The 115,343-nt window shown below is 32.9% G+C and carries 105 protein-coding genes and 2 pseudogenes (2 of these 107 cut by a window edge); 61 read left to right on the forward strand and 46 right to left on the reverse strand.

Annotation, left to right across the window (positions count from 1 at the left end; all coding sequences use genetic code 11):
* Positions 1 to 692: the 3' portion of an iron-sulfur cluster repair di-iron protein gene (gene ric / locus HYN56_RS13180; RefSeq protein ID WP_109192603.1), read on the forward strand. 40 nt of this gene lie to the left of the window's left edge; only the last 692 of its 732 coding nucleotides appear in the window; the start codon falls outside the window, past its left edge; it ends in the stop codon at positions 690 to 692.
* Between the two features lie 267 nt (positions 693 to 959).
* Positions 960 to 2,183, forward strand: a complete 1,224-nt coding sequence (locus HYN56_RS13185; protein ID WP_240622555.1) for a cbb3-type cytochrome c oxidase subunit I — start codon at positions 960 to 962, stop codon at positions 2,181 to 2,183.
* A gap of 378 nt (positions 2,184 to 2,561) precedes the next feature.
* On the opposite strand, the gene HYN56_RS13190 is transcribed toward HYN56_RS13185, so the two are convergent.
* The 3 genes from HYN56_RS13190 to nirK are packed head-to-tail and all read right to left on the reverse strand — an operon-like array spanning position 2,562 to position 5,362.
* Positions 2,562 to 3,164: an SCO family protein gene (locus HYN56_RS13190; protein ID WP_109192605.1), complete on the reverse strand. Its 603-nt coding sequence runs from the start codon at positions 3,162 to 3,164 to the stop codon at positions 2,562 to 2,564.
* Positions 3,165 to 3,180: 16 nt separating this feature from the next.
* Positions 3,181 to 3,957 (reverse strand): formylglycine-generating enzyme family protein, encoded by a 777-nt coding sequence (locus HYN56_RS13195; RefSeq protein WP_109192606.1) that lies wholly within the window; start codon positions 3,955 to 3,957, stop codon positions 3,181 to 3,183.
* Between the two features lie 16 nt (positions 3,958 to 3,973).
* Entirely contained in the window at positions 3,974 to 5,362 is a 1,389-nt protein-coding gene (gene nirK / locus HYN56_RS13200; protein ID WP_240622701.1) for a copper-containing nitrite reductase, read from the reverse strand.
* Positions 5,363 to 5,666: 304 nt separating this feature from the next.
* Between nirK and HYN56_RS13205 the strand changes: the two genes are divergently transcribed.
* Together HYN56_RS13205 and HYN56_RS13210 are read left to right on the forward strand one after the other, a co-directional pair.
* Positions 5,667 to 6,926, forward strand: a complete 1,260-nt coding sequence (locus HYN56_RS13205) for an aminotransferase class I/II-fold pyridoxal phosphate-dependent enzyme (protein ID WP_109192608.1) — start codon at positions 5,667 to 5,669, stop codon at positions 6,924 to 6,926.
* 123 nt (positions 6,927 to 7,049) lie between these two features.
* Positions 7,050 to 7,535: a hypothetical protein gene (locus HYN56_RS13210; protein ID WP_109194794.1), complete on the forward strand. Its 486-nt coding sequence runs from the start codon at positions 7,050 to 7,052 to the stop codon at positions 7,533 to 7,535.
* 123 nt (positions 7,536 to 7,658) lie between these two features.
* On the opposite strand, the gene HYN56_RS13215 is transcribed toward HYN56_RS13210, so the two are convergent.
* Together HYN56_RS13215 and HYN56_RS13220 are read right to left on the reverse strand one after the other, a co-directional pair.
* On the reverse strand, positions 7,659 to 8,777 hold the full coding sequence (locus HYN56_RS13215) for a GTP cyclohydrolase (RefSeq protein WP_109192609.1): 1,119 nt from the start codon (positions 8,775 to 8,777) through the stop codon (positions 7,659 to 7,661).
* A 46-nt stretch (positions 8,778 to 8,823) separates the two neighbouring features.
* Positions 8,824 to 9,792, reverse strand: coding sequence for a transporter (locus HYN56_RS13220; RefSeq protein ID WP_109192610.1), 969 nt, complete (start codon positions 9,790 to 9,792; stop codon positions 8,824 to 8,826).
* Between the two features lie 122 nt (positions 9,793 to 9,914).
* Between HYN56_RS13220 and HYN56_RS13225 the strand changes: the two genes are divergently transcribed.
* The 8 genes from HYN56_RS13225 to HYN56_RS13255 all read left to right on the forward strand — a co-directional run bounded on the left by HYN56_RS13225 (position 9,915) and on the right by HYN56_RS13255 (position 18,452).
* Entirely contained in the window at positions 9,915 to 10,211 is a 297-nt protein-coding gene (locus tag HYN56_RS13225) for a DUF4834 family protein (protein WP_091491339.1), read from the forward strand.
* A gap of 49 nt (positions 10,212 to 10,260) precedes the next feature.
* Positions 10,261 to 12,684, forward strand: coding sequence for a YfhO family protein (locus HYN56_RS13230; RefSeq protein ID WP_109192611.1), 2,424 nt, complete (start codon positions 10,261 to 10,263; stop codon positions 12,682 to 12,684).
* A gap of 47 nt (positions 12,685 to 12,731) precedes the next feature.
* Positions 12,732 to 12,890, forward strand: a complete 159-nt coding sequence (locus HYN56_RS25060; protein ID WP_167398310.1) for a hypothetical protein — start codon at positions 12,732 to 12,734, stop codon at positions 12,888 to 12,890.
* 4 nt (positions 12,891 to 12,894) lie between these two features.
* The gene (locus tag HYN56_RS13235) at positions 12,895 to 13,356 is read left to right on the forward strand and encodes a nucleotidyltransferase (RefSeq protein WP_109192612.1); all 462 of its coding nucleotides are present in this window, start codon (positions 12,895 to 12,897) and stop codon (positions 13,354 to 13,356) included.
* 23 nt (positions 13,357 to 13,379) lie between these two features.
* Positions 13,380 to 14,666 (forward strand): glycosyltransferase family 4 protein, encoded by a 1,287-nt coding sequence (locus HYN56_RS13240; RefSeq protein ID WP_109192613.1) that lies wholly within the window; start codon positions 13,380 to 13,382, stop codon positions 14,664 to 14,666.
* A 39-nt stretch (positions 14,667 to 14,705) separates the two neighbouring features.
* Positions 14,706 to 16,175, forward strand: coding sequence for an oligosaccharide flippase family protein (locus HYN56_RS13245; protein WP_109192614.1), 1,470 nt, complete (start codon positions 14,706 to 14,708; stop codon positions 16,173 to 16,175).
* Between the two features lie 95 nt (positions 16,176 to 16,270).
* Positions 16,271 to 17,923, forward strand: a complete 1,653-nt coding sequence (locus tag HYN56_RS13250) for a mechanosensitive ion channel family protein (protein ID WP_109192615.1) — start codon at positions 16,271 to 16,273, stop codon at positions 17,921 to 17,923.
* A 229-nt stretch (positions 17,924 to 18,152) separates the two neighbouring features.
* Positions 18,153 to 18,452: a hypothetical protein gene (locus HYN56_RS13255; RefSeq protein ID WP_167365388.1), complete on the forward strand. Its 300-nt coding sequence runs from the start codon at positions 18,153 to 18,155 to the stop codon at positions 18,450 to 18,452.
* Between the two features lie 86 nt (positions 18,453 to 18,538).
* Here HYN56_RS13255 and uvrA read toward each other — a convergent pair whose 3' ends face one another.
* Positions 18,539 to 21,334 (reverse strand): excinuclease ABC subunit UvrA, encoded by a 2,796-nt coding sequence (gene uvrA, locus HYN56_RS13260; protein ID WP_109192616.1) that lies wholly within the window; start codon positions 21,332 to 21,334, stop codon positions 18,539 to 18,541.
* A gap of 530 nt (positions 21,335 to 21,864) precedes the next feature.
* On the opposite strand from uvrA, the gene HYN56_RS13265 reads away from it, so the two are divergent.
* From HYN56_RS13265 to HYN56_RS13270, 3 genes are all read left to right on the forward strand, one after another.
* Positions 21,865 to 22,449, forward strand: a complete 585-nt coding sequence (locus HYN56_RS13265; protein WP_109192617.1) for an RNA polymerase sigma factor — start codon at positions 21,865 to 21,867, stop codon at positions 22,447 to 22,449.
* 49 nt (positions 22,450 to 22,498) lie between these two features.
* Positions 22,499 to 22,642, forward strand: coding sequence for a hypothetical protein (locus HYN56_RS25065; RefSeq protein WP_167365387.1), 144 nt, complete (start codon positions 22,499 to 22,501; stop codon positions 22,640 to 22,642).
* A gap of 595 nt (positions 22,643 to 23,237) precedes the next feature.
* Positions 23,238 to 24,302, forward strand: a complete 1,065-nt coding sequence (locus tag HYN56_RS13270; RefSeq protein ID WP_109192618.1) for a tetratricopeptide repeat protein — start codon at positions 23,238 to 23,240, stop codon at positions 24,300 to 24,302.
* 57 nt (positions 24,303 to 24,359) lie between these two features.
* On the opposite strand, the gene HYN56_RS13275 is transcribed toward HYN56_RS13270, so the two are convergent.
* Positions 24,360 to 25,019, reverse strand: a complete 660-nt coding sequence (locus tag HYN56_RS13275) for an endonuclease III domain-containing protein (protein WP_109192619.1) — start codon at positions 25,017 to 25,019, stop codon at positions 24,360 to 24,362.
* A 322-nt stretch (positions 25,020 to 25,341) separates the two neighbouring features.
* On the opposite strand from HYN56_RS13275, the gene bcp reads away from it, so the two are divergent.
* Positions 25,342 to 25,794, forward strand: coding sequence for a thioredoxin-dependent thiol peroxidase (gene bcp, locus HYN56_RS13280; protein ID WP_109192620.1), 453 nt, complete (start codon positions 25,342 to 25,344; stop codon positions 25,792 to 25,794).
* Positions 25,795 to 26,049: 255 nt separating this feature from the next.
* Here the strand turns inward: bcp and HYN56_RS13285 are convergent, their stop codons facing one another.
* Positions 26,050 to 27,510 (reverse strand): TonB-dependent receptor, encoded by a 1,461-nt coding sequence (locus HYN56_RS13285; RefSeq protein WP_109192621.1) that lies wholly within the window; start codon positions 27,508 to 27,510, stop codon positions 26,050 to 26,052.
* An 89-nt stretch (positions 27,511 to 27,599) separates the two neighbouring features.
* Between HYN56_RS13285 and HYN56_RS13290 the strand changes: the two genes are divergently transcribed.
* The 3 genes from HYN56_RS13290 to HYN56_RS13300 are packed head-to-tail and all read left to right on the forward strand — an operon-like array spanning position 27,600 to position 29,361.
* Entirely contained in the window at positions 27,600 to 28,364 is a 765-nt protein-coding gene (locus HYN56_RS13290; protein WP_109192622.1) for an MBL fold metallo-hydrolase, read from the forward strand.
* 12 nt (positions 28,365 to 28,376) lie between these two features.
* On the forward strand, positions 28,377 to 28,880 hold the full coding sequence (locus tag HYN56_RS13295) for a hypothetical protein (RefSeq protein WP_109192623.1): 504 nt from the start codon (positions 28,377 to 28,379) through the stop codon (positions 28,878 to 28,880).
* A gap of 46 nt (positions 28,881 to 28,926) precedes the next feature.
* Positions 28,927 to 29,361, forward strand: coding sequence for a hypothetical protein (locus tag HYN56_RS13300; RefSeq protein ID WP_240622556.1), 435 nt, complete (start codon positions 28,927 to 28,929; stop codon positions 29,359 to 29,361).
* A gap of 95 nt (positions 29,362 to 29,456) precedes the next feature.
* On the opposite strand, the gene HYN56_RS13305 is transcribed toward HYN56_RS13300, so the two are convergent.
* From HYN56_RS13305 to HYN56_RS13330, 6 genes are all read right to left on the reverse strand, one after another.
* Entirely contained in the window at positions 29,457 to 29,759 is a 303-nt protein-coding gene (locus tag HYN56_RS13305) for a helix-turn-helix domain-containing protein (RefSeq protein WP_109192624.1), read from the reverse strand.
* Between the two features lie 10 nt (positions 29,760 to 29,769).
* Positions 29,770 to 30,138, reverse strand: coding sequence for a type II toxin-antitoxin system RelE/ParE family toxin (locus HYN56_RS13310; RefSeq protein WP_394336244.1), 369 nt, complete (start codon positions 30,136 to 30,138; stop codon positions 29,770 to 29,772).
* 133 nt (positions 30,139 to 30,271) lie between these two features.
* Entirely contained in the window at positions 30,272 to 30,916 is a 645-nt protein-coding gene (locus tag HYN56_RS13315; protein ID WP_109192626.1) for an alpha/beta hydrolase, read from the reverse strand.
* Positions 30,917 to 31,043: 127 nt separating this feature from the next.
* Positions 31,044 to 31,370, reverse strand: a complete 327-nt coding sequence (locus HYN56_RS13320) for a hypothetical protein (protein ID WP_109194796.1) — start codon at positions 31,368 to 31,370, stop codon at positions 31,044 to 31,046.
* Between the two features lie 4 nt (positions 31,371 to 31,374).
* Positions 31,375 to 32,625 carry a dihydroorotase gene (locus tag HYN56_RS13325; protein ID WP_109192627.1) on the reverse strand — a complete coding sequence of 417 codons (1,251 nt, stop codon included), beginning with the start codon at positions 32,623 to 32,625 and terminating at the stop codon, positions 31,375 to 31,377.
* A gap of 146 nt (positions 32,626 to 32,771) precedes the next feature.
* Positions 32,772 to 34,700 (reverse strand): vWA domain-containing protein, encoded by a 1,929-nt coding sequence (locus HYN56_RS13330; protein ID WP_109192628.1) that lies wholly within the window; start codon positions 34,698 to 34,700, stop codon positions 32,772 to 32,774.
* Positions 34,701 to 35,067: 367 nt separating this feature from the next.
* On the opposite strand from HYN56_RS13330, the gene HYN56_RS13335 reads away from it, so the two are divergent.
* The gene (locus HYN56_RS13335) at positions 35,068 to 36,180 is read left to right on the forward strand and encodes a lactonase family protein (protein ID WP_109194797.1); all 1,113 of its coding nucleotides are present in this window, start codon (positions 35,068 to 35,070) and stop codon (positions 36,178 to 36,180) included.
* Positions 36,181 to 36,323: 143 nt separating this feature from the next.
* Here HYN56_RS13335 and HYN56_RS13340 read toward each other — a convergent pair whose 3' ends face one another.
* On the reverse strand, positions 36,324 to 37,673 hold the full coding sequence (locus HYN56_RS13340) for a DEAD/DEAH box helicase (RefSeq protein WP_109192629.1): 1,350 nt from the start codon (positions 37,671 to 37,673) through the stop codon (positions 36,324 to 36,326).
* Positions 37,674 to 37,886: 213 nt separating this feature from the next.
* On the opposite strand from HYN56_RS13340, the gene HYN56_RS13345 reads away from it, so the two are divergent.
* Positions 37,887 to 38,507, forward strand: a complete 621-nt coding sequence (locus tag HYN56_RS13345; protein WP_109192630.1) for a hypothetical protein — start codon at positions 37,887 to 37,889, stop codon at positions 38,505 to 38,507.
* 16 nt (positions 38,508 to 38,523) lie between these two features.
* Here HYN56_RS13345 and HYN56_RS13350 read toward each other — a convergent pair whose 3' ends face one another.
* The 4 genes and pseudogenes from HYN56_RS13350 to HYN56_RS25280 all read right to left on the reverse strand — a co-directional run.
* Entirely contained in the window at positions 38,524 to 39,288 is a 765-nt protein-coding gene (locus HYN56_RS13350) for a TIGR02757 family protein (RefSeq protein ID WP_109192631.1), read from the reverse strand.
* Positions 39,281 to 40,978 (reverse strand): LIC_10190 family membrane protein, encoded by a 1,698-nt coding sequence (locus HYN56_RS13355; RefSeq protein ID WP_109192632.1) that lies wholly within the window; start codon positions 40,976 to 40,978, stop codon positions 39,281 to 39,283. The genes HYN56_RS13350 and HYN56_RS13355 overlap by 8 nt, the downstream gene beginning before the upstream one ends.
* Position 40,979: 1 nt before the next feature.
* Positions 40,980 to 41,426: pseudogene (locus HYN56_RS25275) on the reverse strand (ABC transporter ATP-binding protein); the annotation flags it as partial.
* A 219-nt stretch (positions 41,427 to 41,645) separates the two neighbouring features.
* A pseudogene (locus tag HYN56_RS25280) lies at positions 41,646 to 41,858 on the reverse strand (ATP-binding cassette domain-containing protein); the annotation flags it as partial.
* Between the two features lie 419 nt (positions 41,859 to 42,277).
* On the opposite strand from HYN56_RS25280, the gene HYN56_RS13365 reads away from it, so the two are divergent.
* On the forward strand, positions 42,278 to 42,562 hold the full coding sequence (locus HYN56_RS13365; RefSeq protein WP_109192634.1) for a hypothetical protein: 285 nt from the start codon (positions 42,278 to 42,280) through the stop codon (positions 42,560 to 42,562).
* 46 nt (positions 42,563 to 42,608) lie between these two features.
* On the opposite strand, the gene HYN56_RS13370 is transcribed toward HYN56_RS13365, so the two are convergent.
* The 7 genes from HYN56_RS13370 to HYN56_RS13400 form a co-directional block, all read right to left on the reverse strand.
* Entirely contained in the window at positions 42,609 to 45,356 is a 2,748-nt protein-coding gene (locus HYN56_RS13370) for a T9SS type A sorting domain-containing protein (protein WP_109194798.1), read from the reverse strand.
* A gap of 403 nt (positions 45,357 to 45,759) precedes the next feature.
* Positions 45,760 to 46,065 carry a DUF6787 family protein gene (locus HYN56_RS13375; protein WP_109192635.1) on the reverse strand — a complete coding sequence of 102 codons (306 nt, stop codon included), beginning with the start codon at positions 46,063 to 46,065 and terminating at the stop codon, positions 45,760 to 45,762.
* A gap of 31 nt (positions 46,066 to 46,096) precedes the next feature.
* Positions 46,097 to 46,531 carry a DUF6146 family protein gene (locus HYN56_RS13380; protein WP_109192636.1) on the reverse strand — a complete coding sequence of 145 codons (435 nt, stop codon included), beginning with the start codon at positions 46,529 to 46,531 and terminating at the stop codon, positions 46,097 to 46,099.
* Positions 46,532 to 46,850: 319 nt separating this feature from the next.
* Positions 46,851 to 47,414 (reverse strand): DUF937 domain-containing protein, encoded by a 564-nt coding sequence (locus tag HYN56_RS13385; RefSeq protein ID WP_109192637.1) that lies wholly within the window; start codon positions 47,412 to 47,414, stop codon positions 46,851 to 46,853.
* Between the two features lie 102 nt (positions 47,415 to 47,516).
* On the reverse strand, positions 47,517 to 48,467 hold the full coding sequence (locus HYN56_RS13390) for a D-2-hydroxyacid dehydrogenase (RefSeq protein WP_091491293.1): 951 nt from the start codon (positions 48,465 to 48,467) through the stop codon (positions 47,517 to 47,519).
* Positions 48,468 to 48,563: 96 nt separating this feature from the next.
* On the reverse strand, positions 48,564 to 49,634 hold the full coding sequence (serC, locus tag HYN56_RS13395; protein WP_109192638.1) for a 3-phosphoserine/phosphohydroxythreonine transaminase: 1,071 nt from the start codon (positions 49,632 to 49,634) through the stop codon (positions 48,564 to 48,566).
* Between the two features lie 93 nt (positions 49,635 to 49,727).
* On the reverse strand, positions 49,728 to 50,801 hold the full coding sequence (locus HYN56_RS13400) for an acyl-CoA reductase (RefSeq protein ID WP_109192639.1): 1,074 nt from the start codon (positions 50,799 to 50,801) through the stop codon (positions 49,728 to 49,730).
* Between the two features lie 149 nt (positions 50,802 to 50,950).
* On the opposite strand from HYN56_RS13400, the gene HYN56_RS13405 reads away from it, so the two are divergent.
* Positions 50,951 to 51,301 carry a 4Fe-4S dicluster domain-containing protein gene (locus tag HYN56_RS13405; protein WP_109192640.1) on the forward strand — a complete coding sequence of 117 codons (351 nt, stop codon included), beginning with the start codon at positions 50,951 to 50,953 and terminating at the stop codon, positions 51,299 to 51,301.
* Positions 51,302 to 51,469: 168 nt separating this feature from the next.
* Entirely contained in the window at positions 51,470 to 52,627 is a 1,158-nt protein-coding gene (locus tag HYN56_RS13410) for a carboxypeptidase-like regulatory domain-containing protein (protein ID WP_167398311.1), read from the forward strand.
* An 89-nt stretch (positions 52,628 to 52,716) separates the two neighbouring features.
* Here HYN56_RS13410 and HYN56_RS13415 read toward each other — a convergent pair whose 3' ends face one another.
* Positions 52,717 to 55,452 carry a TonB-dependent receptor gene (locus HYN56_RS13415; RefSeq protein ID WP_109194799.1) on the reverse strand — a complete coding sequence of 912 codons (2,736 nt, stop codon included), beginning with the start codon at positions 55,450 to 55,452 and terminating at the stop codon, positions 52,717 to 52,719.
* A 294-nt stretch (positions 55,453 to 55,746) separates the two neighbouring features.
* On the opposite strand from HYN56_RS13415, the gene ychF reads away from it, so the two are divergent.
* The 10 genes from ychF to HYN56_RS13465 all read left to right on the forward strand — a co-directional run bounded on the left by ychF (position 55,747) and on the right by HYN56_RS13465 (position 68,330).
* Positions 55,747 to 56,841 carry a redox-regulated ATPase YchF gene (ychF, locus tag HYN56_RS13420; protein ID WP_109194800.1) on the forward strand — a complete coding sequence of 365 codons (1,095 nt, stop codon included), beginning with the start codon at positions 55,747 to 55,749 and terminating at the stop codon, positions 56,839 to 56,841.
* A gap of 331 nt (positions 56,842 to 57,172) precedes the next feature.
* Positions 57,173 to 57,850, forward strand: a complete 678-nt coding sequence (locus HYN56_RS13425) for a TIGR02117 family protein (RefSeq protein ID WP_109192642.1) — start codon at positions 57,173 to 57,175, stop codon at positions 57,848 to 57,850.
* A 140-nt stretch (positions 57,851 to 57,990) separates the two neighbouring features.
* Positions 57,991 to 58,905, forward strand: coding sequence for a YihY/virulence factor BrkB family protein (locus HYN56_RS13430; RefSeq protein WP_109192643.1), 915 nt, complete (start codon positions 57,991 to 57,993; stop codon positions 58,903 to 58,905).
* 193 nt (positions 58,906 to 59,098) lie between these two features.
* Entirely contained in the window at positions 59,099 to 59,623 is a 525-nt protein-coding gene (locus HYN56_RS13435; protein ID WP_109192644.1) for an NADPH-dependent FMN reductase, read from the forward strand.
* On the forward strand, positions 59,624 to 60,604 hold the full coding sequence (locus HYN56_RS13440; protein ID WP_109192645.1) for a transglutaminase domain-containing protein: 981 nt from the start codon (positions 59,624 to 59,626) through the stop codon (positions 60,602 to 60,604).
* Positions 60,605 to 60,677: 73 nt separating this feature from the next.
* The gene (gene pncB, locus HYN56_RS13445) at positions 60,678 to 61,853 is read left to right on the forward strand and encodes a nicotinate phosphoribosyltransferase (RefSeq protein WP_109192646.1); all 1,176 of its coding nucleotides are present in this window, start codon (positions 60,678 to 60,680) and stop codon (positions 61,851 to 61,853) included.
* A 162-nt stretch (positions 61,854 to 62,015) separates the two neighbouring features.
* Positions 62,016 to 63,884 carry a DNA topoisomerase IV subunit B gene (locus tag HYN56_RS13450; RefSeq protein WP_109192647.1) on the forward strand — a complete coding sequence of 623 codons (1,869 nt, stop codon included), beginning with the start codon at positions 62,016 to 62,018 and terminating at the stop codon, positions 63,882 to 63,884.
* Positions 63,885 to 63,902: 18 nt separating this feature from the next.
* Entirely contained in the window at positions 63,903 to 65,012 is a 1,110-nt protein-coding gene (locus HYN56_RS13455; protein ID WP_109192648.1) for a PDDEXK nuclease domain-containing protein, read from the forward strand.
* Positions 65,013 to 65,015: 3 nt separating this feature from the next.
* The gene (locus HYN56_RS13460; protein WP_109192649.1) at positions 65,016 to 65,579 is read left to right on the forward strand and encodes a hypothetical protein; all 564 of its coding nucleotides are present in this window, start codon (positions 65,016 to 65,018) and stop codon (positions 65,577 to 65,579) included.
* Between the two features lie 36 nt (positions 65,580 to 65,615).
* Positions 65,616 to 68,330 carry a DNA gyrase/topoisomerase IV subunit A gene (locus HYN56_RS13465; RefSeq protein ID WP_109192650.1) on the forward strand — a complete coding sequence of 905 codons (2,715 nt, stop codon included), beginning with the start codon at positions 65,616 to 65,618 and terminating at the stop codon, positions 68,328 to 68,330.
* A gap of 174 nt (positions 68,331 to 68,504) precedes the next feature.
* On the opposite strand, the gene HYN56_RS13470 is transcribed toward HYN56_RS13465, so the two are convergent.
* Together HYN56_RS13470 and HYN56_RS13475 are read right to left on the reverse strand one after the other, a co-directional pair.
* On the reverse strand, positions 68,505 to 70,943 hold the full coding sequence (locus HYN56_RS13470) for an AAA family ATPase (protein WP_109192651.1): 2,439 nt from the start codon (positions 70,941 to 70,943) through the stop codon (positions 68,505 to 68,507).
* A gap of 5 nt (positions 70,944 to 70,948) precedes the next feature.
* Positions 70,949 to 72,001, reverse strand: a complete 1,053-nt coding sequence (locus tag HYN56_RS13475) for a PKD domain-containing protein (RefSeq protein WP_109192652.1) — start codon at positions 71,999 to 72,001, stop codon at positions 70,949 to 70,951.
* 215 nt (positions 72,002 to 72,216) lie between these two features.
* Between HYN56_RS13475 and HYN56_RS13480 the strand changes: the two genes are divergently transcribed.
* The 21 genes from HYN56_RS13480 to HYN56_RS13580 all read left to right on the forward strand — a co-directional run bounded on the left by HYN56_RS13480 (position 72,217) and on the right by HYN56_RS13580 (position 93,878).
* Positions 72,217 to 72,855, forward strand: coding sequence for a C40 family peptidase (locus tag HYN56_RS13480; protein WP_109192653.1), 639 nt, complete (start codon positions 72,217 to 72,219; stop codon positions 72,853 to 72,855).
* Complete coding sequence (locus HYN56_RS13485) at positions 72,833 to 73,783, forward strand: type VI secretion system baseplate subunit TssG (RefSeq protein WP_109192654.1); 951 nt, start codon at positions 72,833 to 72,835, stop codon at positions 73,781 to 73,783. The genes HYN56_RS13480 and HYN56_RS13485 overlap by 23 nt, the downstream gene beginning before the upstream one ends.
* A gap of 1 nt (position 73,784) precedes the next feature.
* Positions 73,785 to 74,783 carry a TssN family type VI secretion system protein gene (locus HYN56_RS13490; protein ID WP_109192655.1) on the forward strand — a complete coding sequence of 333 codons (999 nt, stop codon included), beginning with the start codon at positions 73,785 to 73,787 and terminating at the stop codon, positions 74,781 to 74,783.
* 4 nt (positions 74,784 to 74,787) lie between these two features.
* The gene (locus tag HYN56_RS13495) at positions 74,788 to 75,852 is read left to right on the forward strand and encodes a LysM peptidoglycan-binding domain-containing protein (protein WP_109192656.1); all 1,065 of its coding nucleotides are present in this window, start codon (positions 74,788 to 74,790) and stop codon (positions 75,850 to 75,852) included.
* Between the two features lie 16 nt (positions 75,853 to 75,868).
* Positions 75,869 to 76,354: a PAAR-like protein gene (locus HYN56_RS13500; RefSeq protein WP_109192657.1), complete on the forward strand. Its 486-nt coding sequence runs from the start codon at positions 75,869 to 75,871 to the stop codon at positions 76,352 to 76,354.
* A gap of 13 nt (positions 76,355 to 76,367) precedes the next feature.
* Positions 76,368 to 78,671, forward strand: coding sequence for a hypothetical protein (locus HYN56_RS13505; protein ID WP_109192658.1), 2,304 nt, complete (start codon positions 76,368 to 76,370; stop codon positions 78,669 to 78,671).
* A gap of 11 nt (positions 78,672 to 78,682) precedes the next feature.
* Positions 78,683 to 79,891: a hypothetical protein gene (locus HYN56_RS13510; protein ID WP_109192659.1), complete on the forward strand. Its 1,209-nt coding sequence runs from the start codon at positions 78,683 to 78,685 to the stop codon at positions 79,889 to 79,891.
* 305 nt (positions 79,892 to 80,196) lie between these two features.
* The gene (locus HYN56_RS13515) at positions 80,197 to 81,366 is read left to right on the forward strand and encodes a hypothetical protein (RefSeq protein ID WP_109192660.1); all 1,170 of its coding nucleotides are present in this window, start codon (positions 80,197 to 80,199) and stop codon (positions 81,364 to 81,366) included.
* Between the two features lie 20 nt (positions 81,367 to 81,386).
* Positions 81,387 to 81,899, forward strand: a complete 513-nt coding sequence (gene tssO, locus HYN56_RS13520; RefSeq protein WP_109192661.1) for a type VI secretion system TssO — start codon at positions 81,387 to 81,389, stop codon at positions 81,897 to 81,899.
* A gap of 40 nt (positions 81,900 to 81,939) precedes the next feature.
* Positions 81,940 to 82,389, forward strand: a complete 450-nt coding sequence (locus tag HYN56_RS13525; protein ID WP_109192662.1) for a hypothetical protein — start codon at positions 81,940 to 81,942, stop codon at positions 82,387 to 82,389.
* A gap of 17 nt (positions 82,390 to 82,406) precedes the next feature.
* The gene (locus HYN56_RS13530; protein ID WP_109192663.1) at positions 82,407 to 83,774 is read left to right on the forward strand and encodes a DUF5458 family protein; all 1,368 of its coding nucleotides are present in this window, start codon (positions 82,407 to 82,409) and stop codon (positions 83,772 to 83,774) included.
* Positions 83,775 to 83,869: 95 nt separating this feature from the next.
* Positions 83,870 to 84,394, forward strand: coding sequence for a hypothetical protein (locus HYN56_RS13535; protein ID WP_109192664.1), 525 nt, complete (start codon positions 83,870 to 83,872; stop codon positions 84,392 to 84,394).
* Positions 84,395 to 84,544: 150 nt separating this feature from the next.
* The gene (locus tag HYN56_RS13540) at positions 84,545 to 85,258 is read left to right on the forward strand and encodes a hypothetical protein (RefSeq protein ID WP_109192665.1); all 714 of its coding nucleotides are present in this window, start codon (positions 84,545 to 84,547) and stop codon (positions 85,256 to 85,258) included.
* An 11-nt stretch (positions 85,259 to 85,269) separates the two neighbouring features.
* Positions 85,270 to 85,701, forward strand: a complete 432-nt coding sequence (locus HYN56_RS13545) for a GPW/gp25 family protein (RefSeq protein ID WP_109192666.1) — start codon at positions 85,270 to 85,272, stop codon at positions 85,699 to 85,701.
* 103 nt (positions 85,702 to 85,804) lie between these two features.
* The gene (tssD, locus tag HYN56_RS13550; protein WP_109192667.1) at positions 85,805 to 86,191 is read left to right on the forward strand and encodes a type VI secretion system tube protein TssD; all 387 of its coding nucleotides are present in this window, start codon (positions 85,805 to 85,807) and stop codon (positions 86,189 to 86,191) included.
* A gap of 115 nt (positions 86,192 to 86,306) precedes the next feature.
* Complete coding sequence (gene tssD / locus HYN56_RS13555) at positions 86,307 to 86,702, forward strand: type VI secretion system tube protein TssD (RefSeq protein ID WP_109192668.1); 396 nt, start codon at positions 86,307 to 86,309, stop codon at positions 86,700 to 86,702.
* 19 nt (positions 86,703 to 86,721) lie between these two features.
* Positions 86,722 to 88,533: a type VI secretion system Vgr family protein gene (locus tag HYN56_RS13560; protein ID WP_109192669.1), complete on the forward strand. Its 1,812-nt coding sequence runs from the start codon at positions 86,722 to 86,724 to the stop codon at positions 88,531 to 88,533.
* Positions 88,534 to 88,535: 2 nt separating this feature from the next.
* Positions 88,536 to 90,188: a phospholipase effector Tle1 domain-containing protein gene (locus HYN56_RS13565; RefSeq protein WP_109192670.1), complete on the forward strand. Its 1,653-nt coding sequence runs from the start codon at positions 88,536 to 88,538 to the stop codon at positions 90,186 to 90,188.
* A 64-nt stretch (positions 90,189 to 90,252) separates the two neighbouring features.
* Positions 90,253 to 91,272: a DUF2931 family protein gene (locus HYN56_RS13570; protein WP_167398312.1), complete on the forward strand. Its 1,020-nt coding sequence runs from the start codon at positions 90,253 to 90,255 to the stop codon at positions 91,270 to 91,272.
* A 431-nt stretch (positions 91,273 to 91,703) separates the two neighbouring features.
* Positions 91,704 to 92,042, forward strand: a complete 339-nt coding sequence (locus HYN56_RS13575) for a peptidase associated/transthyretin-like domain-containing protein (protein WP_109192672.1) — start codon at positions 91,704 to 91,706, stop codon at positions 92,040 to 92,042.
* A gap of 3 nt (positions 92,043 to 92,045) precedes the next feature.
* A complete protein-coding gene (locus HYN56_RS13580) occupies positions 92,046 to 93,878 on the forward strand; it encodes a type VI secretion system baseplate subunit TssF (RefSeq protein ID WP_109192673.1) in 1,833 nt (610 codons plus the stop codon).
* 64 nt (positions 93,879 to 93,942) lie between these two features.
* Here HYN56_RS13580 and HYN56_RS13585 read toward each other — a convergent pair whose 3' ends face one another.
* The 8 genes from HYN56_RS13585 to HYN56_RS13620 form a co-directional block, all read right to left on the reverse strand.
* Complete coding sequence (locus HYN56_RS13585) at positions 93,943 to 95,727, reverse strand: cytochrome-c peroxidase (RefSeq protein WP_109192674.1); 1,785 nt, start codon at positions 95,725 to 95,727, stop codon at positions 93,943 to 93,945.
* Between the two features lie 67 nt (positions 95,728 to 95,794).
* Entirely contained in the window at positions 95,795 to 97,273 is a 1,479-nt protein-coding gene (locus HYN56_RS13590) for a PhoX family protein (RefSeq protein WP_109192675.1), read from the reverse strand.
* Between the two features lie 156 nt (positions 97,274 to 97,429).
* On the reverse strand, positions 97,430 to 98,065 hold the full coding sequence (locus HYN56_RS13595) for a 3'-5' exonuclease (RefSeq protein WP_109192676.1): 636 nt from the start codon (positions 98,063 to 98,065) through the stop codon (positions 97,430 to 97,432).
* A 2-nt stretch (positions 98,066 to 98,067) separates the two neighbouring features.
* Positions 98,068 to 99,987, reverse strand: coding sequence for a DUF294 nucleotidyltransferase-like domain-containing protein (locus HYN56_RS13600; protein WP_109192677.1), 1,920 nt, complete (start codon positions 99,985 to 99,987; stop codon positions 98,068 to 98,070).
* 228 nt (positions 99,988 to 100,215) lie between these two features.
* Entirely contained in the window at positions 100,216 to 100,587 is a 372-nt protein-coding gene (locus tag HYN56_RS13605; RefSeq protein ID WP_109192678.1) for a DNA topoisomerase IV, read from the reverse strand.
* A gap of 136 nt (positions 100,588 to 100,723) precedes the next feature.
* The gene (locus HYN56_RS13610; RefSeq protein ID WP_109192679.1) at positions 100,724 to 101,188 is read right to left on the reverse strand and encodes a hypothetical protein; all 465 of its coding nucleotides are present in this window, start codon (positions 101,186 to 101,188) and stop codon (positions 100,724 to 100,726) included.
* Positions 101,189 to 101,201: 13 nt separating this feature from the next.
* The gene (locus tag HYN56_RS13615) at positions 101,202 to 101,777 is read right to left on the reverse strand and encodes a DUF1572 family protein (protein ID WP_109192680.1); all 576 of its coding nucleotides are present in this window, start codon (positions 101,775 to 101,777) and stop codon (positions 101,202 to 101,204) included.
* A 17-nt stretch (positions 101,778 to 101,794) separates the two neighbouring features.
* A complete protein-coding gene (locus HYN56_RS13620) occupies positions 101,795 to 102,139 on the reverse strand; it encodes a winged helix-turn-helix transcriptional regulator (protein WP_109192681.1) in 345 nt (114 codons plus the stop codon).
* 130 nt (positions 102,140 to 102,269) lie between these two features.
* Here HYN56_RS13620 and HYN56_RS13625 point away from each other — a divergent pair, with 130 nt between their 5' ends.
* Complete coding sequence (locus tag HYN56_RS13625; protein WP_109192682.1) at positions 102,270 to 103,073, forward strand: DNA alkylation repair protein; 804 nt, start codon at positions 102,270 to 102,272, stop codon at positions 103,071 to 103,073.
* A gap of 106 nt (positions 103,074 to 103,179) precedes the next feature.
* Here the strand turns inward: HYN56_RS13625 and HYN56_RS13630 are convergent, their stop codons facing one another.
* The 4 genes from HYN56_RS13630 to murQ form a co-directional block, all read right to left on the reverse strand.
* Positions 103,180 to 103,752, reverse strand: a complete 573-nt coding sequence (locus HYN56_RS13630; RefSeq protein WP_109192683.1) for a pentapeptide repeat-containing protein — start codon at positions 103,750 to 103,752, stop codon at positions 103,180 to 103,182.
* A gap of 3 nt (positions 103,753 to 103,755) precedes the next feature.
* The gene (locus tag HYN56_RS13635) at positions 103,756 to 103,983 is read right to left on the reverse strand and encodes a hypothetical protein (RefSeq protein WP_146194593.1); all 228 of its coding nucleotides are present in this window, start codon (positions 103,981 to 103,983) and stop codon (positions 103,756 to 103,758) included.
* A gap of 19 nt (positions 103,984 to 104,002) precedes the next feature.
* The gene (locus tag HYN56_RS13640; RefSeq protein WP_109192685.1) at positions 104,003 to 104,224 is read right to left on the reverse strand and encodes a DUF6095 family protein; all 222 of its coding nucleotides are present in this window, start codon (positions 104,222 to 104,224) and stop codon (positions 104,003 to 104,005) included.
* Between the two features lie 171 nt (positions 104,225 to 104,395).
* Entirely contained in the window at positions 104,396 to 105,208 is an 813-nt protein-coding gene (gene murQ / locus HYN56_RS13645; RefSeq protein ID WP_109192686.1) for an N-acetylmuramic acid 6-phosphate etherase, read from the reverse strand.
* 169 nt (positions 105,209 to 105,377) lie between these two features.
* Here murQ and HYN56_RS13650 point away from each other — a divergent pair, with 169 nt between their 5' ends.
* Both HYN56_RS13650 and HYN56_RS13655 read left to right on the forward strand, forming a co-directional pair.
* Positions 105,378 to 106,514: a helix-turn-helix domain-containing protein gene (locus tag HYN56_RS13650; protein WP_109192687.1), complete on the forward strand. Its 1,137-nt coding sequence runs from the start codon at positions 105,378 to 105,380 to the stop codon at positions 106,512 to 106,514.
* Positions 106,515 to 106,669: 155 nt separating this feature from the next.
* Positions 106,670 to 109,054, forward strand: coding sequence for a TonB-dependent receptor domain-containing protein (locus HYN56_RS13655; protein ID WP_109192688.1), 2,385 nt, complete (start codon positions 106,670 to 106,672; stop codon positions 109,052 to 109,054).
* A 190-nt stretch (positions 109,055 to 109,244) separates the two neighbouring features.
* On the opposite strand, the gene HYN56_RS13660 is transcribed toward HYN56_RS13655, so the two are convergent.
* Both HYN56_RS13660 and HYN56_RS13665 read right to left on the reverse strand, forming a co-directional pair.
* The gene (locus HYN56_RS13660; RefSeq protein WP_109192689.1) at positions 109,245 to 109,913 is read right to left on the reverse strand and encodes a ZIP family metal transporter; all 669 of its coding nucleotides are present in this window, start codon (positions 109,911 to 109,913) and stop codon (positions 109,245 to 109,247) included.
* 71 nt (positions 109,914 to 109,984) lie between these two features.
* Positions 109,985 to 110,749 (reverse strand): class I SAM-dependent methyltransferase, encoded by a 765-nt coding sequence (locus HYN56_RS13665; protein ID WP_109192690.1) that lies wholly within the window; start codon positions 110,747 to 110,749, stop codon positions 109,985 to 109,987.
* A gap of 148 nt (positions 110,750 to 110,897) precedes the next feature.
* On the opposite strand from HYN56_RS13665, the gene HYN56_RS13670 reads away from it, so the two are divergent.
* From HYN56_RS13670 to HYN56_RS13680, 3 genes are all read left to right on the forward strand, one after another.
* Complete coding sequence (locus HYN56_RS13670) at positions 110,898 to 112,061, forward strand: THUMP domain-containing class I SAM-dependent RNA methyltransferase (protein WP_109192691.1); 1,164 nt, start codon at positions 110,898 to 110,900, stop codon at positions 112,059 to 112,061.
* 204 nt (positions 112,062 to 112,265) lie between these two features.
* A complete protein-coding gene (locus tag HYN56_RS13675; RefSeq protein ID WP_091491243.1) occupies positions 112,266 to 112,502 on the forward strand; it encodes a hypothetical protein in 237 nt (78 codons plus the stop codon).
* A gap of 19 nt (positions 112,503 to 112,521) precedes the next feature.
* Positions 112,522 to 113,214, forward strand: a complete 693-nt coding sequence (locus HYN56_RS13680; protein WP_109192692.1) for an aspartate/glutamate racemase family protein — start codon at positions 112,522 to 112,524, stop codon at positions 113,212 to 113,214.
* 169 nt (positions 113,215 to 113,383) lie between these two features.
* On the opposite strand, the gene HYN56_RS13685 is transcribed toward HYN56_RS13680, so the two are convergent.
* The 3 genes in view from HYN56_RS13685 to rlmD are tightly spaced (at most 7 nt apart) and all read right to left on the reverse strand, a layout consistent with a single transcriptional unit that may run on beyond the window.
* Positions 113,384 to 114,172, reverse strand: coding sequence for a DUF6048 family protein (locus HYN56_RS13685; RefSeq protein WP_109192693.1), 789 nt, complete (start codon positions 114,170 to 114,172; stop codon positions 113,384 to 113,386).
* Complete coding sequence (locus tag HYN56_RS13690) at positions 114,144 to 114,668, reverse strand: DUF6452 family protein (RefSeq protein ID WP_109192694.1); 525 nt, start codon at positions 114,666 to 114,668, stop codon at positions 114,144 to 114,146. Before HYN56_RS13690 ends, HYN56_RS13685 begins: the two co-directional genes overlap by 29 nt.
* A gap of 7 nt (positions 114,669 to 114,675) precedes the next feature.
* On the reverse strand, positions 114,676 to 115,343 hold the end of the coding sequence (rlmD, locus tag HYN56_RS13695; RefSeq protein WP_109192695.1) for a 23S rRNA (uracil(1939)-C(5))-methyltransferase RlmD. 745 nt of this gene lie beyond the right edge of the window; 668 of the gene's 1,413 nt are visible here — the last part of the coding sequence; the start codon falls outside the window, past its right edge; it ends in the stop codon at positions 114,676 to 114,678.

Here is a 115,343-nt window from a genome sequence, read left to right on the forward strand (position 1 = left end):
CTGAGGATTTTAGAACTGCTGCCGTTTTCTCCAAATACAGAATAGATTTTTGTTGTAAAGGAAACCGAACTGTAACAGAAGTCTGTGAAAAACAAAATATCGATGCCGATACTTTATTGGAGAATGTTCTGCAAATTACACAATCAGAAAACAACGGAAGCATCGATTTTAATTCCTGGCCTTTAGATTTACTGGCAGATTATATTGAGAAAACGCATCATCGTTATGTAGAAGAAAAAACGAATGTTTTATTGCCGTTTTTAGATAAATTGTGCAAAGTTCATGGAGCCAATCATCCTGAATTATTCAAGATTAATGAATTATTTATTGGCTGTGCGGGTGAATTGTCACAGCACATGAAAAAAGAAGAATTGATATTGTTTCCTTTTGTAAAAAGAATGATAAAAACGAAAGAATCAGACGGGATTTTACACCAGCCTTCTTTCGGAACCGTTTCAAATCCGATTGCGATGATGATGCACGAACACGATAATGAAGGCGAACGTTTTAGAGCAATTGCCGAATTGACCAATAATTACACGCCACCAGCAGACGCTTGTACGACTTACAGAGTGACTTTTGCGATGTTGAAAGAGTTTGAGGCAGATTTACACAAACACATTCATTTGGAAAATAACATCTTATTTCCAAAAGCAGTCGTTTTAGAAAAAGACTTTGTTGAAGCAGAATAAAGGTTAATTTTATTAATTCGAAAAGCACCGATAGCCTATCTGATAAATGATAATTATCGGTGTTTTTTATTTCAAGAAATGTTATTTTTTAACGAATTGAGTTTTACTAAAAAAAACACATAGAAATATAGATTTTAACAAACTTAAAAGACGATTTTAGAAAATCTAGATTTTTACACATAGCTATGTGTATTCATGCAAGTGAAACGCCTTTTAAATGCTTGCAAAATCTATGTCCCTATGTGTTTAAATAAAATTTATTCATTTATGAATTCTCAAAAAACCTGGATACTCTGCTGTTTTTTTAATTTTCTGATTGCGTGCGTTTTCGGATTATTAATGCGGTTTATATATTTGTTTCCATTAGATTTTTTAAACTATAGTTTTTTGCTTCATGCGCATTCTCATGTTGCTATGTTAGGCTGGGTTTATATGATTGTTTATGTTTTGGTCGTTCATTTTTTTATTCCGAAAGAAAAAAGACAGAAACCGATTTACAATCGTTTATTCTGGCTGACAGAATTTTCAGTTATAGGAATGATGATTGCTTTTCCAATTCAGGGATATGCTTTGTTTTCGATCATATTTTCAACGATACATATTTTGCTGAGTTATGTTTTTTGCCGTTTGGTTTGGAAAGATTGTTCTAAAGATAAATCTCCATCGAAAAGACTTTTATTGGTTTCCATTTTATTTATGATTTTATCGACATGTAGTGTCTGGTGTCTTGGTCCGGCCGTAAGTATGTTAGGAAAACAAAGTACTTTTTATCAGATTGCGATTCAGTTTTTCCTTCATTTTCAATTTAATGGCTGGTTTGTATTGGCGATTTTAGCTTTATTTTTAAAACAATTTCAAAATAAAATCGATGAAGTGAAATTTAAGAAGTTTTATTTGCTAATAATTATTTCTACATTATTAACGGTTACTTTCCCAATACGGTGGTTTGTCGAAAATAATGTTTTGAATTATATCAATGGTTTAGGAGTTTTGATTCAATTAGTAGCTTTTCTCTATTTTTATAAAATGCTAAAACCTCAAATTAGTCATTTTAAAAGTAATTTAGATAAAACCACAAAAATGGTTTATAGTCTGGCATTGTGCTCTTTGATTTTGAAAATCGGAATTCAATTGCTTACTATTTTTCCAAATTTGGCCGAGGTTTCACATCAAATTAGAAACTTTGTAATTGGTTTTATTCATTTAACCACTTTAGGAATCATAACGGGGTTTTTGTTTGGAATTTTACTGCAAAATAAAATACTTTCTGTTAATTCTTCAATATTAAAAATAGGAGTGAAGTGCTTTATTTTTGGATATATTTTTACAGAGATTTTATTGTTTTTGCAAGGTTGGTTTTTGTTTTTTGAAGAAGGAACAATCCCTGGATATTTTCAAAGTATTTTGATATTGAGTATTCTTTTGGTTTTGGGATTGGTTTTAATGATGGTATCTGTAATAAATTTTCGTTCCAATAATTCCCGTAAATAAATTCCCGAGGAACGATATATTTATAGAATATTATTAATTAAGTAAAAATGAAAAATTTCATTTAGAAGTTTTTCCTGCAAGGTTTCAAAAACCTTACAGGTATCTGGATATGTAAAAATAAATACCTATGAGGTTTTTGAAACCTTGCAGGAATTAAAACTGTTTAGAAATTATCAATTCAATCATTGAGTAAGTATATAAATAAAAAACAAGAGCTGATTTTTTCCAAAATCAAACTCTTGTTTCTTACTAATTAACCTATTTAATTTACTTTCTTTTAAAATACATAGAGAGCTATGAGTTAAAATCTAGATTTTTTTAAATTATCTGTGTAGTTTTTCTGAAATCTATGTTTCTATGTGTTTTAAAATAAATCCGCTAAATTTTCCCTGCTTCCTGATTTATTACTTCGATAGTTTTTTCATTATTTACACCCAAACCTTCCTGCTGAAAAATCAATTCTCCTTCGGGATTAAACACACTGATAATATTCGAATGCGAAAAATCAATAGGAGATATTTTTTTATAATTAACAGCCAAAACTGCTGCAAACTCACGTGTGTTTTCTTCTGTTGAACGAAGGAAAATCCACGGAGCCTGATTCATTTGATTTTCAATCGCAAAAGATTTTAATCTTTCAGGCGTATCTGTTTTTGGGTCTATACTTACCAGGATTAATTTTACATTTTGTTTGTACTTTTTATTCAATTTGGATTCAATGTCACGCATATCGGCAACTAATCTTGGACATGCAGCTTTACAGCTTGTGTAAATCATTACCATTACGAGAACATTTCCTCTGAGTGATTTTAACTCAATATTATTTCCATCTTGAGTTGTCCATTTTGAAGGCAGATTGTAAATAGATAAATCACTGATTTCTTTTGTTGTTTCTGCTTTGTTTTCTGCTTTTATGTCGGCCTTTTTACAACTGTAAAAAGATAAGGCAAGAGCAAGAAATACAATTGTTATTTTTTTCATTTCAAACTAATTTAAATTAGATTTTTGGTTTTGTTGTGCTTGCGCATCTAAAGCCAAGATTTCTTGTAGAATATTGTGCTTTCAAACTTCCTCTGAAGGCGTATCGCATAAAAGCGGCATAATCCATTAAATCGGATGCATTAACTGAGGCGCCTCCACAGAAAAGGTTTTTATCGCTGCTTTTATCTTTTCTGGATTCGCCAGATAAAAAAATACTGTTGAAATCAGATGTCCATTCCCAGACTAAACCGTGCATATCATAAACGCCCCAATAATTCTTGAATGTTTTACCAATTTCATTTTCGTAAGTTCTCGATTTCTCGTACCAGGATAAAATATATTCGTTGAATTCTTTTTTGGTTCGGGCATCTATTTTTTTGGTGTCGGCCATTGCTACATATTCCCATTCGTCCATTGTGGCTAATCGTTTGCCTTCACATTCACAGTATTTTTTAGCAGCAAACCAAGAAACACTTGTAACTGGCGAATTTGGTTTTGCGTTTCCAAAATCAAAATCGTTTATCCAATAAGAGAGATAACTTTTGTCAGCAAAAATTCCTTTTATTTTTGATTTTCGATAGGAAGGATTTTTTTTGACAAACTCTAAAAACTGACTGTTAGTTACAGGATAAACATCTATATAAAATGACTTCACAACTACAGGATTTTTGGAAACAGCTCCATAAAGAGGGACAAAAGATCCCTCTTTAATGAAAGCCATTCCTTTTTCCTGCGCTTTCATGACACTAAACACAGAGAAAAAGAGAGTTAGTATGAAAATGTATTTTTTCATGCTGTTTGTTTGCTGTTTATCTTAATGCTTTTACCATTTCTGGTGTAACTTCTGTTTTATTATTTCCCCAGCTGTTATAAATGTAGGTCAGTACATTTGCGATTTCATCATCAGATAAATTCTGGGAAGGCATAACGTTGTTGTATTTTTTGCCATTAACGGTTACTTCTCCGGTTAAACCATGCAGAATTGTTTTAATAGCACGTTTAGAATCGGCATTTAGATAATCTGATTTTGCCAAAGGAGGAAAAGTACTCGGAATTCCTTGCCCTTCAGATTGATGACAGGCGAAACAAGTAGTTCCAAAAATTTCTTTACCAATATTAATTTTCTCGGTAACTGTTCGTTTTGGAATTGTAGTTTTTGCAGTTGGTCCACCGGGCATTTTCTGAATCGTTCCGCCTTCAGGCAGATAAATACCTTCCTGAATGGTTCCGGAATAAATGTTTTTGTTCTCTTTTCCTTCTACTTTCAACATTCCCAATGCCCCTTTATTAAATGCTCTGAAAATAGAATGATCTACCAAAATAAAAGTTCCGGGAGTTTCTACTTTAAAATCGACAATTGCAGCACCGCCGGCAGGAATAAGAGTCGTTTGTACATTTTTGTTAACCATGCTTCCGCCTTCAACGTGTACATTGTCAAATATTTCACCAATTACATGGAAAGAAGAAACTAAATTTGGACCGCCGTTTCCAACAAATAAACGAACCGTTTCACCAACTTTTGCAGTTAATTCATTTCCGTTTGTTAACGAACCTACTTTTCCGTTAAATACAACATAATCAGGTGTTTCTTTTACTGCTTTGTTCATGTCAAACGGCTGAAGACCTTTGGCTCCATATTCACCCTGAGTGTAAAAATCGCCCTGCATTACATAGTATTCTTTATCGACAGTAGGAAGTCCGCCTTCTGGTTCAACCAAAATCAAGCCGTACATACCATTTGCAATGTGCATCCCAACAGGAGCTGTAGCGCAGTGATATACATACAATCCGGGATTGATTACTTTAAAGCTAAAAACTTTTTCATGTCCCGGCGCTACGAGAGAAGAAGTCGCTCCACCACCTGGACCAGTTACAGCATGTAAATCGATGTTGTGAGGCAGTTTATTGTCAGGATGGTTTTTTAAGTGAAATTCAACTTCGTCGCCAACACGCGTTCTGATAAAACTTCCGGGAACAGAACCTCCAAATGTCCAATATGTATATTTTACACCATCGGTCATAGTGCCTTCCTGTTCCTTGATTTCCATGTTTAATTTCAATTTCATGGCGGTTCTGTTTCCAACTGGTTTTGGAACATGAGGAGGCGATGTAAGCTCAGCTTCCATTTCGCCTTCAGTCATAATATCGGCGTAATTATGTGCTTCCTCTTTTTTGCAGCTTCCTAATAAAAGAAGCATAAAAAACGAACAAAATAGTATGCTCATTTTGATTAAAAATTTAGTATTTCTTTTCATATTATCTGGGTTTTGTTTTCGTTTTAAATACTAGTCAAAAATAAAAGACAATTTTATCTTTTATTATGATAAAAATCATGTTTACAGATAATTTTAGCGCTTTTTCAGGGAATTATTTAAAGGGTAAATCTTGTTAAAAAAAACGTATTGATATTTTTTTAATAAAAATAAATGACACTCTGAATTTTAGAATAATAATGATTATTTTTGCTCGCTGATTAAGTTAAAAAAATTACTACACTATATTATGGTAAAAGATTTATTCGAAAGAATTCAGGACAATAAAGGACCTTTAGGAAAATGGGCTTCTCAGGCAGAAGGTTATTATGTTTTCCCAAAGTTAGAAGGAGAGTTGGGTCCAAGAATGCAATTTCACGGAAAAAATATTTTAAACTGGAGTTTAAATGATTATTTAGGTTTAGCAAATCATCCTGAAGTTCGTCAGGCAGATACAGATGCGGCAATTCAGTTTGGTGCAGCTTATCCAATGGGAGCTCGTATGATGTCTGGACACACTACGTATCACGAACAATTAGAAAATGAATTGGCTGAGTTCGTAATGAAAGAATCTGCTTATTTATTGAATTTTGGTTACCAGGGAATGGTGTCTATCATTGATGCTTTGGTTACTAAAAATGATATTATTGTTTATGATGTTGATTCACATGCCTGTATCATTGATGGTGTTCGTTTGCACATGGGTAAACGTTTCACATACAAACACAATGATTTGGAAAGTATGGAGAAAAACTTGCAGCGTGCTACTAAAATGGCTGAAGAAACCGGAGGAGGAATTTTATTCATCACTGAAGGGGTTTTCGGAATGCGTGGTCAGCAAGGAAAATTAAAAGAAATTGTTGCTTTAAAACAAAAATACAATTTCAGATTATTAGTTGATGATGCACACGGTTTTGGAACACTTGGTAAAACAGGAGCCGGAGCAGGTGAGGAGCAGGGAGTTCAGGATCAAATTGATGTTTACTTTTCTACTTTTGCAAAATCTATGGCTAATATTGGTGCTTTCGTAGCAGCTAATAAAACAGTTATTGATTACTTAAAATACAATTTACGTTCTCAAATGTTTGCAAAAGCATTACCAATGATTCAGACAATCGGTTCATTGAAACGTTTAGAATTATTGCGTCAGTCTTCTGCAATTAAAGATAAACTTTGGGAAAATGTAAATGCATTACAAAGCGGTCTTAAAGAAAAAGGATTCAATATTGGAGATACTAATACTTGTATTACACCGGTTTACCTGGAAGGAAGTATTCCTGAAGCTATGGTAATGGTAAACGATTTAAGAGAAAACTATGGTATTTTCCTTTCTATTGTTGTATATCCTGTTATTCCAAAAGGAATTATTTTATTACGAATGATTCCAACAGCTTCTCATACATTATCAGATATCGAAGAGACATTAACAGCTTTTGAAGCAATTCGTGAGAAATTAACAAACGGAACTTACAAAGAAATTGCAGAACGTACAACAGTAGACGTTTCGTAATTATTTTTAGAATAAATTTTCCCACATGGGAATTATGTAAAAAATCCATTCTATCTAAGAATGGATTTTTTTTTATTTGAGGTAATTTTATTTCATAATCAACAAAATAAAAAAAAGACAAGTATGAAAAAAGTTATCACTATAACGACCCTGATTTTAATAGTTCTTTCTTCCTGTAAAAAAGAAACTACTACAACAGAGCCGGTACAAATTACTCCAAGCCCGCCAAAAGAAGCCGAAATTGTAGAACCTGCCGGAGATCAATGTTATGCCTGGAGATCGAACGGAAGTGTAATAGAAATGAGTTTTAATGTAAACTCCCATCAGGAAGTAAACGGAAAATTAAGCTATAATATAGTAGGAAAAGATAAAAATGAAGGAAGCTTAATTGGAAACATGAAAGGAGATACTTTAATTGCCGATTATACGTTTATGTCTGAAGGAGTTTCTTCTATTAGAGAAGTAGCTTTTCTGCAAAAAGACGGTGCTTTTATTGAAGGATATGGTGATGTCGTGGAAGCAAACGGGAAATTCTCCTTTAAAGATAAAAGCAAATTAAAATTTGATGCAAAAAATACTTTATCAAAAGTAGATTGCAAAGTGGAATAAAAAATAAATGAAAGTGACTATGAAGTTAAAAACCATTCGTTTGGGGGCGAATGGTTTTTTTATTTTTATAATTGTAAGAAGCTACTGAACACTAAAGAAATACTGTTCACAGAACATTAAAAATTAAAGATTCTTCAAATAAGTTTTTCTCTGACAATGAATAATTGGGTCAAAGTTTTTCCAAAGTAAATGAATCGCGTTGTTCTCTAATAGCTCCGGTGTTCTAATGCAGTTTTGAATTCCTTTTTCAGAAAACGTTTTATAATATTCATCAAAAATAATTGCTGTAACCCCTTTGTTTTGATATTCGGGATGAACTCCGATGAGGTAAAAAACAACGTCTTTACTGTGTTTTCTGGCTTTCAATAATTGTAAAAAGCCAAACGGAAATAATTTTCCTTTTATTTTTTGTAAAGCTTCTGTGAAACTGGGCATTACAATGCTGAAAGCAACTAATTTATCATCCTTATCTACGATAAATTTGATGTATTCAGGGTTAATAAAGCTAATGTACTTCTTTTTAAAATATTCTTTCTGAACATCCGAAATAGCGACAAACGAAGCCAGGTTTGCGTACGTTTCATTAAATAAATCAAACATTTTGTCTACATGAGGCATAATATCTTTTGTTTTAGTAAAAGTAAGAGCCTTAAGTTCATAACGTTTCTTTATTAAAATTGTCGCTTTTTGGAAAAACTCAGGTTTTACATTCGAAAATGGAAATATACTTTCGATATATTGTTTTTCTACCTGAAATCCTAACTGTTCTAAATGTGTTACATAATAAGGATGATTGTACCAGGTAATCATGGTTCCAACCTGATCGTAACCTTCTGTTAAAAGACCCACTTTATCCAGATTAGAGAATCCCATTGGACCTTCGGCGTGTTCTAAATTATGTTTTCTTCCTAATTCATACACTTTTTCTAATAGAGCTTTGGTAACTTCAATATCATCAATTACATCAAACCATCCAAAACGGACTTTTCTCTTATGCTGATTGTTAACTTCAGACCAGTTGATAATTGCAGTAATACGTCCAACAATTTTATTGTCTTTGTATGCCAGATAAAAGTATGCTTCAGCATTGTCAAAAGCAGGATTTTTTGTTTTGTCAAAAGATTCCAATTCATCTGAAATGATTGGCGGTACCCAATACGGATTGTCCTTATATACAGAGAAAGGGAATTTAATGTATTCGGTTAATTCTTTTTTGCTTTTGGCTTCTTTAATTGTAATCATTAATGTGATATTGATGTCCCTTTTAGGAGGGTTTGTTTATTAAATTTTATTCATATTTGGCTTTTCGCCTTCTTTCTTTTTCTTGGTAATCAACACTTTTTTCGTTGTCAGGGTTCTTTTTAGCTCTGGCATCGTTTTTAGCTTCTATTACTTTTTCTTTATACCATCCGTCGTAACGCCATGATATTCCAACTCCTCCATACAAAACAGAAGGTGTGTTTTTAAAGTTAGTACTTATAGAAGCATCAACCTGCATATTTGAGGACAGAAGAAAAGCTGCGCCTCCGCGAATAATCGAATCGCTGTAGAAGTCGCTTTTATAGCCTTGATTTTCAACAAAACCGGACCATTTATCATTAAATCCGTGCGTCAAAGTTAATACATATCCGTAACTTGGGTAATCTGTACCGATATAATCGGCAATAATATTAGTAACAAAAACCCAAGATCCTCCACCTAAGATGTTTTGAGTAATCAGGGAAACTTTAGGAGAAATAGCACCATCCGGAGAAAAATAATAGGGATTATTGGCTCCGACAAAATTAGCTCCTGCAAAAACAGAAACCGCCGGAATCAATTCGCGCCACTGGAAATTACGATTGGCTTTGTAGCTGTAAATATTAACCTCTCTTTTATAATTTTTATAAGGATCATAAATTAGATATTTTGCTCCTAAAACAGTTTGCTTAAAGTTGTTTTTCTTATAACTGGTATAAGGAGTGTCGTAATTTGCCATTTGATATTGTACATCAAATATAAATTCTAATTGTTCTAAAAAAGCACCGTAACGAAGTGTAAAGTCGGTACCTAAGCCGCTGGCATCGTAATCTAATAAATCGTGTTTTTCTTTAATGCCGTAAAAGCCAAGTTCACCTTGAATTACAGATTTTCCAACGCTGTAAGCTGACATGGTTTCGCCTGGGCGATTAGAATTAATGACATCAGTATATTGCGCAAAAAACAGTTGTGGAATAAAAAAAAGTACCGGGGCGAGTAAGTTTTTAATTTTAAACATATAATTTTTTTTGGGTTAAAATATAATAACGCATATCAAATGTACATATTTTATTATTTATTTAAGATTCATATTTTATTTTTAAACAATGGATTTATTAATTTTGAAAAAAAATTATAGTTATGCAAGAAGCATCATTTTCAGGTTTAAGATTTATTATTGGGATTATTGCCTTTTATTATATTTTTAAATTTTTGGCTAGAATCTTTTTGCCGGTATTGGTAAAAAAAGCTGTTGAAAACGCGAGCGAAAATTTTCAGAGACAACAACAATATAATCAGCAATATAATCAAAGTAACTCCTGGCAAAATACAAGCAGAAATAATAATGATGAAATAATCATTAATACTGCCAATGCTAAACACCCGCGCGAAACCAAAAAAGTGGGAGAGTATGTGGATTACGAAGAAATAGATTAGATTTGTGTCCTGAAAAATTAGGATTCATTTTAACCCAAACCACCCAAAATTGAAAATAGTAAATAAGTTCTATCCGCACGCCCTTGTTATATTGGGCTTTATTCTTGTTTCATTAATTTATTTTTATCCAGTTCTACAGGGAAAACAAATTTTCCAGTCAGATATTGCTCAATATACCGGAATGGCAAAAGAGCAAAATGACTTTAGAGCAATGGAAAATGCAGAACCATATTGGACAAATTCTGCTTTTGGTGGTATGCCGACTTATCAGCTTGGTGCAAATTATCCATACGATTTTGTTGGTAAAATAGATGATGTACTGCGTTTTCTGCCTCGTCCTGCAGATTACTTATTTTTATATTTTCTTGGTTTTTATGGTCTGTTACTGGTTTTAAAGACAGATCCGTTAAAGGCTTTTATTGGCGCCATTGCATTTGGTTTTTCAACTTATATGATCATTATTTTAGGAGTTGGTCATAATGCCAAAGCGCATGCCATTGCCTATATGCCATTGGTAATTGCCGGATTTATACTGGTTTTTCAGAAAAAATATATTTGGGGAGGTCTGCTCACCATGTTTGCCGTGGCGTTAGAGGTTAATGCCAATCACTTCCAAATGACCTATTATTTATTGATTTTCTTATTGATACTTTCAGGTTATTACGCTTTTGAATTTATTAAAAATAAAGAATATAAGCCTCTTTTGGTTTCTATTGGAACTCTTGCGGTTGCCGGAATTTTTGCGATTGGGGCAAATGCAGGAAATTTATTGGCTACAAGTGAGTATGCAAAATATAGTATCAGAGATAAAAGCGAATTAACTTTTAACCCTGACGGATCTAAGAATGAAACCACTGCCTCTATGACAACCGACTATATTACCGAATATAGTTATGGTATTGCAGAAAGTCTCAATCTTATAGCTCCAAGAATTTTTGGAGGTTCAAGCCACGAAAATGTGGGAACGGATAGCCGTATGTATGAATTCATGCTGGAAAAAGGAGTTCCGGAAAGTCAGGCGAAAGATTTTGTATCCGGAATGCCAACTTACTGGGGAGATCAGCCAATTGTTTCTGCGCCGGCTTATATTGGTGCAGTAGTCTTCTTTTTGGCAGTTTTAGCTTTGTTTATTGACGAAAGAAAAATCAAATATGTATTCTTAACGGGAGCACTTTTTACACTGGTACTTTCGTGGGGTAAAAACTTCTCATTATTGACCAACTTTTTCATAGAGTATGTGCCAATGTATGATAAGTTTAGAGCTGTTTCTTCTATTCAGGTGATTTTAGAATTGTGCTTTCCGGTTTTAGCTGTTATGGGATTACAATCCTTTTTTAAAGCTAAGGATGAACCAAAATTACAACAGAAAGCATTAGTTCAAACAGGAGTTTTTGGTTTAGGGATTCTTGTCATTTTATTAATAGCTAAAGGCTTTTTTCATTTTACAGGAACAAGCGACCAGTATTTTTTACAAAGCTACGGCCCAGATTTCGTCGATGCTTTGAAAGAAGACAGAATGACAATGTACTATGCTGATTTATTAAGATCAGGATTTTTAATCGTAGTAACTTTTGCCATTCTTTGGATGTTCGTTAAAAATAAACTTTCACAAACTACAACATTAATTATTGTTGGGATTGTAATGATTTTTGATTTGTTTTTTGTGGACAAGAAATATGTTTCGGCAAAAGATTTTGTTAGCCCGGTTCAGATTGCAGCTCCTTTTCAGGAAACACCAGCTGATTCTCAGATATTAAAAGATACTTCTGTTTATCGTGTTTTTGATCTTCAGGGACAATTGCAGGGAAGATCTTCTTATTTCCATAAAACAATTGGAGGTTACAGTGCTGTAAGACCAAGAAGAATGCAGCAATTATATGATTATCAAATTGCTAAAAACAATTTTGAAGTGCTTAATATGTTAAATGTTAAGTATGTGATTCAGACAGATAGTACAGGAGCTCCTATGCCAATTGTTAATCCGGATGCAAACGGAAATGCATGGTTTGTAAGTTCAGTAAAACTGGTAAACAAACCGGATGATGTAATGAAAGCGTTAAATACTTTAGATACAAAAAAAGTAGCTGTCTTTAATGTTCATGAACATGAAGCTAAATTCCCGAACGCTCGTTTAAAGAAACCTTGGGATGCATCAGGAACAATTAAAGTGGTAGAGTATAAGCCTAATTACATTAAATACAAATCGGATAATGAAAAAGACGGTTTAGCTGTTTTTTCTGAAATGTACTATAAAAATGGCTGGAATGCTTATATCGATGGTAAACTGACAGATCATTTCCCAGTTGATTATGTTTTAAGAGCAATGGAAATTCCAGGAGGAAAACACACAATTGAGTTTAAATTTGAGCCACAGGTTATTAAAACCGGAGGAACTATTACTTTGATTAGCTCAATTGGAATGTTGATTCTATTGATTGGTGGGCTTTATTTTGAGAATAGAAAAAGAGGTTAAAATAGTAAAAGTAATTTTGTAAATTTGACTTAATATTTTTTTGAAAAATGAAAACAACGACATTAAATAATGCTCATCCTTCTGTTATGGAAGCAAGATATATCGAAGAGATAAAAAAGATGACACCACAAAAGCGTTTTGAAAAATTGATGGCTATTATTGAAATTTCGTATCTTTTGAAAACTGCAAAAAAAATATCAAAATAATTCAATGGATAGTCAAATAGTAGAAATTTGGAAATACTTCTCTTTGAATAAAGTTAAATATTTGACTATAGGCGGATTTGCTGTGAATATATATGGCTATGGACGAAATACTGGAGACATAGATATTTTTATAGAAGATTCAATCGACAACAGGAAAAATTTAAGACAAGCCTTAAAAGATTCAGGAATTGGGGATTTTGAGAATATAAATACAATGCAATTTATTCCTGGCTGGACGGATATTACATTGAATTTTAATTTGCGATTGGATATTATGACTTCAGTAAAAGGATTAGAAAATAATACTTTTGAACAACTTTTAGAAAAAGCATACATTGTAGAAATTAATGAAATTCCAGTTTATTTTTTAGATTATGAAAGCTTAATTACTGCAAAAAAAGCTGCTAACAGACCCAAGGATCAATTGGATATTGAAGAGCTTGAAAAATTAAATAGAGATTTATAATTCAATATTGCAAAATTCTAAAATTGAAATCAGAAAAACTTCTTATTATAACTTATTATTGGCCTCCAGCTGGCGGACCAGGTGTACAGCGTTGGTTGAAATTTGTTAAATATCTTCCTGAATTTGATATACAGCCAATTGTCTATGTTCCAGAAAACCCGACTTACCCAATTGTCGATGAAGGTTTAGTTAGCGAGATATCAGATAAAGTAACTGTTCTAAAAAATAAAATATGGGAGCCTTATCAATTGGCTTCTATTTTTTCAAAAAATAAAACTAAAAAAATCAGTTCCGGAATTTTTCCTCAAAAGAAAAAGCAGGCTTTTTTGGATAAAATTTTTCTTTGGGTTCGAGGAAATCTTTTTATTCCGGATGCTCGTGTTTTTTGGGTAAAACCTTCTGTTGCCCATTTGGAAAAATACATTCAGGAAAATAATATTGATACAATTGTAACTTCAGGACCGCCGCATAGTCTGCATTTAATTGGTTTAGAATTACAAAAGAAATTAAACGTAAAATGGTTTGCCGATTTCCGTGATCCATGGACTACGATTGGTTATCATAAAGCACTTCGTTTGTCTTCTTATGCCGAGAAAAAACATAAAAGCTTAGAACATAAAGTTTTAAATTCTGCTGACGAAATTATTGTAACCAGTAAAACCACAAAAACAGAATTTGAAGCTATTACCAATAAACCGATTACGGTTATTACAAATGGCTATGATGTTGAAACTGTCGAAAAACAAACTTTAGACAGTAAATTTACTCTGGCGCATATTGGTTCATTTCTTTCAGACAGAAATCCACCTTTTTTATGGGAAGTTTTGGTGGAGTTGCTTCAGGAAGTGCCGGAATTTAAATTACACTTAGAAATTAAATTGATTGGAGCTGTAAGTCAGGAAGTTTTAGATGCTATTCAGGAACATCAGTTAAAGGAGTATTTAAATTTAGTTGGATACGTTTCTCATAAAGAAGCTGTTGCGCACCAAAGAAAGTCTCAGGTTTTGCTTTTAATTGAGATTAATTCTGAAGATACTAAAAGTATTATTCCCGGAAAATTATTCGAATATATGGTCTCGAACCGTCCGATAATCGCAATTGGGCCGCAGGGTTCTGACTTTGCAGATATCGTAACACAAACCAATACAGGAGTATTTTTTGATTATTCTGAAAAAGCGAAGTTAAAAAGTGTAATTTTGGACTTTTTTAATCAGTTTTTGGATGGGAAATTACAGTCGCACGGAATTGGACTGCAGCAATATTCCAGAAAAAATCTAACCAAACAGTTGGCACAGCTGATTAAAGGATAATTATTTAAAAATCAAAATTCTACAATTTAAACTCAAGAAATGGGTATTGTCTTAAATCAGTCTTTTAAAAACACTATAATTACATACATTGGTTTTGGTATCGGAGCCATAAATACATTATATCTTTACCCGGTTTTTCTTGGTGCAACGTATTACGCTTTAACAAATTATATTACTTCTGCTGCAAACGTAATTATGCCTTTGTTTGCAATTGGAATGCAGAATACATTAGTCAAATTTTATTCACAATATAAAACCGAAGAAGAAAGAGAGCAGTTCCTTTCTTTTACGGCCTTATTTCCAATTCTGATGTGTATTCCGTTAGGGCTGATCGGAATTTTTTTCTATGATGATATAACAGATTTTGTTTCCAAAGAAAATCCTGTCGTACGTGAATTTATGCTGTTAATTCCTTTTATCGGAATCTGTATGGCGTATTTTGAAATTTTTTATGCGTGGGCGAGAGTACACATGCATTCGGTTTTCGGAAATTTTATAAAAGAAGTGGGATTAAGATTGCTTTCGACTTTAGCTTTAATCGGTTTATATTTTAAATGGATTAGTTTAGTCGAGTTTGTGTATGTTACGGCAGCGATTTATTTTTTAGCTTTCTTAGTGACAATGTTTTATGCATTTTACATTAAGAAGCCAAATTTCCAGATTACAATACCGGAAAATGTAAAAAGCGTAATGGAGTATACTTTTTATATAATTCTTTCGGGAAGTGTTGCCAATTTGCTTTTAGATGGAGATAAATTGATGCTGAATCAATACATGAAGATTGAAAATATCGCTTATTATTCTGTAGCGACTTATATTGCTCTTGTAATTTCGGTGCCAAGCCGTGCTATGCATCAGATTGTGTATCCTATTACTGCTAAATTAATGCATGAAAACAAACATGACGAATTAAATCAGTTGTATAAAAAAACGTCTATTAATCTTCAAATTGTGGGCGGATTTGTGATGCTTTGCATTTTTGTAAACATTAATCAATTATACGAATTGGTTCCAAAAGAATACAGTGGTGGTATTTCTGTTGTATTTATGATCGGCCTTTCTAAATATTTTGATTTAATTTTAGGAAATAACAATGCCATTATCTTTAATACGAAATATTACAGAATGGTATTGTATTTAGGGTTAATGCTGGTTGTTTTAACTGTGATTTTAAATATGATTTTTATTCCGATTTTTGGAATATTTGGTTCTGCATTTGCAACGCTTTTATCAATTACTTTATACAGTTTGGCAAAACTGCTTTTTGTAGTAAAGAAACTTCATTTATATCCTTTTACAAAACAAACGATTTATTCAATGCTTTTGACTTTTGCATTGTTTTTAGTCTTTTATTTCTGGGAATTTCCATTTTTCCAATTGATAAGTATTGCTTTAAAATCGGTTTTGGTGACTATTTTGTATTTGTATCTGAATTATAAGTTTAAAATTTCACCGGATATTAATGGTGTTATTAATTCTATTTTTAAGAAAATAGGTATAAAAATTTAAATTATTGCCGTAGGAAAAATAAAAGAAATATAAAAACGTAACTTTTTTGTTTTTATATTTGTTAGAAAGGATAACTAATTTATTTCTAGCTGAATATGAAAATAAAAGTACTTAGGTTATTAGTTTTTTTTCCTGTTTTATTCTCAATTTCTTTATTGGGTCAAACCAATAAGTTGAAAACGGCAGATAGTACCACTGTAAAAATACCTCTCAAAGGTTATCCGGTAAGTCCTTTTAAAGACACATTATTTTATGTATATAACAATGTAGGGTCGTTTTCTGCAAAAGAACGTGCTGAATATATTTCCCATAAAATAAAAAGACTTTACAATGAATCTTTTTTTGAGAAAGATTCCATCAAAATTATTCCCTCTGAAGTTTCGGAAGATATTGTATATAAGAGTGATTTGATAATTATGTCGGTTTTGGATTCAGATGGAAATGCAGAACATCAAACAAAATCTTTTATTGCACAACGTAATTTAAAAATGATTAGAAGTGCCGTAATTTATCAAAATGAAAACTACTCTCAGCTTCCTAAACGTTTTGGCTACACAGCATTGTTAATTCTTATTATTGGACTAATATTATTTCTGGTAGGTAAAGTTTTCAATTTCATTAAGAAGTACATTGTAAAAAATAAAGCAAGATATTTTAAGGGAGTTAATTATAATAATATTAAGATATTATCTCCGGAAAGACAGCAAATTTTATTTTTAAGGTTTTTTGGTTTTGTCAAAATTGCGACACTTATCCTTATTGTTTATTTATCACTTCCGGTTTTATTCAGCATCTTTCCGGCTACAAAAGAATATACTACAACATTGCTCAGATGGATTTTGACTCCGGCAAAATCAGCTTTTATGGGATTTGTTGGTTTTCTGCCCAGTTTGTTTACGATAATTGTAATTGTAATAATTTTTAAATATTCTTTAAAAATCATAAAATTTTTCTTTGATGAAATAAAATCGGAAAATATAAAAATAGATGGATTTTACAGCGATTGGGCACTTCCGACATTTAATATTATAAGATTGTTAATGTACGCTTTTATGCTGGTAATTATTTTTCCGTATCTGCCAGGTTCAGATTCTCCCATATTTAAAGGAGTTTCTGTATTTGTGGGAGTATTATTTTCGCTGGGTTCTTCCAATGCAATTGCTAATATGGTGGCGGGATTGGTAATAACTTATATGCGTCCTTTTAAGATTGGTGATTATATTAAAATTGGAGAGGTAAGCGGAGAGGTTATAGAAAAAACGGCTTTGGTTACCCGAATAAGAACTCCTAAATTTGAAGATATCACTATTCCAAATTCGACGGTTTTATCCAGTACATCGACAAATTATTCAGCAAATACAAAACATTCTACAGATGGTTTGCTGATTCACACTACAGTAACAATTGGTTATGATGTTCCGTGGAAAGATATTTACTCCGCCTTAATAGAAGCTGCTTTAAATACCGAAATGATAGAAAAAGAACCTAAACCATTTGTTTTACAAACCAGTTTAGATGATTTTTATGTTTCTTATCAGATTAACGTTTATACTAAAGAACCAACTAAACAACCCAGAATTTATTCTTCTCTTCATCAAAACATTCAAGATTCATTTAATGCAGCAGGAATCGAAATTATGTCGCCACATTATAATGCTTTAAGAGATGGAAATACAACAACAATTCCGCCGGATTACTTAAAGGAAGATTATGAAGCTCCCACTTTTAATTTGAAGAACAAAAGTTAAGAAATTAAAAAATTGCTATTAAATAATAAATTTTAACAGTTAAATATTTTGTAATTAATTAGATAAAAATTAACTTTAGACTGAAAATTTGATACTACTTACAAGAATTTGCAGAATTATTTCTAACAAAATCACTAAATGTAGGTATTTTTTTATTTTTTAAGTTTGATTACTTTTGCAATAAATTGTGCAAGAAAAAGTTTATGGATTAATGTAGTATAGAATAATTATGAAAGACAATCATCTCAGCCAGGAACAAAGCATGCAAGTATTTTCAAATATGATATCAAACAAAGTTCATAATGGATTTACTTTAGAAGAAAGAAACGATGAATTCCTTTTCGCTGTCTTATCTAAAGGAGGGAAAGTAGTTAATCACAGTTTAAATTTCATGATTTTTTGTTTAACTCTGGGTTTATGGTCATTTGCTTGGCTGTATTTAACTTTTGAGGCATCAAAACAAAAAAAGATTTTAGTAGCTATCGATGAAGATGGTCTTCCTTTTGAGGAAAGATGCTTGGTAGCGTAAAGAAAAAAACAGAAATAAAATAAGAAAAGCCATAAATACAAACTAATCAATTGTATTTATGGCTTTAATTTTTTAATGTTTTTGTTTTATAATTTATCTTTTAAATAAACTCCGGTTACAGATTCTTTAACTTTGACAATATCTTCCGGAGTTCCGGAGGCAAGTAAATGCCCGCCGTTTTCTCCTCCTTCTGGGCCGAGATCTAAAATCCAGTCAGCACATTTTATTAAATCGAGATTATGTTCAATTACAATGATCGAATGTCCCTTTTCTATCAAAGCATCAAAAGAAGCTAAAAGTTTTTTAATGTCATGAAAATGAAGTCCGGTTGTTGGTTCATCAAATACAAATAATGCTTTATCTTTTGTTGCTCCTTTAACAAGGAATGATGCCAATTTAATACGCTGTGCTTCACCACCCGAAAGAGTAGAAGAGGACTGTCCTAATTGAACATATCCTAAACCAACATCCTGAAGAGGTTGTAATTTTTGTGTGATCTTAGATTGTTTGTTTTTTTCGAAGAAAGCAATTGCATCATCAATCGTCATCGTAAGGACATCGTTAATGTTTTGATTGTCAAAAGTAACTTCTAAAATCTCTTTTTTGAAACGTTTTCCGCCACAAGTTTCGCATGGAAGAGAAACATCGGCCATAAACACCATTTCGACGTTTATAGAGCCTTCTCCTTTACAAGTTTCGCATCTTCCTCCGTCAACATTAAAAGAGAAATGTTTGGCCTGATAACCTCTTATTTTGGATAATTTTTCTTTTGCATACAAATCTCTAATGTCGTCATACGCTTTGATGTAAGTTACAGGATTCGATCTTGAACTTCTTCCAATCGGATTCTGATCCACATATTCGATATGTTTGATTTGAGAAAAAGAACCTTTCAGCTCACTGAATTGTCCTGCTTTTTCGGCAGCACTTTCCAGTTTTTTTTGCATTGCCGGAAACAGTATTTTCTTAATCAAAGTACTTTTTCCACTTCCGGAAACTCCGGTAACAACCGTTAAGACATCTAAAGGAAAAGTAACATCAATATTTTTTAAATTGTTTTCGCGTGCGCCAACGATATCAATATGATTTTTAAATTTTCTTCTTTTTTTCGGAACAGAAATTTCCAGATTTCCATTAAGATATTGGGAAGTCAAGGAATCTGATTTTAGAATTTCATTATAAGTTCCTTGCGCGACCAGTTTTCCTCCAAAAGTTCCGGCTTCAGGACCAATATCAATAATCATGTCAGCCGCTTTCATAATATCCTCGTCGTGTTCTACAACAATTACAGTATTTCCTAAATCACGAAGAGAAAGCAATACTTTAATTAGTCTTTCTGAATCTTTCGGATGCAGACCAATACTCGGTTCATCCAAAATATACATGGATCCAACCAAACTGCTTCCAAGTGAAGTCGCTAGATTAATACGTTGTGATTCACCTCCGGAAAGCGTAGCAGAGTTTCTGTTTAAAGTAAGATAATCTAATCCGACTTCACTCAAAAATGATAAACGGTTATTGATTTCGATCATTAAACGTTTTGCAATCTGCTGTTCGTAAACGTTTAACTCGATGTTTTTAAAGAAAGTAACCAAATGTTTTATTGGAAGGTCAACCAGATCTGAAACTGTTTTTCCGTTGATTTTTACGTAAGATGCTTCTTCGCGTAAACGTTTGCCTTTACAGACATGACATTTAGTTTTACCACGGTAACGTGATAACATGACACGGTTCTGAATTTTATAATTTTTCTCTTCTAATTCTTTAAAGAAATCATTTAAACCTTGAAAATACTGATTTCCGGTCCAGATTAAATCTTTCTGTTCTTCCGTTAACTGAAAATAAGGTTTGTGAATTGGGAAATCGAATTTATAAGCATGTTTTACAAATTCGTCTTTATACCAGCTCATACTTTCGCCACGCCAAGGATAAATAGCACTTTCAAAAACTGATAAAGAAGTATTTGGAACAACCAGATCTGCATCAATCCCAATAATATTTCCATAACCTTCACAAGCTGGACAAGCTCCGTATGGATTATTAAAACTAAATAAATGAACATTTGGCTCTAAGAAAGTGATTCCGTCCAATTCAAAATTATTCGAATAAGAAAATCTTTTTTCAGCATTTAATTCCTGTAAATAACAAATACCTTTTCCCTCGAAAAAAGCAGTCTGTACAGCATCGGCAAGTCGATTGTAGAATTCTTCTTCCTCTTTAACAACAATACGGTCAATAATCAGTAAAATATCCTTATTGTCAAACTGGTGTAAATCTGAAGCCGAAAATTCATCCAGACGAACCATTTCATTATCAACCAAAATACGGGCAAAACCTTGCTGTAAAAGAATTTTCAGTTTGTCTTCCAGTTGTCTTCCTTCTTCAAGATGAATAGGAGCAAGCAAAAGCCATCTGCTGTCGATTGGCAGGGTTTTAACATCAGCAATAACATCTGTTACGGTATTCTTTTTAACCTCTTGCCCGGAAACAGGAGAGTAAGTTCGTCCGATTCGGGCAAAAAGAAGTTTGATGTAATCATAAATCTCTGTTGATGTGCCAACAGTAGAGCGAGCATTGGTTGTATTTACTTTTTGCTCAATAGCAATTGCAGGAGCAATTCCTTTAATATATTCCACTTTTGGTTTATCTAAACGGCCTAAAAACTGACGTGCATAAGAAGATAAACTTTCCACGTAACGTCTTTGTCCTTCGGCATATAAAGTATCAAATGCTAAACTCGATTTTCCAGATCCGGAAAGCCCTGTAATGACAACCAGTTTATTTCTCGGAATGACCACATCTACATTTTTTAAGTTATGTACTTGTGCTCCTTTTATTATAATATTTGATTTTGGGTCTATTTTAGAAAGATCAATTTGCATAAAAAAGTCAATTTTTACAAAAGTAATCAATTTTGAATTGGATTTTGTTAAGGAGATAGTTCCAAATTTTAACTATTTTATCTTAATTTCAATACAGTATGTGTAAGTTTTTGTTTTCTAAAAATGCTTTCTTTTTTGAGGAATTGAACATTGTTTTTAATTAAATGAAAAAAAAAGTACTGTTTTAAAATTGATTAAATGAAGAAAAAGTTGTAATTTAAATTTATAATTTAAGGATTTAATGAACCGTTCATCGATTAATTTTAACGTTTGAGGGCCTATTTTTAAAGGGATTTAGCTAGTTTTCATTTTGTAGATTTTTAGCTTTTTCTGTGTAAAATTTAAGTTTATTTTACTTTAATAAATGTTTTTCTTAGAATTATTAGCGATTTTATTTGCTTTTTAAAACATTTATTTGTTAAATTTGGTCGCAATATTAACACAACTCAAAAAAAGATTCGCCTATATAAAAAAACTACTTTTTAGAAAATTACTCCAAATTTTAAAATTAAAACTAAAAAGGTAGAATTATGGCTGATCTGCATACTCCAGATGCTCTATTAGTGAAAAATTATGTTGAAGGTAGTGAAGCTGCTCTTGCAACATTAATAAAGAGGCACGAATCTAAGATATATGGTTTCATATATTCAAAGATTGCTGATAGAGACATTTCAAATGATATTTTTCAGGATACATTTATTAAAGTAATTAAAACTTTAAAAAGCAACTCTTACAACGAAGAAGGTAAATTCCTGCCTTGGGTAATGCGAATTTCTCATAACCTGATTGTGGATCACTTCCGTAAAACTAAAAAAATGCCAATGTACAGAGAAACCGAAGAATTTTCGATTTTCTCTATCATGTCAGACGATACTTTGACAATAGAAGGCAAAATGATCGTAGATCAGGTAGAGCTCGATTTAAAAAAGCTGATTGAAGAACTTCCGGATGATCAAAAAGAAGTTTTGGTAATGCGTATGTATCAGGATATGAGTTTCAAAGAAATCTCAGAAATTACTGGTGTAAGCATTAACACAGCGTTAGGAAGAATGCGTTATGCGTTAATGAATTTGAGAAAAATAATTGATAAACATCAAATTATTTTAACCAACTAATAATATTATGGTAATAAGCTCGTTATACTATTATAAAACATTTGATAGTATGGCAAAAATTTACTCAAAAAAAGCATTAGCTTCTAAAAATCTTAAACCAAATAAAGAAGTAGTTTCTTTTATTTTAAACTATTCTCAAGCTTTGACTGTTGTCAAAATTGAAGAGAAAAGTTTCGAGATTATAGCTAATTAAACAGCCCCACTACTTAATGTCGGATGTTTAGTAAAGTAAACCAAATGGTCGTTTTGGTTGAAAAGCTCACTGTTTGTCTGTGTACGAACAGTGAGCTTTTTTTATGTAAAAATATTCTTTAATTTATCTCGTTTTCTGCTAAATCGGATAATCTTTGTCTGATATAATTTTTTATAAGTTTTTTATATCACTTTTTTTGAGTTTTGTTAAAATTTAATATTTTGACTCGATTTTGCGTGTTTATTTAGTTTTTAATTCTATTTTAGTTAAAAACTAATTTTTTATTCATTAAAAATAGCTTTATCGCGTATTTTTTGTATTGTTGTATTTGAACGTAATTCCAATTAAAATTAGTAATAAATTAAAAATTAAATACTTAACCCAAAACCAGATTATTTATGAAGAAAAACTACCCTGCTTTATTTTGTTAAGTTTGAAATCTATTTGATTTTATGCAAAAGTTATTTGTACCAGAAGATATTTTTTGCAGATCATATAGTTACTGAAGGTAATTTTTATACCAGTTTTAATTATCTCTTGTGACTGAAAAGAAATAAATGAAAATCAATTAACCAATCCAAAACTTAACCGCAAAATGAAAGAGAACATTAAAATGCTATGCTGTTTGTTAGTGATAAGCGTAAGCGTGTTTGCCCAAAAAGACAAAATTAAAGAAGCACAATCTTTGTTTGACAAAGGAAAAAGCGAAGAATCTTTAGCAATTTTGACCAAAACAGAATATCTAATCCTTAATGCCCCAGATGAAGACAAATCCGATTACTATTTCTTAAAAGGAAATGTTTTAAAAGACCTAGCCTTAAAAAATATTGATGCTGCAAATAACTTTACTTTGGCAGCTCAGTCTTATCAGGATGTATTTTTGTATGAAAATGAATCCGGTAAATTTAAATCTACTGTTAAGGCGAATATTGCTTTAAAAGACATGAAAGCCGGACTTGTAAATGGTGCCATGGCAGATTTTAAAGCCGGTAAATTCAAAGAAAGCTCAGAGAAAAGCTATAAGGTATATTTGTTTGATAAAAAAGATACCTTGAATCTGTACAATGCCGCATCTTCGGCATTAAACGGAAAAGATTATAATACTGCGATTACTTATTATGAATTGCTTAAAAAGATCAATTACTCTGGAAAAGGGGTTTTGTATCTAGCAACAAATAAGAAAACAAAAGAAGAGGATGCTTTTCTTTCTCCAAAAGCTCGAGAATATGCTATTCAACAGGGAACTTATGAAAAACCGAGAACAGAATCGGTTCCTTCCAAGAAAATAGAAGTCAACAGTAATTTAGCGTATTCTTATCTTGAAAATAAAAATTATCCAAAAGCAGAGGCAGTATATAATTATGTTTTAGAATTAAATCCTAATAATATCGATGCCTATATTAATCTGGCTTATTTGAAATTGCAAATCAAAAAAGATTTAGCCGATGAAATAGCAGAATTAGGAACTTCTAAAGCAGAAATGCAGAAATACGATAAGTTAAGTGCTAAAAAAGACGATGTTACCAGAAGTGCAATTCCATATTTAAAGAAAGTATTGGCTATTGAACCCAAAAATCAGGATGCAACAAAAGTACTATTAGGAGTTTACAGATCTCTTGATATGACTGCTGAATATAATGCTTTGAAAGCAGGAATGTAGTTTTTTTTAAGTTACAAAGTTGCAAAGAGGCAGAGGCACAAAGTTTTTCTTTGTGCCTTATTTTTTTGAAGTTTTTTCTAGTTCCTCAATCAGAGATTTTTTTCCGACTGTTTTAGTAATAATATCTTTTTCCAGATTCCATCCGCGTGCAGGTGAATATTCACGTCCGTACCAAATAATCTGTAGATGTAAATCGTTCCATAAATCTCTTGGAAATAATCTTTTGGCATCTTTTTCGGTTTGCGCTACATTTTTTCCATTCGATAAATTCCATCTGTACATTAATCTGTGAATATGCGTATCAACCGGAAAAGCAGGAACTCCAAAAGCCTGTGACATTACTACACTTGCCGTTTTATGACCAACAGCAGGCAAAGCTTCAAGAGCTTCAAAACTTTGAGGAACTTCTCCGTTATGTTTTTCAATCAAAATTTCAGACAAACCATGAATCCCTTTAGATTTCATTGGCGATAAACCGCAAGGACGAATAATTTCCTTGATTTCCTCAACAGACATTTTAACCATATCATATGGATTATCTGCTTTTGCAAATAATAATGGCGTAATTTGATTGACACGAACATCTGTACATTGTGCAGATAATAAAACCGCAATCAAAAGTGTATAAGGATCTTTATGGTCAAGAGGAACAGGTATAGTAGGGTAGAGTTCTTTTAATTTGTCAATAACAAATTGCACACGAGATTCTTTATTCATTTTAGTCTTTTTAATCCCGTAAAAATAGTATAATTTTGATGATGTGCCTAATCCAGCTTTCCGTTTCAACTCCTCATTGTGCTAGTAACATTTTTAAGTATTTAAAAGAGCTTCCGTTGGTCGCTTTTTAAATACAAAAAATGTAAACTACCACAATTCCGGGGTTTTCACTTCAATCTGGGGCATGAAAAAGTAAAGGGTTATAAGTTATAAGTTAAGGGAGATAAGTTAAGAGTGAAAAAAAAATCTAAAATCTATTCTCTGTATTCTATATTCTTTAAAAAAAATCTAAAATACACAATCTAAAATCTAAAATAAAAATATGACAACATTAAAAGCAGGAGATAAAGCGCCCAATTTTTCAGGAACAGATCAAGACGGAAAAACACATAAATTGGCAGATTATGCAGGGAAAAAACTAGTAGTTTTCTTTTATCCAAAGGCAAGCACACCAGGCTGTACGGCTGAAGCTTGTGATTTAAGAGATAATTTTCACCGTTTTCAGGCTAATAATTATGAACTTTTAGGAGTAAGTGCAGACAGTGCAAAAGCACAAATTAAGTTTAAAGATAAGTATGAATTGCCTTTTCCGTTAATCGCAGACGAAGATAAATCGGTTATAAACGCTTTTGGAGTTTGGGGACCAAAGAAATTCATGGGAAAAGAATACGATGGAATTCACAGAACCACTTTTGTAATCGATGAAAAAGGAATTATCGAAGAAGTAATTGAAAACGTAAAAACAAAAGAACACGCTTCGCAGATTTTGAAATAGTTGCTTGTTGTTTCAGGTTTCAAGTTGAAAGACTTTGTGAGTAAGTTTTACCGCAAAGCTCGCTAAGATATACGCAAGGTCCGCAAAGCTTTATATTGATTAAGCTTTGCGGACTTTACTTTTTTGAAATCTTTCTTGTCAAAAAAAAAACTTAGCGTGCTTTGTGTTAAAAATTCGTTCAGTTTAGAACTTGAAACCTCAAACAAAGAAAACTTGAAACAATAAAAAAAAGCCTCAATAAAGAGGCTTTTTGTATTATATATTTTGTTCTAATTCTTTCTGCGGATGATATCCAAAAAGATGATGTTCTTTGATGATTTCAGGAATTCCAGGAGGAAGCATTGGTTCCCAGCCTTTTTTTCCTTGGTTGATCATTTTTAGAACTTCTCTAGAGAATACATCAAGAATAGTTGGATCATAATCTTCGATATCAACTACTTTTCCGTTGAATTTAAAGAATTTGTACAATTCTTTCATTCTAGGATGAACTTTTAAGTTGTTTGAATTCATTAATTCGCCATTTTCATCCAACATTGGATACAAGAAAACTTTCATATCGCGATAGAATAATTTTCCGAAAGCTTCCAGAATCCCACCACTTAAATGACGGTAATATTTCTCGTCAAAAATATCAACAAGGTTATTTACGCCCATTGCTAGTCCCATACGAGCTTTAGTATAGTTGGCGAAGTATTCAACCACTTTGTAATATTCCTGGAAATTTGAAATCATTACGGTTTGTCCTAACGAACAAAGTAATTCAGCTCTATCCATAAAGTCACGTTCGTCAATTTCACCATCAGAGCGTAAGTTTGAAAGTGTAATTTCAAAAACAACTAGTGTATTGTTTTTCTCAACCTTATTTTCTTTAAGAAACATCTCTAATGACTTCTCATACATGTCCATGTTTACTTTTGTAACCGGACGGAAACTTCCTCTTAAAGCCAAAAGGTTCTTTTTGTATAAGATTGCTGCAGGTAAAATGTTTTTTCCTTCCGGATTAAACATTACGGCATCTGTCATTCCGTTTTTAACCAATTGTAAACTCATCAAACGGTTGTCAACGTCAGCAAAACGTGGGCCTGAAAAGTTAATGGTGTCGATTTCTAATTGATCTTTGTCTAAGTGATCGTATAAGTAACGAAGTAATCGTTTGGGATCGTTGTATTTGTAAAAAGCACCGTAAATTAAGTTAACCCCTAAAATTCCAAGTGTTTCTTGTTGTAATCTGGCGTCGGTCTCTTTAAAACGAATGTGAAGAATAATTTCGTTATAAGCTTCGTCCGGCTCAATTTGGTATCGAATTCCAACCCAGCCGTGACCTTTAAATTGTTTGGCAAAATCGATTGTGGCTACTGTATTGGCGTAACTGAAAAACAATTTTGTTGGGTGTTTTTCTCTGCTCAAACGCTCTTCGATAATCTGACCTTCGTGTGTTAGCATTTTTTTCAAACGCTCTTCGGTAACATATCTTCCGTCGTTTTCTGCACCATAAACGGCATCACTAAAATCTTTATCATAGGCAGACATCGCTTTTGCTATCGTTCCTGATGAACCTCCGGATCTGAAAAAATGTCTAACTGTCTCTTGTCCAGCGCCAATTTCAGCAAATGTTCCGTAAATATTCTCGTTTAAATTAATGCGTAAAGCTTTGTCTTTTATAGAAGGAATCTGTTCGATGACCTTGTCACCTTTGAGTTTTATTTCTGTACCCATTTTGTTTTAAATAGATTTGTTACAAAGTTAGTAAATTAGGAGTCTAATGAAAGAGAAATAAGCTATTTTTGTAAAAAAATTAAGTTCAATTGAAGGTTTATTTTTTAGGTACAGGTACTTCTCAGGGCATTCCGATTATCGGGATCGATCATCCAGTTTGTAAAAGCACTGATGCTAAGGATAAAAGGCTTCGTGTATCCATCTGGATTACATGGGACGATCATTCTTATGTAATAGATTGCGGCCCTGATTTCAGACAGCAGATGCTTTCCTGCGGATGCCGAAAACTGGATGCAATTCTATTCACACATGAGCATGCAGATCATACGGCTGGGTTAGACGATATTCGTCCTTTTAATTTCAGGCAAGGTGAAATTCCGATTTACGGACATCAGCGTGTTTTGGATAATTTAAGACGTCGTTTCGATTATGTTTTCGAAACCGTTAATAAATATCCGGGAGCACCAAGCGTAAAAACGATCGAGGTTGAAAACAATGTTCCGTTTGCAGTTGGAGATAAAATGGCTATTCCGGTAAATGTAATGCATGGCGAATTACAGGTTTTTGGCTATAGAATAGATGATTTTGCCTATTTGACAGATGTAAAAACAATCGATTCAACTGAAACAGAAAAGCTTAAAGGTTTAAAAGTTTTGGTTGTAAATGCTTTACGTGTAGAACCTCATGACACACATTTTAACCTTCAGGAAGCACTTGATTTTATAAACCTTATTAAGCCTGAAAAAGCTTATTTAACACACATCAGCCACGTTTTAGGTTTTCACGAAGAAGTACAGAAACAACTTCCGGAAAATGTTTTTCTGGCTTACGATAATTTAGAAATTACCATTTAATTATACCACACAATGAAAAAATCCTTAATGCTTTATCTTTTTATTTTAGCAGTTTTAATGAATGTTTTTACCTATGCGTTCTACAGCGGAGAGGTGAAATTTGCGCAAGATAGATATGATAAAACGACTAAGAAGCTTAGAGATAGCATTAATCTGGTGAAAACACAATTAGCTGAAGCTGATTATTTTTCTTTAGAGCATAACGAGAATGCTCAAAATTACTTTGATAACAGCGCTTCTGGCGGAAAAGTAATTCTATACGAAAAACTAATTCCGGTTGTAACTGAAAAGCTATTAGATTTCAATTCAAATCCAAAAGGAAATCCGTACACGGGACAAGATCAGATTGGACCGACTAAATTTATCATCAATAAAGTAAAAATTTTAAATCACAGATGGATTATTGCTGATTATAGTAATGGTGAACTTTGGGGAGAAGTCTTATTAAAATACTTTGTTGATAACGACGATAACATTACCTTTGAAGTAAATCAAACTTGGTTATATCAAAAATAGGATTTTATAATCCTATTTTTTTTGCTCAATTTAAAATTACAGAATTATGAAAAAGATGTTTTTGTTTTTGATTGTTGCAGGTGTATTTTCTTGTGGAAAAAAAGTTTCTCAGGAAAATAAAGAAAATAATAGCATTCCAAAAGAGTCTCAAAAAGAAACTGTTGTGGGTGCAGATTCGGATGAGCATGGCTGTAAAGCTTCTGCAGGTTATACTTGGTCAGAGTTGAAAAAAGAATGTATCCGGGTTTTTGAAAATAGCACAAGATTGAATCATGCCGATGACGGAAAAACGTATTCTACGGTCTCTTATGTGATTTTTGATGGAAATAAAGCAGAACTTTTCTTGGATACTCAAAAAGAATCCATCATTTTAGAAAGAAAATCAGAAGGAGATTCGTGGGTTAACGGAGATTGGCAGTTAATTTCTTGGAAAGGCTATGTTTTGAAGAAAGCTGGTAAGATTCTTTATACAGGAGAATAATTTTTTAGTATTCAGTGTTCAGAATTTTAGTGTTCAGCACAGTTTAGATTTTAAAACTGAATAGCAAAATTCTGAACACTGAATACTTACATAAATCAATATTTTAGATCTGACAATTCTATTTGAAATTTAACTTTAGCTTTCAAAGCAGTAAAAACTTTAATTAAAGTTTCCAAAGTCACATTTCCGGCATTACTTTCTAGTTTTGATATTTGTGCTTTTTGAACGCCAATAAGTTTTCCAAGTTCTTCCTGAGTCAAATTGCGTTGTTTTCGGGTTTGTTTGATTGCGTTACCAATTAAGTCCATTTGTAAATCGTACTCAAACTGATCTCTGTTTGGAGTTCCAATTTTGCCTACGATTTCGTCTGTTACTTGATCTAAAGTATATGTCTTCATTTGTTTAAGCTTAATTTTTATCTTTTTCTTTAAAATAATTGAATCTGATATTTTTTGCCCGTTCGATTTCGTTATCAGGAACTTTAATTTGTTTTTTTATAAAACCGTGAGTTGAAATAACAAGAGTATTTTGTGAATTTGTTTTATCCCAAAATGATAATAATCGATATTGGTTTCCCTGATATAAAGTTCTAAATTCCCAAATCTCATCATTTAACTTTTTAAAAAGTTCGGGATCATTTTTTGTTTGTGATTTTCTAATATTATAAATTATTTTTTCTGAATGTTGTGGTTTTAATTTTTTTAGAAAATTAAAAGCTTCTTCCAGAAAGATAATATCAAAATTTTTATCCATTCTTTCGTATACAAAAATACCCAAAAGTTTCCTTTTAAAGATACTTTTGGGTATTTAATTATTTTAATCATTTTCTGTAAATCAAAAAACTTATTTGCAGGACTAAAATACAATATTATATTTAAAAGAAAGAAAAATCTTCTTTTTAAAAAAAAAATTACAAAGCTAGCCAATTCTTAAAATCAAAGAAATTCTGTGGAGCAACTCCATGTCCAACTGGATATTCTTTATAAGTAACCGGAATATTTAATTTTTCTAAAACCGCAGGAGTTTTTCTCGCCCATTCAATTGGAATAACCTGATCTACAGTTCCGTGTGAAGCGAAAAATTTTAAGGTTTTGAAATCGTTATTTTCAAAACCTTCTTTGATGATTTCTTCATTAAAATAACCGCTCATTGCAACCACTCTCTGAATTTTTTCAGGATAAGAAAGAGCTGTTGCATAACTTAAAATAGATCCTTGGCTGAATCCGATTAAAGTCACATTTTTGGCATCAATTGGATAATTTGCTACTAATTCGTCAATAAAATTAGCGATGATGTCTCTTGAAGTTTTGGCTTGTTCGTTATCAGAAAACTTGTTTTGATCGGCATCGAAATTAATAGCGTACCAAGCGTAAGCTCCATATTGTAAATCGTAAGGTGCTCTTGCAGAAATGATATAATAATTATCAGGAAGTTCAGAGGCAAAAGAGAATAAATCGGCTTCATTGCTTCCGTATCCGTGCAACAACAATAAAAGCGGATTTTGATCTAAAATTACTTTTGGTTCTCTTATTTTATATTCTAATGATAGATTCATTTTTTTAGTATTCAGTGTTCAGATTTATTGGTGTTCAGTTTGAGCTTTGTCAAAGTTTCAAACTTTGACAAAGTTTTATAGTGTCCAGTTTTGGAATTTGGAATTTTAAAACTTGAAATTTTAAAAATTACCCAATTTTTTTAAACCATTTTTGAAATAACTCTCCCACTAACGGAATCGGTCTCATTTGTCCTTGTATGGCATTAAAAATTCCGAAAGTCCAAAGGATTGAAATACAGATCCACATTGGGAAAGTGATATAAAAGCTATCGAAATTACTAACGATTGCTCCAAAAGAAATAAAGGTTAAAGACAATCCTAAAGCCTGGCGGATATGAAAAGAAGCAAAACTGTTTTTGTTTTCAGAATTCATGCTCATGGCAATCAAAACACCAACAATCAGAATATAACTGGTAATGGCGATTGGTTTTCCTTCTTCGACTGAATTATTCATTGTATTATTTTGTAACAAGTTGATTTTGATTAAAAATTCCGTACACAGAACCTTTTATTTCCGTTCCTAAGAAAGCAGAATTTTTAGATTTTGAAAGAATGTTTTCTTTTGTAAAAGTTGATTTGTGTTCAAGTGTAAAAAGTGTCAAATTGGCTTTTGCACCTTCTTCGATTGTATTGTTTTCAAGACCGAAAATAGCTCTTGCTGAAGTTAGTTTTGCAATTACAGTTTCTAATGGTAAAACGGTTAATAATGCTCCAAAAGCACTTTCTAATCCAATCGTTCCGTTTTTGGCTGTATCAAATTCCATTTTTTTGAATTCAATGTCAATCGGATTATGATCTGAAGTAATCGTGTCAATTGTTCCGTCAGCAACTCCGTTTAAAAGAGCTTGTCTGTCTACTTCTGTGCGTAGTGGCGGAGTAACTTTAAAACGCGTATCAAATCCGTCCAGTTTTTCATCTGTTAAAACTAAGTGATGAACAGAAGCACTGCAGGTTACATTTAGCCCTTTAGCTTTAGCTTCTCTAATCAATTCAACCGATTTTGCTGTAGAAATCGTTGGAATATGAAGTTTACCGCCTGTATATTCTAATAAAAATAAGTTTCTTGAGATTTGCAATTCTTCAGCAAGATTTGGAATTCCTTTTAGACCTAATCTGGTAGAAACAATTCCTTCGTTTGCGACACCATTTCCTTTTATGTTTGGATCCTGTGAATAAGCAATTACCAAACCATCAAAATCCTGTACATATTGTAAAGCGATTTTCAGGATATTGGCGTTGTCAATACTTTTGTTGTAATCTCCAAAAGCGATTGCACCAGCATTTTTCATGTCAAAAAGCTCTGCCATATCTTTTCCTTCACTTGCTTTTGTTAAAGCGCCGATTGGAAAAATTTCTGTTGCAAAACCATTTGCTTTATTTTTTACAAAACTTACCTGAGATTGATTGTCAATAATTGGTAAAGAATTAGGCTGTAAACCAATTGCTGTAAATCCGCTTTTTGCCGCAACATTTAATCCGTTTGCAATGGTTTCTCTGTCTTCGTAACCTGGTTCTCCAAGCGAAACACTACTGTCAAACCAGCCCTGAGAAACGTGAAGATCATCAAATCGTACCACTTCAGCATCGTCGTTTGGAAGCGAAACGCCTATTTTTTCTATTAAACCATCTGCAATTAAAAGATCAACGGTCTGATTGTGAAACGGACTTTTAGAGTCGATAATTTTGGCGCTTTTGATGATTATTTTCATATGTAGAGAAATTTATTTTTTATTAAAAGATTCCGCTTTGTCATTTCGACGAAGGAGAAATCTCACTAGATATTCCATTCCAAATGTTCTCAGCATGTGTGATTTCTCCTTCGTCGAAATGACATACTAAACGAATAATTTGAAAATTATTTCACAAATTTTATAATTGCCATTTCTAATGCTAAAAATAACAGTGCAAAGATAACAAACCATTTCCAAATTTGGCTGTCAGTTCGCTCAGTTTGTAAGGTGTTAAAAATGGTTGATATAGTATCGGCAGTTTTGAAATCTGAAACTAAATTGGTGTTTACCTGACTCAAATCGCTTTCGGTTCTGTTGTAATTAAAACTAATATTTTCGACCCATTCTTTTTTATCGAAAATTCCGTAATTGCCAGCCGTTTCAGGAAAATCATTAAAAGTTAATTTTACTTTGTTGTTTAAAATCTGCTGAACCGGAATAAAAGAATCTTCATTTCCTTTTACTTCCAAAATAGCATCTTTAGTCAGTAAAACATCCACGAAATAAGGCTGATTATTTCCAATGGTTAAAGCATTTAAACCTGTTTTCTGATTGTTCTGTGCTATTTTATAAAAAAGAGGAACAATCAGCGGAGATTGCTGAAAATTCGAATTAGTGCTGTTTATTGGCGCTGTAAAAACCGTTATTCCTGCAACCTGATTCTGAACAGCAGTAACAAATGGTATCTGATCTTCAAACGAAAGAACAGCAGGATAAGAGCTTGAAACCGCAAATGAACTGTTTGCTTTTGGATATTGGAAATTCGAAATTTTGTTTTCAAAAACGCCTGAAAACAGAGGGTGATCGAAGTTGATTTTAGTAATTAATTTGCTGTTGGTTTCCAAATTTCCGAATTGAACTTTTCCGAAATTCGCCAAGAAAGTATTCAAATTAGAAAGCGAACTTTTTTCATTAGGAATTACAACCAAATTTCCACCTTTAGAAACAAATGCTTTTAAAGTGGTCTGTAATGCTTGCGGAATTTCAGTTAATTCATTTAAAATAATAGTATTCTGTTTCTCTAAACTATTGTAATCCAAAGAACTGATAGGATAATTATGATAATTGAATTCAGCAGGAGTATAAATTCTGGATAAAAAATTAGCTTTTTCAGGTTCACCAATACTAATTACGTTTGTTTTTTTGTTTTTAGAAATGCTGAAAAACAATTTATTGTCATAAGTCAAACCATTATCTTCAATTGTTACATAGCCGTGAAATGCTTCTTTCGGAATCGTGAAATTGATTTTCTTTTTCTTTGTGTCAAAATTGACAATCGTTTTGGCAATCAGTTTGTTTTGATTGTATAAAGCGGTTGAAACAGGTTTGAAATCTTCTCCATAAGCGGATAAGTTTATGCCAATTTCATAGAAATTTTCTAAAGTCTGATTGATGTAAACGCTGTCAATTGAAACGTTGTTTTTCTGTTCTGCTTTTGGAACTATGAAGTATGGTTTTTCTTCAAAATCTAAATTTTGAATATCCTTTTCTTTCAGACCAACTGCATCAGTGATAATGACAATATCTTTTTTATGTGCCGATTTATGCGCTTTGATTTTAGCGGTAATGGCTGAAAGATCAAATGGAGAAGCGCTGTATTTTAAATTTTGTAAAGCACTTTTTGAAGATTTAATATCGGTATTCCAAAAAATTTCGGTGTTGGTTAAAAGTGAAAATTGTGTGTTTTCCGGAGTGTTTTCCAATAATTCCTGAACCGCTCTTTTTAGTAATTCGCCTTTTTTTCCTTTTGCCTGCATACTGAATGAATTATCCAGAACAATATACATTTCGTTTGAAGCATTTTTACTGTCAATAGCTTCAAAAAACGGTTGTGCAAAGGCTAAGATGATGCAGGTTAGCAATAATAAACGAGTGGCTAATAAAAGTCTTTTTTTGATTTTAGAACTTTTACGAGTCTGAACGGCAAGTTCTTTTAAGAATCGAACATTAGTAAAATAGGAAGTTTTAAAACGTCTTAATTGAAATAAGTGAACCAAAATTGGAACGATCAATAAAAACAGAAAGTATAGAATTTCGGGATGTTTAAAATGCATTCTGGCTTCGATTTACTTCACTACGTTTTGTTTTTCGCGAAGATGCTGGTCAAAAATACGAATTAAAAATTATTTTAAACCATATAAGTTCATGTAAGAAATTATAAATACATTGCATACCCCAGGAAAAAAATATAAATGAAACCATATAAGTTTATATGAGGGATTATAAGTATTATGCAGAGGAGTCAAAAGGAAAGTAATAAGCTCATATGATTAATTACAAGTTGAATTCTAAAAACTAAAATGAACTTATATAACTTATATGGTTAGTAAAAAAATGTAACTTTTGTAATTTCTTTTGTAACAAAGATGCTGTATCAAAACCATATTATTGCTTATTTTAGCTGATTCAAAAAAACAAACTATGAAAAAAATATATCTAGTCTTATTTTCGGCCTTATCACTGACCATGGTAAATGCCCAAAATAAATTCAATTTATTAGTTGGAACTTATACTAATAAATGCCAAAGCAACGGAATTTACGTTTACGAATTTAATGCTTCTACCGGCGATTTCAAACTGAAAAATTCTTCAGAAAATGTAATTAGCCCAAGTTATTTATCGGTTTCTGCAGACAATAAATTTATATATGCGGTAAACGAAAACGGGAATCAAAGTGCTGTAAGTGCCTTTGGTTATGATTCGGCTTCCGGGAAAGTTAAATTTTTAAATTCAAATGCTTCTCTTGGAGCAGATCCTTGCCATTTAATTAATGATGATAAAAATGTGATTGTTGCCAATTATTCTGGCGGAAATATTGTTGTTTTTAAGAAAAATGCAGACGGAAGCATTACAGAAGTACAGCAATTAATTCAGCACGAAGGTAAAGGACCCAACGCAGCGCGTCAGGAAAAAGCACACGTACATATGGTGATGTTTTCTCCGGATAAAAAGTTTGTTCTGTCAAATGATTTAGGATTAGATAAAGTATTTATTTATAAATACAATCCAACTTCTAAGAACGAAATGCTGACTTTAAAAGGAAGTGTTGATGTAAAACCAGGAAGTGGTCCAAGACATTTGACTTTCAGTAAGGATGGAAAATTTGTATATCTGGTTCAGGAATTAAACGGAACACTAACAACGTTAAGCTACGATAAAACAGGAAATCTAAAAGTGGTTGCAGAAACAAGTATTCTTCCAAAAGGTTTTACAGGCGGAACAGGAGCAGCTGCAATCAAAACTTCTCCTGATGGAAACTTCTTATATGTTTCAGACCGTGTAGATGCAAACTCTATTTCTGTTTATAAAATCCAGAAAGATGGCTCTTTAGAATTGGTAGAGCAACAAAGCACTTTAGGAAAAGGTCCAAGAGATTTCGCGATTGATCCAACAGGAAATTATCTTTTAGTTGGTCATCAGTACACAAACGACATAATTATTTTTAAAAGAGATAAAACAACAGGAAAACTTACTGATACTGGAAAAAGAATTGAGTTGTGTTCTCCGGTTGGACTTTTATTTACGAAGATTTAGTAAAAAAGATGCTAAAATGCTAAGCGACTAAGTAAAAAAAAGCTCAAAGTTTAATGTTGAACTTTTGAGCTTTTTTTATTTTTTAACATTAAGAAAAAAACTTAGTGTCTCAGTATCTTAGAATCTCAGCATCTAAAAAAAAATTACTTGTTATCTTTTTTCTTCTTAGCTCTTGTTTTCAGCATATTTCTGTTTACAGAACCGTGAGTCTTCTTTTTAGTTTTTGATGGCCCTCCAAGATTGATTTTTTGGTTCTTTTTAGATTTTTCATGAAAAGCACCATCACCTTCCAGTTTGGGTTTCTTCAACAAAAATTTTCTTGGTAATTTATCTTTTTCTGCTTCAATAAGTTTTTCTGAAATTTCAACTTCTTCAGGGAAATCCGCAATATCAAGCTCCAGATCCATTAAAAGTTCAGTTTCTATTTTGAATTCTTCTTCTCTCGGAGTAACAAAGCTAATTGCTGTTCCTCTAGCATCTGCACGACCTGTACGACCAATTCTGTGCATGTACAGCTCAGGTTCTTCAGGAAGTTCAAAGTTAATTACGTGTGTAATATTAGAAATGTCCAAACCTCTTGCCATAACGTCTGTCGTAATTAAGCCGCGAAGATTTCCTTCCTGAAATTCGGCCATTGTACTCAGACGATAATTTTGAGATTTGTTAGAGTGAATAACACCAAATTGTCCTTCAAAAAGCTCATCAATACGATTGAAAAGCATATCTGAAATCTTTTTGTTGTTTACGAAAACCAGAATACGGCTCATGCTTTCATCGGTTTCCAATAAATGTTTTAACAGATTTACTTTTGTATTGAAGTTCGGAACGTTATACGTGATTTGAGTAATTTTTTCAAGAGGAGTTCCTGATGGTGCCAATGTTACTTCTTCAGGAAATTCGAAATAATCATTTAAAATATCATCAACTTCATCTGTCATCGTTGCAGAGAACAAAATATTTTGACGTTTGGTTTTCATCATCGCAAAAAGCGAAGTCAGCTGTGGTCTGAAACCTAAATTTAGCATTTCGTCAAACTCGTCAATAACCAGTTTTTGTGTTTCATCAAAACGAACAACTGCATCAAGTGCTAAGTCCATTGTTCTTCCAGGTGTCCCCACTAAAATGTCTACACCTTCATAAACCGCTTTTTTTTGTGTATTGATGTTTACACCACCATAAATACCAAGTGTCTGAACGGACATATATTTTGTCAGTTTCTCAACTTCTTCCACAACCTGAACTACTAATTCACGCGTTGGAACCAGAATTACAATTTTTGGAGTATTGGTATGAGTAAACTTGTAAAGTTTTAAAAGAGGCAGTAAATAAGCAAATGTCTTACCGGTTCCGGTTTGTGCAATTCCCATCATATCACGTCCAGACATGATTACAGAAAAAGATTTTTCCTGAATAGGAGTAGGCGTAACAAATCCTAATTCGTCAACTGCTTTTTGTAATGATTTTGGAAGATTAAATTTTTCGAAAGTGCTCATTTGCTTTAAATTTTGTGCAAATGTACGTTAAAATGATGGTTAGAACACAAGATTTTTCGAATCATCTAAAATTTTGTTTGTTTAATTGTTTGATTTTCAGTTTTTAAAATGTTTTTATTCTTGTTTAAAAGTATCTACTGTGTTAAAATGATCTGGAGATTTTTTTAATATTTTTGAAAAAACAAGAAAAAGAAAGTTAATAGATTAAACAAGATGGCAACATATTCACAAACCAATATAAAATGTAATGATGTTCAAACTGTAGCAACCGAGCTAAAGAAATATCTACTAATTGGAAGAGAAAAATGGCTTGATACTAGAAAACCATGGTTTTATAATGTGCCACACGATGAAAATTCTTTTAATGGTGATAATTTAACGATAGTAGTCTCAAAAATCGAAAGTGAGGATTGGGTTGAAGTTGAGTTTGATTTTCAGTTTGGAGTTTATTTTTTTGATGAAATTTTGAAGTTAATTTCAAAAAATCTCAATACTGAGATTTTGTTAGCTTACTATCAATCGACTAGTGGTCAAGGTCGGCTAGCGAAATTTAAAAATGGGAGATTGGAATTGTCCTATTATGAAAAGTATCGTTATGAAGTTACTCCTGGAGATGATTCTTATACTTTAAAATCCAATTATGTAGCAGACAATTTTGGAGTTTCTGGCTCAAGTATCGAATTGCTTAAAAATGCAAAATTAGAAGATGAATCTCTAATAATTGATTACGATTTAATAAATGAATTTTATAAAGCAGAAGGCTGGAAAGGGGATTCAGATAAAAATATATTTTCTGATTGGGACTACTTGCATCTAGAGCAATTAAAAAAATAATTGCCAGTTTAAAAACCTAAAACCCTTCAAAAACCCCCAAACCAAACAAAGCAAAATCATATTTTACAGGATCTTTAGCATCCATTTCTCTTAATTTGGTGTCCAATTCCAGTAACGCTTTGGCATCGTTTTGCTTTCGCGAAAGAATACCAAGTTTGCGGGCAACATTTCCGGAATGAACATCCAAAGGACAAGATAATACAGAAGGAGAAATAGTTTTCCAAATCCCTAAATCGACTCCTTTTGCGTCCTGACGAACCATCCATCGCAGGTACATGTTTATTCTTTTTGCTGCGGAATTATTTAATGGATCTGAAATGTGTTTTTGAGTTCGGGCTAAATGATCTGTTTCAAAAAAGATCTTTTTGAATTCACTGATGCTTTTTTGTAAACTATCTTTTTCCTGATTTTTAGCAAAGACATTTTCTAAACCGTTGTGGTTTTGGTAGATGTTTTTTAAGCCTTTTATAAAACCTGCAAAATCATGACCGTTGAAAGTTCTGTGAACAAACGTCTCCAGTTTGGCTAAATCTTCATCAGAATGCGACATAACGAAATCGTATGGGGTATTTCCCATTAATTCCATCATTTTATGCGAATTCTTGATAATCATTTTACGATTTCCCCAAGCAATAGAAGCGCTGAGAAAACCGGCAATTTCAATGTCTTCTTTTTGAGTAAAAAGATGCGGAATCTGAACGGGATCACTTTCTATAAAATCCTGATTATTATATTGAATGACTTTTTCGTCTAGAAATTCTTTTAATTCTGTACTATTCATTTTTAGTAAGTTGTTTGGAGTAGAATCCGTCTTTTAAATTGTTAGTCCACATTTGCGGAATAATGTGATAATATTTTTCGAAATAATCCAACTGCTGCTTGTCAACACAAGGAAGATTTCCATCGCCGTTAGCCCAGAAAAAGTCATTTTCTACTGGCGAATTATATTTTAAATTTCCTAATTGAATACTTTCAAAAGCAGTATTACTTTTCGAATTTTGATAAGGAAAAATACTGTTTTCTATCGAAAAATTACTGATTTTCAGCATGAATTTATGATTGGAAAAACGGTTAAGATTTACAGAGAAAAGCAAAGCAATGCAAGTGGGAAAAATGGATAGAATCAAAAAATATTGGATCGTTTTTTTTCCTGAGAAAATACTTGCGAAGCAAAAGAGAGAAAAGAACAATATAAAATTCATAAAGAATCGATACTGCGGAGAAGTTAATCCTAATAAAATCAATTGTAAGATCATTACAAAGTAAAGAATCCAGAGCGCTTTTTTGTTTTGGTATTTATAAATGAAAAAGGGCACAATTATGACTAAAAGTATACTTATTTTATTAAAGAGACCATTTAGTTTCGGCATTGAAAGCCAATGCAAAAATAATTGTGATACAGTCATTCCGTTATATTGTTCTGCAGTTATAAAAAAGCCATATGACTTAACTTGTTCGTAATAAAAGCTTTCTATTATATTAGGAATTGCATAATCAGTTGTAAAAACAGTGATTTTAGAGGGGAAAATTGGCGATCCACAGATTATCATGTTTTTAACGATGAAAAGTATACCTGTTAAAATCGTTACTGTGGCAGGTTTTATAAGTTCTTTAGAAAGAGATTTAAAATGAAAGACTAGCAGAGTAATTGGAATTATTGCAAATGTTAGAGTGGTGTTTTTTATATAAAGAATAAAGAGAACCAATAGTACAATAAGATTGAAAATTTCTGAAGTCATATTTTTCAAATTTTCTAAGAAATAGAAAAATAAAATGAAAGAAAAAATGTATACAGGAATATCCGGAGAAGGCGCACTGATAAACTGAAAAAAGAAAAGATTACATAAAGGGATCAGCCCAACAAACAGATAATTTTTGTTATTGTTTTTGAAATATTCGTCTAATTTCTGAAGAGAAAAAATGTTTCCCAAAAGCAAGCAAAAACCGCTTAAATCATTGAATTTTGGATATAAAAAAGAGAAATTAAAAACACTTTGGGTAATATGCCATCCGCTGGTTTGTCCTAAAAAAAGATGAAGATTTGCAAGTCCTTTTACAAAACCATATTCATTAAGCCATTTTATAGTTTGAATATAGTAAGATTCATTATCAATTACAAAAGGAATGGATGCGCATTGAGCTAAAATCAGAAAAGTGATAAGGATTAAAATAGCTTTTATTGTTTTTTGCAATTGAAGAAATTCAAGCCAGAATAATCTATAAATTTTGGTTATTGACTGACTAAATTTTAGAAGTAATAAAATATTTGTAATCAATAAGAAAATATGAAATTCTATATTAATTCTTCCAAAAATGGCCCAAATACTGGCTAAAATTGTTGCTAAAAATAATCCAAGGATAGAAGTAATGATAAAATTTTTGTTTTTTAAATCAAGAATTTTATTCGTCAGAAAACCTAAATTTATGGTTGTAAAAAGAATATATATCCAGCTGAATATAATTAAAACCATATTAGGAAATAATTTGTCCGTCTGACATTACTAACTTTCGGTCGGCCATATTAGCCAATTCTTCATTATGGGTAACAATAACAAAAGTCTGCCCGAATTCGTCTCTAAGCTGAAAGAATAACTGGTGCAGATTTTCTGCTGAATGTGTATCCAGATTTCCGGAAGGTTCATCTGCAAAAATGACATCCGGTTTGTTAATTAAGGCTCTCGCCACTGCAACACGCTGTTGTTCTCCACCGGAAAGTTCGCTTGGTTTGTGATTGATACGATGGGAAAGCCCCAGGAAATGGAGCAGTTTTTTAGCTTCGGCTTCGGTTTCTGATGTTTTTTTGCCTGCAATGTAAGCTGGAATACAAACATTCTCTAAAGCCGTAAACTCAGGCAAAAGCTGATGAAACTGAAAAATAAAACCTAAATTAAGATTTCGGAAATCAGATAATATTCTGTCTTGCTTACTTTTCTTTTTGAAATAGCGGTTGTAGTAAAAAAGCATTGTAATTATAGGCAAGAACAAAGTTATGCTTGCCACTAATCTAAGCGTGTCATCAAAAATTTTAGTTCTAAAAAATAATAAATAAATTGCTAAAAGCACAATATAAACAGATCCTGTCCAGGTAATTATTTTGAAAGTTTTTTCTTCTCTAGAATTATCATTTTTAATGTCTTGCAGTTCCAAAACATTTTTGCCATTTATGGTTAAAGAAGAATCCGGCGCATAATCCGGTTTGTCTAAAGTTCCAAGAATTTGCAGTAAGGTAGTTTTACCAGCTCCAGAAGCACCAACAATAGAAACAATTTCACCTTTCTTAATATGTAAATCAACTCCTTTTAAAACTTCAAGTTTATCGTAAAATTTATGTATGTTTTTTGCGTGTATCATTTAGTGAAACTGTTTTTACAAAGAAACGAAGTTTATCATCAATATCAAATTCTTGGATTTAAATTCCAAATTAGAAAATTCCAAATTCCAATATCAATTTCAAAAATCAATGTTAATTTAAAATAATCTAAAAGACACTAAGTAATAGACAAGCAAATTTCAAATAAGGAGCGCAGCGACTTTTAGGAAATCTAAAATCTAAAATCTAAAATCTAAAATCTAAAATCTAAAATCTAAAATCTAAAATCTAAAATCTAAAATCTAAAATCTAAAATCTAAAATCTAAAATCTAAAATCTAAAATCTAAAATTAAATAGGTACGTTTCTTGATATGGGAATTTAGAAATTAAATTTAATAATGAAATAATATAGTTTCGTGAATTATCTTTAATTTCGATTAACTTAAAAGTGAATGTGTTATGCAAGATTTAGAAGTTGCAGAAGATAACAGAATGTCAAAATTAATCATTGGTTTAATTTTGGACGCAGTAGGTATGTTGACCTATTCTGTTTTTGGATTAGGAGAATTGGGAGATGTAATCTGGGCACCTATTGCAGGGATTATAATGACGAGAATGTATAGAGGAAGAGTAGGGAAGGTTGCAGGTTTTTTGACTTTTCTTGAAGAAATATTGCCCTTTACAGATGTTATTCCGTCATTTACGCTGACATGGATTTATACTTACTTTTTCCAAAGGAAATAAAAAAAGCGGTTCTTTAAAAAAAAACCGCCTTTTCAGAATTACTAATTTATTGAACTATAATTTTTTTGACATATTGTGTTTTTTTGGTTTGTGGATTTATGACTTTGATTATAAAAACACCTTTAGAACGTAACTGAATATTTTCCTGAGTATTTCCTTTAATTTTTTGTTTTAATAATTCTTTCCCTGAAATATCATAAATTTTAAGATCTGAAATTTCGGTTTCTTCATTATCAATGTAAACTGAAAATGATCCGTTGCTTGGAATTGGCCAAACATTAAAAGAATTATTTGCCGTTTTAATTATTTCTTCGGTACCTAAATTTACAGTTTGTCCGCTTACAATATTTACTTTACGTTTCATTGTTCCTCCTTCTGAATCTGTTACAGTAAAATCAAAAGAACACAATCCGTTTGAAGCAGGTGTAAAGGCTACTGTGTCTGTGTTGAGTGTTGCATTTCCGTTTACTACATTTGAAATTGTATAAGAAACACCACTGGTAAAACCTCTTGATAATTTCTGGATATTAATATCAATTTTAGTGCCTTCAGGAGATTCATAACGTGGTAATGCCATCCATTGCAGGTATTTGTCCAGATTTGTGTATCCGTCCTGATCTGTATCAGCATTTGCATCTGAAAAATCGCCAATTGCAGAGTTTACATTTGTTCCGATTATAGTTTCCCACCAGTTTGGAAGTCCGTCCTGGTCAGTATCCCAGTTCGCGTCTCTCACCACAGTTGGATAAGATTCAAATCCGCCAACATCAGATTCGTTATCAGGAAATCCGGGTTTACCAGTTACACTTCCAACAGCAGAATAAGTCCCGTTTAAAGTTTCTGTTATGATTCGTTGATCGTGAAGATCAAATTCGGGTTGTGTGCATCCAACATCTGAAAGCACAATTTTGTATGCATTTTTAGCCGACTGCGTAGTTACATAAGATGGAAAAAACGGTGCATTTACAAAGTTTTCATAAGAAACCGTATTCCCTGAAACTTTTCGTCCTATAGTCTGGTTGTTTTCGTCAAAGTAGCCGGGCATTACGTTTCCGTTAAAATAGCATTGTTGCATACCAGTTCCCACACCTTCATTTTGTTGGTTAAAAGCAACAAATATTTTAGATCCGGCACCCGGTTTATAGTAATTGTTTACAAAATTCACTTCTTTTGTTCCTCCGTCGGTTGTTCTTCCTCCCCAATTGTAAACGACATTATTGGTAATATCCATTTTTCCTGTATAAGCACCGCTTCCGTCTAATCCGCCTCCAAGACTCCAGTTACGTCCGTAACAATGCGCTAACAGATTATGATGAAAACTTCCGATATCACCTCCAATTGTTGCTGCATAACCGTGTTCTGTGCCTGCAGGATAGTTTTGGTGATTAGCAGCATTTAAAGCCTCAGAAATTAATGTTCTTTGTAAGGTTATGTTTTTTCCGGATCTCGAGCTGAAAGATTCGTCAATTGTCCAGCTGATAGAGCAGTGGTCAATAATACTGTTATCGGCACCGGTAAGTCCCATTCCGTCATAAGTTGGGCCTGCTCCAACGCGCACTCGTAAATTTTGTACAACAGCATCATTTCCGGTTATTCCAAAAGGAGCAGAGCGAATACAAATTCCTTTTCCAGGTGCCGTTTGTCCTGCAACTGTTACATAAGGCTGACTTAAAACCAAACGGGATTGTAGCTGAATTACTCCGGATGTATTAAAAACAATTGTTCTTGGGCCAATATCATTGGTGATAGCCTCGCGGAAACTTCCCGGACCGCTGTCATTCAAATTAGTTACGGCTACTACTTTTCCGCCACGACCTCCGCGTGCAAATCGTCCATATCCTTCGGCATCCGGAAAAGCAAGTTGTGCAGGTCGAAAACGCCAGACATTTCCTTTTTCTACTCCGTTTGCTAAAACTTCATCTACACGCCAGTAATAAGTTGCTCCGGTATATAATCCGTTTACTTGAAATGAAGTGCTGGTTAATGCCTGATTGCCTTTAAATTCTGGTGAAGAAGGTGTTGCACTATCAACAGCTGCCTGATCTGTTCCGAAATAAATGTTGTGCGTAACAGCATTTGCCGCCGCTGTCCATTGCAATAATTTTCCTCCTGAAGTCAGTTCAACATGTTCGTCATTCTGTTTTGGATTCGGATTTGTTGCCTGATAGAAAATGTTTGGGGTATTTAGTTCAAAGCCATTTAAAATGAAATTTTTGACATTTTCTGTTCCCGAAGTTTCTGCAGCCATTAGAATAACGACATCATTTCCTGTTGTGGCCTGAAATTTTAAATAAGTAGATTTAGCATCGGCAGTTTTTGTTGCACGTACGGATGGAATTAAATTGTCAACAACAAGAGTTCCGTCAACAGAAATATCAATCGGACTGAAATTATTTCCCGTCGGACTATCAACATTATTAAAGAAGCCTAAAAATGTATGTTCACCTGCGGCTAATCCGCTTATTCTAAGTTCAATTTGTGCCCCTAAGTTTGCCGTTGTGCCTTTTACAGTAAGTCCGTCGCAAACTAATCTTGCGTAATAAGGGGCCTGAATTCCTGCTTTGTACCAATTGGTTCCTAATGCATCACCATTGGCTCCAACTCGGGTAACTGTAAAAGTTACGCCATTTTCGGTATAAGTACTGGTATTTCCTGAGGCGATAACCCAGGCAGTATAATCGGGGTCATTTACTTCAGTTTTTGGTCTTCCTGATTGATCAAAGTCGATTTTAACTATTGGATTTTGGGCAAAAATCTTTGTTATTGGCGCAATGAGACAGAGGATTGTCGCCATTACGGACAGTTTTAAGTAATTTTTCAGCATGTCAATTGTGGTTTGGTTAGTAAGTAAATAATCTTAGTTATAGTGTTTTAAATATTTGAAATTCAGTGTTTAAAACATTTTTAGCTATTGTAAAGTTTGTTATTACACAAAATAAAACTATCCTGCACCATCCTGTTCTGTATGCTGTTTTCTTAGTAAATCAGTATTAAAAAAATGAAGTATGTTTTTTTAATGCTAAAATTTTAAAATCTTTGTATTTGATAAATAAAGGGATTGCTAATAATGATGAGGGGTTAGAAATGCAAAATTTCTAAAAATGAATGAAAGTAAAATAAATGGTAAAATAGGATTAAGAAGAAGTCTTAACCAGAACGGTTTGTTCTAAAAAGTAGAAAATAACGGAATAGAAGCGTTAATCTTTGAAAAGGAATCCAAGTCCCATTCTTTTAAGCATTTTCTTTTCGAAATTCCAGAAGAAACGGAATTGTCCAAAAATAGTTCCAATAGCAACTAGTAAAACCTGGTAGACAGGAAGAATAATTAATAAACGAATAAGGGTAAACCAAACAGAGCCTAAATCTTCTTTGTGAATTCCTACCCAGTCACAAAAAGGTCTGGAAATCCATGCAGATGCCGATCCGGTGATGGCAAAAACAATAAGTATAATGATGGCTTGTAGGTTGGAGGTAATTCCCCAGCGTTTTTTGAATTTATTCATTGTTATTTGTAATGATTACAAATATAACATATTATCTGGAAGGAACATTACCCCAAAGCTTTTGTTTGTAGGTATTTTGAAAATAAATCATGTAATTGTAAATTAAGTAATTTACTTCATATCCGTAATGAATGTCAGGGCGATAATCGATACTCATTTCGTATAAATTTGGATTATAACGTTGTGGTTGTAAAACACGGTTATTCCATTCCGTTACATACAAATAGTTTTTGTTTTCCAGATAAGCCAAAGAATAATAATTACGCGGAAGAGCCCTGGATGCAAGCCAGGTATTGAAGCCATTATCAATTATAATAACCTCGTATTCTAATGAATCGTTTGCAATCCTGATTGTATCCCCTTGCTTTTTGTTTGGTACATTGTCATTGCTTGCAATCTTTTGCGATGTTGTTGAGCATGCAATTATTGTAGCTAAAACAATTAATATGGAAATACATTTTTTCATGTCCTAAATTTACAAATAAATGATTGGAAAAAGTTAAGAATTAACTTTTTTTAAGATACTAAGATACTAAGATACTAAGATACTAAGATACTAAGATACTAAGATACTAAGATACTAAGATACTAAGATACTAAGATACTGAGATACTAAGATACTGAGATACTAAGATACTGAGATACTGAGATGCTGAGATGGTGAGGTTTTTAAATTGATAAAAAAAAGCTGTCTCAAAAGACAGCCTTTTAGTATTTAATTTTTAAAAGCGTAGCAAGAAAGTCTTAGAATCTCAGTATCTTAGAGCCTTAGCTTCTCAAAAACTTTATTTACTTCCAAACAATTTTCCAATAAATCCGGCGATTCCTCCTTTGCTTTTAGTAACCACTAAAACATCGGCTACATCAACCTTTCCGTCATTGTTTTGGTCTAATCCGAATTGCATTCCGTATTTGGAAATAGTGTCCATTATTCCTGAAGCTTGTCCGCTGTTTCCGGATATTGAGTTGATGATATCAGAAATCTGAAAACTGCTGTCATTTGGATCTTTAGCTTTATTAACCAGAGAGCTTAAAATCTGCGGGATTAAATTAGATGCCACTCCGCTTGAATCTGCACTGCTAAGTCCGAATTTTTGACCAAGACTTCCGCTCAATTGTTGCTGAATTTGCTGTACAACAGGATTCGAACTGTCAATAGAAGAATTTCCGTTAAATAATCCGGCAATTTGATCAGTTCCGCCTTCAGAAACAATTTTTTTTAATCCTTCGAAGATTGAGTTACTGGTTTCGCTGATTACAGCTTCATTATGTTCGTTTGGAACAGCGCTGTTGTTTACCACTGCATTGCTTCCATATTGTTGTACTAATTGGGTTAATTGTTCAAACATGATTTTTAGGATTTAGATTAGAACTCAAATTTAAACAAAAAAAGAAAGGGATTTATTAAACGATGTTAATAAATCCCTTGCAAGTAATTTAATTATAGTTAATTAGCTTAACAAAGTGATAATTTGCGATGCTAATTCTGTACCAATTCTGTCTTGTGCTTCTCCTGTAGCAGCTCCAATATGCGGAGTCAAAGAAATTTTAGAATGCATTAAAATTGCCATTTCCGGTTTTGGTTCATTTTCGAAAACGTCTAGTCCTGCAAAAGCAACTTTTCCTGAATCTAAAGCTTTTACTAAAGCTACTTCATCGATAACGCCACCACGAGCACAGTTAACGATTCCGACTCCATCTTTAAGGATTTCAAATTCTTTTTCTCCAATGATGTATCCGTTTTGAGCAGGAACGTGAAGTGTGATGAAATCAGCTTCTTTGAATAAAGATTCTAAAGATTGAGAAACAATTTTAGTTGTAATTGATTGTCCGTCGAAAAATTCAACTTTTACATCAACTTCAGGAATAAAACTATCAGCAGCGATCACTTTCATGCCTAAACCAAGAGCCATTTTTGCTGTAGCCTGACCGATACGACCGATACCAACAATACCAAGAGTTTTACCTCTTAATTCAGTTCCGTTAGCATAGGCTTTTTTCAAACCGTCAAAGTTTGTATCTCCTTCAAGAGGCATGTTTCTGTTAGAGTCATGTAAAAAACGTACACCATTGAATAAGTGTCCGAATACTAATTCAGCAACAGATTCTGAAGATGAAGCAGGAGTATTGATTACATGGATTCCTTTGCTTTTTGCGTAATCAACATCAATATTGTCCATACCAACACCACCGCGTCCAATGATTTTAATTCCAGGACAAGCATCGATAATGTCTTTACGAACTTTAGTTGCACTACGAACTAAAATTACGTCAATGTTGTTTTCGTTTATATAGTTAGCTACTTGTTCCTGAGCTACTTTTGTAGTGATAACTTCAAAACCACCTTTTTCTAAGGCTAGAATTCCACTTTTAGAAATTCCGTCATTTGCTAATACTTTCATTGTATGTATTTTGTTTGTTTGGTTAATCATTTAATTGATTAAACCAATTTTAATTTTTTCTTTTTTTGTACTGTAAACTATGACTGCGACTGAAAACTAAACTTTAGTTTCCAATGCTTTCATTACATCAACCAAAACCTGAACGCTTTCGATTGGCATAGCGTTGTAGATAGAAGCTCTGTAACCACCAACAGAACGGTGTCCTGGCAATCCTGAAATATTTGCTTCTTTCCATAAAGCATCAAAAGTAGCTGTATGATCCGGATTGTTTAATAAGAAAGTTACATTCATATTAGAACGGTCTTCTACTGCAGCAGCGCCTTTAAATAATGGGTTTCTGTCGATTTCAGCATAAAGTAATTCTGCTTTAGCATTGTTTAATTTTTCAACAGCAGCGATTCCACCTTTTTCTTTAATCCATTGTAAAGTTAAAAGAGAAACGTAAACAGAGAAAACCGGAGGAGTATTGTACATACTTTCAGCTTTGATATGTTTAGCGTAATCTAACATACTTGGAATTGTTCTTCCGTTTTTGCCTAAGATTTCTTCTTTAACCACAACTAAAGTCGTTCCAGCTGGCCCCATGTTTTTTTGAGCTCCGGCATAGATTAAGTCGAATTTAGAGAAATCTAATTCACGTGAAAAAATATCAGAACTCATGTCGCAAACAACCGGAATGTTAGTTGCCGGGAATTCTTTCATTTGAGTTCCAAAAATGGTATTGTTGCTTGTGCAGTGGAAATAATCAGCATCAGCTGGAATTTCGTAACCTTTTGGAATATGTGTATAATTGTCATCTTTTGAAGAAGCGACAACAATAGTTTCACCGAAAAGTTTAGCTTCTTTTATCGCTGCGGTTGCCCACGTTCCTGAATCTAAATAAGCTGCTTTTCCGTTTTCTTTTAATAAATTATAAGGTGCCATTAAGAATGCTGTACTTGCACCGCCTTGTAAAAATAAAGCCTGATAACCTTTTCCCTGAAGTCCTAATAATTCTAAAGCAAGGGAACGAGCTTCCTCCATAACTGCAACGAAATCTTTACTTCGGTGCGAGATTTCAAGGATAGATAAACCTGAATCATTAAAATTTAAAATTGCTTTTGATGCCTTCTCAAAAACTTCCTGAGGTAAAATACTTGGTCCTGCGCTGTAGTTGTGTTTTTTCATGGTTGTTGTTAATAGTCGAAAATTTTAAAGACGCAAATTTCGTCAATAAGAGCCGAAAAAGCGTTAAAATATTCGAAATAATTAAACAATTTATTACTTTGTTGTTAACAAAAACGTTATAGTATCGACATTATCTGCGTAATCCCACAATTGCGGTTTTTGCGTTTCTCCAAATGCGATGCTGTCTGAAGTAAAATTACTGCTTACAATACACTGAATTTGTTCTGAATCGTTCTGTAAACGTTTTTTAAGTTCTTCGGGATTTTCGTAGTACTCATAAAAAACGCTCGAGATAGGCGAGGCGTAGCTTGAGTCCTCTTTTATAGTCAGAAAACCGTTGTCTAATAACTTGAAGTTACTCATTAAAAACACCGCTTTATTATAGTCGTAATTGTTGGCGTATTTTTCATAATGAATAACATCCTGATATTTGAATATAGCCTGAAAAAAGGCGTCAAATGAGTAGTCTTTTGGAACAAAAAGTTTCGAAATATTACGGCATCCTAAACCAAAATATCTAAATATATCTTCTCCTAAATTTTCTAATTCTTCAGTAGATTCTTTTCCGGTTAAAACTGCTGCTGAATTTCTGTTTTTACGAATAATTGAAGGTTTGTCTTTAAAATAATATTCAAAATAACGTGCTGTGTTGTTGCTTCCGGTTGCAATTACGGCGTCAAAATTTTCCAGTTTTCCTTCTACGAAAGTGATTCTGTCTTTTAAACTTTCATCAACAGCAATTAAATATTTTGCTAAAAAAGGTAGCAAATGCTGATCGTTTGATGATGTTTTAATTAAAGCTTTGTTGCCCGTTATTAAAACAGATAAAAAATCATGGAAGCCCACAAGTGGAATATTTCCGGCTAAAATCAAAGCAACCGTTTTTTCTTTTTTATCGGTTTGAGCAAATTCTGCTGTATATTTTGAAAGCCATTTTTCGAGGTTTTCTTCCGTTAAAGCTTCTGCCCAGGATTGTATTGAAAAATAAACTTGTTCTGGCGTATACCATCCATTATGAGATTGTGATAAATGAATTAGTTTTTCAAAATCGTCAAAAAAGATATCGTTATATAAAACGCTGGATTTTTGTATGGATCCTGTTTCGGAGAATTGACTTAAAAAATTTCCTAATTCAACAAAAACACTTTTTTTTGTTTCTAATGTCATAATGTTTGTTTATGAATTGTTTTGATTGTAATTTTGCACAAAAATAAGCATAATTAAGTCGAAAGTCAAAAGTCATCAAATCAAAAGCTATTCTTGTTTTTGTTTTGACTTTAGAACTTTAAGACTTTTAACTTTAAGACTAATATACGATGGCAATTATTATAACTGACGAATGCATCAACTGTGGGGCTTGTGAACCTGAGTGCCCAAATACAGCAATATATGAAGGAGCAGATGATTGGAGATATAAAGACGGAACTAGTCTTTCCGGAACAATAGTTTTACCTGACGGAACAGAGATTGATGCTGATGAAGCTCAAACTCCAATTTCTGATGAGGTTTACTATATTGTACCTGGAAAGTGTACAGAATGTAAAGGTTTCCATGATGAACCACAATGTGCTGCGGTTTGTCCGGTTGACTGTTGTGTTCCGGATGATAATCATGTGGAAGATGAAGAAACTTTATTAGAAAGACAGGCGTTCTTACATAATGAATAAGAATAACTGTTGATTTGAATATAATCCTGAGCTAAAAACTCAGGATTTTTTTTTACCCTGATATCAGGTATTTCTAAAAGTTAGTTTATTGATAACGAATGTTTTATTTTTTAGCTATTGCTTAATTGTTAAAAAAATAATACTTTAGTTAAAAAATTAACAATGCCTATGAAGAGATTGCTACTTTTATTTATTGTTTTACTCAGTACTTTAAGTGTATTTGCACAAAGCGAGGAATATTCTGTTCTTGTAAAAGATATAGAAACGCTGCAGCCAATAGAAAATGCAACTGTCGTAGTTTTAAAAACCAAACAGGTTTTGATGACAAATGAAGACGGGAAAGTCACTTTTGTTCTAAGTGGCGGTTCTAATGTACAGGTATCTGAAATGAATTATGAGAATCTGACAGTTCGTTGGGCTGCATTAAAAGAAAGTGAATTTGTTGTTTACTTAAAAAACAAAAAAGAAAACCTGGACGAAGTGGTTGTTTCTCAGGAAAATCTTCAAAAAACACTTCAGAGAATAGTTTCTAATTCCAAACAAAAAATAAGTGTTTCGCATCGTTTGAAAGTCTATGTACGTGAGTTTTTCATGCTAGATAATCAATATTCTTATTATAATGACGGTTTGGTGAATTTTCAATTCAATAAAAATAATACCACAACTTTATTGGTAGAACAAAATCGTTCTTATGGTTTGCTGGAAGCAGACGTAAGTGCCGATTTAATGGGATATAATTTGAATAACATCATGGAGAATTATTCGAATTTTAAATATTTTGAACCGCTGCTTGATGCTAAAGCAAAGAAAGAATATGATTTTACGGTTAAAGGGCATTCGAAAAATAAGGATTATTATGTAATGTCTGTTAATCCACTGGATAAGGCGAAAGACGCAGTAGATAATTTTGAAATCATTTACGATCCGGTGAAAAAGATTATTTTAGAATTCACAATTTCAGTACCTCCGGTAAGTCTGGATAAAATAGAAGAAAAGACAGGAGTGGGAGATAAAAATATTACGAAGTCTTTTATAAATGTAAATTTTCGTCTGGACGGAAACGATTATTATCTCTTGAGTTCAAATGAAGAAATTGCCTATACTTTGATTCAGAAAGAAAAGTCTAAAAATATTCAGGTAAGAAATAGTTTTATTACAACTGGTTTTAATAAACAAAATTTCACTTATAACGAAAGTGATGTTTTTAAAGAAAAATCTCTTTTCAATAAAAAGAATAAAATCTTAACGAATTACTGGGATATATCCGGTTTTACAGCTACCGATGAAGAAAAAGCGATCATAGCCTCTTTAGAATTTAAATTGTAATTAAATAAACAGAAAAAAAATCCTGAACTCAAATTGTTCAGGATTTTTTGTTTTTTGAAAATTAAGCAAACGTAAAATCTTTTGCAGGATTAAAAATTAAATCCAAGTCTTGCATAGTAATAAGCACCATTGAATCCCATTTGAACAGCGTCCCAGTAACCTCCGGCTTCCACCCAGTCATCTTGCTGATCAGGATAGATATTGAATAAGTTATTGGCACCAATGCTTATTTTAGTTGATTTGGAAACTTTAAAGCCTAAAGTTAAATCGGTAACGATTTTGGCGCCGTAAGTATCTGTGGCAGCCTTTTTTTGATTGGCAAATACCTGAGCATCTGTTTCAGAAGGATCTGTTCTGTAGTCTTCAGGATCTTCATCCATTTGATAATCCAGTAATTTAACTTCGCTAAATCTTGTGAAGGCTAATCCGGCATCAAACCATTTTCTTCCGTAATTTAGGTTTAAACCAAATTTATTTGGCGGTGCTGAAGCTAATAAGAAAGCGCGGTCACGTTCTCCAAAAAATGTTTTTTCGTCTAAATCGCCATTTTTTACTTTATCAATTTTCATATGGTTGATGTTTCCTACTAAGGTTGCACCAAGTCTGTTTTCGTTAATTGTTTTTTTCCAGGCCAGAACAATGTCCATTCCTGTTGTTTTTGTATCCACACCATTTACGAAAAACTGAGCTTTGTCTACATTCATTCCTAAAGCTGTTGCATCAAAGTATCCTGTCAATACAATTCTGTCTTTGACATTAATTAAATATCCGTCAACTGTAGCTGTAAAATCGCCAAAACTTGCTGTAAAACCTAAAGAGGCGTTTACTGCTTTTTCTTCGTTTAGTTTCTGGATTCCAAAAGCTTTTGTGATTTCGCTGTCATTTGGAGCCAGTAAAACTTCTGTAGCACCAGCCGAACTAAAGTTTGTAAAACGTAAATTATAGTAAATCTGTGCTAAAGAAGGCGCACGGAAACCGGTGCTTACAGATCCTCTTAAATTGATTTTATCGGTTAATTTAAGTCTGGAAGCTAATTTACCGTTTACAGTGCTTCCAAAATCACTGTAGTTTTCATAACGTACCGCACCGCTCACCATCCAGGCTTCTGTAACATCTAATTCTGCATCAGTATATAAAGAGAAGTTTGTACGACTTTTGTTTACTTCATTAGCAGGGCTGTATCCCGGAAAACCTTGAGAACCTCCTGGTCTTGGAATTGTTGGTGAAGAGTCCGGATCGGTTGGATCGTAATCAGGATTTGGAACTGTTGGAGCACTTTGTGTGGTAGGATCTGTGATTGGAACTCCATTTGTATCATAAGTAGCATAAGAGCCTTCTTCTCCTGCAAAAATCTCAAATTGTTCTACTCTGAATTCGGCTCCAAATGCCAGATTTAAGCCGCCAAGTATGTCTCCATAATTTTTCGATACATCAAGATTGGTTGTGTTTTGAAGTAAACTGTGTCCTCCTGCATCAAATTCCGTAGGTGATTTTTCCTCCAGTGAAGCATTCAGTGTGCCTTTTATATCATAATGAAATTTATTTTTTCCTAAGGTATTGCTAAAATCCCATTTCCATCCTCCTGAAGTTTCCGTTCTAATTCCTGCTGCGATGGAATTATCGTTTATTTTAGAGGTAATTCTAGGGGTAAATCCGCCGGGATAAATAGCTTCTACAACTCTTTCACCATCATTTCTGGTAAAAGCATAAGCATCAGTATCTCTAAAATTACTTCCTCCAAAAGCGTAAAATTGAGTTTTCTCAGAAATTGGAACAGCAAGATTTACAAATAAATTAACTCCCTGAATTTCGGCTTCACCAAATCCTTTTCTGAAATCAAAACCTGGTCGTAACGTTTTGTTCTTATTTAAAAATTCTCCTGTAACATTTACAAATCCGCCTTTTGTTCCTATAGGAGTTCCATAGTTAGCAGATACTTTTAACGAACCTCCGTCAAAATCCTGGTTTTTACCATATGAATTTCCATATCCTTTTTGATCTAATCTGTAACCTTTAGTATTTGCTGTTCCTTCAGGAAAATCTCCTTTAGCATCAGTATTAAAAGCTCCGTAAGTTATGGCACCGGTAAATTCTTTTACATTGTCATTTGTAACAATATTTATAACACCTGCAATGGCATCAGAGCCATACTGGGCTGCAGCACCGTCTCTTAATATTTCAATTCTTTTGATAGATGCAGCCGGAATAGCATTTAAATCTGTACCGGTGTTACCGCGGCCACGAGTTCCGAATAAATTGATAAGAGAGGATTGATGTCTTCTTTTTCCGTTAATTAAAACCAAAGTCTGATCAGGTCCCATTCCTCTGAGTGATGCCGGGTCAACATGGTCGGCTCCGTCAGAACCCGATTGTTTATTGGCATTGAACGAAGGGGCGACATATTGTAAAAGTTCATTAATTTCGAGTTTACCACTTTGTGTAGTGACATCTTTTACATTGATTACATCAATTGGTACAGCAGAGTTTACCACTGTTCTTTTGGCATTTCGGGAACCAACTACAACAACGTCATTTAATATTTGGCCATCGCTCTCGCTTAATATAATGTCTAATTTATCTCCGGAAACAACTTTTTCGACCGTTGAAAATCCCATGTAGCTAAATACTAATGTGGTGTTTTCTTTTACTTTTATTCTAAAACTGCCCTCAAAATCAGTAGAAACACCATTGGAAGTTCCCTTTTCGACAATATTGACCCCCGGAAGTGGATTTCCGGCTTTGTCTTTTACAAGACCCGAGACTTCTTTTTGTGCAAAGAGAAATGCTGAATTCAGCAGAAATAGTAATAATGCAATCTTTTTCATGGTTATTGGTTTTTTGGTTTGTTTTTTGTTAATCAGTTTTATAAAAGTAATGTTTTTTAACAAAAAATTAGTAAAATGTTTAAAAATTTACTTGCATATGTCTAAAATTATATTATTAAACATTTTTACTTCGTGTAAGAGCTATTAAATCTTATATTTGCAAAATTTTAAAGCCAAAAAATATCATTTTGGCAGAAATAAGAAAAACGGATAAAATCATAATACATTAAATTACAATGTTTAATGTTTTTAGGCTCAAAGAAAAAGCCGAATAAAATAAATAGAAACAAACAGATGAAAGCAGGAATTGTAGGATTACCAAATGTTGGAAAATCAACATTATTTAATTGTTTATCTAATGCAAAAGCGCAGAGTGCAAACTTTCCGTTTTGTACAATCGAGCCAAATATTGGTGTTGTAAACGTTCCGGATCCAAGAATCAATAAATTAGAAGAATTAGTAAAACCAGAGCGTGTTCAAATGGCAACTGTAGATATCGTAGATATTGCAGGTTTGGTAAAAGGAGCAAGTAAAGGTGAAGGTCTTGGAAACCAGTTTTTAGGAAACATTAGAGAGTGTAATGCTATTATTCACGTTTTACGTTGTTTTGACAATGATAATATTGTACATGTTGACGGTAACGTAAACCCAATTCGTGACAAAGAAACTATTGATATCGAATTGCAGTTAAAAGATTTAGAAACAATCGAAAAACGTTTAGAAAAAGTAAAACGTGCTGCAAAAACAGGAAATAAAGAAGCTCAGGCTGAAGAAGCTTTATTAAACAGAATTAGAGAAGCTCTTTTGCAGGCAAAATCTGCAAGAACGATTGTTCCTCAAAATAATGATGAAGAGGTTCTAATGGAATCTTTTCAGTTAATTACAGCAAAACCGGTCTTATACGTTTGTAATGTTGACGAAAGTTCTGCAGTTAACGGAAACAAATATGTTGATCAGGTTCGTGAATTAGTAAAAGATGAAGATGCTGAGGTTATTGTACTTTCAGTAGGAGCAGAGGCTGATATTACAGAATTAGAAAGCTACGAAGAGCGTCAGGTTTTCCTTGAAGATATGGGACTAGAAGAGCCGGGAGCATCAGTGTTAATTCGTGCAGCTTACAAATTGTTAAAACAACAAACTTATTTTACAGCTGGTGTAAAAGAAGTTCGTGCCTGGACAATCAATATTGGGGCAACTGCGCCACAAGCAGCAGGAGTTATCCATACTGATTTCGAAAAAGGTTTCATCCGTGCTGAGGTTATTTCATACGATGATTACGTTCAATACGGTTCTGAGGCAAAAGCAAAAGAAGCCGGGAAATTCAAAGTAGAAGGAAAAGAGTATATTGTTAAAGATGGTGATGTAATGCATTTCCGTTTTAACGTTTAATCTTTTTTTAGAAATTAGAAAATAGAATAAAAAAAATAGATAAAACTGCTGAAGTGATTCAGCAGTTTTTTTTTATGTTCAAAATGTAAAACACACCGTTTGTCATTTCGACTGAAAGGAGAAATCACACTCGTGAATCTGCAAAGAGAATCTTCAATCTTTGTCGAGTTTCTAGTGTGATTTCTCCTTTCAGTCGAAATGACAAATTAGTGCGCTTTCGCGAAAGCGAATCTGTAAAATCCGTGTTCTATTTTCACAGTTGAAAATTTTTGGCTTAAAAATTGGTTACACAAAAAATAACCAATTACTAATCTAAAATCAACCAATTAAAATGCTAAAAAAATCATTCAAAATTTTCGGCTGGACACTTTTCGGAATCTTTAGCTTTCTTGCTTTGTACATTTCTTCTGTTTTAATTATTTCGAAGATTACCGTCAACTCAGATATTGTAAAAGTTGAAGAGCAAAACGCAATTCCAATTTACATTCTTTCAAACGGAGTTCATACTGATATTGTAGTTCCAATAAAAAATGAGATTAAAGACTGGCGAAACGAAATCCGGTTCAATCAGACCCAATCCAAAGACTCGTTAATGAATTTTATCGCTTTTGGCTGGGGAGACAAAGGTTTTTATTTGGACACACCCGAATGGTCAGATCTAAAAGCGAGTACAGCTCTAAAAGCCGCATTTGGTGTGAGTTCTTCCGCAATGCATACTACATTTTTTAAACAATTAAGAGAAGGTGATGACTGCAAACGTATTTTGGTTTCAAAAGAAAACTATCAAAATTTAGTCAATTATATCTCAAATAGTTTTAATGATCCTGTACATCCAGAATGGATTCAAGGTCATAGTTATGGTAAAAAAGATGCGTTCTACGAAGCAAAAGGAAGTTACAGTCTTTTTTATACCTGCAATACCTGGGCAAATAACGCTTTAAAAGCTGCCAATCAAAAAGCAAGTTTGTGGACGGTTTATGATAAAGGGATTTTTTACCATTACAAATAACAGTCCGTCAAAAAAAAAAATTTCCGCTAGGAATATCTCATTGGTAGATATATGGGAAAAATATAAAATTCCAATAAAAAACAAGAATCCCGGATTTTTCATTATTGCGTAAATTTGAGTGAATATCAAAAAATCAGCAGATGAAAAATAAAAATATTTTCTCGAAAGTATGGTATTTATTAAAAACCACATTTTTTGAATTTAATGACGATAACGCTATTAAATTAAGTGCTGCATTGTCTTATTATACCATTTTTGCATTGCCTCCATTATTGATTATTATCATTACGATTTGTGGTGTCTTTTTTGGGGAAGAGGCAGTTACGGGTCAGTTATACGGTCAGATCAATAGATTGGTAGGAAATAATGCTGCTGTGCAAATTCAGGAGGCAATCAAGAATGTTCAATTATCAGATAGTAATGTTTTTGTAACTGTATTTGGTATTGTGATGCTTTTAATTGGAGCATCGGGAGTTTTTGCGGAAATTCAGAGTTCTATCAATTATATTTGGGGATTAAGAGCAAAACCAAATAAAGGGCTGAAAAAGTTTATTCAAAACAGATTAATGTCTTTTTCTATGATTGTTTCGGTTGGATTTTTAATGATTGTCAGTTTGATGGTCAATGCAATATTAGATCTTTTAAATGCGCGCTTGAAATTGTATTTTCCTGATACTACAGTGTATCTTTTTTATGTGGTGAATCTTCTAATTGTTTTTGCCAGCATTACATTGCTTTTTGCTATTATATTCCGAACTTTACCTGACGGAATCATTAAATGGAAAGATGCTTTTATTGGAGCATCTAGTACTGCGATTTTATTCATGATAGGTAAATTTGCAATTGGTCTGTATTTAGGAAACTCTACTGTTGCAAGTGTTTACGGTGCAGCAGGTTCTGTAATTATAATTTTGGTTTGGGTATATTATTCAGCTATTATTTTATATTTTGGAGCAGAATTTACTAAAGTCTATGCGAAAGCCTTCGGTGGAAGTATTTCGCCAAATGATTATTCTGTAGAAATACAAAAAGAGATTTTTGAGATTGAAAATTAATATTAAACCATATAAGTAATATAAGTAATATAAGTAATATAAGTAATATAAGTAATATAAGTAATATAAGTAATATAAGTAATATAAGTAATATAAGTAATATAAGTAATATAAGTTCATTTAATTCACTTTGAGTAAAAAACTTAAATTCTCTTATATTACTTATATGGTTTAAAAAAAACAAATACCACATATGAAAATAGTAGCCTTTGGAGGAAGTAACAGCAAGCAGTCAATCAACAAACGTTTAGCGACTTATGCATCTAGTTTATTTGAAAATGCAGATGTAGAGGTTTTAGATCTTAATGATTTTGCAATGCCTGTATTCAGCGTTGATTTAGAGAAAGAAATAGGACAGCATAAAACAGCGCAATCATTTTTGAATAAACTTAAAGAAGCTGATATTTTAGTAGTTTCAATGGCAGAAAATAACGGAAATTATTCTGTTGCTTTTAAAAATGTTTTCGACTGGAGTTCCCGAATTGAAAAAGATGTTTTTCAGCACAAACCAATGTTATTGTTAGCCACTTCGCCAGGTGGTAGAGGAGGCGCGTCTGTTTTAGGAATTGCACAAAATCTTTTCCCTCGTTATGGCGCAGAAATTAAAGGAAGTTTCTCATTGCCAGCATTTGGCTCGAATTTTGATTTACAGGAAAATAAAATCTCTAACGCTGAGTTAGATCAGGAACTGAAAGATATTATTAAATCAAATTTTTAAATGCCACAAAAAAAGATTGCCCTTATTTTCCTTTTATTAAATCTTCTTTTTATCAATTTTACTTTTTCTCAAAAGATAAGTGAAGTCGATAAAATAGTTGCGAAATACCCGAAAAGTTTTGATACGACTGAAAAATTAGCCGACAGAATCGAAAAAGATTTTGATTCGGATTATGATCGTGCACGTGCTATTTACAGCTGGATTGCTTTTAACATTAGATATGATTATAATGCTTATTTGAATCCGCCAAGAACGCAGGGTTTCAGTTATTCTTCTGAAGCTGAAAAACAGCGAAAAATCAAACAGATCAACGATAATTTAATTCAAAAAGCTTTTAAATCTAAAAAAGCAGTTTGCGAAGGGTTTACAGCTTTGTATCAGCATTTGGCTTCTTTGATGGATATTAAATGCGAAATAATTCGTGGCGATTCTAAAATTTCAGTTAGAGATATTGGTAGAAAAACGACTTCTTCCAATCATGCATGGAATATGGTTTTGATTGATAAAAAATGGCGATTAATTGATGTGACCTGGGGGCAAGGCTATTATGACAGCAGTAAAGGCAGAATGATAAACGATTTTAATCCTGCTTATTTTGATACAGATCCAGATTATTTCTTTGCGAAGCACTTCCCAGATTCAGGTTCTTATTTAGGAAACAGATTGAGTAAAGAAGATTTCTTAAATGGTCCGTTAATCTACAATACAACAATTGAAAAAGACTATAAAATCAAATCTCCGGATTCTGGAATAATTGAAGCCGGAAATGGTGATAAAATTACTTTTGAAATCAAAAATATCTCAAAATCTAATCAGGTTTTCTATGTCAATAGAAAGAATCAGGCTGTAAAGGTTCAAAATCCAAAAGAGAAACGAGGAGGTTTAGAGTTTCAGATTCTAATTGATAGCAACATAGGTGATTACATAACTGTTTTTGTAGATGGCAATAGTGTTGTTTCTTTTAAAATTGTTTCGAAATAATATTTAGATTCGAGATTTTCTTCTTTTGTTAAAATTGCCGTATCTTAGCAAGAATGATCCGAATTTGAGCATTATGGAAACAACTTTTCTGAAATCAATCTTAGATAATGATTTCTATAAATTTACGATGCAGCATGCTGTAATTAAACTTTTTCCGAAAGCAAAAGTTCGTTACGGATTTATAAACAGAGGAAAACATATATTTCCGGAAGGATTTGCAGATTTACTTCGAAATTCTGTTAATGCTTTGGCTGATCTTCGTTTAACAAAAGAAGAGAAAAATTATCTGGCACACTATTGTCCTTATCTTGATCCTACTTATTTAGATTTTCTTCAGGGATATAGTTTTGATCCTTCTGAAGTGCAGATTAGTCAGGAAGGTTCAGAAATAAAAGTTACAGTTGAAGGATTTTGGTACCGAACCATTTTATGGGAAGTGCCTTTAATGGCTTTGATTTCGGAGCTTTTTTACAAGGCAAATCATTTGATTCGCCTGAATGATGAAGCGATTAAATCACTTACCAAAGAAAAAATCGACAATTACAATACATTAGGAGTTTCTATTCTGGAATTTGGTACAAGACGACGTCATTCTTATGAAGTGCATGATTTGATAAATGAAACGCTGCGAACAAATGGAGGACATAGCTTTATTGGAACCAGTAATGTACATTTTGCAATGGTTAATAACCGAAGACCTTTAGGGACACATGCACACGAATGGTTTATGTTTCATGCAGCGCAGTATGGTTTTCAAATGGCAAATTTTGTGAGTCTTGAAAACTGGACAAAAGTTTATGGTGGCGATCTGGGAATTGCTTTAACAGATACCTACACTACAGAGATATTCTTCAATCAGTTTGATAAAAAATATTCTAAGCTTTTTGACGGTGTTCGCCATGATAGCGGTGACCCGATTGAATTTGCTCAAAAAGTGATTTCGCATTATACCAAAATGGGAATTGATCCAAAATCGAAAGCTATTGTTTTTTCAGATTCTTTAAATTATGATAAGGTAAAAGCGATAGTCGATTTTTGCAAGGATAAAATAAAAATGTCATTTGGGATTGGTACAAACTTCACAAATGATGTTGGCCTTCCTGCTATGAATATGGTGATCAAATTAACCGATACAAAACCTGATAATATACATTGGCAAGGAGTGGTAAAACTTTCAGACGAAAAAAACAAAAATACGGGAACGCCCGAAATGATTGCTTTGGCGAAAGAAGTGCTGGGAATCAAATAGTGTTTTTTGCTGAAAAAGCAGTTTTTGTATAATTTTATTATCCGATTTATTTTAAAATCAGTTTAAATAGATTTATAACTGTTATTATTCATAACAAAAAAGAAATACACTTTCATTTTTTGTTAAGAAATGGTACATTAGCAAAAAATCCTAAATTCATTTATGCTAGAGCAAAATCAATACAACGAAGATAATATTCGTTCACTCGATTGGAAGGAACATATTCGTATGCGTCCGGGTATGTACATCGGGAAATTAGGGGACGGATCATCACCGGATGATGGTATTTATATTCTTTTAAAAGAGGTTTTAGACAACTGTATCGATGAGTTCGTTATGGGTGCCGGTAAAACTATCGAAGTATCTATAAAAGATAAAACAGTTTCTGTTCGTGATTACGGACGTGGAATTCCGTTAGGAAAAGTAGTAGACGTAGTTTCTAAAATGAACACAGGAGGAAAGTACGATTCTAAAGCTTTCCAGAAATCAGTTGGTTTGAACGGTGTCGGAACAAAAGCGGTAAATGCACTTTCTACATTTTTCCGTGTAGAATCGGTTCGTGATGAGAAACAGAAAGGAGCGGAGTTTTCGGCAGGAAATTTAGTTTTGGAAGAAGATGTAATTGAGACAACCAAACGTAAAGGAACGAAAGTAATTTTTACCCCGGATGAAACGATTTTTAAAAATTATAAATTTCGTTTAGAATATGTGGTGAAAATGGTCAAAAACTATTGTTACTTAAACAATGGATTGACTATTATTTTTAATGGAGAAAAATACTATTCAGAAAACGGACTTCGTGATTTATTAGAAGAAACGATCAATGAAGAAGATTTAGAATATCCAATTATCCATTTAAAAGACCATGATATTGAAGTTGCGCTTACACACAGTAAAACGCAATATAGCGAAGAATATCACTCTTTTGTTAATGGACAGAACACAACGCAGGGAGGAACGCACTTAGCGGCCTATCGTGAAGCGGTTGTAAAAACAATTCGTGAGTTTTACAATAAGAATTTCGATGCATCAGACGTTCGTAAATCGATTGTGAGTGCGATTAGTATTAAAGTGATGGAACCAGTTTTTGAGTCTCAGACCAAAACAAAATTAGGTTCTACCGATATGGGTTCTGATGATGGAACACCGGCGGTATCTGTTCGTACTTTCGTAAATGATTTTATCAAAACGAAACTGGATAATTATCTTCATAAAAATCCAACAACTGCGGATGCTTTGTTACGAAAAATTCTTCAGGCAGAACGTGAACGTAAAGAATTATCAGGAATTAGAAAACTGGCAACAGATCGTGCTAAAAAAGCGAATCTTCACAACAAAAAATTAAGAGATTGCCGCGCACATCTTCCTGATACGAAAAACCCAAGAAACTTAGAAAGCACACTTTTTATTACTGAGGGAGATTCGGCTTCCGGATCGATTACAAAGTCGCGTGATGTGAATACACAAGCAGTTTTCAGTTTGCGTGGTAAACCTTTGAATTCATACGGAATGACAAAGAAAATTGTGTATGAAAACGAAGAATTCAATTTATTGCAAGCAGCGCTTGATATCGAAGACGGATTAGAAAAATTACGTTACAACAACATCGTAATTGCAACCGATGCCGATGTCGACGGAATGCACATTCGTTTGCTTTTAATTACGTTTTTCCTTCAGTTTTTCCCTGAATTAATCAAAGAAGGACATTTGTATATTTTACAAACCCCACTTTTCAGGGTTAGAAACAAAAAAGAAACAATTTATTGTTATTCTGAAGAAGAAAGAAAAGATGCCATCGAAAAACTAAAACCAAAACCGGAAATCACCCGATTTAAAGGTTTGGGAGAGATCTCGCCAGATGAGTTCAAAAATTTTATTGGAGACACGATTCGTCTTGATCCAGTTATGATGGATAAACATACTTCGATTGAGCAATTGTTATCTTTCTACATGGGGAAAAATACTCCAGATAGACAAGAGTTTATTATCAAGAACTTGAAGGTGGAGATTGATGAGCTTGAGGAGGCTTAAAAATAAATTAAAAGTATAGTGCCAAACGGTCTTCAAAATAAAGTCATTTTTCAGCAAGTTGCCGAGTTATTACAAAATGCCCGACAACAGGTTTTGCGTACCGTAAATTCAACAATGACCATTACCTATTTTGAAATTGGTAGAATTATTGTTGAAGAAGAACAAAATGGAAAAGATAGGGCTGAATATGGCAAGCAACTTTTAAAAGGACTTTCTCAACAATTGACTAAAGAGTTTGGAAAAGGGTTTTCTATTGATGTTTTAGAAAGGATTAGAAAGTTTTATTTGATTTATTCAAAATCCGCGACACTGTTGCGGATTTTAGAAATAAAGAATTCCGCGACACTGTCTCGGAATTCTGAAGAGAAGATTTCGCAGACATCATCTGCGGAATTCGAGAAACTAGATTATGAAACTTTGTCTTCATTTTTCAAATTGAGTTTCAGTCATTATGTTTTTTTAATGCGAATTGATGATGAAAAAGAAAGACGTTTTTATAAAATCGAAGCTGAAAAACACAATTGGAGTGTTAGAGAATTGAAACGTCAGTATGATACGGCACTTTATACAAGATTAGCTTTAAGTAGAGATAAAGAAGGTATCTTAAAACTTTCAGAACAAGGCCAAATAATTGAAAAGCCGAAAGATATTATTAAAGATCCTTATATCCTTGAGTTTTTAGGGTTGCCAGAATTATATCAATATTCTGAATCACAATTAGAAGAAGAAATCATCAATAAACTGGAGCAGTTTTTATTAGAATTGGGTCACGGTTTTACTTTTGTTGCAAGACAGGAAAGAATTAGTTTTGATGATAAACATTTCAGGATTGACTTGGTTTTTTATAATAGAATATTAAGATGTTTTGTACTTATTGATTTGAAAATAGGAGAATTAAAACATCAGGATTTAGGGCAGATGCAAATGTATGTCAACTATTATGACAGAGAAATGCGTTTGGAAGAGGAAAATAAAACTATCGGAATTGTACTTTGTCAAAATAAAAGTGAAGCTGTTGTGAAATATACTTTACCAGAAAACAATGAACAGATTTTTGCCAGTAAATATAAAACTGTTTTACCAAGTGTTGAAGCTTTAAAAGAACTATTAGAAAGTAATAAAATGTAATGAATGAAGAGAATCTTACTTTTATTAATTATTTTAGGTATGATTTCTTGTAAAAAAGAAAATACAGATTCTTCAATCGTAATTGAGAAAACTGTAGTGAGTAAATCAAAAAGTGAAATAGCCAAAATAAGAGATTTTCCTTTGAAGGATTTATCCAAAGTTGAGATTTTGTCTTATGAAGACCGAATGCGATGGGATAGAAAAATTACGAAAAAAGATAATAAATATTCAAAAGATCTGGTTGTTGATTATAAATTGAATTTCGACAGTACGAAAGTTAAAGAAAGAGTAGTATTAAATTCAATATTAAAAACAGAATTACTGGAATTAATGTCTCAAGATAGTTGTAAATTAGAAAATTTACCAAGAGATTGTTATATGCCAAGGCATATGATACTTTTCAGAGATCAGAAAAATAGAATAATTGGTTACAAAGAGCTTTGTTTGTCATGTAAAGGTTTTAGAGAGTCGAAAAATCTAGAAAATTACAATGGCTTTTGCTTTAGTCAAATGGAAGAGCTTTTTATAAAAGCAGGAATCAAATATTTAGACGAAGACTACGAATAAAATAAATAGGTTACTGAAATAAATTCAGCATAAAAAATGAAAGACGAAGAAGACGATAACATAATTCCAAACGGCGACGAGAATAATCAGGATGAAAATCTGGATAACATTCAGGATGGCGATGATGATGTGATTGATGGAGAGGGAAAAAATTTTGAAGGAGCACATTTTTACGAAAATCAGGAGGAAGAAGGAGAAGATGTTATTACGAAGGTAACGGGAATGTATAAAGACTGGTTCCTGGATTATGCTTCGTATGTAATTCTGGAACGTGCAGTTCCTGCTATCGAGGACGGATTCAAACCGGTTCAGCGTCGTATTATGCACTCTTTGAAAGAGTTGGATGACGGTCGTTATAACAAAGTTGCCAATGTTGTTGGTCACACTATGCAGTATCACCCACACGGAGATGCTAGTATTGGTGACGCCATGGTTCAAATTGGCCAGAAAGATTTATTGATTGATTGCCAAGGAAACTGGGGTAATATTTTAACGGGCGATGGAGCGGCAGCTTCGCGTTATATTGAGGCACGTTTATCTAAATTTGCTTTGGAGGTTTTGTATTCTCCAAAAATTACTGATTGGGGTGTTTCGTATGATGGTCGTCGTGCCGAACCAAACAATCTTCCAGTAAAATTCCCGTTGCTTTTAGCCCAAGGAGCCGAAGGTATTGCGGTTGGACTTTCTACAAAAGTACTTCCTCATAACTTCAATGAGTTAATTGATGCTTCGATCAAGATTTTAAAAGGAAAAGCTTTTACGCTTTATCCTGATTTCATGACTGCTGGTATTGCCGACGTTTCGAATTATAACGACGGAATGCGTGGCGGACGTGTGCGTGTGCGTGCTAAAATTTCGCAATTAGACAAAAATACCTTGGTAATTACGCAGATTCCGTTTTCTACCAATACATCAAGTTTGATTGACAGCATTTTGAAAGCCAATGAAAAAGGTAAAATCAAAATCAAGAAAATTGAAGATAACACTGCAGCCGATGTTGAGATCTTAATCCATCTTTTTCCAGGCGTTTCTCCAGATAAAACAATCGATGCTTTATTTGCTTTTACAGCCTGTGAAACTTCTGTAGCGCCTTTAGGTTGTGTAATTGAAGATAATAAGCCGTTGTTTATTGGAGTTTCTGAAATGTTGAAAATTTCAACACATAGAACGGTCGATTTGCTTCGTCAGGAATTGGAAATTCAACTTGAAGAATTAAAAAATAAGTGGCATTTTTCTACTTTAGAAAAAATCTTCATTCGTGAAGAAATGTATATAGACTTCAAATTATACGGAGATAGAGAATCACTTTATAAATATTTATACGATCGTTTTGAGCCTTTCAAAAAATCATTCGTTAGAGAAATCAATGATGACGATTTACAGCGTTTGACTCAAATCCCAATGATTCGTATTACACGTTTCGACTCTGATAAAGCTGATGATTTAATTGCGAAATTGGAAGACGAAATGAAAGAAGTAGAGCATAATCTGGAACATTTAACAGATTTTGCAATTGCTTACTTTACCAAATTAAAAGAGAAATACGGAAAAGGACGTGAACGTCAAACAGAACTTCGTGTTTTTGATAACGTTGAGGCTACAAAAGTAGTTTTAAGAAACACAAAACTATACGTAAACCGTGAAGAAGGTTTCGTTGGAACGAGTTTAAAGAAAGATGAATATGTAGGCGATTGTTCTGATATTGATGATGTTATCGTATTTTTACGAGACGGAACATTAATGATTACAAAAGTAGATGCCAAAACATTTATTGGAAAAGATATTATACACGCCGCCGTTTTTGATAAAAACGATAAACGTACCATTTACAATATGATGTACCGCGATGGTAAATCAGGGCCGTCTTATATCAAACGTTTTAATGTTACTGGTGTAACACGTGATAAAGCTTACGATTTAACAAATGGTACAAACGGTTCTCAGGTAGTTTATTTTTCACATAATCCAAATGGAGAAGCTGAGGTAGTCACTATTTTACTGCGTCAGGTGGGAACGATTAAGAAACTGAAATTCGATATTGATTTTGCGAAATTAGCAATAAAAGGACGTGGTTCTAAAGGAAACTTAGTAACCAAATATCCAATCAAAAAAATTGAATTAAAGGAGAAAGGTATTTCAACTTTACTGCCAAGAAAAGTTTGGTTTGACGATACTGTAAAACGTTTAAATGTAGATGCAAGAGGAGAATTATTAGGCGAGTTTAAACCAACAGATAAAATCTTAATTATTAGTCAGTCAGGAAAATTAAAGGTTATTATTCCAGAGTTATCAACTCACTTTGATGAAGATATGATTGTACTGGAAAAATGGAAACCTAAAAAACCAATTTCTGCGATTTACTACGATGGAGAAAAAGAGCGTTATTTTCTGAAACGTTTCCTTGTAGAAAATGAAGGAAAAGAAGAAAGTTTTATTACAGATCATCCAAATTCGCAGTTGGAGATTGTTTCAACAGATTATCGTCCAGTTGCGCAATTGGTTTTTGCTAAAGTAAAAGGCGTCCAAAAAGATGATTTACATATAGATGTTGAAGATTTTATAGCGGTAAAAGGTTTCAAAGCGTTAGGAAATCAATTAACAACAGATAAGCTAAAACAAGTAAACTTATTAGATCCGCTTCCTTATGAAGAACCGGTAGAAGAAGTTCCAGAAAGACCTGAAATATCAGAAGATGATCCTGTAGAAACAGAATTAGATGATGATGGCCAGATTGGTTTGGTTTTAGAATAAAAAAGTAAAAACGCTAAGAATTATTTCTTAGCGTTTTTTTATAGTTTAAATATTGGAAGACTTAAATTTTAAACACATAAAAACATAGTTTTTGAATCTCGATTAAAGACATCTCACTTGCATTAATACACATAGATTTGTATTGTATGATTTTTAATTGTCAGAAATGATTAACTAGTCTTTAATCCATTTCACCTCATTATTTTCAATAAGAACAGAAACAGTATCTCCATTTTGTATCTCACCAGAAATTATTTTTTTAGCAAGAGGTCTTCTCAAATGGCTTCTTATAATGCTCTTTATTGGTCTGGCTCCATAGTGGGCATTAAAACCATTTTCGGCAAGATAAAGTTTAGTTTCCATTGGAATGTTGACCGAAATATTGATGTTTTTCAATAAATCTGTAAACTCTTTTTTAAGGTGTATTTCAAAGATTTTTAAGGCATTCTCTTTATTGATAGGGGCAAAAGGTACTATTTCAGTTAGACGCCCTAAAAACTCAGGTCGAAAATAATTTCCCATAATTTCCATTAAAGAATTTGAACTTGGAATTTCGCTATTGTTAAAAGTGCTTACAATATAATCAGCTCCAATGTTTGAAGTGAAAAGAACAATAGCATTTGAGAAATCACCTTCTTTTCCTAATCTATCGTGTAGTTTTCCTTCGTCCATAATCTGGAGGAAAATATCAAAAACAGAAGGATGTGCTTTTTCTATTTCATCGAATAAAACAATAGAGTAAGGTTTCTCTCGAATCTTGTTTATTAGTACTCCTCCAGCATCATAACCAATGTATCCCGGCGGGGAACCAAGCAGTAAAGCAACCGAATGTTCTTCTTTAAATTCGGACATATCAAATCGGATAATCGCATTTTCATCCTCAAAAAGAAAGTCGGCTAAAGATTTTGCTAATTCTGTTTTTCCAGTACCTGTCGGGCCGAGGAAAAAAAAGGAAGCAATCGGCTGTCCTGCTTTGCTTAATCCTGATCTCGATTCCAAAATAGAACCCGAAACAGTTGCAATACAATGATCTTGTCCAATAACTCTTAAACTTAAAGTCTCTTCAATTTTATTTAGTTTTCCAATCTCCTCATTCTTTAGTTTACCAGTAGGAATCCCCGTTTTCTTAGATATTATAAGTGATAAATCTATCGGTTCAATATGAGAACGTTTGTCTAGTGCTTTTACTTCGAGATTACTTATTATGTTTTCAATATCTTTTATAATAGATTCTGAAGTTTCAAATTTCTTGTTCGTATTTTCCTCTTCACTAGTTATTAAAAATGTGGTTTTATTTATTAAGTCAGTGAAAAACCAGTTGCATTCTTTGATTAACTGTTCTTCTGATAGTTCTAAATCGTTATTTTTTAAAATCTTAAGTTTATCAAGAATCGATTGTTTTTCCTTTAAAAAAGTTTCTCCCGACGTTTTTAGAACAGACATCGTATGATCAATGAGGTTTATAGCGGATTCTGGAAGGCTTTTCTCTTTTAAATATCTTCTTGAAAGTCTTATAGATTCTAAAATAGTTTCATCGTCAATCTGTATTTTATGATGTTCCTGATAGATTTTTATAGCTTCACGAATCATTCGGAATAAATTTTCATCATTTGACTCTTCCATTTTTACAATTTCAAACATTCCTGAAAGTCCCTGTTCTTTTTCAATTCTTTTCGAAAATTCATCAATTGTTGTCGTGGCAATAATATTTAAACCTTTTGACATTTCACTCTTTAGAATATTAGACACGCCGGAATTACCATCGTTTTTGTCCAGTAAAGTATGAATTTCTTCAATAATAAGAATGGCTTTTGGAAATTGCTGTAATTCCTGAATACAGTTCTTTAAACGGTCCTCAATTTCACCTTTATATGATGCTCCAGCAATAAGTGAAGACAAATCAAGTTCAAAAAGTTGTGTTTTATTTAAGACTTCTGAAATCTGATTATCTATTATATTTTGAATTAAAGTATTAATAAGGATTGTTTTTCCCACTCCGTGATCGCCAATTAGTAATACATTTGGTTTGGAAAAACGGCACAGAATTTCTTTGATCGTATTTAACTCCGTTTCACGTGCAATTGCTAGAATTCGTTTCTTCTTCTTTTCGATATTTCTATGAATGCAATATTTATTCAAAAAGCCTTTTTTTATTTCCTGTTTGGAAATAATTTCATTTTGTGGAATTGTTTCTTTTTCTTCCAAAAGCTCATTTCTAGAAATTGGATAAGATTTCATCTGATCAAAACTAAAACCCACGCCGGGAGAACTTAAAGCAATAATAATAGCATACAGACTTATTTCATCTTCATTTAGCGCAATCCTTACAGATTCGGCTTCTTTTATAATATCATCAATCAAATCACTAGGTTCAGCATCGAGAACATTAGTCGTTTTTGGTTCTTCTTCTATTCGAACTTCAGCCCATTCATCCAGATAATAAACATCTTTTCCCATTGCTTCCAGACGTTTTAAAAGCGATAAGTCTCTATTTAAAATTGCTTTTAAGAGATGTGGTGCAGAATAGAATTTATTGAAGTTATTCTTGGCTATTTTTTTAGCGATTTCAAAAGCAGTCAGTAATTCTGTACTGAAGATATTTTCTTGTTCCATAGTAATTAATCTTTAACCCAGATCATATATTTTTTTACTTTATAATTGATAGACATTCCTTTAATGCAGTTATTGGTCTTATCTTTATTAAGACGGATTGATTCTATTTTTATTTTTTTTCCTTTAATACCGGAACAAAGCTGTGCGAATGTCAATAGGTCTTTATCATTTTTAACGACGGGAACTTCAAGGTCATCACATAAAAAATCAGTAAAATCATCTTTTACTTTACTGCCTTCGGCGACTTTGTTTAATAAAATTTCGAATTGATCTTCAGATATTTTGGGAGCTTTTTTGATGTTTTCAATAGAATCTTTTTGTGTTTTGGCTCTTGGCGCTACAGGAACATATTGTAGCATATCTTCGAGCGGATCTTTTTTTACAGAACCTCTTGGTAAAGAGAAAGACTCTGCATTCTTTTCATAAACATAGGAAGTCACATCCAATGGATTTGTTTTTTTTATTACTCTCGGATGCACATAAATCACTTTTTTGGCCACACGGCTAAAATCACCATTAATAACAAGAGTTATAGTCTTTTCTCCTGGAGTTGAAAATGTATAAACAGGATTTGAAGAGTTTTCGATAACGCCTCTGCCTTCGCCAAATCCCCATTCCCATGTTTTGGCTTCTGAAGAAATAGAACTGAAATAAGTAGGCTGACCTACAGTAATAGTTTTAGAAGCAATGATTTGGGGAGTTCCTAATTTGTCGAGAAGATATTTGTCTGTCAAAACCAGTTCTCGAGTATGGGTGCATTCACCATTTATGGTAAGTGTTACAATATATTTTCCGGGGTTCTTGTAAGTATGAAAAGTATGTCTACGAATATCCGCAGTTGATCCGTCTCCAAAATCCCATTTCCACGATTTTGCATTATGAGTTCGGTCATAAAATTCGATAGGTTCTTCACTTTGCGAATGATCAGATAATATATAGTACTTAACATCATCACAATCGACATGTTTAAAAAATTGTATTAGAAAAGATACAATTGCTATAAGTAGAATAATACTAAAAAAAAGTACAATTCTGTTGTCTATTTTTTTAATCTTCATTTTGGCAGGTATATATGACAAAGACAAAAATAGGGTTATTTATTTTAATTTTATATGTAAAATCTTATAAAAAATTAAAATAATATTTTATATTTGTAAATATATACCTATTTAGTGTCGCTGGTTGCAAAATGAGAAATACCACTTCAATCTCATTTTCCAGTTGTAAAGAATCTAATTCGGACATTCAATTTTCTAAACATTAATACTAAAAAATGAAGCAGTTATTTGTTCTGTTGCTTGTTGCGATATGCTTAGGATGTACAGGGAAAAAGTACATTTCACAAATTCCTTTTAAGTACAATTACTCATTAGAGTTACTGAAAAAGGAATCAGAGATGGAAGAAAAAGGTTTAAAGAATAAAACCATAGTAAATGATAATTCTGAGAATCTAAGTGATGAAGTTTTGTATCTGAAGGAAAAATATTCAATTGTACTGGCTGTTATGCCCAATAAGATCACAAATTATAAGCTTTATTCTTATTTCGATTCCTGGATTAACACTCCTTATAAAGAGAAAAGTTTTTCTAAAAGGGGAATTGATTGTTCTTATTTTTTGCAGTCTCTGTACAGTGATGTTTATAAGGTAACGTTACCCAAAGATCCGGCAGGAATGTGGAAATCGAAATCCATTCAGATTTTTACAGGCCGTACGTTTTTGGCAGAGGGAGATTTAGTTTTTTTCAGGTATGACAAAGATCATCCGATTTCTGATGTGGCTTTATACCTGCACAACGACAGAATTTTAGCCTGTACAGATAAAGGATTAGGGATTTATAATTTTAATGATGAATATTTTCAATTGCGTTACATAGGAGCGGGACGAATAAATGAAGACACAAGAAAAAAATAAAAAAAGTCTGGAAAATCTGGTTCAGGAAATTGAGAGTATTTCGTATGATATCAGGGCAGAAATTATTGCTAATGAACTTATTGAGAATAATGAAGTTTTGCCTGATGAAATTACAATCTCCAATCAGGGACAATTTTCAAGAGCTTTTAGGAGTGATGTTTTAGGAGCTGTAATTCAGGACGATAATTATGTTCGGCAAGATTATATAACGTTGCTTTTGTCACGAGACAGTATGTATGATGCGCTTCCGGAAGGCATTGTTCATAGTCTCAGCGAGAATAATGCTGACAAATCTGTCAGGCAAATGATTAAAGAACACAAACACCAGAAAAAACAGGAAAATGAGGCTCGGAGTTTTTTTAATCCTTTTGAAAATGAAATTTTTCATTACCGAACAAAAATTGAAAGTGTCGAGAGAGGTTTTTTATACAAGTTAAACGGCAGTAAGCCACTTGATTTTTTCTATGATTTTTGGGGATTATCAAAGAATTATCCTCCGGTTTTAGTGGCAAAGTTTATTCAGTTACTGCCTTATGCTTATAAAATTGTTGGCGATATCGATTTGTCCTGTCGCTGTCTGGAGACTATTATTGAAGAGAAAGTAACCTATACAAGTACAAGTTCTAAAGAATATGATGAAGAAAACGAACAGATTAATTTAGGAGAAAACAGGTTAGGAGTCGATTTTATCTGCGGGAACAAATACATGGATTATTCAATGAACCTGACCATATCAATTGGCCCAATTGTAAATAATTCCTTTGAGAGTTATTTGCATAACGGATCGATAAAAAGATTTATAGATTGTTTTTACGAACACTTCTTTCCAATGGAAGTAGAGCCCAAAACAATACTAATACTAAATCACGAAACAGAAAAATTTGATTTTAATAAACAGCCTGTATTAGGATATACAACACGAATTTAAAATGGTAAAAAAACATTTATTAGCACTTATTGATGTAAAGCTTATTGTATTTATAGTGGTTGTGATAGCCCTATGCTGTATTCTGACATTACTATTTAGTGATAAGGTAAAGGAGTTTTCTACTCAATACAAAAAACAGTTTTACATCTATGTTTTCTCTTTTGCCCTCATTTATGCTTTGGTGGCTTTCTTGGGGTATAATAAACTATTCAATGAACTTTCAGATGAGTTTTTGTTTTATCAAATAGCCACATTGTTATTTGGTGTTTTGCATGTTTGGCTTTATCGTTGGCATTTTAAAGAGTTTAATACCAAAAGTGTTGCTATAGAACTTTTGTTTACCATATTGGTAATGCTGTATTCAAGTGTGCTGTTCGCCATTATTTACACGGCATTAAACGGAATCGAAATGACCTTTATAATGTGTTCTCATTTTATTGTATTTATTGTTCCTACAGGAGTTTATATCGTTTTTGAATATATGATGCAGATACCGCCTCGAAAATTCATTACCTGGACTCCAAAAGTATCTTACAAGCCAATAGAAGGTGTAGAAATGGAGGGGATTTTATTAATAACCCTTTTAATCAGAAAAGAAGAAAGCAACGAAGAATATGCTTCGATTCGAACTCAGGCACCTTTAAAAGTCGATTTCGGTAGATTGTTTTTTCTGACAATTACTGGGTACAACAAATACAATCAAAACGATCAAATCGAACTGAAACAGCCAAACGGACAAAACTATAACTGGGTTTTCTATTTACAGCCCAAATGGTATGAAAAAACCAAATATGTAGATGCAGGTTATTATGTAGGGCTTAACGGAATTACTGAAAATTCAGTGGTAATCTGCCAGCGGGAGGCAGAAAAAAATGAAAAACCCCAAAAAGAGAAAAAACCAGATCAGAAAGTGTATGGGATTGAATCGCATAATGAAGGAGCAGATCAAGAAAAGATTGACGAGTTGAAAGAGCCTGAAAGGAAAGGAGCAATAAAATAGTTAAATGATGAATGACTCAATGAACAACTCTGAAAATCAATATTCTCGTTATGAAATTCAAAAAGGCGACACTTTAGAAAGCATTGCTCAAAAGCTAAATATTGAAATTGATGATTTAAGGCAATATCATAATGCCCGCAGTAAAATAGAGGACTGTCTTGCCGGCGAACTGCGAAGCCATTTGAAGTTTTTGATTGTATCTAATAAAAAAGAAGATGTAATTCATGAAGAAAAGAAACAACAGGTTCTCTTTATAAGTCAGGATTATGTACTGCCTTTTCAGCCTTTTGAGTTAAATCATCAATACAATGTTTTATGTACGATTCAAAAAGGAGAAAAAATACAAACGGTAGAACAAAATTTTAATTTAAGAAGATTAAGACCAGACAGCAAACAAGAAGATTATCATTTTATTCAGATCGATAAAATTTCTAAAGTATTGATTGATGGAAAAGCAGTAGATACAAGAGCTTATAAAGTAGCTGAAAAAACAGGAGCGCTTTTGTATCCTTTACGAATTGTAGTAAATAAATACGGAAAATGGGAAAACTTAAACAGCTATGATAAATTAAAACAACGATGGGCAAATCAAAAAGAAGAGATAAAAGCTTCTTTTGATGGAGCAGTTTATGAATCACTGGCTAATGATATAGCCAATAAAATTACAGATAATAATGCATTAGTAAAACATATCTCCGGCGATTGGTTTTTAAGAGCTTTTTTTAATGGAATTCATATGGCGTACACTCGAAAATTTGAAATCGAGAAGAAATTGTTTTTTCCTGCAATTGCAGAGGTTGAGGATATAGAATTTTCGATTATTCAAAAAGTGAATCCTTATCTGAATGAATTAAATCTGATAGAAATATCACAGACAGGAGAATCTGAAAATGAGCATGTAGAAGAATACTATTTTGCAAAGTATTATTTGAATCCAAACAATTATATAATAGAACATTTATCAATAGAATGTGATTTAGTTGATATGGATCGAAAGATTAAAATAGAAGTTAAAAATTTAAACGATAGTAAAATCATTTTAGATTCTGGAATTTCACTTTTAGTATAAAATAAAGAAATAAGTTATGAGCGATAAATATGTTGTAGTACACGGTGCGACCTGTAAATGCAGGTTTAGTAAGGATTCTAAGGCTACCGATATTTTGCAGGTAAAATCACAAAAAAAGCATTTTGCCAATGATAAAGGAGCCAATAAAAAACTTATTGCAACTACTAAAGAATTAGGGCAGACTTTGCAAAAAGGTACTTTTGGAAATTGTTTAAACCAGCCTTTGGGAAATAATCAATATCAGGTTTGCATTCCTGATTTTAGTAATTGGAGTAAGCCCCATGATAAAGTAACGTTAAGCAATCAAGGAAAAATATTGATAGAAGATAGTAAAGCTACCTGTAAAAAGGGTTTGCCAGATTGCATAGAGATTACTAAACACGGACAAATAGCAGAAGTAGGAAAACAACAAATGCAAAAGGCAGACCGTGATGTAATAAAACAAATAAACCCGCTTTTAAGTCTTGAAGATTTAGAAGATAATCAACTTTTATGTTCTTAGATATTGAAAAGATATGGCAAAAGTGAAAATATACGGTAAATCCAATCCAGTAGTAGGAGTAAAAGAATATTACTCTATACATGAATTATTTGGAAATAGTATTTCGGTACAACCTATTCCTGCAAATTTAAATACAATACCAGATGATCAAATTAAATGGAGTATCTGGACGTTTAATGGCAGTTCTTGGACAAAAAAGGAAGCCAAGAACAAAACAGGAGCAATAGTAGATTACACCTTTTTTCAGGATAGTCTAAATATAAAGGGAATACGAATAAAAGTAGATGCAAATGGAGAAATAGCTGTTCTTGACATAAAAACACAAAAAGCAGTAGAAAGCAAAATACTGTTTGTTGAACTTCTTGACAGCAATGGCAAAAAACCAGAAAAATTATTTTCTTACGGGCAAAGTATAACAGCTCGTGTCCATTGTGTAAATATGGAAAGATTTCCTGTCACAGTTACGTTATGGGAAGATGACGGAGGAAAGACAGCCAATAAAAATACAGATATTACTATTGACGTTCAAAAAGGATATGTTCTAAATGGCAAAGCCGATGTAACATTTTATCTTGATCCAAAAAATGTATGGCTTGCCAATGTTAAACAAGCTCCCGGAGATACAAATGAGGGAGCATTTCATGAATATTATGTTACGGCTGAGCTTTATGAAAAAGTTTCAAAACCTAGTAAAAATATTAATGTAATAAATCCTGATTATAAAAAGGATCCGTTTTCGAAAGCATCCCCTGCAGAAAAAAAAGGCCCTTCTAAAAAAGAGCAGAAAAAAGAAATTCCTAAGACTGACCAAAAAGTTCGCGATTATGAGGAACAGAAAATTGTGGTACAAACTACTGTAAGTTATGATCCTGAGCAGGAATTTATTAATAGTCTAATGATGGTTAATGTTGGGGATCCTATTTGGAATAAAGATCATAAGAAAGGAGGTTGTGATAATTGTGTAGCAGAAGTAAAGGTTGATCAACTTCAACCAATATTTCCTGATGCAGATTTTTCTGTTTTAGAAAAAGTAGCGAATACCTATACAAAGTATATGAAAGAATTTGGAATGGATACTTGTTGGAATAAAGCCCATTTTTTTGCGCAGGCTATAGTAGAAAGTGGAAGCAAACTAGTACTTCATGAAGGAGAAAGTATGAATTATTTAGCTGATGATTTATATTTAGGAAGATGGGATCCAGAAAAGAAAAAATACAATATTATTTTGTCATATTTTAAAACTCATAAAGATGAAGCCTATAAATATGGAAGACTTGAAGAAATAAAAAATAATAAAAAAATAATAACTCAAAAAGCTAACCCGGAAATGATTGCTAATTTGGGTTATGGTCCTAACTCTAACAAAGGAAGAGAGCTTGGAAATACTAAGTCTACCGATGGTTGGAATTTTAGAGGAAAAGGCTTAATTCAGCTGACTGGTAGATCTGCATATGAATTCGCAAACACTTACACAAAGAAAGAAGGTGCAGATATAATTTCTAATTCTGATCTTGTATCTAAAAATGTTTCTATAGCAGTTCTTTCATCTATGGCATTTTGGAAATGGAAAAATATTGCTCCAATTGCAAATGGGAATAAGGATACTAAGAATGTTTGTAAAAAAGTTGGTAAAAATGTAACTCTTGCTAATGGAAAAACTAATCATGATGAAAAACAAGTTGCATTTAAAAATAGTACTTCTGTAATATTTAATGTTAAAGATTGTAAATATGGAAAAGTGCAAAATGATCCTATACCAGGAAAAGCGCCATGGATGCCATTTGCATTAAAAGAAATTGGTCAAAAAGCTATTTTGGGAAGTGAAAACAATTCTAGAATTACAGAATATTTTAATGCATCTACAAATGGTAAAGGGCTTAATGAAGGAACAAATTGGTGTGGAGCTTTTGCAAGTTGGTGTTTTACCCAAGCTGGATACACACCACCGGCATTGTCATGTAGAGCAGCAATGTGGCAATTTTGGAAACAAGATAAACCTATATACGGATCAGCAGCAGTAATAGATTGGAATGACAATCAATTGGCAAAAGAGAATGGAAAGAATGGTGCTGTAGGAGGGGATGGTCACATTACTTTTGTAGTAGGTATCAGCGAAGATGGTAAACATTATTACTGTGTGGGCGGAAATCAAGGAGGTGCTAAAGGTGCCAGAACAGTAAAAATTTCTAAGTATTCAAAAAAAGATATTGATTGGTTCGTTATACCACCTAATTACATACCAACTAATGAAGAATATAAATTAAAGGTTATGAATAGCGAAGCTGATTTAGATACTGCTAGTTCAACGAGAACTTAAAAAAATAAAAAATGAAATCATTAAAATTATTAGCTATTTTATTATTGTTTGGAGTTTGTTCATGCCAAAATAAAGTAGAAAAGGATAAAATAGAAGCGATGGGAAACAACAATTTAAAAGAATTATTAGAAAAACAAATAAAAGCAGGATATGCTACTGAAAAAAATGAAACTGATTATCCTAATTATAATTTTAATGAAATTGATCTGAATTTATCAAGTGAATTACTAAAAGAATATCTAGTAAAAAATGGTTACAAAATTCCAGATAATGAAGTTTTTAATGAATTAGTTAGTAAAATTTTTAAGAGAAATCTTGATTACAATTCGCCTAAAAAAAATGTTTATTTGAATTTTACTAATCCTTGTGATAGGGAAATTAAATTTTTGAAAAATAATTCAGAAGAATTACAAGATAAATCTTTTTATATAAATAAGAATGGAAACTTTATTACTGAATTGTTTTCAATTCCTGAAATTTTGGATTATCAAAAAGTATATCCAGAAGTAACTGTTCTAGAAGATAATTTATCTTCTAATACCGATGATGTTAAAATATATAAATGGAGTTCTTTAAAGAGTCTATCAAAAACGAGAGAGCAAAATTTAAGAGTTCTTTTATCAAGAAATAAGTTTTTATTCAATAATAGTAAAGCTGATTTAATTTGGCTTCTTTCAAATGATAAAGATTTTTTGATTGATTTGGTTGTGAAATTTGGTTTTGATAAAGAAAAAACAATTAATAAAATTGTTTTAGAAGAATTATATAGTTTAAATAAAAAACAAAATCCAATTCAAGTAGAAAAAATTGGTGATTTGTTTTTTTCGAAAAACTGTGATAATACATTTGACATAAGATATGGTTTGCTAGATTTTGTAAAAGAAAATACAAATGAAAAAGATAACAGGTTCATTTATGCATTATCTGATTATGCTTCAATGTTATATAATGGTGATTTAAATAAGATATTTGATAAAGATCCTTCTAAAGTTTTTAATAATACGGAGAAAGCGCATATTGTGGCATTAATTGCATCAATTGAAAACCCAGCTAAACAAAAATTCAAATATAAAAGCAATGCTTTATGGAATAATGAATCGACAACAATCGAAGATTTGTCAGTTTCTTATCCAGAAGTAATTGATTTGATTATTAAGAATAATTATTTTGGGATAAATAATTTAAAGGAAATAATTGATAATCTTGGTAGTGATGAATAAAAAAAACTATTCCTCCCCCGCTCCCGCACGAATCCTTTCGTGGCATTATGCGGGTAAATTCTAGTTTTAAAAAGGTTTATTATATTAAAATGAGTAGAAATTGATAGATGAAAGAATTTGTTTGTGGAAATCTTTTTATTTGTAATTAAAATCTTCTCCCAAAATACCACACCAAAAAACAATTTCCAAAAACAAATAAACACTAATTATTAGCCGACGCTAATAATTACCTAAAACCTTATGTAATCCAATTACATGAGGCATTTTGCTATGGAGTAAACTAAAAAAATAAAAGAATAAAAATCATGATAGAAAAATTAAGTCATTTTCCTGTAAACTGGATAGACGGAATGAAAATCAATAAAAGTCATTTTTTGGCCATGCAGGACAATGTTTCTGAGTTGGTCAATGATGCGGTTGGAATTCATACTACACCTATAAGTTACGGTTTACTGGATTCGGGAAATCATAGTAAAGAATCAACCAAAATCACTTTAGGAATTGATAATCACAAACTGTTGCGAGTTCGTGTAGAAGAATGCCACGCCATTACACCAAACGGTTCCAGAATCGAAATCAGTAAAGCCAATACAGACACACTGGATCTCCAGGTTCCGTACCCAGAAGATACTTATGAAATAAAAGAAGGAGAATCGATAGAATTGCTGGCTTGTATTTCAGTTAATTCTAAAAAAAGAATTCCGTTTGGGGAACCTGATCCAGATGAGGTGCCACCAAGATATCCGTTTACACAGCCGGAATACAAACTTCATTTAATCAAAGCAGAAGAGTTTCGTTCAGGAATTGGTTATGGCGGTTTTTATCTCGCAATCGGGAAAATTCTAATTGGAGATACTACAGTTTTGGATGAAAACTATATTCCTGCCTCGGTTACCGTTAGTTGTCACTCCAAACTAGCCGACATGCAGGCAGAAATTGCAAGATCATTTGGTCAGATTGAGATTTATTCTGTACAGATTTCCCAGAAAATCAATCGATTCCAGCAAACTGGTGTTCTGGCTCAAACCGTAATGCAGTTGTCGGATAATACCAGTTATTTCTTGGGGAATTGTCTAACGCAGTTTCGTTGGTTTTCGTTGCATCAGCATCCAGCTTCAATGTTGAGCACGGTAGTCTCTTTCGCTCGGGTGATGAAGAACTTTATCGATTCAAAAGCTGGAGCAGGAAAAGAAGAGCTCCTAAACTATTTTGCCGAATGGTGCGATTTATCGCAGGGAGATTTGGAGGTGCTTTTTACCACATTAATAAATACAAACTACGACCATGTTCATATCGACAAAACAGCAACAATGACTATGAATTTTCTTTTCAAAATAGAAAAGCTCTTTGATACTTTGAGTAAACTGGATTACATCGGAAAGAAAAAAGAAAACATCGAATTATTCGTTGCCGAAACAGAGAAAAAAGACATTGTTCACAATCCGAAAAGACATGGTTTTTTCATGAAAGACTAATTAAAAAGTAAATATAAACTATGGAAGTACTAAACAAAAAAGAACGACAGAAAGCTTTTTACGCCTTTTTAGCAGCATTTTTCATCACTTTTTTTATCATGTTTCTGGCTGTTTCCTTTAACCTATATCTGCCAACAGCAGAGAATAAATTATTGAAAGCAGAAAATGAAATGATGAAAAGAGAGTATGATTATCAGACCAATTTTTCAATCAAAATTGACAGTGTTAGAATGACAATCGACTCTATCAACTCGCCCAAAGTCGACAATGATTTCCAACAGCGTCTCGCTAATGTTATGGTCGCCAATATTTATCAAAAAATCCCAAAAGATTCCACAGAAAATAAAAAGTTATACAACAATATCATTTTGGCTTACAAGAATATTATCGATTATAAAAAGCAAATCAGAAGTCTTACGCACAATGCACACTTGATAGACAGTTTAAACCAGTCAGCAAAAACATATAAGGAAGAGCTGGAGAAAGTAAGCAGGGATTTAGATGTGTGCCGTCAGATTTATCAGAATCAATAATAAACAGAGTAAAATATAATAACCATTAAAACTTAGAATTATGTTGTCAAATTATGGAATTGGAGGAAACGAAGTAAAACTGGATGCAGATGAAGCAATCATTGCAATACCGCAAAACAGAACACTTGTAGCGCAAAAGTTAACAGTTGATGCGCCAATTAAACCGGAATTGGTTGAAGGCATTACAAACGTCGAAAAGGCTTTTGAACATTTTAAGCCAGAAGTAAAAGTAAATTTCGAAAATGCTGATGGAGCTACAAAAGTAGAAGCTCTGAAATTTAAAAATTTAGGAGATTTTGGAATGAAAGGAATTACAGCTCAAAGCAGTTTTTTATCTGATTTGGAAACAGAAAAAGACCAGTACCAAAAAATCATCCGCCAGTTAAAAACAAATAAAATTCTGAAAGGAGCTTTAGAAGATCCGGAAGCTAAAAAAGCTTTGTTGGAAAGCCTTGGAACATTGATTAATGAATTAAAAGAAAACAAATAATTAAAAGAGAAAGAGATATGTCAAATAAACAAGTACAGCAAAATACTGAAGATACTGTCGTTTTGGAACGTAAAGTATCTGGAAATTCAATTGAAAAAAATGTAGAGAAATTAGCCAAATATGGCGGATTTGACTTGTTAGAAATGGCGATTGAAGGCGTTCAAAATCTAAATCCTGACAGAAAAGCGAGAAGAAAAATCTTTCTTGGAGAGGTAAATAAGAGCAAAGAAAGAGAAACTTTAAAAAAGACTTTGGAGTTATGGTCTTCTATTTTAAGTAATAACGAAGCTTTGACCGATATGGTAGCGCAATGCGAAGATAAATGTAAAGAGTCTGAAGCTCTATTAAAAAAGAACTTAGCCAAAGCAGTTGAAGATACAAGAGAAATCGAAGCGGCTTACAGAACAGTTGCCTTATTCTTTAAAAACACAGAAACGGATAAAGTTAAAAACATTACGATTGTAAACGCCGATATCGAACAGTTAAAAGATTTGGATAACACTCGTTTTATTGATGCCATTCATGCAGAATTGGTCGATAATTATGATCGTTTAGATCTTAAAAACAACTACGGAATTTTGGTAATTCCTGGATATTTAGGATCCAATAAAGTAATAGAAAAATGGGCAAAAATCGCGCATGAAAACAAAGTAATGCTGGTTACAGATTTTGAACATTTGGACGAACCGGATGATGTTATGGAAATGTTCGATGCTGCTTCATTAACGGGTGGAGATGTTTATCGCTCTAATGTTATCATGACTTGCAACTGGTTGGTAGGGCGTGGCAGATTTGATCAAATTGGAGAAAATGATGATCTACACATTGCGCCATCTGCTGCATTAGCTGGAAAAATCTACAAAACATTAATGTCACAGGTTACGGCAGGTAAAAAGTTTGGAGGAATTAATGAAGTTGACGGCGTTAAGTTTGATCTTAAGAAAAGTGAAATTGCCAATCTGGAGAATCTTGGTTTAGTGCCAATGGTTAACGAATATGGAAAAGTAATGGCTTTTTCTGCTAAAACATTATTCAGTGGAGACAATCTTGGGCTTCAGACGTATTCTGTAGTTCGTGTGTTTGATTACGTAACAAAAGTATTGATGGATTTCCTTAACCGTCGTGCCTTTGAAAACTTTACAGCCAAGACGCGTAAAGAAATCATGAATCAAATTGTGGCTTTCCTTGATGGAATCACTGGGCCAGATAAATTAATCGAAAACTTTGAGATTCGAAGATTCGAACAAGATCCTATTCAAAAAGACAGAATTTATATGGACATTCACATGAAACCTTATTTTCCTGCTAAAAACTTCCTTATAAAAATGGATGGACACAAAGGAGATGATGGAACAGAATGGGATACGGATTACGAACAAAAGTAATTTTTTAATAAAGAAGAAAAGGAAACACATTTTAGTGTTTCCTTTTTAAACCAAACATTGATTTTTTGACCGATCAAACCAAATGATTCAAATACATGAAAGCATTTCAAATATTACTTTTTATCGTATTATTTTCAAATTCATATACTCTTTTGGGACAGAAGATAAATCCGATAGACACCTTAAATTGTCCTATTTCGCAAAATGAATTGCTACTGGATAAAAAGAGTTTTGCGAGTGCACCGCCAATTTTGCTGCGGGTTTTTAATGAAGATTTTGAGTACGCTGTTTTTCAGCTCGGAAAGCGAAAAGGAAAAATATATTTATACTTTAAAATTTTTACTGATAATGTATGTGTCAAACAAAAACAACCCTTGGCGCTTTATTTCAAATCGGGAGATAAGTACATTTTGAAGAACTCTTTTGCGGTTAATTGTGATGGAACGGCAGCTTTGCAGTTGAAGAGAAGAGATATTAAAAAGATGATGGAAAATAATATTAACTCAATCAAATTCTTTACACTAAAAAAGGATTATGAGTTTAGTCCCAATAGTAAAGACAATAAGCAAATTAAAGAATATTTGAACTGTCTGAAGTTATACAAAGTAAGAAAGCAATAACAATAACAATTTCAAAAATCAATTTCAATATCAATATCAAAAGGTAATTATAATATTAGAAATCAATGACAATACATAATTAGAAGTCAAAAATTGAAAATCGCATTGCTATTGAATTTTGAAATTGTAATTGAATTAAAAAATTAAACTATGCCAATACCTGAATTAAATCTTTCGCTGGGACTTACAGATAATGATGGTTCTGTTTTTTATGCGGGAAGCGGAGAAGGAAAAGTAATTGTTAGAACAGATTCAGCTTTAAAACAACATACAATTGATATCGTAATTTCTGAAAAACAGGTAGGAACGGTAAACCTTAAAACGAATATAGGTTCAAATCAAATTCCAACAGAAATAGAAATTCCCACTTATCAAATGATTGTGACAGATGATAAGACCAATGAAAAAGAAGTGTATCGGGTAACTCGTGACACCTATTTTTTTAAAGAACAAACAATCAAAAAAGGTTTTTGGAGTTTTTTGGGCTTGAAATTTTTAGAAGCTAAAAATTTCCTTTTCGAAAATATAGCTTTTGAACCTTTAACAGAAACCATCGAGACTTTTGATATCTCGAATTATAGAAAATTGAATCAAGAGGAATTAAGTTATACTTTTCAAAATCAAGGAAAAAGAATTCAGGTTTTTGCTGGTGATATTAATACACTCGAGATAGAAAAAAATACAAGCTGTTTTGTAATTGTAGATGAAAAAAAAGGCCAGCGTTTTATAGGCGACATTTTATATCGTGAAAAATTCTTAAAACTGACTCCAAAAGTAAAACTGCATATCGTAAAAAGAAAAGCAGTAACAAATACCATAGAGACCAATAAGCAAGGGCAAATTGAAAAGCTGATTTATATTTAAAAAACAATAGGATGAAAGGAGCCTTTTATAAACTGCCAATAGATTTTAATGCTATAATTCAAAAGAGAGAATTAGAAAAAACATCTATAGAACACTCCATTGCCCAGCAGATAATTTTGCTGGCCACCACCACATTTGGAGAATGTAAGTTTGATGAAACTTTTGGTTCTCGAATCTGGGAAATAGATTTAGATTTGTTAATGAATGAAAACACTTTAAAAGAGAATATTTCAAAAACTATGAAACAATCTTTACTCCTGCATGAAAACCGAATTAATGTAAATGAATTGCAAATTGAATTGTCTGAGACAAAATATTGGGTTGATAATGTTAGCAGGACAAAAAAAAGAGTGGATATTATTATTACAGCCACTATCAAGAGCACCAATAGGGGCTTTGATTTTAGAGGTTACTTTTTTGTAGGGCCATTATCTTATAAATAAAATATTTTTATAAGTTTTATTTTATAAATAAATCATTTAATGTAAGAAATAAATTATATATTTACAAAATGATTAAATAAATTAATAACTAAAAATTTTTATTATGTCGTTTTTAACATCATTGACAGTAGCAGGAAAAGAGTACAAAGTTCTAAATGTAAGTTATGACTTGGCTCAGGAAACAGACGCTTCAGGACGTCCATCTACAGTAACACGTGGAGGAAGAATTATGATTGAAGTAGAGTCAACAGGAAGTACAGAATTGTTTGAGTGGATGACTAACAATTTCGAAAGAAAAGACGGGTCGGTAAAATTCATTAAACGCGATTCTAATGCTACCTTAAAAGAGCTGAAGTTTACAGAAGCTTATATGGTTAAATATAAAGAGAACTTTGACCATAACAGTGACAATCCGTTAACGGAAACTTTTATGATTTCTGCTCGTAAGATTTCAATGGGCGGTGGCGAGTTTGATAATGCCTGGGTATAATACTTAAAGACTTTATCAAACTAGATCAAGCTTGAAAACTATTAAAGGAAGTCTTTTCGAAGGACTTCCTTTTTTATTAAAAACCAAAATTTACTAAACAAAAAACAACCGCAAAATGAGCTTTTTATCAAAATTATATGTAGACGGAAAAGAGTACAATGTTCTTGAATTCAATATCAATTTTAAAAAAGATATCGATACAGCTAGTAAACCTACAGGAAATCCTAAGGGAGGAATTATCAATATGACTATTGAGGCAACTAATGACAGTCTTTTTTTGTCATGGATGCTCAATGGGGATTTGGCTAAAGACGGAAAAATTGTTTTTTACAGAAGAGATGCCTTAAGCAAAATGAAGGAATTAGTATTCGAAAAAGCATTTTGTATTAATTATTACGAAGAATTTACAAGTACAACCGAGATACCTATGAAAATTGCAATGGAATTGGTATGTAAGACTTTGACTTTTGGAGATGCCAAATTTTTAAATAATTGGATTGAATTAGATTAAAAACCAAAAAAAAGAAATCATGTCAAAATTTTCAGAACAAGTTCATATTTCTATCAATACCTTCGATAAAAATGTTATTTATTACAATTTACAGCTGGAGCAGAAAATGGCCGACCACCATTATTTTTCTTTCGACTGGCAGTATACCGGTAAAACCATAATTGAACCCGAAGACCAGGCAAAAGCAATAAGCAGGTATGTGGGCAGTGAAGTGATTTTTACCTTCAAAGTCAACGGAATGAAAGTAATGTCTAAAGGAATCATTACAAAGCTTGTTTCTGTTGATCTACACGGAAGCCCTGCGGGACTTCGTGTTTTGGGAATAAGCCACACAGTGGTGCTCGACGATATGAAAAAATCAAGAATTTTTCTCGATAAAAGCCTGAAAGATATCGCCCTTGAGATTTTTGCCGAGGAAGGTTCGGGAGAATTCTACCAGCGTGAAGTCGTTGCGCCGACTTACACCAAAGCTTTTTCATTTAAACCGCAGTATAATGAAAGCAGTTTTGATTTTATGAAACGGCTTTCTGCCCGTTATGGCCAGTGGTTTTATTTTGACGGAATGCGCATGCAGTTCGGCCAGACCAAAGCCAGCAAAGTAGTACTCATTAACGGTTCATCCCTTCATAATTATACTATTGAAGCCAGTTTGTTTTCGCATAAAACCTCGTTTGGAGGTTATGATTATAAAAACGCTGGAATCATAAGAAATTCTGCAGCAAAAGCCAAAGGAGGAAGTGGAGACCGGTTTGCTGTTTCAATGGGATGGAATCAGGGATCTATTGCGGCGCAGGATTTAAGCGTTGGAGCCTACACCAATAATGCACAGAAAAAAGAAGAAATAGACGAAATGGTCAGGCTGCAGACTGCAGGCAGGGATGCCAACAGTGTTTTCTACAGCGGAACATCTTATTTCCCTATTGGTGTAGGAGAAGTTTTTACGATCAAGAATAAAACGGTTGAACACAAATTAGTAGCGGTGGAAGTCACGCACCTTTCCAACACTAACGGTAATTACAGCTGCAGGTTCAAAGCCATCCCATCTGATGTTGCGGCACCGCATTACACCAATGTCGAAGCCTTTGCTCTGGCAGACAGCCAGCCGGCAAAAGTTATTGACAACAACGACCCCGAAGGGCTTGGCAGAGTAAAAGTGGCCTACTACTGGAACGGCTGGGGAAATGAAAGCGACTGGATGCGAATGATACAGCCCCATTCTGGAAACGGAAAAGGCTTCTATTTTATTCCTGAAATTGGAGAGGAAGTTTTGGTGGGCTTTGAAGGAGGAAATGTTGAACGCCCTTTTGTCATGGGAACACAATATAATGGACAGGCAAATTCCGGTTACAACACACCAAAAAATGATTTGAAAGTTTTACAGACCAGAAGTGGTAACAGAATAATTTCCGATGACGCTACAGGCGATATTACAATTGAAAGCCAGAAAGGTCAGACAATAGCAGTTGTTCATGGTGATGGCAATATAAGATTTAAGGCTCCTAAAAATATTGAGTTGGAAGCAGGAGAAGATATTATTCTCAATGCAGGGCAAAATATGCGCACCAATGTCGGGCTTAATAAAACCGATACTATTGGAGGGGATTATACAGAAAAAATAACAGGCTCAAAATATCTTACAATAGGATTTAACTTCATGCTTGCTGTTGTAGGAAGCATGACTGAATGGATAAAAGGAAATAAAGAAACAGAAAGCAAAGATATTAAAGAAAGAGCTAAAGAAATATTAGTAAACAGTACTGAAGAAAACATCACAATGCTGGGAGCAAAAAATGTAAACAATCATAGCGGCGAGACCTCTAAAAACGGATAATTATGAGTAAAATAACTATTGTAGAAGGAAAACTAACCAAAACTGCAACAGGCAATATTGAAATACGTGCCACAGAAGGAGATTTGACGATTGCTGCGGCGAAACATAATATCCAGTATGGAAAAGAAGGTATGAATTATCATGATTACGAACCTCTGCATCCTGACGATTCGCTTTCTAATGAAAAAACAGTACGGCTAAACTTATTTTTTGACGGAACACAAAATAATAAAACTAACACAGAAGCAGGAAAAGAACATGAAAACTCCAACCATCTAGACGACAGTTATACCAATGATTATTCTAATGTAGCCCGAGGTTATGATGCTGTAGACCCAAATGCAGAAAACCAAATTAGGATTTATATAGAAGGAATTGGTACGGAAGATTTGGAAAGTGAAACTATTTTTTTTGGAAATATGCCTGACAACTCAGGAATTCCTATGGGAGAAGGAGAACGAGGAGTTAAAGCCAAAGTAACCAAAGCTTGTTTCTTGGCAGGAGAAAAATTGCAAAAATATGCGAAAAAAGTTACGACACTTGAGGTCAATGTATATGGTTTCAGTAGAGGAGCAACTGCAGCAAGGCATTTTCTGCATGTGGCGAACACACCAACGACAAGCAATACACCAATGTTAAGTAGCGAGACAACCGTTATGCCACCTTATGGTCTCCGGGGAGCAACTTATACTAAAACAGAAAAAAACGATGCACTGGTGCAGCAACATGGCTTTTTTGGAGCCTGTCTGGCAGCTCAGGAATTTGTTCCTGATGAAATTATTTTCAGATTTGTGGGGCTTTACGACACTGTTGCGGCCTATGGAGTCAATCATAGGGGTGTGTCGGTCTTTGGAATCGATATCATCGATAACGATACTAAACAGTTAGGATTAGATGCAGTAAAAAAAGCTTCTTTTGTTTTGCAGTTTGCCGCCGATGACGAACATCGTGACAATTTTGATTTAACTAATATTGACAGTGCCGGTATAAACGGCATAGAAATTACCCTGCCGGGAGTGCACTCTGATATTGGGGGTTGTTATGTAGAGAACGATTCAGAAACCGTTGATCTTTTTTATGAACGTTACTTTAATCGGGAATGCGAAAAATTTAAGCAGATACTCATTGAAGAGGGATGGTACAATCCCGATCAACTGCATATCATACATTCTTATACGACCGATTTTACCCAGGCAGTGCCAAAAGAGTATGATGATAATCCAGCAGGCTATTACGGCTTGGTGGGTATAAAAAAAGCGATTCACAACAGCTACGATAAGGTAGCACTCAATCAAATGTTTCATTACTCTAAACAATTTGATGTGATTTATAAAACTTTAAATGTGAATGATCATAAAATACAAGATCCATTTTTAATTGATGTAAACAAGCAATTAGTGCATTATATTAATACCTGTACACGCTTAAGAAATCAATATTTCAAAAGTTTTAAAGAAGGAGAAAATATTGTAAAAGAATATTTAGCCGAAGTAAAAAAAATACGATATCAAGATTTTATTGATCTAAAGGATTTAAAAAAACTGAGAAGAGAATACCTGCATTGGTCTGCCAGCGCTACAAAATTTGGGTTAGGTCCTAGATTAGGCGGCATAAAAATAGCAACCCAAAGAACCCGTAACATACAAAATGGATAGGCTGCTTAAAATTGGATCCAGTGTACTGTTCCTATTGCTTTTTATTCAAATAATACGATGCGAAATGAAAAAAAACTTACCAGAGTTTGGTGTAGAGATATGCTCTCCAAATAACAAATATGATGTAACTCCTATTTACGATACCATAAAAACCTTAGAAGGAGTTGCTGCAGGTCTGCCTTATGGCAGTTCTTCCGGTCGATGGGGCGATTCAGGATCTACTTGGACAAAACAGCACGGCACTCCTGTTGGAGCTGATATTGTTTATTATTCCCGATACGAAGATGTTTTTTATCGTTTAAATGTCGATTTTCCTATTGATACTATTAAAGATTATATGGAAAGGGCCTATGCAAGAATTGATGATGCAAACGGAGAAACAGAGGAATACAAAAGACTGGGCAGAGACCACAAATCTTCCAATGGAAAATCTTATGACAGTTTCAGTGATCTTGTTTTTGGTTTTGCTCCCAAAGGTATGGTGGTGGTGTGGCTCAATTTTGGCATTACACGCATCGAGCTTGGAAGATATCAGGCAGAGATATTAACAGATAGGGCTGTAATAGAAAAAACAAGGCAAAAATATTTGGCTAAGTACAGATTAAGTTCAGATCGATATGATGAAGCAGCTAAAGAATATTTTCTTGAAGATGCCAGTCCAGCAAAATGGGACAATTACCGTTGCCGTTACCATTGGCGTCCAATTATAAGTTCAGAAAATCCTGATTTGAAACTTATTGGTTTCCAGAGTTCTTATTATAACGGCGAAATAGAATGTATGCTTCGTCCCTGGATAAACCATCCTGTTTACAAAGAAAGAGCTGTTCCGTTTGAAATTAATATAGTCTGGATGACCGGCAAAAAGGATGAAGAAAAAAAACAGGCATTTTTATATTTCAATTGGCAGAAAGTAAACGAGGTTTTTCAAAGTTCAGGAGACAGAATTGATATGCAGGTCAAGATATCGAAAGAAAATACATTGGAACTTATGGTAAACGACCAGTCTTTTGTGGCAGACAGTATAAGGGTATTTGACTGGTCTCCAAGTATGTTGTCTGGGAGGATGTATAAAAATGTGAAGTAAAAAAATAATGAAAAATATTAACCATATTAATTCTGCTATTAACATTAAATTGTCTTTCCCAGACATCTAAATTAAATTTAGAGAAAACTTATTTATTGTTTCGTAAATCAAATCCTAATCCTGAAAAAGTCAAGCTAATTGATTATTTGATAATGCAACATAGCGTAATGGATGAAATGGAAAAGCCCCGCTCCCGCACGAATCCTTTCGTGTGGCGATAAGCTGATTAAGTCTGATTTACTTTGCAAAACTTTACTTTTAAAAAAGTAAGTAAAATTTAGATTAAGCAGAAACTTACCACACTAAGGGATTCGTGCGGGAGCGGGGAAAAACTCTTAATTTAATGACATTACGCGCGAGCATCCCACTCGTAAACGCAATCTAAATCAATTTTATAAACTATTTTAAGAACACTAAAGCATAAAACTTTCATGAAATTAAATTTTCTCTTTATAGTTCTATTATTTTCCAGTTATACTCACACAAAAATTTCAGGTTATGTTAGAGATTTTGATAATAATAAACCAGTAAGTAATGTGCTGATTAGTATTAATAATAGTAAGACACAAACTGACAGTTTGGGTTATTTTAGTTTGGATGTAAATTCTAATTCTAGTTGTGTTTTAAAACTAAAAAAAGAGGGTTATGCAGTCAAAAAAATAATTAGAAAACCATATGCATTAGAAAATAAAAAGAATGATAAAGCAGACAAAAATGCAATCTATATGTTTAAAAATGAAAGTGATTTTTCTAATAAAAAGAACCAATAAATAATGCGACAAGAGAGAATAAAAGACAGAGTACTGAAAAGAGCAGCAAGAGCTTGGGGATTTTCGGATGTTCAAATAGAAAATTCGTTTGATCCTGTAGTAACGATGTTACTGAATGCATTAGCCTATGAACTGGAAAAAGTGGCTCATGAACTGGAGGATTCAAAAACAAGAATTGTCGAAAGGGTACTGGAAATTATGTTTCCGGAAGTAGTTTCAGGAGCAAAACCCGCTAAAGCAATCATGCACGCTATTCCCCTAGAAAATAAGAGTATTATTTCTTTAAGCAGTCAGATGTTGGTAAATAAAAGGATTCACAATATTTACAATCCGCTTGAACCTATAAATAAAGAAGTGGTGTTTTCGCCAACTTTAGAAGTCAAGTTAGCAGCATGTGAAATCAAATACATTGCTTATGAGAGAAATCTATATCGCATTTCTAATCTTTTTTATAAAGATGCTGTTCGGGATTATCATAATTTACTTTCAGCAGGTGAAATTGTATTAGGGATAGAATTAAATGATCAGAATATTGAAGATTTAGAAGATTTGATGTTTTACGCAGATGTTAAGAACATTCATCAAAAAGAAGTTTTTTATTACTATTTAAAACAGATGAGGTGCTTTTATGATAATCTTGAGATACAGGTTGAAGAAGGATACAATGTTCCTTTTGAGCACTTGGATATCGAAAATATTATCAATCGCAATTATACCAACCTTAGCGGTATAATGCAGGAAGTAAATGAGTTTTATTCGGATCACTTTTATACGTTAAAAGGAGAATTAAAATATAAACCTATTAAAGATTATGGTCGGGAATATTCTTGTTTTGAAGAAGTTACGAAAGAAAATGGAAAGCATATTATTTGGGTAAAGTTGGTTTTTCCTGAATCGCTGGTACCTCAAATTATAGATAATATTTCATTTGTAGTAAATTGCTTTCCAGTAATCAATAAAAGAAAGCATACAATCAGGAAATCTCTTGACGGTTTCTTGTCTTATGTAGCACTCGAAACGGGTAATAATATCTATTTAGATTTAGATTCTGTTATTGATTCATCTGAGGATCACTACGAAATAAAAGAGTTTAATGAAGGTGTTTTAGAAGAGGGCTGTGCGGTTTTAAGAACAGGTGGAGTATCACGATTTGATTCGAGAAGTGCTTCCGAATTACTCCAAAATGTTCTAGATCTTCTAAAGGATGAGAGTTCCTCTTTTGCTGGTATTGGCAATGATTTTATGAATAGTTCTTTGGTCGAAATCAACCAACTGCTGGCTTCTGTTCAGCAACAAGCCAAGGAAAAGGATTTTTCTAAAACTAATGATCCTTATTTAATGATTAAACCCAAAAATGATGGATCTGATGGAAAAAACTTTGCCATAAACTATTGGTCAACCTGTGCCGAAGAAGGAAATGATATAAAGGCAGGTACAATGTTAGAATGCAAAGACACCTTTTTTATAAGTAAAGACGTGACCCTAATGACCAACACAGTTGGAGGTGTAAATAAACAGACCAATAAAGACAGAATCCTCGCATATAGAAATGCCTTATTAACCCGTGGCAGGATTGTAACCTTTGCCGATATTAAAGCTTTTGGGTTTAATCATTTTAAAGGTTCGATAGATGATATTCGAATTGAAAAAGGAACTCGAAAAGAAATTTCTGTAAAAGCAGGTTTCAGTCGCACAGTCGATGTTTTCATAAAAACTAATCCCGACGAAAGAAAATTACTCTCAGATTCTGAATGGAATTATATGTGTGAAAGCTTTTTGAAAAACCTTAAAAGTAAATCCTCAAATGTATATCCATATCGCATGTTTATAGATTAGAAATAAAAAACGCCGAAAAATATACTTTTCGGCGTTTTTGTTGAATTGAGGTTTTATTTTGGTTTTACTGGTATTTTTTATCCGTAAGCGTTTTCATAAAAGCAACAAGCGCTTTTTCTTCTTTGACAGTTAAATTCAGTTTATCGAAAGGAAGTGTTTGATTTTCTACTTCATAACCTAATCCTTGACCACCACCTTTATTGTAGAAAGAAACGACTTCTTCCAGAGTTTTAAAAACTCCATTGTGCATATACGGAGCTGTAACAGCCGAATTTCTAACCGTTGGCGTTTTAAAAGCGCCAACCAATTGTGCCATTTGATTGTATATATAACGTCCTTTGTCTGGACTTAATTTCTTTCCAGAAGCTTCGTTAGGAGTTCCAATAACTTCGTGTTCGGTTTTGGAATAACTTGGCGGAACCGTTCCGTTAAATAAAGGTGTAAAATGGCAAGTAGCACATTTTGCCTTTCCCATAAACAGATTCATTCCTTCAATTTCTTCGTTGTTTAAGGCATTTTTGTTTCCACGCATGTATTCATCAAATCTCGAATCGAAAGCATTTAAAGAACGTACATAACTGGCAATGGCGTTTTGAATCTGCCAGGCTTCAGGTTTTGATGTTTTTGGATAGGCTTTTTTAAAGAGTTTTAGATATTCTTTGTCTTGCTGGATTTTAGCGTGAATATTTTCCATTGAACCATGCATTTCATCTTTATTCTGAATCACATCAACACTCTGTTTTTCTAAATCCAATTGGCGCATATCCCAAAATTGGGCATTCTGCAGAGAGGCATAGGTTAGAGTAGGAGTATTTCGTGGTAAATTCATTCCAGTCAAGGATACGTTGGTTTTTAAACCATCTGTAAAAGCCTTTTCAGGGTTATGACAGGTTGCACAGCTTCTGTCATTGTTTTTAGAAAGGCTTTTATCATAGAACAATTTCTCGCCTAAAACCGCTTTTTCTTTGCTGAAATTATATTCTTTAGAAAGTACAAAGGCATTTACATCAAAAGCATCTTTGTCAAATAAGGTTTCAATAGTTGGTTTTAACGGACTGCTTTTTTTTACATTTTTTATGTTTTGCTCTTTCTGAAAAGTTTTCAGTTTTCTTGAAATCGGATTTAGATATTCGCTTATAAAAACTGCGCGGTTGAAAGCATTAAAGTTGTTATTTTCTTTACAATACTTTTGAGCTTTTTGAGTCATATTTTTTATTGCAGCTACTGATTTATTATTAGCATTAATCTTCTCAAGAGATTCAGGAATTGAGATTAAACTTTCTCCGGCTTCCGGAATTGAAGACTGTAAAATCGGACTGTCAAAACCTGTAATTCCTAAAGCAATAACTCTGAAAACATTCTGCTGAATAGCATCTAAAACATAATCGTCACTAATCGTAATGACTTCAAAAGTACTTTTAAGCTGTTTAATATTCGCTGTAAAAATATTCAATTCGCGTATTAAATCTTCTTTGTTTTTGCTTTCATATTCCGGATAAATCATTTCTTCCATTACCTGAAAACCATGAGGTTCAAAAGATCTGTTTTCTTCCAGTTCCATTTCGTCCAAAGCAGGGCCATTCATAAATCGGGCAGTTTCGGGAACAAAATATTCAATTGCCCATTCGACTTTTTTGTAAGCTAAACGGGATTTTTTGAATTGTTCTAAAATTTCTTTTTGGGATGCATTTTCATTTACCAATTTTTGAAATTGAATAATTTCATTATTGAGTTTGGTCAAATGAATAAGTAAATCTTGTTTGATAGTTGCTTTTGAAGTTTCATTTTCTTTACAGGAAAAGAACAAACATAGCATTAGAAATAAAAAAGAAAAGTGCTTTAATTTCATAATAGTATTATAATAGCAACAACCCTTATCGAAAATAAGGGTTGTTTTAATGATTTGAATGAAATTATTATCGTTGTACGTTTCTAATAATTACAGTTTGTCCGCCCTCTTTGTTCGTTTGAGTTCCTGAGCCATCAGCATTTTTAAATGCATCGCTCTGCCAAGTATGAGGGTGAATATTTACCGTGAAAGTATCCGGAACACCAATGATGTCAGAAATGTCTTCCATAGCACCAAATTCCCAGCTTCCAAATCTCATTTCGCCAGTTTGGTTGTACAAAGTATTCCAGGCTGTATCCGTTCTTTTGTGGTTCATGTTTAACCACGGTTTGTTTTGTTTTGAAGCGATGCTGTACTGCCAGATGTACGAATCGTGTTTAGCATCTGCATAATAACTGTCTCCATCTTCCTGAATGTAAACGTAGTTTTCAGTTACGCATAAGTTATCCGGATTGATGATTCCTGTTCCAGGAGTACTGTCACCTTCAACGGCTAATTCTAAAGTTCCTTTTAACGGATTTGAAGCGTCTAATTTTAGTTTATAAACTCTTCCCCACATCGTATATCCGTCAACAGGAGCATTGTTTGTTGCCTGACCTGTTGCAGTAAAGTATATTTCTCTGTTGTTGTTTGCACTTCCTTTTCTGTAATCTACGTCTTCAACTCTTGAAAAACGAATTGCTTTTAAGTCATTAACCGTTGTATTGATTACAGCTCCGGTTAAGTTTTTAGCGTTTGGAATTTCCACAAATTCTACCGGATAAGAATTGTTTAATGTTATCGTTGTCTCAACCTGATTTCCATCAGTTCTTTTTAAAGCATATAACTTTCCGTTAGATAAATCTCCAACTGTACTCACATACATAATCAACTGACCAGCACTTACGTGTGAAGTTGCATACGATTGGTCTTCACCAATTAAAATAACTGTTTTTCCTGGATAAGCCTCTTTAGGAAGCGGAACAGCATTTTCCATACTTGCTTTTCCTAAAGCTGGTAAAACTCTGTCAGTTCTTGCTTTGTCTGAAGATAATCCAAGTGGGTTAATTCCGTGAACCATACTTTCCTGACCGCTTTCTCCTGCAGTTAAAAACATAGGACCAAATCCGTGAATTTCGGGAGTTGCTAAAGTTGCAGAACACAAACGTGTTAAACCTCCAACACCATCAACGATATAATCACCTTTTACCGGTTTGAAAGTTTTGTCTAAATATACTCTTGAAACCGATTGAAGGATTTCGTGGTTTGTAATCATGATGTAACCATCTCCATTTGGATCTTTCATTAATCCGGCACCGTCTGGCTGTGCTCCGTAAACGAATGAAGGAGATTGAGGTAAAACATCAGAACTCGCAATTAAAGTACTGATTTTTAAATTTTCAAATCCGCTCATTGCGTAAACAAACGCAGGAACTTTTGATTGTGAGGTAAAATCGATGCTGGTATTTACATCGTTTTTCGAATCTTTGTCATCATTTTGACAGCTTACTAAGGAAAGGCTTGCTATTCCAAATAAAGCAATAGATTTAAGAAGATTAGTTTTCATAATTGTTTTGTGTTTTTTTTGATAGAACAAAGCTATCTTTCCAAAACAAAATACAGGTTATGTTAATTTTTTCTTAATGCTAATAATTGTAAGTCTTGTATTATGAAATAGTAAATTAAAGGTTGTGAATGTAAATTTAAGACTCTTAAAAAAATCTTAAAGTGGTTTAAAGAGCTGATTTAGATTGGTTGCTTTCTTCTCTTTCAGTTTTTTAACAATCTTAAGAAAAGCAATTGCCGTGATATAAGCATCGCCCAAAGCAGTATGTCTGTCTTTTTTTGAAATGTCAAATTTATCGGCTAAATCATCTAAAGTGTAATGATCTTTACGTTCAAATAAATGCGACTGAATCAAAGTCTTTTTATATAAATAAGCAGTGTCTAAAGTTTTATTGGTTAACTGCGGAAGTCCGTTTCTTTCTAAAGCTTTATTAATCATGGTAACATCAAAAATAGTATGATGTGCAATAATTATCGAATCTCCCAGAAACTCTAAAAACTGTTGTAAAGCTTCTAGTTCTGTGGGGCGTTTTACAAGCAGATCTTTTAAAATACCATGAATTTGTGCCGTAGTTTTGTCATAATGTTCTTGTTCAAGATAGACTTCAAAGCTATTCTGAACATTAATAATTCCGTTTTGAAGAATTAGTGCACCAATGCATAAAATTCGGTCATTATCATAATCAAAACCTGTCGTTTCGGTATCTAAAACCACAAAACGAGTTTCTTCAATCGTGATATTTTCATCAAACAGATTGTTTTCTTCTTTTTTCCAAAAATTGAATAAGCTCATGATTATACCAGATTTGAGATATTAAAACGTACGGAGATTAATTCCTGAAGCTCTTTAATAGTTTTAAAAGTACGTTTCAGTTTAATTTTTTCCATTTTCGTCAAAGATTCCAATTCGATGAATTGTCCGGAATCATGATGTAATAATCCTTGTTTGGTTCTAAATTTCAATAAAGCTTTAAACGAATACGAACACGATAAATACAATTCTCTGTTATTAGGTTCCAGTTCAGCCAATTTTTCAAAACGTTCTGCCGTATTACTTATTCCTTTTACCGAATGAGATAAAATTAAAAGACGGGCGGCGTCGGTTAAAGGCATTAAAGCTCTTCGTTTAATGTCAAAGTTGTCTTTGTTAGCACCGTCTTGTTCCACCAAAAATTGTCTAAAGAAACCAGTAGGAGAAGGACTTTGCAAAGCACCACTCACCAAATGCATATAAAAAATCGGATTTGCTTTTACGTTTTCAAATATCGAATCAGATAATTCGTTAACGATTTCAGAATCGCCGTAAGTTTTACTATAATCAAAGAAAATGAACGAAAGTAAAACCTCATTTTTACCAGGATTTGTAATCCAATGATGTACTTGAGCTTTCCAGTCGTCAAGGCTCATACACCATTTAGGACTTGATGCCATCATATCTGCAGGGCAGTAATCGTAGCCAATTTCGAAAAGACCTTTATTCACAAGTCCGGCAAATTTCAGGAAATATATTCTGGTTTCATCCCTAAAAACTTCGTTTACATTTTCATATACAATTGCATTATCCTGATCGGTATGAAGCATTTGTTCACCACGTCCCTGACTTCCAAGTGCCAGCCAGGCAAATTTTACAGGAGGCGGACTGCTCATTTTTTCTATACAAATTTCGATAACTCGGGTAGTACAGGCTTCATTCAATTCGGTAATGATTTTGGTAATCAAAGTCATTGGAATATTCTGATCCAGATAACCCTGAAGCAACTGCATGATTTGATTGCGAATTGGTTTTATTTCCTTAATTTTTTTGGTGCGTTTTAGCGCTTTTATCAAAACGGCAGGATTGTTTCCGAGCGCCACCATAACGTCGTGTTTCGATAAAATTCCGACTGCTTTGGTATTTACCGTTCCGTCTTTCGTTAAACATAAATGACTGATGTTGCTTTTCATCATCGCCATTTGCGCTTCGGTAACCGTCATTTTTTTAGGATAGGTAATAACGGGTTTTGTCATTATCGTTTCGGCAGTTGTCGTAATCGGAAAATCGCCGGTAACAATTTTATTTCGAAGATCTTTATCAGTTAAAATACCAATTGGAAGCATTTCATCTACAATTAAAATCGCTCCAACTTTCTTTTTATTCATAATCTTGGCAATTTCCTTAACTGTTGTTGAAGGACTGCAGGTTACGATTTTTTTAGAATATTTTATCGGCGTTAAATCAAAGGAATGATTGTTAGAATGCAGATTTTCATTCAACAGATCATCACCATATAATTTGTCTTTATGAATGTCAGAATACGGATTTCTTGTATTAGAAGCATAACTTTCAATCAGGAAATTACCAACATTTCGGTTTTCTAATGCGTAAGGTTTAAAAACCGCAATTGGAATAGCGTATAAAATACTTTCTTCATGCGCCACTGCTTCCATTATATAATTTTCCTGTGCCAAAAGAGGGCGAAGACCAAAAATATCGCCTTCATCACACATGTCCAAAACGGTATTTTTAGTGCTTTTTTTCAGGGCAACCGCACCTTTGTGTACGACATAAAACGAATCGTGTGTTTTGTCATTTTCGGCAAAAATCACTGAATCTTTTTCTTTATATATAATTGAAATCTGTTCAGACAGTTTTTCTAAATCTTTCTGGTGCAAAAAATTAAACGGCGGATATCCTTTTAAAAAGTCGGCAACTCTCTGCGAAATGGTATTTTTCATGTGGGCTGGATTAAAGTCCTAAAGTACTATTTAAAATAGAAATGTAAAAGAAACACGTTTGTTTTTTGAGTGACAAAGGGACAGAGATACAAAGTGACAAAGGTTTAATCGTAGAGTTTGTCATCCCAAGGAACGAGGGATCTCCACAAGTAACTCCACAAAGTATTTCAATCATTAAAAATTTAAAGCTCCGTAAAATGGAGCTTTAAATTTTTATAAAATCAAGAATTATTCAACTCTATGAACAGTACCACGTTGTTTTTCTTCAGAACCAACCAAGCCAAATTCAAAAGTATAAGAATCTTTAGAAGTATTTAAAATCTTCATGCTGATGGCTTTTTCCTCTGCCATATTTTTTGGATGTTTTTTCTGTAGCACATATTCGCAGTCACTTACCCAGCGAATGGTTGCTGTGTCTGTTTTTCCTTCAAAAGTTTCGATTTCGATATCGTCTTTGCGTTCAAAAAAAGTCGTTTTTTTAACGCCGTTTACTTCTGTTTCAAATTTGAATTTTCCGGTTTTAAAATCTTTGCAGTTGTGTTCTGTATTATAACACGAAACTAAAGTTAGAACAGGAAATAAGAATAGTATTTTTTTCATTTTAATTAAGGTTGTTTTTTAGGAGCTAATCCCGCTTTCCATTTCAATCTTTTTATTTTTAAAGAAAAAATAAAAAGGATTTCCATTGCAATCGGGGCTAGGGCATTAGGATAACAAGAAACACTTGTATTATAATTTAGACTTTTTGAATATAAAATTCTTTGAGTTTTTTAGATTCTTTCACTTCTTCTCTCATTTCCTCTTTAGATTCACTATTTAAAGATTTAGGCCAAATATGAAAACCTCCTTTTGTCATTGCTAGAGCTTTTTGAAAAATATTTGACGAAAAATCAGCAAAAAAACTCAAGTCTTCAGGATTATCCCAAACTCCCCAAATGCCGTTTTCGTCTATATCTCCAGCATAATTAATGATATGTGTTGGATAAGTTTTGACCATTTTAAGTTTAAAATGTTCCAAATTATAAGAACCGTTCCATCGAAATGAGTCCACATCATCAATTCCGGAACCCGTAACAATTGAATTCGCAAAACCTAGTTCAATAGACATTTTATGTTGTGAAGGGGAATTGGAATAGCAATAAAATCCTTCCCATTCGCCACTAGGCAGAAAATGATGCGTTTCGTTATCTTTTGATTTCATATTTGAAAATATGTTATTTTAAGCGTTTAAGCTCATCATCGGTAAAGTTCTTGATTTCTTTTTCTTTGGCAAACTTTTCAGCATTATAATTTCCGGATTTATTCTTTGGAATTGATAAACTATTCCACTCGCTGTTTTTTAATTGTTTGGCATAAAAAACAATCTGACCAACATGATACGGATAATGCGCCAATTGACGATTGATAGCTTCAATTACCGTATGACCTTCATTTCTAATATAAATAATATCCGAAAGCTGTTCGGGTTTTAAACTTTCTAAAGCATTTTCGAGGCAATCCCAGCCTTTGTTCCAGACTTCCAGAACTTCTTCTTTAGATTGTAAATCGTTTTCAAATTCGGCATCGCGGTTTCGCCATTCTTTTTCTCCATCAGAAGTTAAGAAATCTGTCCATCGCGAAAGCATATTTCCTGAAATATGTTTTATAATGGTTGCAATGCTGTTGGTATCATCATTAAACGAAACAAAAAGCTGTGAAGGCTCAAGCTGATCGATAGCTTTTTCTCCAAGCATTTTATAATACAAAAATTGCTTTTTGACACTTTCTAAATAAGATTCATCCGTTTTCATGGTTTAAAGATTTTAGATTATATGACAGCTTTGTTTTCAGAAACCAATATTTTTCCCCAGTCATTTAATTTCCAGAGTATTTCGACTAATTGTTTTCCTGTTTCAGTAAGTGAATATTCTACTCTTGGCGGGAGTTCATTAAACGATTGTTTTATCAAAATACCATCTTCGACCATTTCGTTTAATTGCAGGTTTAAAACGCGTCGATCGACTTTTGCAATGCCTTTTAAAAATTCGCTTGGTCTTTTTTTACCTTCATTGATCTGCCATACAATAGGAATTTTCCATTTTCCGCTAATGGTGTTTACAGCAATTTCTAATGGACAAATTTTATTTTCAGTACTTCGTTCCTTTGTTTGCATAAAATTGACTTTTACATCCCTATGGGATAAAAATATGCGGTATTGCCAGTGTTATCAGGCTTTCCGATATTTACAAAAATAATCAAAATTTGAGTCGAATAAATGATTTGGCCAATCAAATTGAAAGAGAATGAAAGAAGAAAAACGAAAAGGAGCAAGATCGATAAAAGATATTCCCGCAGTTATTTTGGAACAACTCAATAAAGGCGAAATTGAGACAGCAAATCTGGTAGAATGGCTTGCGGTAAATCAAACTAAGCTTCTGGAAAATGTTTTGAAAGAGTCTGATCGAATGGAATATCTGGAACCTATTTTAACAGATATAAGAAATTTGAAAAAGCAAACAGTAAATACTATAAATGAAGCAATAGGAACAGGATTATTAACGGAATCAATTCTTAATAAGGATATTGATATATTTTCAATAATTTCAAAACACAAATCGGATTTGGTGCGATGTTGGTCTGCATATGTAATTGGAAAAAATCCTGAATTGACAATTGAAGAAGTTTTAGAACAAATTAAATTCCTGTCAGCTGACAAACATTTTGGTGTCAGAGAAATTTCATGGCTGGCAGTTCGTTCCAGTATTATAAAGAACTTAGAGAAAAGCCTTGAAATATTATTAAGTTGGACTTCCAGTGAAGATGAAAATATCAGACGTTTTGCAACTGAATCAATAAGACCAAGAGGAGTTTGGTGCGAACATATTGAACAATTGAAAAAAGAACCGGAATTAGGTTTAAAGATTTTAAATGCTTTAAAATCGGATCCTTCAAAATACGTTCAGGATAGTGTAGGGAACTGGCTTAATGATGCCAGTAAAACGAGGCCGGATTTTGTAAAAGATCTATGTGAAAAATGGAAAACTGAAAGTCCCACAAAAGAAACACTTTACATTGTTAAAAAGGCATTGCGAACAATTGAAAAATAGTTTTTTGTTTTTAGCCACTAATTGCACGAATTTTCACGAATTACATTTTTCTTTTAAAAATCATTTAGCTATAATTTGCGTAAATTCGTGCAATTCGTGGCAACTTTTAAACAATTTTAATATCATATTTATCTAAAAGCCCCACAATTCCCTCTGTCGAAAATTGCGCTTTTTTCATCGGATTGAATTCGGGATCGATTTTATAATTGTAAGCCGTTTTGAAATTGACTCCGGCTAGTTGTGTTTCGTTAAAAATAGCACCGTCAAGATCGCAATTATCAAAAACAGAACTCGTTAAGTTGGTTCCAATAAAAGTGACTTCTCTAACGGAAGAATTGATAAACTTGGTTTTAGGCATTTTTTTATTCGAAAACAAAGCATAATCCAATGCACAATCTTCAAAATAAACCTGAAATAAGAAATCGTCACATTCGTTAAAAGCGATTCCAAGAAGTTTGCAGTTTTTAAAAGTAACATTCTTTAAACTCGTTCCAGCCAAACTTGTCATAGACAAATTACAGTCGATAAATTCACAGTCTAAAAAAGTATTAGAGCTAAAATTACTGTTGGAAAAATCACAGTTTTTAAACACACAATCTTCAAACTCCCGATTGTTTATTTTTTTGTCGATGTAAACAACTTTTTCGAATGTTTTCTGAATGTGAATTAGACTTTCCATTTTTTATAAAGTATTATATTTTGAAAATATTCTTTCTCTAGCTTGGTCTTCAGTATAGAACTTTCCATCCTTAATAGCTGTAATGGAATTTTCTAAATCTAAATTACAAGAATCAACAGAATCAATACTAGGATAATGAATAGACTCAAGAAGTTTTTTTAGCTTTTTAATAGTTCGGGGATTTTTTATTTTATCAATTTCTTGATGAATCCATTTAATATCTTCTTCCATATTTAAAAAAGATTTAAAATTAGTCATTAAATATACCTTTCATAATAATTTTCAATCCTAAAAAGATTAAAAACATAGAGGCGAGGCAAGCCACAATTCCAATTCCTAAAACAAGGTAATGCCAGTTGGTATGCTGATTCATAAAAGCATTATAAATCATTGATGGCCCCAAAAACATCAAAGGCAGAGCGCCTGTTAAATATTTCACTCCTTTTCTTAATAATTCTTTATTTGTTGCCATGTTTTTAGTTTCAAGTTGCTGGACTTGTATTTAACCGCAAAGTTCGCAAAGTTTTTTTACATTGAAAACTTTAAATAAAACACAAAGTTCGCAAAGCTTAAGAAAAAACATTGCGAACCTTGCGTAAATCTTGGCGAACCTTGCGGTTAAACTACCAAGTAGTAAAATTCTTTACTTATTATAATTATCAACAGCATTTCTCACGCTGCCGTATTTTTTTAATAATTCTGAAGCTTCTTCGTAAGAAACGGGAATTTCTCCCATAATCATCTTAACACCACGATCGACCAGTTTAATATTGCTCAATTGCATATCGACCATTTTGTTTCCTCTTACTTTTCCAAGCTGAATCATTGCTGCAGTCGAAATCATATTCAAAACTAATTTTTGGGCAGTTCCAGCTTTCATTCGGGAACTTCCTGTAATAAATTCAGGGCCAACTACTACTTCAATTGGAAACTGAGCCGTCAATGCCAGCGGACTTCCTTCATTACAAGTAATACAGCCGGTAATAATATTATTTTGATTACATGCCTCCAAACCGCTGATTACATAAGGAGTAGTTCCGGAAGCGGCAATTCCAATTACAACATCATTGGAATCAATTTTATGATTTTGTAGATCAATCCACGCATTTGTGGTGCTGTCTTCTGCATTTTCTACTGCACGTCTTATGGCTGTATCGCCACCTGCAATTATACCATTTACCAAATCGAAAGGAACACCAAATGTAGGTGGACATTCTGATGCATCAACAACACCAAGTCGGCCGGAAGTTCCTGCTCCAATATAAAATAATCGGCCTCCTAATTTTAATTTAGAGACGATTTGCGGAATTAAAGCTTCTATTTGTGGCAAGGCTTTTTCTACCGCATAAGGAACGGTTTTATCTTCTTGATTAATGTTTGACAACAATTCATGAACAGACATTTTTTCTAAATGTTCATATTTTGAAGATTGTTCCGTAGTTTTCGTAAATGTCATTTTATCGTTATTTAGACGCGTCAAAATTAATATATTTTATCTCAATCTTGCAAAGTTCAAAGGTTTATAATCTTGATTTTATTTCTTTTTTTGTTATTAAAGACGATTTTTTTAACTCATTGTTACACCAACTAAAATATTATATTTGTTTATTATTTTAACTAAATAAATGGACAAATTAGATTTATTACAGGGAATAGCTAGAATTTCGGTTTTTGTTTCTTTGTTACTTGCCTTTTTTTTGCTCACTGTAAAAACTGAAAACAAACTTGCAAACAGGCTGTTTGCTTTCTTTTTTATTGCTTCGGCGATTGATCTCAGCGGATTTTTTATGTATCTGTATACGGAAGGTCATAGAAGTTTAGAAATTTTCAGATCCACTTTCTGTTTGTTTGGGATGCCTTTATTTTATCTTTATGTATTAGCGGTCTGTTATTCTGATTTTAAGTTAAAATGGAAGCATTTATGGCATGCATTGCCTTTTGTTGTTGTCAATTTAATTTTTATTCCGAGAATTTATATGCGTATTAATGACGGAAGTTTTATGGGCATTCTCAATCAAATGTCCGAGATTTATTTTATTCAGGTTTTAATTGAATTTCAATATGCCTTTTATATCATCAGTGTATTTTTAATTTTGAAGAAATACAAAGAAATCTATTTGGAAAATTATACTAATGCAAGTGTTTCAACTTATAAATGGCTTTTTCAGATGACTTGTGTTTTTCTTGGAGCTCATTCTATTGTATTTCTAAAAAACATAATTCGTTATAGTGGATTTAGGGAAGTCTTTCTTTGGGCAAACGTTTTGGTTGGAAGTATTGCCCTGATTATAACTTGCTGGTTTATCATGAAGGCCCTGAATCATCCGGAACTTTTTAGAGGAGTTAATTCTACGCTTAAACTTACAAAAGATATTTTGCCGGAAGTGGAAGAAAAACCAGAATCGGTAAATGTGCAGCATGATTTGATTGCTGCTCAGATTATTTCATTAAAACAATATATGAGTGAAAAAGAACCATTTTTGGATCCGTCACTTACGATACAAGAATTAGGAAATCAAATTAATATTACGGCCCGGGATCTGTCTGTTCTGATTAATCATCATATGAACCAGCACTTTTTTGATTTTGTGAATGAATATCGTATTCAGAAAGCCATGACTATTTTGAAAGATCCGTCTAAAAATGAGTTTACAGTTTTGGAAATCTTGTACGAAGTTGGTTTTAATTCCAAATCATCATTTAATACATCTTTTAAAAAATATACTAATTTAACTCCGACAGCTTACCGAAACGCTTCATAATAAAGGGTTTGTAAAAAGTCGTACTTCATACTCAATAAAGTCGAACCAATTTCCGAAAGAGAAAATGGTTCGACTTTTTTTTCTCGGTCGAAATCCGAAAATTTCTAAGGCAACTTTGCTTCAAATTAATCGAAACAAGTTTAAAATTAGAAATCATGAAAAAAGCAACCCTTCTTATCTTTTTAGTATTGCCTTTATTTTGTTTGGCACAATCATTTAAGTTAAAAGGAAAAATAACCAGCGAAAAAATGTCATTAGAATGGGCAGATATTTCGATCTCCAGTTTGGAAGGAAAAATTATTGACGGTACAACAACCAAACAAGATGGCACTTTTGAAATGAACATTAAAAAAGGTTCTTATAAAATTGGCATTAGTCTTTTAGGATTTACAGATTATGAAAAAGAAGTTGTAATTGAAAACGACACAGATTTAGGAATAATTATTCTAAAAGAAAGTGCAACTAATTTAGTAGAAGTAGTTGTTCAGTCTAAAAAGAAAACGATCGAACAGAAAACAGACCGCTTGGTTTACAATCTGGAAAATAATGTGACTACAGTTGGCGGAGATGCTTTGAGCGCCATTAATACAGCACCGGGAGTTGTGGTAAAAAATGATGTGATAACTATATTAGGAAAAGGAACTTCAAGAGTCATGATCGACGGAAGAATTATCGAGTTAACTGGAGAAGAATTGAATAATTATTTAAAATCAATTTCATCAGGAGATATTAAAAATATTGAGATTATCAGCAATCCGCCGGCTAAATACGAAGCCGAAGGTACTGGAGGATTAATCAATATTATTATGAAAAAAGGCGTTCGTGATTCCTGGAAAAATACAACTACAGTTTCTTACGATCAGAACAAATACGGAATTGGAACTTTGAGAAACAATTTTTTCTATAATAAAAATAAGTTCCGATTTTCTGCAAGTACCAATGGGAAAACTGGTTATAAAAATTCTGAAGAAAATTTAGAAATGTACTTTCCTGATGGCCTTTCTACGATGAAAGCCGTTACAAAAGTGAAAGATGAAAATTTTTCAGGAAAATTGGCTTTAGATTATGATCTTTCAAAACGTACGACTATTGGTTTTCAGTTTTTGAATGACAGAAATAATCCGGATTTTAAATCGGATATCAGAATTGATAAATATGACACTCAAAATAAGCTGGATAATGTTACACTGAATGACAGTTATACCGATAAAGGATCAAAAAATCAGACTTATAATGTTCATTTGATAACCAAATTAGATTCTTTGAACCGAAAATTGTCTTTTGATGCTGATTATTTCAATTACAATTCCAAGTTTGACAGAGCTTTTACAGCCAACAATTATACGCCTGAAATGCTATTTGTTGATGTGAATCAGTCCGGACGAAATATTTCGAATCAGGCTATTGATAACTGGAGTTTTAAGGCCGATATGGAACATCCTTTACAAGCTTTAAATCTATCTTACGGAGCTAAAGTAAGTTTTATAAACAGTGAAAGCGATGTTTTGTATTACAACACAATTTCCGGAACTCCGGAATTGGATCCAACTCAGTCGAACCGATTTAAATACACTGAAAATAATCAGGCGGTTTATATTAACGGAAACAAAAAAATCAATGAGAAATGGAATTTTCAGGCTGGATTAAGACTTGAAAATACACAGACAAACGGATTCTCTGAAACTTTAAATCAGGAAACGATAAACAATTATTTGAAATTATTTCCAACATTTTATGCTTCTTATCAGAAAAATGAAAACAATAATTTTAGTCTGAATTATGGAAAAAGAATCAACCGACCACGTTTTGATTTACTGAATCCGTTTAAGGTTTATATTAACAGTAACAGTTATTCTGAGGGAAATCCGTTTTTAAGACCTTCGTTTAGTGATAATTTTGAGTTGTCTCATTCCTATAAAGAAGTTTTAAGAACCAGCGTTTTTGTAAATCTTGTTACGAACGGTTACGGCGTTTTGTTTACTTCAAATCCGGAAACGAATACGCAGATTGTAACACGCGAAAACTATTTTAAAAATTTAAACTATGGCATTGGAGAAAGTTATTCGGCAAGTTTTACAGATTGGTGGTCAAGCGAAAACACCTTGTACTTTTTAGGAGCTAAAACAGAATTTATAAAAGACATCAATGCAACGCCTTCTAATAGTTTACAAGTAGATTTTTCGACAAACAACACTTTTGTTTTAGGAAAAACAACAAAACTTCAAATTGATTTTAGTTACAGTACGCCTTTCAAAAGCGGTTTATATGAAGTTGGATATGTGTCGAGTTTTGATATTGGTTTCAAACAGGATTTATTTAATAAATCGATGCAGATTGCTTTTCTGGCAAATGATATTTTTAATACCGGTTATCTAAAAGATTTTACTTCGGTTGTAAATGGTGTAAAACAAGTTTATAGTCAAAACGAAAGCAGTCGATTTGTACGATTGTCTATGATTTATAATTTTGGAAACAAAAAAATCAACGTGAAAGAACGTGCTTTTGGAAATCAGGACGAGAAGAAGAGAACGGGGAATTAAATTAGATAATTAGATAATGATTCGTTTCCTAACAGGTTTTAAAAACCTGTTAGGTATTTTTTATACGTTTTTTCGCGTGAGGGATAGGAGCAATCCGCCGCGGCGGAGCGGATAGCCCGACCGAATTTGCGAAAGGCGCACATAAGCGGTTTGTTAAATAGCGCCTTTTGTAAATTTGGGCACGCCCAAATTATAAAAAGAACGCCAATAAAATTCCGAGAACAATCATGGATACTTTGGCAATGTTGAATTTGTGTCCTTCACTGCTTTCAAAGATAATTGTAGAGGATATATGAAATAGAATTCCGATTACAATGGCTGTAATTTCGGTGTAATAATCGTTTAAAAAGGATAAATATTCGGAAGCAATTGTTCCAAGTGGCGTCATAATGGCAAAAACCAGCATGAAGGCAAAAATGGCTTTTTTGTTTAAATCGGCATTGATGAAAAATGTCGTTAAAATAACCGCAATCGGTAAATGATGAATCGCAATTCCGATGGCTAAATCATGATGATGACTTACCGGAAATCCTTCCAAAAAGGCATGAATGCATAAACTAATAAACAGAAGCCAAGGAATCTGCGACATTTTTGCATGTCCGTGAACGTGTCCGTGTTCGGCTCCTTTGGAGAAAAATTCTAAAATGATTTGGAATAAAATTCCGATCATAATAAAGACTCCAATTTTATGATTGTGAGAAGCATAAACTTCCGGAAGTAAATGCATCACAGTTAAAGACAACAGAAAAGAACCGCTAAAGGCCAGCAGTAATTTTAAATTGGTTTTGTTATTTGGTTTAATAAACAAAGCCACACTATATCCTAAAAGTACAGAAAGTAAGGGGAGTAGATAGTTCATCTTTTTTGTTTAATTGTTTAATCGTTTTTTAGTCAATTTGTTTTAAGAAATTGACGATTTAACGATTAAAGCTATTTAAAAATCATGATTAATCTTTCACTTTCAGTTTTATGGAATTTTTTGAGTTTGTAATCTCCGAAAATGTCCAGAAGGTAAATACCTGCTTCATCCATTAAATCCTGAAAATCTTTTAAAGTTAAGGCTTTTACTTTTTCTGTAAAATGATATTTTCTGCCTTGGTCTTCAAAATCAATTTGTTTGAAAATATGTCCATCTTCAACGTATCTTTTAATATGGAAATCAATTTCGTCAACGGTTTTGGTTTCTTCGGGAACCAGATTTTCGATTACGTTGGCTACATTCATGAAATCGATAACAGCAAAACCATATTCTGAAAGACTTTCTTTTATTGCTTTTAAAGTAGTCAGGTTATCATCGTCGTTTTCGAAATAACCGAAGCTGGTAAATAAATTGAAAATAGCATCGAACTTCTCTTCAAACGGTTCACGCATATCGTGAACTTTAAAGTGCAGGGTTTCGTTGCTGTTTTTGCTGGCTTCTGTAATGCTGTTTTCAGACAAATCGGCACCTAAAACATCATACCCCAACTGATTTAAATAGATAGAATGACGACCTTTTCCGCAGGCCAAATCCAATACTTTTGCTTTTTCAGGCAAGTTAAGATAGTGCGTTAAATTGTCCATGAAAATCTGAGCTTCACGATAATTACGATCCTTGTAAAGAATATGGTAATAAGGTGTATCAAACCATGAAGAATACCAGTTTTGATTGTCACCTTCTTGATTCGGAATTGATTCGTTATGCGTTACAGACATTTATTCTATTTCAATTAATTTAAAGTCCGGCAAATTTAGTGTATTTTTGCCGAAAAATAACTATTTAGCAACGATACATTGTTGCATTATGTGAAGATGCAGGTTTGGCATCTTTTAAATTTTAGTTTTTTTTAATTTAAAAGAAAAGATGGAAGAAAATTTTAAAATGATTGCCAAATGTTTTTTTGGCTTTGAAGAAATATTAGAAAAAGAATTACGTACACTTGGAGCTCAGGATGTTGAAAAAGGAGTGAGAATGGTGAGTTTTAAAGGAGATAAAGGTTTTATGTACAAAGCCAATTTATCTTTGCGTACGGCTCTTAAAGTTTTGAAACCAATTTATTCTTTTAGAGCAAACAATGAACAGGCATTATACAAAGGAATTTCCGGTTTAAACTGGTCTAAATACTTAAATGCCAATCAGACTTTTGTAATTGATACCACTGTGCATTCTACTTATTTCAATCATTCTGAATTTGTTTCTCAAAAATGCAAAGATGCTATCGTAGATCAGTTTAGAGAAAGAACGGGACAACGCCCAAGTATTGATAAACAATATCCGGATTTACGAATTAATATTCATATCGATAAAGATCAGGTTTCTGTAGCTTTAGATACTTCTGGTGCTTCACTTCATCAGCGTGGTTACAGAACGGCTACTAATATTGCGCCTATTAATGAGGTTTTGGCAGCAGGAATTCTTTTATTGTCTGGATGGGATGGACAAAGTCATTTTCTAGATCCAATGTGCGGTTCCGGAACTTTTTTGGCTGAAGCAGCAATGATTGCCTGCAATATTCCGGCAAACATCAACAGAAAAGAATTTGCTTTTGAAAAATGGAAAGACTGGGACAATGATTTATTTGATAAAATCATTGACAGTTTAATGAAAAAGACAAGAGAGTTTCATTACACTATAAAAGGTTTTGATAAAGCGCCAAGTGCTGTAAGCAAAGCAAAAGATAATATTAGAAATGCTAATTTGGAAGATTATGTGACTATTCGTGAAGATAACTTTTTTGACAGCGAAAAAGAAACGGAAGGAAAACTTCATATTGTTTTCAACCCGCCGTATGATGAGCGTTTAGATATTCATATGGAGAGATTCTATGCTAATATTGGTGATACTTTAAAGAAAAATTATCCTGGTACAAACGCCTGGTTTATTACAGCAAATCTGGAAGCTTTAAAATTCGTAGGATTAAAACCTTCAAGAAAAATCAAACTTTTTAACGCAAGTTTAGAAGCACGTTTGGTTAAGTACGAAATGTACGAAGGAAGCAAGAGAACGAAATTTCAGGTTTCTGAGTAGTTAAAAAGATACAAAGTGACAAAGATACAAAGTGGCAAAAATTGAAGGTAAATCTTTGGAGCTTCAGCACAAAAACAGACCTTTTAAAGGAATATTAAGAAATACAATTTGATTTGTTCAAATAAACAAAGTTTATAGATCAACAAAAGAAAACCTTTGTCGCTCTGGAACTTTGTCACTTTGAACCTTAAAAAAAAGAAAAAAATGTCAAAACTACAAGTAAGAGCTTTTTTATATCAATTAGGATGTTTCGCAGTCCTGTTTTTAGCGTTCCGATTTTTAATCGCCGCTTACACTGGTTTAACCGGAATCTGGATTCCATTGACTGCTTTTGTAATTGGAACTATTATTGGACCGAAATTTCAGGCAGCAAGAACTAAAGACGGAGAGAAGCTTTTTATGAAATGGATTTTTATAAAAGGAATCAAAGAAATAGGATAATTAAAACCCAATATAATTTATGAGGAAAATTGGACTTATCGGTGGCATCAGTTGGGTTTCGACATCAGATTATTATACTTTAATCAATAAAGGAATAAATGAAAAACTCGGCGGATTGAATTTCTCCGAATGTCTGATTTACTCGTTTAATTATGCCGATATCAAAAAGAATAACGATGCCAATGATTGGGATTCGACTTTTGAAATGCTTTTTAAAGGATGTGAATTTCTAAAATCGGGCGGAGCAGAAGCGATTATTTTATGTGCCAATACAATGCATTTAATTGCTGATAAACTTCAGAAAGCAATTGATATTCCAATAATTCATATTGCAGAGGTGACAGCCACAGCGATTCAGAAAAAAGAAATTAAAAAAGTTGGTTTATTAGGAACCAAGTTTACGATGGAACTAGATTTCTTTACAGATAAACTTTCTCAAAAAGGAATCGAAGCCCTAATTCCAGAATCTGAAGAAGATAAAGATTTTGTTCATTGGACTATTTTTGAAGAATTAGGACGTGGAATTGTTACTGAAGAAACTAAGAAACGTTGTCTTGAAATTGCCAATAAGCTGATTAAAAATGGTGCAGAAGGAATAATTCTGGGCTGTACCGAAATTCCTTTAGTAATAAAAAAAGGAGATTTAAGTGTTCCAATTTTCGACACCACTTTAATACATACACAAGCAGCAATTGAATTTCAATTATCATAATTGTAAGTTGCTAAGGTTCTAAGATACTAAGTTTCTAAGGTTTTAAGTTTACATTTCTTAGAAGAAATGCCTTAACAACATAAAAAAAGCGAAAAATTCAAGTTGAATTTTTCGCTTTTTTTAAATCTTAGCACCTTAGTGTCTTAGAATCTCAGCATCTTAAAAAAAACTATTTCTTCTTAGGAGCTGCTTTCTTTTCAGAAGCCATTATTTTCTTTTTATAAATAGGAATAAAATAAGAAACCGTATAATTAAATCCAACTCCAAAACTACCGTCATAAGTTCTGTTGAATCCTGGAATATAAAGATTGTCAAATCCGCTTGGTTTTTTATTAGTTGCCAGAAGTTTTAACTGAACACCAAAACCAACAAAAAGATTATCAAAAACCTCAGCTTTTAATCCCATAACAACTTCCAGCCAGCTTGCTGTAAGTCCGCTATATTTTTGATTTGCAATTACAGAAGGCTGCTCACCCCAATAAGGATTCGGGTTGTAGATTTTATAGCTGTTCAAATCCTGGCTGAAGGCACTAAAACCACCACGCATTCCAATTGTGATTTGATTTTCCATGTCAAGCCAGTTTTCATAAAAATTATAATCAAATCCGGCTTTTAAGTAGCTTCCTGCAGCAGATGAATTTAATCTGTCATCATCTGTAGTTTTGTTTTCATACCCTAATTCTGCTGCCAGATAATATTTTTTTGTAAGTCTCCAGTCTCCAACAAATTCAACTCCTTTGTAATCTTTGTCATAAAGTCCTCGTGTAAGTTTGTACAAGTCAACACCAACGCGAAGGCCATAACGGTCGGTTTTAATTACACTATCTTTTATGACTTCCTGAATTGCAGGTTTTGCAGTTTCAGTTTTTGGTTTAGCAGCAGGTGTTTCCTGAGCTTGTAACGAAAACACTGACAACAAAAAGCAAAAACTAATAAACGATGTTAATGTGTGTTTCATCTTCAGATACAATGTTTCGGTTTAATACAGTAATATTTAGAATCCAGTTAGAGCCATCATTATCGGTGCGAACTACTGAACCTGTAGGGGCTAATGTAAAGTTTGTTTTAAAACCACATGCTCTTGAAACATAAATATTCTCACGAGTATATCTAAATGTCAGGATATCAGTGTTTCTGCTTGTAGACGAAGCGTTATAAGTAAACTCATAAGTTGTGGTGTCAGAATCTGTTCTTAACGGAATTGAAACTTTGCTTGTATTTACATAATATTGCGTACTATCCGTTGCAGCTTCATTAAAAATGATTGGATTTTCCTCGTCCTGACCTTTTACGGTCATATTAATAACAGAAGATGGAGTTGTAGGATCTATATCTTTATAAAATGTAATAACAACCCTTGGTGTAGTTGGGGTATTAGCATCGCAAATATCATCTTTCTCACAACTTGATAAGCCAAAAGTAAAGAGCAGTAAAAGTGAAACGAGTTTTTTCATGTATTTTTTATCGAAGTTCTAAAAGTACAACATTTTCAACGTGATGTGTCTGCGGGAACATATCTACAGGGCGTACACGCGTCACTTTGTATTTTCCATCCATTAAAGCCAGATCACGAGCCTGAGTTGCAGAATTACAGCTTACATAAACCACTCTTTTGGGAGCAATTTTTAAGATTTGTTCTACTACATCTTTATGCATTCCATCACGAGGAGGATCTGTAATAATAACATCAGGTTTCCCGTGCTGTGCAATAAAGGCTTCGTTGAAAACGACTTTCATGTCTCCAACAAAAAACTCACAATTGGTAATATTATTGCGTTCTGCATTGGCTTTAGCGTCAAGAATTGCTTCCGGTACGCTTTCAACACCAATTACTTTTTTTGCTTTTTTAGAAACGAATTGTGCAATTGTTCCAGTTCCGGTATACAAATCGTAAACGGTTTCGTTTCCTGTAAGGTCAGCAAAATCTCTTGTGATTTTGTATAATTCATATGCCTGATCTGAATTGGTCTGGTAGAAAGATTTCGCATTAATGCTAAACTTCAAACCTTCCATTTCTTCTAAAATATAATCTCTTCCTTTGTAAAGAATAACATCCTGATCGTAAATGGTATCATTTTGTTTTCCGTTTACAACATATTGTAATGAAGTAATCTGAGGGAATTTTTCGT

It is taken from the genome of Flavobacterium crocinum (assembly GCF_003122385.1).
GTDB classification, from domain to species: domain Bacteria; phylum Bacteroidota; class Bacteroidia; order Flavobacteriales; family Flavobacteriaceae; genus Flavobacterium; species Flavobacterium crocinum.

Coding starts and splice junctions, on each gene's coding strand:
- HYN56_RS13185 (WP_240622555.1), top strand. CDS start 960: ATGAATTCTCAAAAAACCTGGATACTCTGCTGTTTTTTTAATTTTCTG.
- HYN56_RS13190 (WP_109192605.1), bottom strand. CDS start 3,164: ATGAAAAAAATAACAATTGTATTTCTTGCTCTTGCCTTATCTTTTTAC.
- HYN56_RS13195 (WP_109192606.1), bottom strand. CDS start 3,957: ATGAAAAAATACATTTTCATACTAACTCTCTTTTTCTCTGTGTTTAGT.
- nirK (WP_240622701.1), bottom strand. CDS start 5,362: ATGCTTCTTTTATTAGGAAGCTGCAAAAAAGAGGAAGCACATAATTAC.
- HYN56_RS13205 (WP_109192608.1), top strand. CDS start 5,667: ATGGTAAAAGATTTATTCGAAAGAATTCAGGACAATAAAGGACCTTTA.
- HYN56_RS13210 (WP_109194794.1), top strand. CDS start 7,050: ATGAAAAAAGTTATCACTATAACGACCCTGATTTTAATAGTTCTTTCT.
- HYN56_RS13215 (WP_109192609.1), bottom strand. CDS start 8,777: ATGATTACAATTAAAGAAGCCAAAAGCAAAAAAGAATTAACCGAATAC.
- HYN56_RS13220 (WP_109192610.1), bottom strand. CDS start 9,792: ATGTTTAAAATTAAAAACTTACTCGCCCCGGTACTTTTTTTTATTCCA.
- HYN56_RS13225 (WP_091491339.1), top strand. CDS start 9,915: ATGCAAGAAGCATCATTTTCAGGTTTAAGATTTATTATTGGGATTATT.
- HYN56_RS25060 (WP_167398310.1), top strand. CDS start 12,732: ATGAAAACAACGACATTAAATAATGCTCATCCTTCTGTTATGGAAGCA.
- HYN56_RS13235 (WP_109192612.1), top strand. CDS start 12,895: ATGGATAGTCAAATAGTAGAAATTTGGAAATACTTCTCTTTGAATAAA.
- HYN56_RS13245 (WP_109192614.1), top strand. CDS start 14,706: ATGGGTATTGTCTTAAATCAGTCTTTTAAAAACACTATAATTACATAC.
- HYN56_RS13250 (WP_109192615.1), top strand. CDS start 16,271: ATGAAAATAAAAGTACTTAGGTTATTAGTTTTTTTTCCTGTTTTATTC.
- HYN56_RS13255 (WP_167365388.1), top strand. CDS start 18,153: ATGAAAGACAATCATCTCAGCCAGGAACAAAGCATGCAAGTATTTTCA.
- uvrA (WP_109192616.1), bottom strand. CDS start 21,334: ATGCAAATTGATCTTTCTAAAATAGACCCAAAATCAAATATTATAATA.
- HYN56_RS13265 (WP_109192617.1), top strand. CDS start 21,865: ATGGCTGATCTGCATACTCCAGATGCTCTATTAGTGAAAAATTATGTT.
- HYN56_RS25065 (WP_167365387.1), top strand. CDS start 22,499: ATGGCAAAAATTTACTCAAAAAAAGCATTAGCTTCTAAAAATCTTAAA.
- HYN56_RS13270 (WP_109192618.1), top strand. CDS start 23,238: ATGAAAGAGAACATTAAAATGCTATGCTGTTTGTTAGTGATAAGCGTA.
- HYN56_RS13275 (WP_109192619.1), bottom strand. CDS start 25,019: ATGAATAAAGAATCTCGTGTGCAATTTGTTATTGACAAATTAAAAGAA.
- bcp (WP_109192620.1), top strand. CDS start 25,342: ATGACAACATTAAAAGCAGGAGATAAAGCGCCCAATTTTTCAGGAACA.
- HYN56_RS13285 (WP_109192621.1), bottom strand. CDS start 27,510: ATGGGTACAGAAATAAAACTCAAAGGTGACAAGGTCATCGAACAGATT.
- HYN56_RS13295 (WP_109192623.1), top strand. CDS start 28,377: ATGAAAAAATCCTTAATGCTTTATCTTTTTATTTTAGCAGTTTTAATG.
- HYN56_RS13300 (WP_240622556.1), top strand. CDS start 28,927: ATGAAAAAGATGTTTTTGTTTTTGATTGTTGCAGGTGTATTTTCTTGT.
- HYN56_RS13305 (WP_109192624.1), bottom strand. CDS start 29,759: ATGAAGACATATACTTTAGATCAAGTAACAGACGAAATCGTAGGCAAA.
- HYN56_RS13315 (WP_109192626.1), bottom strand. CDS start 30,916: ATGAATCTATCATTAGAATATAAAATAAGAGAACCAAAAGTAATTTTA.
- HYN56_RS13320 (WP_109194796.1), bottom strand. CDS start 31,370: ATGAATAATTCAGTCGAAGAAGGAAAACCAATCGCCATTACCAGTTAT.
- HYN56_RS13325 (WP_109192627.1), bottom strand. CDS start 32,625: ATGAAAATAATCATCAAAAGCGCCAAAATTATCGACTCTAAAAGTCCG.
- HYN56_RS13330 (WP_109192628.1), bottom strand. CDS start 34,700: ATGCATTTTAAACATCCCGAAATTCTATACTTTCTGTTTTTATTGATC.
- HYN56_RS13335 (WP_109194797.1), top strand. CDS start 35,068: ATGAAAAAAATATATCTAGTCTTATTTTCGGCCTTATCACTGACCATG.
- HYN56_RS13340 (WP_109192629.1), bottom strand. CDS start 37,673: ATGAGCACTTTCGAAAAATTTAATCTTCCAAAATCATTACAAAAAGCA.
- HYN56_RS13345 (WP_109192630.1), top strand. CDS start 37,887: ATGGCAACATATTCACAAACCAATATAAAATGTAATGATGTTCAAACT.
- HYN56_RS13350 (WP_109192631.1), bottom strand. CDS start 39,288: ATGAATAGTACAGAATTAAAAGAATTTCTAGACGAAAAAGTCATTCAA.
- HYN56_RS13355 (WP_109192632.1), bottom strand. CDS start 40,978: ATGGTTTTAATTATATTCAGCTGGATATATATTCTTTTTACAACCATA.
- HYN56_RS13365 (WP_109192634.1), top strand. CDS start 42,278: ATGCAAGATTTAGAAGTTGCAGAAGATAACAGAATGTCAAAATTAATC.
- HYN56_RS13370 (WP_109194798.1), bottom strand. CDS start 45,356: ATGGCGACAATCCTCTGTCTCATTGCGCCAATAACAAAGATTTTTGCC.
- HYN56_RS13375 (WP_109192635.1), bottom strand. CDS start 46,065: ATGAATAAATTCAAAAAACGCTGGGGAATTACCTCCAACCTACAAGCC.
- HYN56_RS13380 (WP_109192636.1), bottom strand. CDS start 46,531: ATGAAAAAATGTATTTCCATATTAATTGTTTTAGCTACAATAATTGCA.
- HYN56_RS13385 (WP_109192637.1), bottom strand. CDS start 47,414: ATGTTTGAACAATTAACCCAATTAGTACAACAATATGGAAGCAATGCA.
- HYN56_RS13390 (WP_091491293.1), bottom strand. CDS start 48,467: ATGAAAGTATTAGCAAATGACGGAATTTCTAAAAGTGGAATTCTAGCC.
- serC (WP_109192638.1), bottom strand. CDS start 49,634: ATGAAAAAACACAACTACAGCGCAGGACCAAGTATTTTACCTCAGGAA.
- HYN56_RS13400 (WP_109192639.1), bottom strand. CDS start 50,801: ATGACATTAGAAACAAAAAAAAGTGTTTTTGTTGAATTAGGAAATTTT.
- HYN56_RS13405 (WP_109192640.1), top strand. CDS start 50,951: ATGGCAATTATTATAACTGACGAATGCATCAACTGTGGGGCTTGTGAA.
- HYN56_RS13410 (WP_167398311.1), top strand. CDS start 51,470: ATGAAGAGATTGCTACTTTTATTTATTGTTTTACTCAGTACTTTAAGT.
- HYN56_RS13415 (WP_109194799.1), bottom strand. CDS start 55,452: ATGAAAAAGATTGCATTATTACTATTTCTGCTGAATTCAGCATTTCTC.
- ychF (WP_109194800.1), top strand. CDS start 55,747: ATGAAAGCAGGAATTGTAGGATTACCAAATGTTGGAAAATCAACATTA.
- HYN56_RS13425 (WP_109192642.1), top strand. CDS start 57,173: ATGCTAAAAAAATCATTCAAAATTTTCGGCTGGACACTTTTCGGAATC.
- HYN56_RS13430 (WP_109192643.1), top strand. CDS start 57,991: ATGAAAAATAAAAATATTTTCTCGAAAGTATGGTATTTATTAAAAACC.
- HYN56_RS13435 (WP_109192644.1), top strand. CDS start 59,099: ATGAAAATAGTAGCCTTTGGAGGAAGTAACAGCAAGCAGTCAATCAAC.
- HYN56_RS13440 (WP_109192645.1), top strand. CDS start 59,624: ATGCCACAAAAAAAGATTGCCCTTATTTTCCTTTTATTAAATCTTCTT.
- pncB (WP_109192646.1), top strand. CDS start 60,678: ATGGAAACAACTTTTCTGAAATCAATCTTAGATAATGATTTCTATAAA.
- HYN56_RS13450 (WP_109192647.1), top strand. CDS start 62,016: ATGCTAGAGCAAAATCAATACAACGAAGATAATATTCGTTCACTCGAT.
- HYN56_RS13460 (WP_109192649.1), top strand. CDS start 65,016: ATGAAGAGAATCTTACTTTTATTAATTATTTTAGGTATGATTTCTTGT.
- HYN56_RS13465 (WP_109192650.1), top strand. CDS start 65,616: ATGAAAGACGAAGAAGACGATAACATAATTCCAAACGGCGACGAGAAT.
- HYN56_RS13470 (WP_109192651.1), bottom strand. CDS start 70,943: ATGGAACAAGAAAATATCTTCAGTACAGAATTACTGACTGCTTTTGAA.
- HYN56_RS13475 (WP_109192652.1), bottom strand. CDS start 72,001: ATGAAGATTAAAAAAATAGACAACAGAATTGTACTTTTTTTTAGTATT.
- HYN56_RS13480 (WP_109192653.1), top strand. CDS start 72,217: ATGAAGCAGTTATTTGTTCTGTTGCTTGTTGCGATATGCTTAGGATGT.
- HYN56_RS13485 (WP_109192654.1), top strand. CDS start 72,833: ATGAAGACACAAGAAAAAAATAAAAAAAGTCTGGAAAATCTGGTTCAG.
- HYN56_RS13490 (WP_109192655.1), top strand. CDS start 73,785: ATGGTAAAAAAACATTTATTAGCACTTATTGATGTAAAGCTTATTGTA.
- HYN56_RS13495 (WP_109192656.1), top strand. CDS start 74,788: ATGATGAATGACTCAATGAACAACTCTGAAAATCAATATTCTCGTTAT.
- HYN56_RS13500 (WP_109192657.1), top strand. CDS start 75,869: ATGAGCGATAAATATGTTGTAGTACACGGTGCGACCTGTAAATGCAGG.
- HYN56_RS13505 (WP_109192658.1), top strand. CDS start 76,368: ATGGCAAAAGTGAAAATATACGGTAAATCCAATCCAGTAGTAGGAGTA.
- HYN56_RS13510 (WP_109192659.1), top strand. CDS start 78,683: ATGAAATCATTAAAATTATTAGCTATTTTATTATTGTTTGGAGTTTGT.
- HYN56_RS13515 (WP_109192660.1), top strand. CDS start 80,197: ATGATAGAAAAATTAAGTCATTTTCCTGTAAACTGGATAGACGGAATG.
- tssO (WP_109192661.1), top strand. CDS start 81,387: ATGGAAGTACTAAACAAAAAAGAACGACAGAAAGCTTTTTACGCCTTT.
- HYN56_RS13525 (WP_109192662.1), top strand. CDS start 81,940: ATGTTGTCAAATTATGGAATTGGAGGAAACGAAGTAAAACTGGATGCA.
- HYN56_RS13530 (WP_109192663.1), top strand. CDS start 82,407: ATGTCAAATAAACAAGTACAGCAAAATACTGAAGATACTGTCGTTTTG.
- HYN56_RS13535 (WP_109192664.1), top strand. CDS start 83,870: ATGAAAGCATTTCAAATATTACTTTTTATCGTATTATTTTCAAATTCA.
- HYN56_RS13540 (WP_109192665.1), top strand. CDS start 84,545: ATGCCAATACCTGAATTAAATCTTTCGCTGGGACTTACAGATAATGAT.
- HYN56_RS13545 (WP_109192666.1), top strand. CDS start 85,270: ATGAAAGGAGCCTTTTATAAACTGCCAATAGATTTTAATGCTATAATT.
- tssD (WP_109192667.1), top strand. CDS start 85,805: ATGTCGTTTTTAACATCATTGACAGTAGCAGGAAAAGAGTACAAAGTT.
- tssD (WP_109192668.1), top strand. CDS start 86,307: ATGAGCTTTTTATCAAAATTATATGTAGACGGAAAAGAGTACAATGTT.
- HYN56_RS13560 (WP_109192669.1), top strand. CDS start 86,722: ATGTCAAAATTTTCAGAACAAGTTCATATTTCTATCAATACCTTCGAT.
- HYN56_RS13565 (WP_109192670.1), top strand. CDS start 88,536: ATGAGTAAAATAACTATTGTAGAAGGAAAACTAACCAAAACTGCAACA.
- HYN56_RS13570 (WP_167398312.1), top strand. CDS start 90,253: ATGAAAAAAAACTTACCAGAGTTTGGTGTAGAGATATGCTCTCCAAAT.
- HYN56_RS13575 (WP_109192672.1), top strand. CDS start 91,704: ATGAAATTAAATTTTCTCTTTATAGTTCTATTATTTTCCAGTTATACT.
- HYN56_RS13580 (WP_109192673.1), top strand. CDS start 92,046: ATGCGACAAGAGAGAATAAAAGACAGAGTACTGAAAAGAGCAGCAAGA.
- HYN56_RS13585 (WP_109192674.1), bottom strand. CDS start 95,727: ATGAAATTAAAGCACTTTTCTTTTTTATTTCTAATGCTATGTTTGTTC.
- HYN56_RS13590 (WP_109192675.1), bottom strand. CDS start 97,273: ATGAAAACTAATCTTCTTAAATCTATTGCTTTATTTGGAATAGCAAGC.
- HYN56_RS13595 (WP_109192676.1), bottom strand. CDS start 98,065: ATGAGCTTATTCAATTTTTGGAAAAAAGAAGAAAACAATCTGTTTGAT.
- HYN56_RS13600 (WP_109192677.1), bottom strand. CDS start 99,987: ATGAAAAATACCATTTCGCAGAGAGTTGCCGACTTTTTAAAAGGATAT.
- HYN56_RS13605 (WP_109192678.1), bottom strand. CDS start 100,587: ATGAAAAAAATACTATTCTTATTTCCTGTTCTAACTTTAGTTTCGTGT.
- HYN56_RS13610 (WP_109192679.1), bottom strand. CDS start 101,188: ATGAAATCAAAAGATAACGAAACGCATCATTTTCTGCCTAGTGGCGAA.
- HYN56_RS13615 (WP_109192680.1), bottom strand. CDS start 101,777: ATGAAAACGGATGAATCTTATTTAGAAAGTGTCAAAAAGCAATTTTTG.
- HYN56_RS13620 (WP_109192681.1), bottom strand. CDS start 102,139: ATGCAAACAAAGGAACGAAGTACTGAAAATAAAATTTGTCCATTAGAA.
- HYN56_RS13625 (WP_109192682.1), top strand. CDS start 102,270: ATGAAAGAAGAAAAACGAAAAGGAGCAAGATCGATAAAAGATATTCCC.
- HYN56_RS13630 (WP_109192683.1), bottom strand. CDS start 103,752: ATGGAAAGTCTAATTCACATTCAGAAAACATTCGAAAAAGTTGTTTAC.
- HYN56_RS13635 (WP_146194593.1), bottom strand. CDS start 103,983: ATGGAAGAAGATATTAAATGGATTCATCAAGAAATTGATAAAATAAAA.
- HYN56_RS13640 (WP_109192685.1), bottom strand. CDS start 104,224: ATGGCAACAAATAAAGAATTATTAAGAAAAGGAGTGAAATATTTAACA.
- murQ (WP_109192686.1), bottom strand. CDS start 105,208: ATGACATTTACGAAAACTACGGAACAATCTTCAAAATATGAACATTTA.
- HYN56_RS13650 (WP_109192687.1), top strand. CDS start 105,378: ATGGACAAATTAGATTTATTACAGGGAATAGCTAGAATTTCGGTTTTT.
- HYN56_RS13655 (WP_109192688.1), top strand. CDS start 106,670: ATGAAAAAAGCAACCCTTCTTATCTTTTTAGTATTGCCTTTATTTTGT.
- HYN56_RS13660 (WP_109192689.1), bottom strand. CDS start 109,913: ATGAACTATCTACTCCCCTTACTTTCTGTACTTTTAGGATATAGTGTG.
- HYN56_RS13665 (WP_109192690.1), bottom strand. CDS start 110,749: ATGTCTGTAACGCATAACGAATCAATTCCGAATCAAGAAGGTGACAAT.
- HYN56_RS13670 (WP_109192691.1), top strand. CDS start 110,898: ATGGAAGAAAATTTTAAAATGATTGCCAAATGTTTTTTTGGCTTTGAA.
- HYN56_RS13675 (WP_091491243.1), top strand. CDS start 112,266: ATGTCAAAACTACAAGTAAGAGCTTTTTTATATCAATTAGGATGTTTC.
- HYN56_RS13680 (WP_109192692.1), top strand. CDS start 112,522: ATGAGGAAAATTGGACTTATCGGTGGCATCAGTTGGGTTTCGACATCA.
- HYN56_RS13685 (WP_109192693.1), bottom strand. CDS start 114,172: ATGAAACACACATTAACATCGTTTATTAGTTTTTGCTTTTTGTTGTCA.
- HYN56_RS13690 (WP_109192694.1), bottom strand. CDS start 114,668: ATGAAAAAACTCGTTTCACTTTTACTGCTCTTTACTTTTGGCTTATCA.